Origin of the sequence: Mycobacterium lepromatosis (assembly GCF_000975265.2) — a bacterium.
GTDB lineage: Bacteria > Actinomycetota > Actinomycetes > Mycobacteriales > Mycobacteriaceae > Mycobacterium > Mycobacterium lepromatosis.
Map to the genome: position 1 here is coordinate 2,191,189 of NZ_CP083405.1, position 115,343 is coordinate 2,306,531.

General features: G+C 57.2%; 85 protein-coding genes, 31 pseudogenes and 1 riboswitch (2 of these 117 only partly in view). Of the genes and pseudogenes, 29 read left to right on the forward strand and 87 right to left on the reverse strand.

Annotated features, from left to right (window positions below; genetic code table 11):
• Positions 1–89 (reverse strand): annotated as a pseudogene (locus tag MLPF_RS10490) (hypothetical protein) (it extends 727 nt beyond the left edge of the window).
• A gap of 320 nt (positions 90–409) precedes the next feature.
• Between MLPF_RS10490 and MLPF_RS10495 the strand changes: the two are divergent.
• A pseudogene (locus MLPF_RS10495) lies at positions 410–1,597 on the forward strand (cytochrome P450 family protein).
• A gap of 712 nt (positions 1,598–2,309) precedes the next feature.
• Positions 2,310–2,724: pseudogene (locus MLPF_RS10500) on the forward strand (YidH family protein).
• 408 nt (positions 2,725–3,132) lie between these two features.
• Here the strand turns inward: MLPF_RS10500 and MLPF_RS10505 are convergent.
• From MLPF_RS10505 to MLPF_RS10520, 4 genes are all read right to left on the reverse strand, one after another.
• Positions 3,133–3,351 carry a hypothetical protein gene (locus tag MLPF_RS10505; RefSeq protein ID WP_237817191.1) on the reverse strand — a complete coding sequence of 73 codons (219 nt, stop codon included), beginning with the start codon at positions 3,349–3,351 and terminating at the stop codon, positions 3,133–3,135.
• A gap of 416 nt (positions 3,352–3,767) precedes the next feature.
• Positions 3,768–4,214 carry an NYN domain-containing protein gene (locus MLPF_RS10510; protein ID WP_193386757.1) on the reverse strand — a complete coding sequence of 149 codons (447 nt, stop codon included), beginning with the start codon at positions 4,212–4,214 and terminating at the stop codon, positions 3,768–3,770.
• Positions 4,215–4,309: 95 nt separating this feature from the next.
• A complete protein-coding gene (locus MLPF_RS10515) occupies positions 4,310–4,462 on the reverse strand; it encodes a hypothetical protein (RefSeq protein ID WP_156147177.1) in 153 nt (50 codons plus the stop codon).
• Positions 4,463–4,572: 110 nt separating this feature from the next.
• Entirely contained in the window at positions 4,573–4,866 is a 294-nt protein-coding gene (locus tag MLPF_RS10520; protein WP_082082398.1) for a hypothetical protein, read from the reverse strand.
• A 455-nt stretch (positions 4,867–5,321) separates the two neighbouring features.
• On the opposite strand from MLPF_RS10520, the gene MLPF_RS10525 reads away from it, so the two are divergent.
• The 11 genes and pseudogenes from MLPF_RS10525 (at position 5,322) to MLPF_RS10570 (ending at position 18,854) form a co-directional block, all read left to right on the forward strand.
• Positions 5,322–5,765: a hypothetical protein gene (locus tag MLPF_RS10525; protein ID WP_236685084.1), complete on the forward strand. Its 444-nt coding sequence runs from the start codon at positions 5,322–5,324 to the stop codon at positions 5,763–5,765.
• Positions 5,766–5,792: 27 nt separating this feature from the next.
• On the forward strand, positions 5,793–6,119 hold the full coding sequence (locus MLPF_RS10530; protein ID WP_236685085.1) for a hypothetical protein: 327 nt from the start codon (positions 5,793–5,795) through the stop codon (positions 6,117–6,119).
• A gap of 1,714 nt (positions 6,120–7,833) precedes the next feature.
• Positions 7,834–7,965, forward strand: coding sequence for a hypothetical protein (locus tag MLPF_RS16400; protein ID WP_337588831.1), 132 nt, complete (start codon positions 7,834–7,836; stop codon positions 7,963–7,965).
• 302 nt (positions 7,966–8,267) lie between these two features.
• Complete coding sequence (locus tag MLPF_RS16405) at positions 8,268–8,414, forward strand: hypothetical protein (protein WP_337588832.1); 147 nt, start codon at positions 8,268–8,270, stop codon at positions 8,412–8,414.
• Between the two features lie 896 nt (positions 8,415–9,310).
• A pseudogene (locus MLPF_RS17700) lies at positions 9,311–9,406 on the forward strand (FAD-dependent monooxygenase); the annotation flags it as partial.
• A 28-nt stretch (positions 9,407–9,434) separates the two neighbouring features.
• Positions 9,435–9,599 carry a hypothetical protein gene (locus tag MLPF_RS10545; protein ID WP_237817193.1) on the forward strand — a complete coding sequence of 55 codons (165 nt, stop codon included), beginning with the start codon at positions 9,435–9,437 and terminating at the stop codon, positions 9,597–9,599.
• Between the two features lie 1,196 nt (positions 9,600–10,795).
• Complete coding sequence (locus tag MLPF_RS17705; RefSeq protein WP_237756005.1) at positions 10,796–11,071, forward strand: glycosyltransferase; 276 nt, start codon at positions 10,796–10,798, stop codon at positions 11,069–11,071.
• 482 nt (positions 11,072–11,553) lie between these two features.
• Entirely contained in the window at positions 11,554–11,736 is a 183-nt protein-coding gene (locus MLPF_RS10555; protein ID WP_045843398.1) for a hypothetical protein, read from the forward strand.
• A 3,326-nt stretch (positions 11,737–15,062) separates the two neighbouring features.
• Entirely contained in the window at positions 15,063–15,299 is a 237-nt protein-coding gene (locus MLPF_RS10560) for a hypothetical protein (protein WP_156147178.1), read from the forward strand.
• A gap of 1,325 nt (positions 15,300–16,624) precedes the next feature.
• Positions 16,625–17,833: a MalY/PatB family protein gene (locus MLPF_RS10565; RefSeq protein ID WP_045843400.1), complete on the forward strand. Its 1,209-nt coding sequence runs from the start codon at positions 16,625–16,627 to the stop codon at positions 17,831–17,833.
• 868 nt (positions 17,834–18,701) lie between these two features.
• On the forward strand, positions 18,702–18,854 hold the full coding sequence (locus MLPF_RS10570) for an Orn/Lys/Arg family decarboxylase (RefSeq protein ID WP_082082400.1): 153 nt from the start codon (positions 18,702–18,704) through the stop codon (positions 18,852–18,854).
• Between the two features lie 52 nt (positions 18,855–18,906).
• Here the strand turns inward: MLPF_RS10570 and MLPF_RS10575 are convergent.
• A pseudogene (locus MLPF_RS10575) lies at positions 18,907–19,280 on the reverse strand (MerR family transcriptional regulator).
• Positions 19,281–19,444: 164 nt separating this feature from the next.
• Here MLPF_RS10575 and MLPF_RS10580 point away from each other — a divergent pair.
• Together MLPF_RS10580 and MLPF_RS17710 are read left to right on the forward strand one after the other, a co-directional pair.
• Positions 19,445–19,891 carry an HSP20 family small heat-shock protein gene (locus tag MLPF_RS10580; protein WP_045843420.1) on the forward strand — a complete coding sequence of 149 codons (447 nt, stop codon included), beginning with the start codon at positions 19,445–19,447 and terminating at the stop codon, positions 19,889–19,891.
• A gap of 486 nt (positions 19,892–20,377) precedes the next feature.
• A pseudogene (locus MLPF_RS17710) lies at positions 20,378–20,758 on the forward strand (hypothetical protein); the annotation flags it as partial.
• 529 nt (positions 20,759–21,287) lie between these two features.
• Here the strand turns inward: MLPF_RS17710 and MLPF_RS10590 are convergent.
• The 7 genes from MLPF_RS10590 to MLPF_RS10620 all read right to left on the reverse strand — a co-directional run bounded on the left by MLPF_RS10590 (position 21,288) and on the right by MLPF_RS10620 (position 29,649).
• The gene (locus tag MLPF_RS10590; RefSeq protein WP_052696460.1) at positions 21,288–21,503 is read right to left on the reverse strand and encodes a serine hydrolase; all 216 of its coding nucleotides are present in this window, start codon (positions 21,501–21,503) and stop codon (positions 21,288–21,290) included.
• Between the two features lie 246 nt (positions 21,504–21,749).
• Positions 21,750–22,733 carry a methylmalonyl Co-A mutase-associated GTPase MeaB gene (gene meaB, locus MLPF_RS10595; protein WP_045843401.1) on the reverse strand — a complete coding sequence of 328 codons (984 nt, stop codon included), beginning with the start codon at positions 22,731–22,733 and terminating at the stop codon, positions 21,750–21,752.
• Positions 22,734–25,010 carry a methylmalonyl-CoA mutase gene (gene scpA, locus MLPF_RS10600; RefSeq protein ID WP_045843402.1) on the reverse strand — a complete coding sequence of 759 codons (2,277 nt, stop codon included), beginning with the start codon at positions 25,008–25,010 and terminating at the stop codon, positions 22,734–22,736. It abuts the gene before it with no gap.
• A gap of 5 nt (positions 25,011–25,015) precedes the next feature.
• Positions 25,016–26,932, reverse strand: a complete 1,917-nt coding sequence (gene mutA / locus MLPF_RS10605; RefSeq protein ID WP_045843403.1) for a methylmalonyl-CoA mutase small subunit — start codon at positions 26,930–26,932, stop codon at positions 25,016–25,018.
• A 268-nt stretch (positions 26,933–27,200) separates the two neighbouring features.
• On the reverse strand, positions 27,201–27,380 hold the full coding sequence (locus MLPF_RS10610; RefSeq protein ID WP_156147179.1) for a hypothetical protein: 180 nt from the start codon (positions 27,378–27,380) through the stop codon (positions 27,201–27,203).
• 649 nt (positions 27,381–28,029) lie between these two features.
• The gene (locus MLPF_RS10615) at positions 28,030–29,181 is read right to left on the reverse strand and encodes an SPFH domain-containing protein (protein WP_045843404.1); all 1,152 of its coding nucleotides are present in this window, start codon (positions 29,179–29,181) and stop codon (positions 28,030–28,032) included.
• Between the two features lie 36 nt (positions 29,182–29,217).
• Positions 29,218–29,649 carry an NfeD family protein gene (locus MLPF_RS10620; protein ID WP_045843421.1) on the reverse strand — a complete coding sequence of 144 codons (432 nt, stop codon included), beginning with the start codon at positions 29,647–29,649 and terminating at the stop codon, positions 29,218–29,220.
• A gap of 57 nt (positions 29,650–29,706) precedes the next feature.
• Between MLPF_RS10620 and MLPF_RS10625 the strand changes: the two genes are divergently transcribed.
• Positions 29,707–30,606 (forward strand): hypothetical protein, encoded by a 900-nt coding sequence (locus MLPF_RS10625; protein WP_045843405.1) that lies wholly within the window; start codon positions 29,707–29,709, stop codon positions 30,604–30,606.
• Between the two features lie 36 nt (positions 30,607–30,642).
• Here MLPF_RS10625 and MLPF_RS10630 read toward each other — a convergent pair whose 3' ends face one another.
• The 9 genes from MLPF_RS10630 to MLPF_RS10670 form a co-directional block, all read right to left on the reverse strand.
• Entirely contained in the window at positions 30,643–31,653 is a 1,011-nt protein-coding gene (locus tag MLPF_RS10630) for a ferrochelatase (protein WP_045843406.1), read from the reverse strand.
• 6 nt (positions 31,654–31,659) lie between these two features.
• The gene (inhA, locus tag MLPF_RS10635) at positions 31,660–32,469 is read right to left on the reverse strand and encodes an NADH-dependent enoyl-ACP reductase InhA (RefSeq protein ID WP_045843407.1); all 810 of its coding nucleotides are present in this window, start codon (positions 32,467–32,469) and stop codon (positions 31,660–31,662) included.
• Positions 32,470–32,498: 29 nt separating this feature from the next.
• On the reverse strand, positions 32,499–33,260 hold the full coding sequence (fabG1, locus tag MLPF_RS10640; protein WP_045843408.1) for a 3-oxoacyl-ACP reductase FabG1: 762 nt from the start codon (positions 33,258–33,260) through the stop codon (positions 32,499–32,501).
• A 72-nt stretch (positions 33,261–33,332) separates the two neighbouring features.
• Entirely contained in the window at positions 33,333–34,340 is a 1,008-nt protein-coding gene (locus MLPF_RS10645) for a VWA domain-containing protein (RefSeq protein ID WP_045843409.1), read from the reverse strand.
• A 43-nt stretch (positions 34,341–34,383) separates the two neighbouring features.
• A complete protein-coding gene (locus MLPF_RS10650; protein WP_045843422.1) occupies positions 34,384–35,295 on the reverse strand; it encodes a DUF58 domain-containing protein in 912 nt (303 codons plus the stop codon).
• 47 nt (positions 35,296–35,342) lie between these two features.
• A complete protein-coding gene (gene moxR1, locus MLPF_RS10655; RefSeq protein ID WP_045843410.1) occupies positions 35,343–36,476 on the reverse strand; it encodes a chaperone MoxR1 in 1,134 nt (377 codons plus the stop codon).
• A gap of 232 nt (positions 36,477–36,708) precedes the next feature.
• A complete protein-coding gene (gene ripB / locus MLPF_RS10660; protein ID WP_045843411.1) occupies positions 36,709–37,434 on the reverse strand; it encodes an NlpC/P60 family peptidoglycan endopeptidase RipB in 726 nt (241 codons plus the stop codon).
• Positions 37,435–37,460: 26 nt separating this feature from the next.
• Positions 37,461–38,900, reverse strand: coding sequence for an NlpC/P60 family peptidoglycan endopeptidase RipA (gene ripA, locus MLPF_RS10665; protein ID WP_045843412.1), 1,440 nt, complete (start codon positions 38,898–38,900; stop codon positions 37,461–37,463).
• A 239-nt stretch (positions 38,901–39,139) separates the two neighbouring features.
• Positions 39,140–39,712 (reverse strand): Rv1476 family membrane protein, encoded by a 573-nt coding sequence (locus tag MLPF_RS10670; RefSeq protein WP_045843413.1) that lies wholly within the window; start codon positions 39,710–39,712, stop codon positions 39,140–39,142.
• Positions 39,713–40,012: 300 nt separating this feature from the next.
• On the opposite strand from MLPF_RS10670, the gene MLPF_RS10675 reads away from it, so the two are divergent.
• Positions 40,013–42,829 (forward strand): aconitate hydratase, encoded by a 2,817-nt coding sequence (locus MLPF_RS10675; RefSeq protein WP_045843414.1) that lies wholly within the window; start codon positions 40,013–40,015, stop codon positions 42,827–42,829.
• A gap of 10 nt (positions 42,830–42,839) precedes the next feature.
• Positions 42,840–43,404 (forward strand): annotated as a pseudogene (locus MLPF_RS10680) (TetR/AcrR family transcriptional regulator).
• A gap of 402 nt (positions 43,405–43,806) precedes the next feature.
• On the opposite strand, the gene MLPF_RS10685 reads toward MLPF_RS10680, so the two are convergent.
• From MLPF_RS10685 to MLPF_RS10710, 7 genes and pseudogenes are all read right to left on the reverse strand, one after another.
• Positions 43,807–45,444 carry an ABC-F family ATP-binding cassette domain-containing protein gene (locus MLPF_RS10685; RefSeq protein ID WP_045843415.1) on the reverse strand — a complete coding sequence of 546 codons (1,638 nt, stop codon included), beginning with the start codon at positions 45,442–45,444 and terminating at the stop codon, positions 43,807–43,809.
• Positions 45,445–45,471: 27 nt separating this feature from the next.
• Positions 45,472–46,286, reverse strand: a pseudogene (locus MLPF_RS17715) (enoyl-CoA hydratase).
• A gap of 78 nt (positions 46,287–46,364) precedes the next feature.
• A pseudogene (locus MLPF_RS10695) lies at positions 46,365–46,770 on the reverse strand (thioredoxin domain-containing protein).
• Positions 46,730–46,957, reverse strand: a complete 228-nt coding sequence (locus tag MLPF_RS15835) for a hypothetical protein (RefSeq protein ID WP_045843417.1) — start codon at positions 46,955–46,957, stop codon at positions 46,730–46,732. Before MLPF_RS15835 ends, MLPF_RS10695 begins: the two are co-directional and overlap by 41 nt.
• A 49-nt stretch (positions 46,958–47,006) precedes the next feature.
• Entirely contained in the window at positions 47,007–47,318 is a 312-nt protein-coding gene (locus MLPF_RS15840) for a hypothetical protein (protein ID WP_045843418.1), read from the reverse strand.
• Between the two features lie 1,178 nt (positions 47,319–48,496).
• Positions 48,497–48,733, reverse strand: a complete 237-nt coding sequence (locus MLPF_RS10705) for a hypothetical protein (RefSeq protein ID WP_045843419.1) — start codon at positions 48,731–48,733, stop codon at positions 48,497–48,499.
• A gap of 944 nt (positions 48,734–49,677) precedes the next feature.
• Positions 49,678–49,890: a hypothetical protein gene (locus tag MLPF_RS10710; RefSeq protein WP_236685092.1), complete on the reverse strand. Its 213-nt coding sequence runs from the start codon at positions 49,888–49,890 to the stop codon at positions 49,678–49,680.
• A gap of 451 nt (positions 49,891–50,341) precedes the next feature.
• On the opposite strand from MLPF_RS10710, the pseudogene MLPF_RS10715 reads away from it, so the two are divergent.
• Positions 50,342–51,065: pseudogene (locus MLPF_RS10715) on the forward strand (cutinase family protein).
• Between the two features lie 821 nt (positions 51,066–51,886).
• On the opposite strand, the pseudogene MLPF_RS16425 reads toward MLPF_RS10715, so the two are convergent.
• The 7 genes and pseudogenes from MLPF_RS16425 to MLPF_RS10760 all read right to left on the reverse strand — a co-directional run bounded on the left by MLPF_RS16425 (position 51,887) and on the right by MLPF_RS10760 (position 59,856).
• Positions 51,887–53,392 (reverse strand): annotated as a pseudogene (locus MLPF_RS16425) (IS1634 family transposase).
• A 330-nt stretch (positions 53,393–53,722) separates the two neighbouring features.
• Complete coding sequence (locus MLPF_RS10735) at positions 53,723–54,058, reverse strand: hypothetical protein (RefSeq protein WP_237817196.1); 336 nt, start codon at positions 54,056–54,058, stop codon at positions 53,723–53,725.
• Positions 54,059–54,663: 605 nt separating this feature from the next.
• Positions 54,664–54,825 (reverse strand): hypothetical protein, encoded by a 162-nt coding sequence (locus tag MLPF_RS10740; protein WP_193386758.1) that lies wholly within the window; start codon positions 54,823–54,825, stop codon positions 54,664–54,666.
• Positions 54,826–56,044: 1,219 nt separating this feature from the next.
• A complete protein-coding gene (locus MLPF_RS10745; RefSeq protein ID WP_156147023.1) occupies positions 56,045–56,188 on the reverse strand; it encodes a hypothetical protein in 144 nt (47 codons plus the stop codon).
• A gap of 726 nt (positions 56,189–56,914) precedes the next feature.
• Positions 56,915–57,380, reverse strand: a pseudogene (locus MLPF_RS10750) (bifunctional adenosylcobinamide kinase/adenosylcobinamide-phosphate guanylyltransferase).
• 333 nt (positions 57,381–57,713) lie between these two features.
• A complete protein-coding gene (locus MLPF_RS15845) occupies positions 57,714–57,839 on the reverse strand; it encodes a hypothetical protein (RefSeq protein WP_282435838.1) in 126 nt (41 codons plus the stop codon).
• A 352-nt stretch (positions 57,840–58,191) separates the two neighbouring features.
• Complete coding sequence (locus MLPF_RS10760; RefSeq protein WP_045843426.1) at positions 58,192–59,856, reverse strand: PPE family protein; 1,665 nt, start codon at positions 59,854–59,856, stop codon at positions 58,192–58,194.
• 113 nt (positions 59,857–59,969) lie between these two features.
• A riboswitch (cobalamin riboswitch) is annotated at positions 59,970–60,150 on the reverse strand.
• Between the two features lie 1,416 nt (positions 60,151–61,566).
• Between MLPF_RS10760 and MLPF_RS18220 the strand changes: the two genes are divergently transcribed.
• The 4 genes and pseudogenes from MLPF_RS18220 to MLPF_RS10780 all read left to right on the forward strand — a co-directional run bounded on the left by MLPF_RS18220 (position 61,567) and on the right by MLPF_RS10780 (position 63,841).
• Positions 61,567–61,974, forward strand: a complete 408-nt coding sequence (locus MLPF_RS18220; RefSeq protein WP_156147201.1) for an aldehyde dehydrogenase family protein — start codon at positions 61,567–61,569, stop codon at positions 61,972–61,974.
• 50 nt (positions 61,975–62,024) lie between these two features.
• Positions 62,025–62,345: an aldehyde dehydrogenase family protein gene (locus MLPF_RS10770; RefSeq protein WP_282435810.1), complete on the forward strand. Its 321-nt coding sequence runs from the start codon at positions 62,025–62,027 to the stop codon at positions 62,343–62,345.
• A gap of 203 nt (positions 62,346–62,548) precedes the next feature.
• Positions 62,549–63,518, forward strand: a pseudogene (locus MLPF_RS10775) (acyl-CoA dehydrogenase family protein).
• The gene (locus MLPF_RS10780; RefSeq protein ID WP_052696463.1) at positions 63,515–63,841 is read left to right on the forward strand and encodes an NAD(P)-binding domain-containing protein; all 327 of its coding nucleotides are present in this window, start codon (positions 63,515–63,517) and stop codon (positions 63,839–63,841) included. Before MLPF_RS10775 ends, MLPF_RS10780 begins: the two are co-directional and overlap by 4 nt.
• 276 nt (positions 63,842–64,117) lie before the next feature.
• Here the strand turns inward: MLPF_RS10780 and MLPF_RS10785 are convergent.
• The 7 genes and pseudogenes from MLPF_RS10785 to secY all read right to left on the reverse strand — a co-directional run bounded on the left by MLPF_RS10785 (position 64,118) and on the right by secY (position 72,354).
• Positions 64,118–64,486: pseudogene (locus MLPF_RS10785) on the reverse strand (MarR family transcriptional regulator).
• A 1,749-nt stretch (positions 64,487–66,235) separates the two neighbouring features.
• Positions 66,236–66,391, reverse strand: a complete 156-nt coding sequence (locus tag MLPF_RS10790) for a hypothetical protein (RefSeq protein WP_237817197.1) — start codon at positions 66,389–66,391, stop codon at positions 66,236–66,238.
• Positions 66,392–66,602: 211 nt separating this feature from the next.
• A pseudogene (locus MLPF_RS10795) lies at positions 66,603–67,202 on the reverse strand (SRPBCC family protein).
• Between the two features lie 492 nt (positions 67,203–67,694).
• Positions 67,695–67,931 carry a hypothetical protein gene (locus MLPF_RS10800; RefSeq protein ID WP_156147184.1) on the reverse strand — a complete coding sequence of 79 codons (237 nt, stop codon included), beginning with the start codon at positions 67,929–67,931 and terminating at the stop codon, positions 67,695–67,697.
• Positions 67,932–69,684: 1,753 nt separating this feature from the next.
• Positions 69,685–70,485 (reverse strand): type I methionyl aminopeptidase, encoded by an 801-nt coding sequence (map, locus tag MLPF_RS10805; protein ID WP_045843431.1) that lies wholly within the window; start codon positions 70,483–70,485, stop codon positions 69,685–69,687.
• A gap of 10 nt (positions 70,486–70,495) precedes the next feature.
• Positions 70,496–71,041 (reverse strand): adenylate kinase, encoded by a 546-nt coding sequence (locus tag MLPF_RS10810; RefSeq protein ID WP_045843432.1) that lies wholly within the window; start codon positions 71,039–71,041, stop codon positions 70,496–70,498.
• The gene (gene secY / locus MLPF_RS10815; protein WP_045843433.1) at positions 71,038–72,354 is read right to left on the reverse strand and encodes a preprotein translocase subunit SecY; all 1,317 of its coding nucleotides are present in this window, start codon (positions 72,352–72,354) and stop codon (positions 71,038–71,040) included. Before secY ends, MLPF_RS10810 begins: the two co-directional genes overlap by 4 nt.
• 946 nt (positions 72,355–73,300) lie before the next feature.
• Here secY and MLPF_RS10820 point away from each other — a divergent pair.
• A pseudogene (locus MLPF_RS10820) lies at positions 73,301–74,259 on the forward strand (SAM-dependent methyltransferase).
• Positions 74,260–74,288: 29 nt separating this feature from the next.
• Here MLPF_RS10820 and MLPF_RS10825 read toward each other — a convergent pair.
• Complete coding sequence (locus MLPF_RS10825; protein ID WP_045843434.1) at positions 74,289–74,972, reverse strand: GNAT family N-acetyltransferase; 684 nt, start codon at positions 74,970–74,972, stop codon at positions 74,289–74,291.
• 140 nt (positions 74,973–75,112) lie between these two features.
• On the opposite strand from MLPF_RS10825, the gene MLPF_RS10830 reads away from it, so the two are divergent.
• The 3 genes and pseudogenes from MLPF_RS10830 to MLPF_RS16430 all read left to right on the forward strand — a co-directional run bounded on the left by MLPF_RS10830 (position 75,113) and on the right by MLPF_RS16430 (position 77,264).
• Positions 75,113–75,541 (forward strand): hypothetical protein, encoded by a 429-nt coding sequence (locus MLPF_RS10830; protein ID WP_156147185.1) that lies wholly within the window; start codon positions 75,113–75,115, stop codon positions 75,539–75,541.
• A gap of 368 nt (positions 75,542–75,909) precedes the next feature.
• A pseudogene (locus MLPF_RS10835) lies at positions 75,910–76,919 on the forward strand (NAD(P)-dependent oxidoreductase).
• A gap of 45 nt (positions 76,920–76,964) precedes the next feature.
• Positions 76,965–77,264: a class II aldolase/adducin family protein gene (locus tag MLPF_RS16430; protein ID WP_050039242.1), complete on the forward strand. Its 300-nt coding sequence runs from the start codon at positions 76,965–76,967 to the stop codon at positions 77,262–77,264.
• 552 nt (positions 77,265–77,816) lie between these two features.
• Here MLPF_RS16430 and sppA read toward each other — a convergent pair.
• The 34 genes and pseudogenes from sppA to mftA all read right to left on the reverse strand — a co-directional run bounded on the left by sppA (position 77,817) and on the right by mftA (position 102,527).
• Positions 77,817–79,625 (reverse strand): signal peptide peptidase SppA, encoded by a 1,809-nt coding sequence (gene sppA / locus MLPF_RS10840; protein WP_045843435.1) that lies wholly within the window; start codon positions 79,623–79,625, stop codon positions 77,817–77,819.
• A gap of 142 nt (positions 79,626–79,767) precedes the next feature.
• Positions 79,768–79,935 carry a hypothetical protein gene (locus tag MLPF_RS10845; RefSeq protein ID WP_156147186.1) on the reverse strand — a complete coding sequence of 56 codons (168 nt, stop codon included), beginning with the start codon at positions 79,933–79,935 and terminating at the stop codon, positions 79,768–79,770.
• Between the two features lie 53 nt (positions 79,936–79,988).
• Positions 79,989–80,429 carry a 50S ribosomal protein L15 gene (gene rplO, locus MLPF_RS10850; RefSeq protein WP_045843436.1) on the reverse strand — a complete coding sequence of 147 codons (441 nt, stop codon included), beginning with the start codon at positions 80,427–80,429 and terminating at the stop codon, positions 79,989–79,991.
• Positions 80,419–80,646, reverse strand: a complete 228-nt coding sequence (rpmD, locus tag MLPF_RS10855; RefSeq protein WP_045843437.1) for a 50S ribosomal protein L30 — start codon at positions 80,644–80,646, stop codon at positions 80,419–80,421. Before rpmD ends, rplO begins: the two co-directional genes overlap by 11 nt.
• Before the next feature lie 16 nt (positions 80,647–80,662).
• Positions 80,663–81,304 (reverse strand): 30S ribosomal protein S5, encoded by a 642-nt coding sequence (gene rpsE / locus MLPF_RS10860; protein ID WP_045843438.1) that lies wholly within the window; start codon positions 81,302–81,304, stop codon positions 80,663–80,665.
• 27 nt (positions 81,305–81,331) lie between these two features.
• A complete protein-coding gene (gene rplR, locus MLPF_RS10865) occupies positions 81,332–81,700 on the reverse strand; it encodes a 50S ribosomal protein L18 (protein WP_045843439.1) in 369 nt (122 codons plus the stop codon).
• A gap of 3 nt (positions 81,701–81,703) precedes the next feature.
• Positions 81,704–82,243, reverse strand: a complete 540-nt coding sequence (gene rplF / locus MLPF_RS10870) for a 50S ribosomal protein L6 (RefSeq protein ID WP_045843440.1) — start codon at positions 82,241–82,243, stop codon at positions 81,704–81,706.
• A 24-nt stretch (positions 82,244–82,267) separates the two neighbouring features.
• Entirely contained in the window at positions 82,268–82,666 is a 399-nt protein-coding gene (gene rpsH / locus MLPF_RS10875) for a 30S ribosomal protein S8 (protein WP_045843493.1), read from the reverse strand.
• An 88-nt stretch (positions 82,667–82,754) separates the two neighbouring features.
• Positions 82,755–82,940, reverse strand: coding sequence for a type Z 30S ribosomal protein S14 (locus MLPF_RS10880; protein ID WP_045843441.1), 186 nt, complete (start codon positions 82,938–82,940; stop codon positions 82,755–82,757).
• 4 nt (positions 82,941–82,944) lie between these two features.
• Positions 82,945–83,508, reverse strand: coding sequence for a 50S ribosomal protein L5 (rplE, locus tag MLPF_RS10885; RefSeq protein WP_045843442.1), 564 nt, complete (start codon positions 83,506–83,508; stop codon positions 82,945–82,947).
• The gene (rplX, locus tag MLPF_RS10890) at positions 83,508–83,825 is read right to left on the reverse strand and encodes a 50S ribosomal protein L24 (protein WP_045843443.1); all 318 of its coding nucleotides are present in this window, start codon (positions 83,823–83,825) and stop codon (positions 83,508–83,510) included. Before rplX ends, rplE begins: the two co-directional genes overlap by 1 nt.
• On the reverse strand, positions 83,826–84,194 hold the full coding sequence (gene rplN / locus MLPF_RS10895; RefSeq protein WP_045843444.1) for a 50S ribosomal protein L14: 369 nt from the start codon (positions 84,192–84,194) through the stop codon (positions 83,826–83,828).
• Positions 84,195–85,325: 1,131 nt separating this feature from the next.
• A pseudogene (locus MLPF_RS10900) lies at positions 85,326–86,176 on the reverse strand (SUMF1/EgtB/PvdO family nonheme iron enzyme).
• Between the two features lie 56 nt (positions 86,177–86,232).
• Positions 86,233–86,451 (reverse strand): DUF4436 family protein, encoded by a 219-nt coding sequence (locus MLPF_RS10905; RefSeq protein ID WP_236685152.1) that lies wholly within the window; start codon positions 86,449–86,451, stop codon positions 86,233–86,235.
• A gap of 269 nt (positions 86,452–86,720) precedes the next feature.
• Positions 86,721–88,023, reverse strand: a pseudogene (locus MLPF_RS10910) (sulfatase-like hydrolase/transferase); the annotation flags it as partial.
• A gap of 910 nt (positions 88,024–88,933) precedes the next feature.
• Positions 88,934–89,314: a 30S ribosomal protein S17 gene (gene rpsQ, locus MLPF_RS10915; protein WP_156147191.1), complete on the reverse strand. Its 381-nt coding sequence runs from the start codon at positions 89,312–89,314 to the stop codon at positions 88,934–88,936.
• Positions 89,314–89,556, reverse strand: a complete 243-nt coding sequence (gene rpmC, locus MLPF_RS10920) for a 50S ribosomal protein L29 (RefSeq protein WP_045843445.1) — start codon at positions 89,554–89,556, stop codon at positions 89,314–89,316. Before rpmC ends, rpsQ begins: the two co-directional genes overlap by 1 nt.
• Entirely contained in the window at positions 89,556–89,972 is a 417-nt protein-coding gene (rplP, locus tag MLPF_RS10925; RefSeq protein WP_045843446.1) for a 50S ribosomal protein L16, read from the reverse strand. The genes rpmC and rplP overlap by 1 nt, the downstream gene beginning before the upstream one ends.
• A gap of 3 nt (positions 89,973–89,975) precedes the next feature.
• Positions 89,976–90,825, reverse strand: a pseudogene (gene rpsC / locus MLPF_RS10930) (30S ribosomal protein S3).
• Positions 90,825–91,352, reverse strand: coding sequence for a 50S ribosomal protein L22 (rplV, locus tag MLPF_RS10935; RefSeq protein ID WP_045843448.1), 528 nt, complete (start codon positions 91,350–91,352; stop codon positions 90,825–90,827). The pseudogene rpsC and the gene rplV overlap by 1 nt, the downstream one beginning before the upstream one ends.
• Positions 91,349–91,630: a 30S ribosomal protein S19 gene (gene rpsS, locus MLPF_RS10940; protein WP_045843449.1), complete on the reverse strand. Its 282-nt coding sequence runs from the start codon at positions 91,628–91,630 to the stop codon at positions 91,349–91,351. The genes rplV and rpsS overlap by 4 nt, the downstream gene beginning before the upstream one ends.
• A gap of 23 nt (positions 91,631–91,653) precedes the next feature.
• Positions 91,654–92,496, reverse strand: coding sequence for a 50S ribosomal protein L2 (gene rplB, locus MLPF_RS10945; protein ID WP_045843450.1), 843 nt, complete (start codon positions 92,494–92,496; stop codon positions 91,654–91,656).
• 28 nt (positions 92,497–92,524) lie between these two features.
• Positions 92,525–92,827, reverse strand: coding sequence for a 50S ribosomal protein L23 (gene rplW, locus MLPF_RS10950; protein ID WP_045843451.1), 303 nt, complete (start codon positions 92,825–92,827; stop codon positions 92,525–92,527).
• On the reverse strand, positions 92,827–93,522 hold the full coding sequence (gene rplD / locus MLPF_RS10955) for a 50S ribosomal protein L4 (protein ID WP_045843452.1): 696 nt from the start codon (positions 93,520–93,522) through the stop codon (positions 92,827–92,829). The genes rplW and rplD overlap by 1 nt, the downstream gene beginning before the upstream one ends.
• The gene (gene rplC, locus MLPF_RS10960) at positions 93,522–94,175 is read right to left on the reverse strand and encodes a 50S ribosomal protein L3 (protein WP_045843453.1); all 654 of its coding nucleotides are present in this window, start codon (positions 94,173–94,175) and stop codon (positions 93,522–93,524) included. Before rplC ends, rplD begins: the two co-directional genes overlap by 1 nt.
• A gap of 14 nt (positions 94,176–94,189) precedes the next feature.
• Positions 94,190–94,495: a 30S ribosomal protein S10 gene (gene rpsJ / locus MLPF_RS10965; RefSeq protein WP_045843454.1), complete on the reverse strand. Its 306-nt coding sequence runs from the start codon at positions 94,493–94,495 to the stop codon at positions 94,190–94,192.
• A gap of 1,167 nt (positions 94,496–95,662) precedes the next feature.
• Positions 95,663–95,911: a hypothetical protein gene (locus tag MLPF_RS10970; RefSeq protein WP_156147192.1), complete on the reverse strand. Its 249-nt coding sequence runs from the start codon at positions 95,909–95,911 to the stop codon at positions 95,663–95,665.
• 148 nt (positions 95,912–96,059) lie between these two features.
• Positions 96,060–97,516 (reverse strand): annotated as a pseudogene (gene mftG / locus MLPF_RS10975) (mycofactocin dehydrogenase MftG).
• Positions 97,517–97,528: 12 nt separating this feature from the next.
• Positions 97,529–98,820, reverse strand: a pseudogene (gene mftF / locus MLPF_RS16435) (mycofactocin biosynthesis glycosyltransferase MftF).
• Positions 98,778–99,568, reverse strand: a pseudogene (mftE, locus tag MLPF_RS16440) (mycofactocin biosynthesis peptidyl-dipeptidase MftE). Before mftE ends, mftF begins: the two co-directional pseudogenes overlap by 43 nt.
• A gap of 279 nt (positions 99,569–99,847) precedes the next feature.
• Positions 99,848–100,944 (reverse strand): annotated as a pseudogene (locus tag MLPF_RS10995) (alpha-hydroxy-acid oxidizing protein); the annotation flags it as partial.
• Between the two features lie 15 nt (positions 100,945–100,959).
• Positions 100,960–102,043 (reverse strand): annotated as a pseudogene (locus MLPF_RS17725) (radical SAM protein).
• Positions 102,044–102,160: 117 nt separating this feature from the next.
• Positions 102,161–102,391: pseudogene (gene mftB, locus MLPF_RS11005) on the reverse strand (mycofactocin biosynthesis chaperone MftB); the annotation flags it as partial.
• Positions 102,387–102,527 (reverse strand): mycofactocin precursor MftA, encoded by a 141-nt coding sequence (gene mftA / locus MLPF_RS11010; protein WP_082082404.1) that lies wholly within the window; start codon positions 102,525–102,527, stop codon positions 102,387–102,389. The pseudogene mftB and the gene mftA, both read right to left, overlap by 5 nt.
• Before the next feature lie 140 nt (positions 102,528–102,667).
• Between mftA and MLPF_RS11015 the strand changes: the two are divergent.
• Both MLPF_RS11015 and MLPF_RS17730 read left to right on the forward strand, forming a co-directional pair.
• Positions 102,668–103,253: pseudogene (locus tag MLPF_RS11015) on the forward strand (acyl-CoA-like ligand-binding transcription factor).
• Between the two features lie 105 nt (positions 103,254–103,358).
• Positions 103,359–103,553 (forward strand): DUF2332 family protein, encoded by a 195-nt coding sequence (locus MLPF_RS17730; RefSeq protein WP_156147193.1) that lies wholly within the window; start codon positions 103,359–103,361, stop codon positions 103,551–103,553.
• Between the two features lie 478 nt (positions 103,554–104,031).
• Here the strand turns inward: MLPF_RS17730 and MLPF_RS11020 are convergent.
• The 9 genes and pseudogenes from MLPF_RS11020 to MLPF_RS11065 all read right to left on the reverse strand — a co-directional run.
• A pseudogene (locus MLPF_RS11020) lies at positions 104,032–104,822 on the reverse strand (oxidoreductase C-terminal domain-containing protein).
• Positions 104,823–105,704: 882 nt separating this feature from the next.
• A pseudogene (locus tag MLPF_RS11030) lies at positions 105,705–106,570 on the reverse strand (SHOCT domain-containing protein).
• Positions 106,571–106,728: 158 nt separating this feature from the next.
• On the reverse strand, positions 106,729–107,919 hold the full coding sequence (gene tuf / locus MLPF_RS11035) for an elongation factor Tu (RefSeq protein WP_045843458.1): 1,191 nt from the start codon (positions 107,917–107,919) through the stop codon (positions 106,729–106,731).
• A 115-nt stretch (positions 107,920–108,034) separates the two neighbouring features.
• Positions 108,035–110,140: an elongation factor G gene (gene fusA, locus MLPF_RS11040; protein ID WP_050039250.1), complete on the reverse strand. Its 2,106-nt coding sequence runs from the start codon at positions 110,138–110,140 to the stop codon at positions 108,035–108,037.
• Between the two features lie 92 nt (positions 110,141–110,232).
• Complete coding sequence (gene rpsG, locus MLPF_RS11045; protein WP_045843459.1) at positions 110,233–110,703, reverse strand: 30S ribosomal protein S7; 471 nt, start codon at positions 110,701–110,703, stop codon at positions 110,233–110,235.
• Positions 110,703–111,077 carry a 30S ribosomal protein S12 gene (gene rpsL, locus MLPF_RS11050; RefSeq protein ID WP_010908591.1) on the reverse strand — a complete coding sequence of 125 codons (375 nt, stop codon included), beginning with the start codon at positions 111,075–111,077 and terminating at the stop codon, positions 110,703–110,705. Before rpsL ends, rpsG begins: the two co-directional genes overlap by 1 nt.
• A gap of 393 nt (positions 111,078–111,470) precedes the next feature.
• On the reverse strand, positions 111,471–111,758 hold the full coding sequence (locus MLPF_RS11055; protein WP_156147194.1) for a hypothetical protein: 288 nt from the start codon (positions 111,756–111,758) through the stop codon (positions 111,471–111,473).
• A gap of 1,562 nt (positions 111,759–113,320) precedes the next feature.
• Positions 113,321–113,980 (reverse strand): annotated as a pseudogene (locus MLPF_RS11060) (TetR/AcrR family transcriptional regulator).
• Positions 113,981–114,745: 765 nt separating this feature from the next.
• Positions 114,746–115,343 (reverse strand): annotated as a pseudogene (locus tag MLPF_RS11065) (crotonase/enoyl-CoA hydratase family protein); it runs 185 nt beyond the window's last position.

Below are 115,343 nucleotides of genomic sequence, written 5' to 3' on the forward strand. Positions count from 1 at the left end.
ATGACGTCACAACCAACCTTCCCTGCGCTGCTGACACTGGCGCCCATCAACTCGAACAGTGGATGCTTGACAACTTCGGCAATCACCATCTTCCCGACGAAACCAGTGCCCCAGAGAACACCCACTTTGAGCAGAGTTCCGACCACCTTGTCTGCACAGCACGCCACTTTCTGCTCAGCAGGGCTGTTCCCCAAAGCTTCACCCTAAGCATGGCCACAGATGCACATAGCCTCGAAATCAGTACACTTCTTACCCAACCCCCCTGGCGGTCCAGCAACTTTTGGTCGGCGGGTCTAGAACCGCGGTATCACTACTTGAACCGTAAAGCGGGACTTAGCTAGTATCTAGATATTTTCAATACAGGCATTGCACCTCAACGGAACCGGATGGTTCCAACCTAAGATTTCTTTTGCCCGATATTCTTCTTGGCGCGTTCGATTGCTGGGAGCGCGACGACTACCGCGATGGTGCTTTCGCAAGCTTGCACCGAAAACCCTCGATCTCGTTTTGGCCCGCACTCTAGATGGAAGGATCCGCGGCTAGGCAAGAGGTATTGGACCCTAACCAAGCTTGACGACGTCTCGTACGCTAACCGCCAGCCGAACATTTTCAGCTTCAGCCCCAACATCACGATCGACGACCAGACATCGGAGATAGCCGAATACTTCGGTTCGATGATGGTGCTCGATGATCCGTCGACATCAGCGGTTGCGGTCGATTGTTAGCAGAGCGTTCACCCCGAAAATGTTGAACCGCATTGAAGCATCGGTGCGCGAACGGACCCATCGGTTGGTCGCATCAATGCTCGCCAATAACCCCAACGAAGAAGCCGATCTAATCAGTGAGCTCGCTGTACCGCTACCGCTGCAGGTAAGCTACGACATGATGGGCATTCCCGAGGCGGACCATAAGCGGATATTCCACTGGAAGAACGTGATTTGGAGTGCGGCGACCCCGACTTTTCGATCGATTTCGAGGAATTCACTCACTTTGCGATGGACATTGGCCCCTACGCGAGCGCGCTGGTCGAAGATCACCGCATCAATCATCACGACGGTCTTACGACCGCCCTGGGGGGTCGATGGCGAACAACTCTCGTCATCGGAAATCGCCTCGTTCTTTGTCCCACTGGTGATAGCCGGCAACGAGACTACGCGAATGCGATCAACTTCAGGACGCTAGCCCCATCCCGCTATACCCAAGGAACGGGAAAATGGCGATCCGACTTCGATGTTCTGGCACCAACCACGGTCAACGAGACGATGCAGTAGACCTCGCCGGTGGTCTACATGCGACACACCCTGAACAAGGACATAGAACTTAAGGCACCACGCCGGCGACAAGATTCCATTTGGTACAACTCTGCCAACCACGACGAGTCAAGTTTGTTAATCCATGGACTTTGGACGTCGAATGCAACCCCAATCCGCATGTCGGTTTCTGTGGCGGAGGTGCTCATTTCTGTCTAGAAGCAAACTTAACCCGGAACGAGATCAGAGTCATGTGCGACGAATTACCCTACATCGTCGCGACAGAGGAACCCGCACGCCTGTTGTCACAATCCATCCACGTCATCAAGAATCCGAGGGTCGCCTGAGCTCCCCCAGCATGACATTAGTGTTGGCATTTACTCCAGTTTCCCACGCAAACATGCTTATTGGCAACTAATAGGTGCTGTCGAACGGGGACCTGACGATGTGCTCTGCGTGGTCCAATAGCTGGTACGTCAGTAGCTCGCAGGAAACGAATTCTTAGCATTGATGCTAACTTCCTCCCCTTCTCACTCTCCACGCATAGCGGACCCGGGGTTTGCGGTAAGCCCTGGGTCATACCGCAGAACTACTGGCCAAGAACAGAACCTGCGCAAATGGAGTCGTGAAAAGTGGCAAGTAATGCATGCCTAGATAATCTATAGTGGGCGCAGGGCCCACCGATCTGATACTGGCCGCTGAACTGTGCCTGGCCAGCGTACGACCGCCTATGCTGGAACACCCAGCCGCAATTCCGGTCCACTCTCTGGTCCGGCGGCATCGCGGGGCAGATCGTGCAACTGCTGCACTATCGGGGGGGCTGCTGAAGCGGTTAAGCACGGTCGGTACCGAACCGGCTGCACAACTCCGTTCGGCAGCGTGGATCTAGACCTCACGCACCGCCATCTACCTGATTCAAGCCGCCAACGGCCAACCCCTGACCGGCTCAGCGCATAGCTAACGCAAGAGTTTATCTGAAGCCGGCTCGCGACCGGCTAAATACAACGTGGCCGCCATGCCATTGGGTAGACTTTGTCGACGGCAAACAACCAGTCCCCGATGAGCCCTGCAAAGTACCTCCTGGCCGATAACACCACCACGCCGACCGGTGAACAACATACCGACTGCGAAGCAGAGATCGAGCCCGACTATCGGTTCACCCTGGCTAACGAACGGACTTTTCTGTCCTGGCAACGCACCTCGCTGGGGTTGTTGGCTGCTGCAGTCGCCTTGGCTCAGCTCGTTCCGGAACTGACCTGTTCCCGGCACGCGCCGTTTGCGTGGCGTGGGGGCACAGTTCCTGACACCCTCACCAGCGGAATGGGGCTGCTGCGCTGGCGGCAACCGGAACACGCCGTGCACCGCGGCCTGTCATTGCCCCGTCACCCCAACTCCGGCTACCTTGCGCTACGCCCTCAAACTGGTCGGGATAATCGCGCTGATGCTGGTAATCGCCAAGGTGGTCATGACTTGAGCCAGGAAACGTCGGTCGGTCAGCCAGATCTCGGGCTACAACCGGAACGGACCTCCCGGACCTCTTTTTCGTTGCTGGGCAACGGCGCGATGCTGATAGGAAAAACCTGTACGACACTAACGAACTCACCAAACTAATTCTCGCCGGGTTGGCGATCATCGCGACATCATGCTGCTAAATGATCGCTAAACAACGCCAACAAATATTGGCACAATGCCTAATCCCGCGTACATCACTCCGCGCCGCCATGTGCACATCGTCGGGACATTGGTTACTGACGCTCATGGCCATGACCACGTTTGCCTTATTGCACTAACGCCCGTCGACATCAAAGTTGGGAACGATGTTGCGCAGTTCGTCAGACAGCCTCTGGCTTTCGTACCGGCGCTCACCGATGTGAGTATTACGTTAACAACCCAGTATGCCTAATCTGTTTCCGATACGCACTAAACTATCCACGAAGTCAGCAACATCACCGTGGCAACCACCCACTCCGACACGGCCAGCCGTCCCAACGCCGACCGTGTGAACAAAGCGACAACGTATATAGTCATCGAACAGCGCAACACCATGCTCAGCCAGCAACTGATAAATACTGCCATCAAGCAGCTGATAACCCAACAACAACAAATTATCAAATGAGCCCTACCGCTTTTTTACGCCCTAAATCCACCCGACCTATCCCGGAGGAAAATCCGAGTAAACACACTCAGGAACAAAGAAACTCGTGTAAATAAATCAGCAGTGTCCTCGTGAATACCACTGTCGCACGTGTTGCCCCCCAGTGGACAGCACACCGTGACGCTAATAGTGAGTAACCAAACTCGAGAAACACATTCGGAACAATGGATTTGAGCACCAAGGATCCGAACGATTTTCGGATTCACCACTCAGCGGGAACAAACAGCCGCCCGACGTGTCTGGTGATCTAGCTACACCTCACTCGGGCCGTTTTTGAGCAGCCACGCTTTCAGCGCGATCGTCTGGCGGACGATACAAGATTTGCGGGATCTGATAGAACACGCGCTATCAGATCCTGATGTTCACCGCATAAGACGGTGCTGAAGCTCCTCTGGCACAGTATCCTCTGTTGAACGCGACAGTGTCCTGTCCTGGTCGATCGAGTCGATGTGTTTACGAAAGCGTGCAGCCGAGTAGGCCAATGCGCCCACCTCCTGAACCCGATCGGTCAACGCGCTGTCCGATGTCACGACACAAATTTCTTGAGGTTCAGGATCGGCCTGCACCAACCGAACGATCTCGTCGTCGGCCGAGTCGGGGAATGCCCTGGGTGCATATGCAATCGCAATCACTGATGAACGAATAGGGGGCGACGGCGGCCGCTCAAACACCACTGTCACGTCGTTGCCCTCGGTCGACGCCCAGCGCTCGAGCTTGTCTACCAGACGAACCATTGCGCCACGGCGGTCCTTCCACCAGCAGTCCGGGAGAGTCCCGATCACGTTCATCGCATCGACTATCCAGCGCACGCGTCCGATAGTACGGGTTATCGCTTGGCGCATAAACGGCTGCGACATGATAAAGTTATTCTCTTACTTGTCGTCCACCCGCGGCTGAACGAACACTAGTAAACATATCGGCGATGACGATGGATCTCAATCTCGACCGCGAATTGTTCACGTAGCTTGCCTAATTCAGAACCAGTTGCGAAGAAATCCGAACACAGCCAGACCGCATCCGCCTCAACTATATGCACCGCCACCTTGGCCGTGCACACACATCAGTACTGCAGCGCTGCCCACGACGGTGGCGTAGCTGTTGACGATCACCGTGGTGAGTCCGGCTTCAGCACCGTGAATGGCCGCACCCCAGTACCAGGAGCTTCCATCAAGCCAAAAATTGATCGGACACACTCGTGACCGGTTGTTTAACAACACTAGCATCGCCGATCGTGGCATTCGCCATCCACCGGTAAAGAGCAGTGTGATTCGAGCCCAACGTCACTTTCAGTGTATCGCCAACTATCAACTTCATGTCTCGAGAGATGTTGCTCTGGTTAAGAATATCGTCCATGGGGACGTCGATAGTTTTGGTTGCCAGCAGGCTCCGGGTGGATCTTGCGCAACCCAACACAACCGTGCAACACACTTGACGACCATCACCAAAACCCAGTTCTTTCATGCGAATCACCCCTCCAATTCAGGTTTGGAGCATGGCCCTTTGCACGATATGGAAGCGTGCCAAATCACCGCGCCATCTGCTGCTGCGATTGCTGGATACCATCACCGCCAACCAGCCGTATGAAATCGATTAACCCGTACTGCAGATAGGCTGGTGTTTAAGCTTGTCATTGTCGTTGCATTGATCTCCACCGTCATTGTGGGAACGGTCTTGGGACGGCGCTATCGCGTAAATCCCCCAATCTTGCTTTTGTGCTTGACGATCTGCAGGGTCGATCCCTACCGTTTGGTGGTGTTCGGATCAACGAGGAGATGGTGCTGCTATTCCTGCCAGCTATACTTCATACTGGGAAAGCATGAACATGAGCTTTCGCTAGGTCCATGCGACCTACACGTCATCGCGTTTCTCAATGTGGCCCCAGTGATTGCCACCGCGGTAGCGATTACGTGGACAGCATGAGTGTTCGGCAAGGTGTCGCACGCAATGGCAGTACTGGACACCGTGCTCTCCCTACCGCCACCTTAACCGGTCTGGCCAAGCAATTGCCACACCATACCCTTACCGTGTTGCGCGACGAGAGTATCCGCAACGAGAGGGCAGTGCTGGTCGTGTTCATCCTGACTGTCCAAGTCGCGATTGGCGAGCTCACTATCGGACCCGTCGATTTGGTCATCCGATTTATTGGCTCCTACCTCGACAGTATCGCCGCCGGGCTACTGGTCAGGAGATTGCCACCCCTGCCACGCCATCGGAATCGACTACCCGCTCGCGGAAAAACCTTGAGCGTGTTTGCGTCGTTAGCAATGCTACTTGATAACCCAACCGATCCACTGCAGCAGTGTGGTCGTGGTCATGGTGTCAGCGCTAGTGCTCGTTCGTCTATTCGGAACCGGTCGTGATCCAGGCTCGTTTCCGGCTGCAGGCTTATGCATCCTGGAGACATTGCGAAGTTCCTGATGAAGAGCCCGTTGCGGGTGTTTATTGGAATCCAGATCCCAGGCGCGCTGCACAGAATATCCAACGTCGATGGGTGGGCTGCACCACGCCGCTTTTATTGCCCTTGCCATCACCGGCGTCAGCGCATCGTTAACGCCGAGGCAGGATTCCTCGGTACAGCGTCACTGGCCGTCCCGTTTACCACGCTCAGCGGCACGCTATTCTCAGACCGCAGCCGGATCATTTTTGTCGTGACGGTGATCCTTCTGGTTACCTTGCTACTCCAAAGGAGTACGCTACCCGCCGTCATTCGCTAAGCCCGGAGACCCGAAGCCGTAGCTCATACTGAAAAATTGCCTCAGCCTACAGTGTTGGCGCTCAAACCGCCCTCGATGTGTTACCGGCGGTGACCGGCTAACGCGGGTTCGGCTCGAAACTACTGAACCGCCTACAGAAAGAATACGAAGAACACGCCGCAGTGGTCAGTGCCAACGACAACTATTCGGCGACAAAAGATCTGATTAAACGAAGTTATCTGGTTCAGCCACTGGGCCGTCACTGACCTTCAACACCAGAACCTCATCAACGATATCGTGCTACGCGAGTTGCAGGCCGAACTGGATCTAGCGGAGGTACAACTTTTCGACGCTGCCGATACCGAATAAGCGCACCGCCTAGCATCAGCCGACACGCGTTGACAGTACCTGGACGTACATCCGGTTACATGTTACAAGCCGGTGGCGATTCGCGGATACCGCGCTGCGCAAGGTAATCCTACCGTTGGGCCAGCTGTCGATCGCCACTGGCCGCCAACAACGCAGTAAAGTCGTCTTTGTCCCGCGCTCTGCGGCTACTGGCCGGGTGCGACCGAGGCGAAGTGATCTGCTCGCTCATGGGGGCGGACTGTAACCTGTGCTGTGGGCCGAGCCCGAAGATGTGGGAGCTTCTCGACACACCGGGAAAGCGGAGGGCATGGTACGTATTAGACTAGCAGCACTCGACTAAACTTCCACCGCAGATAATTTCGGCTATCTGGTAGACTTTAGGCATCCCGCAATCAGCCAAACATAACTCGACCTTAGCTCGCGATCCAAAAATCAAACGGGCAGTGGTGTTTACTGGCTTGATCCGGCGGACCAGCACCACGTTCGTGCGCCGGACCCGAGACTATGCCGAGTTCAGCACAAACGTAGGCCGCGTTTTCAACGAGCTGTGCCAGTCCTTGCCGTCTAACCGCAATTTGCCTGCAGCAATATGCCCTTACCAGCACGCACTTCCCAACCTGGCAACCGTGCGCGAGCGACTACGCGTATGAAGATTCTACGACGGCTTCCGTATGAATGCAACAGCACCCGCGCGGCACCCACAGGTGGGTACACGCACCCCGGTTCCTGCCGACGACGACAGTGACGTGGCCGCCGCGATTCGACGATCCTCGAGACAGGGGTCGATGAATGGAGCTGCGCCGTTCGCGGATGCCTTCGATGCGTGCCACGGTCTCGGTCGTCATCCACGACGGGCTGTTTCGGCCTTCAGTTACGGCAGCAAGGGATGCTCTGAACGGCCGAGTTGTACGAAGGCACATACGGTTCCTACTGTGGAGCGCTGCACTGTTTAGCGCTCTAGTGTCATCGCTAATGGTGCTCACCGAATAGGAAACCTCACCGCACCCAAATTTGACTCGCCCACTTGCATCGCTGACCCGGACCGCAGCCGCACGGACTCACGTTGTGGTGGTCACCCACTCCCGTTCACTGCTGGAGCTCCTCGAGACCGTACCCGTAGTGACGGCCGGTTCGTTCGGTACCGACCAAGCAGCCGAGATTGGACTGTGCAAGTAGTGGGGGGTGAGACCCCTATCAGCGGCCAGGACCTGTTGACAATACCGAAATGGGGTTGGGACAAAAGCTGAATAACACAGAATTTTCCAAATAGGCAATTTTACCCTCCATGCAACATTCTGAAGTATGTTGGTTGTCATAACTGGTCAGCTGCCCGTACTGCGGGAACACAAGAAAGCCGACACCGGGCATGCATTCAGCTATACTGTGGTTGGATCTGACACTACAACGCGAGCTGGCCAACGTTACGCACGACGATATCGTCAACCTGGCGGAAGTATCGCTGCGCATGTTCAATAACTACTTCACCGGTAAATCATGAAACGCTGACCGCTCGGCAAACCAAGCACATGCATCGCAGCCTCGTCGTGCTGCTGCGGCATCCGGCTGACGAACCGCTGTGGACGGCTATACATCTATGCCGTGTAGAACCTTTGGATGAGGATTTCGGCGATGGACCAAGCTCTAAGAGCCGGGAACTCGCCGAGGTACGAAAGCTGTGAGGCGACAAACGGATTCTTAATGCGTTGCCGAAGCAGCTTTTCAACGAGTGAATCGAGGTGATCGCCCAACGTACCAGCGCTGACCTGAACCGCGACATGTACCCCTCGACTGGTCGCAGCCGTGGTACGCACCGTTAGCAACGCGGCAATGGATACTTACGTACTGTTGGATCGGCCGGTGACGATCATCGCGCTGATCCGACCGGTCTTCGCCGCCATCAGCGCGGTTCTGCCCGCACCCCAACACATAAAGGCTCACCATGACTGACAACTATGTCCCCGAACCCGCTCAAGTCGTAATCTCCGGCGCTAGGCCTAATAGTTTGCTGCCAACCTGGGAGCTCGCATCGTCCGGAATCAGGCCAGTCGTGCTCGATAAACCGCCTAGTCCTAGCGCCGAGTCGAATGCCAACGTCCTCATCGGACAAATCGTTCGGACGACGGATATGCTTGACCTATATCAGGCATGCACCGGAGACGACGATCTGCCGCAACTCGTTTACAGATGAATATTTGCGGTAACGACACTGAAATTCTTTTTCTGCAAGATAATCCGATGTAAACAATGCACATGTCGTAATTCCGACTTGTCCGGCTGTTGGAGAAACAAGTACGCGATCTCAGGGTGAACCTACTCTGGGGTAACGAACTCATCGGCTGGCAAACCGAGTCGGAACCCTTTGCGCCGAGCGTGTCCTAGGCGGAAGTGCGACTATATCCAAGACCGCTGGATACCTAGTCAACTCCGACGGTGGACACAGTCTAACCCGTAAAATGCTGTTTCGTCGAGTTCCCCTATAGCACAAAGCCGAACGACAACAGGTTAGTTTTACGTACACATACCCTACCACCTACGCCACCTCGACGGCAGCATACCCATTCCATAATTCAGTCAGCTTTTCTTCAATCACAGTGGGTTCGATCGCTGCAGAATTATCCACGCCGAGTTTGAACCTGGCTAAACACTATTCAGACCAATGAAATTAGGACTTTTCGTCAACGAAGAACCGATGGCCCTGACCGAACTGAGCGCCAGCGCGAACCACGTACTCGACACCGAGATCCCCCCTTGAGGAAAGGGAAATACTAGTTCAACATGCTCTTAATCAAATGAACAGGAAGAACACTCGCCACGTCGAGAGCTATCGCGAAAGTTGATTCCTGCTGCTTGGCGACACCGCCCACGTACGCAGTCCGATAGGTGGCCCCGGCCCGAACCTAGACCTGACGGATACCATCAACCTCGGCTGGAAGCTGGTGACCCAGATCAAGAGGGGATATGTTTGGATTGTTCGAAACCGATCAATCCAAACATCACACTGTGGGGCAACGCGTGATGATGCACTCGCTGGTCCAGACCGCACTCATGGCGCCAAGACCCGAAATTGCCGCGTTACTCACGCTATTGGGCGAGCTCTTCATCATTCCCGACAGCACTGCTAGCCTGTTCTAATGTCGCCTACGACGCGGGTTACGACCACACGGCCTCGGGTCAGCCAGTTCCTGACCTCACCCTGCAATACGGCCGATGGATCGGCGAGCTATTCAACTATATACACGACGCACGCCCGATGTTGCTCAACCTTACCGCTGGTGAGAGCACGGACGTGGCGTGAGGATGGACCGATCGTGTGAACACCGTCAACACCGTAATCGCTAATCCACTCACCACGGTAATGCTCATCCGAGCTGAGGATTAGAATCATAGTATAATAATCGTGTATGCAGAGAAATCAGTTCTGCGTTCGTCCTTAGAGCGTTGGTTCGAACAGGAATCATGCGACTAGGAAGCACGGTTCAGCAGCCGATGAACTGGCATCGACTTATCATCTTAATTCATGAACTGTTTAGGTACGCGCCGGTTCTACATCGTGCGATTGCACACAAGCACCGGTTGTTCTCGCGGTATGTGCGTCGTTCAAGTCGCCAATTTCTATAGCCCGCGCTCGGAGGCACACGCACAACGGTAGACTGGCTGAGTGCAGTGTAGTGTACCGCCGGCTACGAAGTATTTCTGATCTTTCCAGAGTCCCACGCTGGATGTTGCTGGTTTAGGCACGAGAATCTTTCGAATTACCTTTCTCGTCAAGTTAATTATTTTATTCTAGGCGGCTACCGAGCGGTGCCAACCGGACCGATGAAGACGTTGCTGGAAGCACTGCGAACCGATGACCTGGAAGTTTCTGACCAACTCATACTCCGGTCACTCGGACGGTGGTGCTGCGAACGTGACACTAAGAAGGCAATAATCTCTCATGAGCTCTCGGATCACCTTACCAACAAATTATTCCGCATCGAACCGCGTAGACGTTTGCTGACTTCGCCAACAGAAGCACCGCCACCAACCGGCTGTTACCAGCGCGGCATCGACCACATCGGCGCAACGAACGTCGCCACCGTCCCACTGAGCGTGGACCGGCAAACCGTCCATCCAAGCCAGCATTCAGCCCTGGTGCGGCAGCACTGGACCATGCCGACCCATATGCTGCTACTACACAGCAGCCGACTGTCGCTAGAAAAGCGCACCGACCAACAGCGTCGACACCCGACTAGTCGTCACGGTTAAGGACCCAATTCGAACCAAGCTAAAATTGTCAGACCGCTTGGCCGCTGATCGACTTCATTGGCTTCATCTCCAACCAACACACCGTGACCAGGCTGTTGGCCTCGGCTGATGTCACATTGGCCCTAGGACCGCACGAAATATTCGGAATATTCGGACTAGCCACATTGAAATCGCTAACCTGTGGGACACCGGTCGTGGTGTCGCGCACCTCGGCCCTCGCCGAACTCATCACCCCAAACAGCGGCGCCTTGGCCGACAACCGCCCGGCTGCGATCACACAAGTTGTCCGCGCCATCGTCAGCCGACCTGAACCCGACCACCGCAGCTACGCACGCCGCCACGCTGAGCTACTCACCTAGCAGCGTGCGACAGCGGGCATGCTAGTAACGTGGAGAGCCAGTACGCGCAATGGTTGCAGCACACCACGTAACGTTCGGCCCAAGGCAACACGGCATCAATATTTTCACGAAAATGCTGCGACCATGGCGTCGACCCGGAGGCGTTCACATGGTTATACTGCCGTCCGGCATTCTGAGGATGAGGTCGACAGAGAGCCCAGGGCAGGAAATCGCTTGACCGCGGCAAGTTGTCAACGTAGTCCGAGGAAAGAGCGACCCGCTGTGGTGGCAGTGATGTCCTGTTTTGTTGGGATACATCACTGTATCGTATGCGGTGAATGCGTTCATGCAGAACTTCCGGTCGGGGCACTAAGATTCGTGTTGGCTCAAACGAGTGACCAGCCGAGTTATCTCTTTGTAAGCAGACCGATCTCCCGAACTGCGTGCGTGGAACTGGTTCTTTGGTTGGCGACTGTACGGCATCATCCAACTGCAACTGACCAATGACAAGTGTAGTAGAGGCCGGACTGTGGTCCGATCGCCCGTTCGCTAACCAATACGAGGAATACGGTGACCTCTACCTCACCGACGAGTACCTCATCGATGAGGATAACGTCATTCAACGAGAAGGAGAAAACAACGATAGCGAGTACACGAGTACAAGGAGGCAGGCGTCAACCTTCTGATCAAGTGGCCAGAAGTTTGATACCTTGAATTTGTGGAGTAGCCGGCTTCCGATGCTGCCGGAAGGAAAGACAGAACCAAGAACGATGGCTGATAATCCGAAGCCTAGAAACAAGGCTTAAACACACCCGAGTGGGGTTTTTCGGAGGGCGGCTCTCAGAAAAAAGAAGTATCAGGAAGGTCAGAGGCCCCAGAATGCCGCGCCACAGCCTAACCCAACAGCGTTCAGCACCCGGGTGATAAGCCGTTCGTCCTGGCAACCGGCTACTAGAGGATCAAGCGACAAGTAGCAGGAGCGGTTGGCCTCTGCGATCCGAACACACAACATCGCCCACCGACCTGGTGCTCGATTCAAGCCATGCCTCTAGAAGACAATCCTTCGCCTGAGACTCACACGATGGTAACGCGACTGAAACTCATCAACCAGCACGCTGGAAGCCGGTGACGTCGTACCTAATCGTCATGATATCAAGCTAACTCGCCGTAGAATACGTACAAGACGGACCGTCGCCAGCGACTCACTCAATCTCAATGGGACGAGTAGCTATATCAGTTGTTCGCAGTATTCTTTAATATCACAGAGACTTTCTTGTAACTCGACAGCGATCGCTGTTAGCCTCAGAAACTACAAAAATGAATCGATACAACCACGCGACCGCCCGGCCGTGGCCGTCACCCGTTGTCGTCCGAACGCAGCCTGGAGTCCGCCGCCCGACGCTAGGGTATCCGACAAGACGTACTAATTGTAATGTAGAATACATAGTATAATAAATAATTGTAAACAAGCCGGTTCGACCCGAGCGTGGTAGGTGTTGACAGTGGCCGGGCTGACCAAGGTACGCATGCTGGATGTGTGACAGTCAGGCGGAGGGAGCGTCAAACCGGCCAGCTCAATCTCACAGCTTGGGAACGTCACTGTGCTGCATATGAATTTGCATGCCGGAGGCCGACCGGTGTTGATAGCGCATCAAGCAACGTCACGCCCTCGGCGTGACGTTGCTTGATGCGCGCATACCGGAACGCTTCCACAGGGATATGAATCCGGCCGACTTAGTCGCCGGTCACATCCTCGGCGCAAAGAACGTTCCCAGCGACACAGTCTTAGCGGCCGACAGCACATTACTTTAGCGATGCTATGCTCACCCCATTGCTGTTTGACAGCGGTATCGATCGCATTACACGCGTCGGTGCGTACTGCGACTCCAGGGTCAGCGCAGCTGTAACAGTCAACGTACTGGCGGCGATCGGTTACGAGGCGGCACCATTTTCCGGTGCATGGTCTGAGTGGGGTTCGAATCCAACTCGCGCCGTTGGGTACGGTCCCGAATAGCCTCTTGCGACATCAGGTTATCCTCACACGCCAAAAAGAAGGCTGTCATAGCCTTAGCCACCAGCCCAACCCGGCATAACGGCCACCAATGCCCGATCGACGTTGTCCGTCTCAATTTACTTGTAATAGAAGAATTCGAACGGGAAGCCCGGTAAATGCAACGGGTCATCCTACCGGTCCGAAATGCCAGGGACCCCCAGGAACATAGCTCGTGGGCATCCGGAAAACCTGAGCGGTCGCCGTCTCATCGTCCGTAGCATCGAAGGATCGGTGTGTTCTGGTTCTGGTATTAAGATTGCCGATCAAGCATTTGAAATCGGTTACGATGCAGGGTTAATAGCTGAAAGCATCGCCGCTGTTAGGGATGCAAAAGAATGTACTCCCACAGCGAAAAAGGAAATCCGTTATAGGTTTTTTCATTAGCGATTTCGCTTTGTTATCTAATCGTGGTTAGGAAAACTGTGGGAAGACCCTTGCAACATTGCTCAAGCCGTCGCTTGAGAAGCACACAACATCGTGACTACGCACTGGAGTGTGCACTATGGTACAAGAACGGCAATGGCACGACCAAGGGCACATAACCTTCCGGGACTGCCTTGGTTATCAGGGTATTAGCGCTCACTGTTGCCGCGGGCACGTCGCACGATGCCGACGAAGTCCGACAAGCGTCCGTTGCGGGGAGGTGCCCCGAAGGAAATCGAGCGCCCGCAGGAGTGACCGTGCCGGATGCATCTACCCCGTTGACCGTGCAGCCGATCAGTCAGCCAACATTTCCTTGCCCTCACCGCAACAAAAAATATCACCTGGCCTTTCGACGTGCAGACTATCAACGCGACCACGGTAGCCGGTCAGCCTCAACAGGCTAGAAAATAGTCGATGCCTATGATTCTGGTGACTTTTCCATACCACCGCAAAAATAACTTTCACTGCTAATCAATTTCACGTCGGACACGTTAACGCAATTTCTGAAAACCATGATGCTACGGTTACAAAAATGAGAGCAATTAATCCACGTGAGTACGCACAACCGAGCTCGAGCAACCCCCTAGGCGTTCCATTCAACATCTCGGCAGGAAAACCGCAGGTAATCCACCCACCGCTGCGAGGCACCAATTTATTGGTACTCAACGAGTGTGGCGCTCCACAACTAGACGCATCACGACGCGATACTGCCAATAAATATGAAACTCAACAACAGCCAACTTTTCGCGATCGGCGGGAAACTATGAAGACCAGGGCGAGTTTTATACCGGTAACCAGACAACCAACGAGAGCTATGTCGCCTATGGAGTATAGGTGTATTGAGTGACTGACAGCACCGTGTCATCGACGAGGTACACCATCGACGCAAACGTTCCCGGCATCTTGCCGGCATCCGACCCTGTCCAGGCAGCCAAGCTGCCCGTGGATAATATTAATCGCAACCGCATAATCTATGAACATCGACGATGGCGTATAAGCCACATACGCCCATTTCATTAAGAGCTCACTGCTAGCGTAGCCGAGTGACAAGATGAAGAAGGGGGAACAGATCGTAAATCTGGGAAAAACCAGTATGCCGTTGCTCCACAACTGAATGTCCAACTTATGAATAGTTCGTCACTCGTTGAAGTCGATGCCCTCCTCTACATAATCGATAGCTTCAAATAACAAAGCCAAGTCGCCAAGTCATTGATCTGAAAAACCGAAAACCACCTTAGTGGAACATATTTCGGTACAGATCAGCTTCCGACAACGCAACCACGCACGAATCACCTGCCCCTACTGCTAGCAATCGTCAAATTCCTTTAGAGTTAGCAAAAAAATGTCGTTAACCATCCCCATTGCCGGAGGACCCGTATGATCCGAATCGAGGAAGGCATATTCACACGGTTGTCCGGCCGCGTCCACCTATGAGATGATGGTGCCCTGAACATCTTTACCGAACTAGTAAAGTAGAGGCATTGTATTTCGCTGGCGATTGTCAAACAGCCACCAACTATAGACAATGAAGTCACGGTGTTCGCCCGTCACAGCGGCACACTTGGAACACCGGCACTGGCGTTGATGCACGATTTCCCGACTTCGGGTATCGGCTATTTCAGCTTAACATACGAACAGCACTCAGAGTTCGTTATCTTCCTGCCTGACTTGCCGGGCCACGGACTGTCAGGAAAACTACTGGACTCCATATCTATTCGCTCTACGCTGGTGTTCTGCTATTTTTCCGAGCAATCACTCAGGTATGAAAGCTGAGCGAATACCGAATGTTCACCTACGACCGTGGCAGCAATGTCGGCATTATAGCACTGGGCAGGTTTGTGACCGAAGAGCCACGGGCGCTACCCATTGATGTCATTGTAACGAATGCCAACTTTTACCTTCCGCTGACCAACCTCACAATGTTCTAAACCGTACTTCTCGACCCCGCAACAGCGCACGCCACAGTGGCAACAGCCAATCTTTAAGGCTTTGGCCACTGCTCTGGGAATGACTACCGTCATGTCGCATCGCACACTGGACGATACCAGGATCGTCGCATTGGCACAGTACCTTACCCACAATAACAAATCTTGCCACCATATATGGTGAAATAGGTTAGCTTGAACAGCTTTCCACAACTCCGTAAACCCCACTCTGGTAATGGGACCTACATGACAACGTCGCGCCACTGCGCGTCGCCAACCACATTGTGAACTACAGCCCTACGATGCCGTCCAAGATCACCTGTTAGCCACCGGTGATGTAGATGGCAGCGGCACGTACCAGCGCAGTGAGCACCACGATGTTCTGCCGGTGTGTCTTGCGGTACATATGGCGATACGGCCATCACAATAGATGAAACGCTAAAAGGCGTCCGCGTGTAAGGTGCAAGTGAGGTGTAAACTGTACGGCAGGCATGCAGTGCTGAACGAAAGCGGTTGCGAAAGTGGTTTTCCCGCTCCTGGCGGACCGGTGAGCACAATAAACCGGCTAGGCTCGGCCGAGAGGTCGCGCTTTGCCGAGGTCATGATCAGGCTGCTTCCCACGATATTTCCCCGCCCCAGCTCCGACACCAGTGGTGGTCCAAAAACCTTCTGAACTTTCAGAGGCTCGTGCCGAGCATACTTGGCCCAGCACGCCTTAAGAGCCAAGCAAAGGATGAAGTGTAATCCGGAAGCCGCCGACAAAACAAGTCGAAACCAACCTGTCAGTACGACAGAAACTTATACGCTCGCATGTCGAAGCACAACGTGAACACAGCAACTCCTAGATAACCTTAAATCTTTGTTTCACGTAAGCTACGTAGGATCCGAAAGAAAGATCAACCACGCTGGCTCTGTCACGAACGTGCAACCTGGATCAGCGACCGCTGTACCCGCCGTCTTGTTGGTTGGCTCGGCCGTGCGCTTTGCACGGCCGAGCCAACCAACAAGACGGGGAACCCCCCAAACAACATCTGTTAACCAAATACTTTGGTAGTATAGTCGTGTCGACGTCGTCGTCCAAATCATCACTACAACTAGAAGTCAGCGGGTCGCAGATGGAGAGTCTGGCACCGTCCGGGCAACAATAGTTGCCGATTCGTCTAATCTGCCTGAGTGACTTCTAATCCGCTCGAACAACTAACGATAGAGCAACTGCGACGCCGCACCAGTATGAAGTGGCGCGCACATCCCAAAGACGTGTTGCCGTTGTGGGTCGCGGAAATGGATGTGCGGCTAGCGCCTACGGTGGCCGAAGCCGTCCATCGTGCCGTCGACAACGGTGATACCGGTTATGCTTACGGAACCACGTTTGCTGAGGCGGTAAGTGAATTCGCTTCGCAGCGTTGGCAATGGCACGACCTAGACGTCAGCCGCACGGCAATCGTTCCCGACGTCATGCTTGGTGTCGTTGAGATGCTACGTCTGGTCACCGATCGGGGTGACGGCGTCATCGTCAGCCCACCAGTATACCCCCCGTTCTACGCCTTCGTGACACATGATGGCCGTCGGGTGCTCGAAGCACCGCTCAGCCGCGACGGCCGGCTTGACTTAGCCGCGTTGCAGGACGCGTTTTCGCGTGCCCGACGTTCGAGCGGACCCAACGGGAAAGTCGCATACCTGTTATGTAATCCGCACAACCCGACCGGGTCGGTGCACACCGTCGCCGAATTGCGCGGAGTTGCCGAACTCGCCCGTCAGTTCGGTGTTCGGGTGATATCGGACGAGATTCATGCTCCGCTCGTCTTGTCCGGTGCGCGATTCACCCCGTATCTGAGTATCCCCGGAGCAGAAAACGCGTTGGCCCTGATGTCAGCCACCAAGGCGTGGAACCTGTGCGGCTTGAAAGCGGCCATTGCCATCGCCGGTCGTGAGGCGGCTGCCGACCTTCGCCAGATACCCAAAGAGGTCAGCCACGCCCCCAGCCATCTGGGCATCATCGCGCATACCGCAGCATTCCGCACCGGCAGCAGCTGGCTCGACGCGTTGTTGCAAGGTCTGGACGCGAACCGCGCATTGCTCAACGATCTGGTCACCGAGCATTTACCCGGAGTGAGATATCAACAACCGCAGGGCACGTATCTGACCTGGCTGGATTGCCGACATCTCGGTTTCGACGAGCAGATCACCGAAGGGCTTGCGGCAATCTCCGACCTATCCGGACCGGCCCGCTGGTTCCTCGACCACTCGCGTGTCGCCCTCACTTCCGGCCACGCCTTCGGAACAGGCGGAGTCGGACACGTGCGCGTGAACTTTGCGACCTCCCAAGTAATTCTCGTAGAGGCGCTGTCGCGAATGGGTCGAGCGCTCGCCAATTTCCGATAATCGTCTAGTCACCCGCCGCGAACCACGGCGTCGGTAGTTATGCAGCCTCAGCCAGCATGCGTGGTAAAACCACAGCACGAACGGCTTAGACCCTCTGAAGCTGAACAAAATTCGTTAGCATCCCGACCCGGGTCTGAACCGAACCGGTTTGATCGTCGCAAAGAACGTGACCTGCAGCCCATTTCCCCACTGTAAGTACATCAGCCCGTGAGAAGTACACTGGGCCAGTGAGCTCGCCGTAGGCGGTTCTGGACGATGCCATCTGTCCCTGATGCATCTCAGATGGCACCGTGGCAAATCTATTCCGCACCGAATTTACCAACGTTAGCTGAACGTGCCCGACGAAGTACCCGGCGGCAAAGTTCGAAGTGGTGTACCGAACGCCAAAGCACCTGGCCTGGCAGAAATCACAATAACTATATCACTGCGGCGATGCTGCTGCTCTCCCGGGTCTACTTGGCTACCCGGAGCTAGGCGAATTCCCGGACTATATTGGAATGCCTACGTAATGATATGCGTAGCTCGAACATCCCTGCTACACGTCTTGATGGATGTATCCGCGACCGGAACATCAAGTTGCCAAGCCGTGGATTAGCGGAGTGAAAAACGCCAACTCGACCTCAGTCTAAGCAGTCACCGCCGCATTCTGGCGACAATTACCGTTCGGCTGACAACAAGCACACCACCGATCGACTCGTAGCAGCGCTGACCCCATAGTGCACAGCGGCAAAGGACTTCCAGCGCCCGCAACCGGATACAGTTGCCCCTGCTAACGGAATTGCAACTTGATGTCATCCTTCTCCCTCGTGTCGTGACGCGTTCTTCAAACCGACCGAAATAGTGCCCCGCATTAAAAGCCGACGACCGCATCGTGGCAGAACAGACCACCCCTTATCCACCAGGAATACCCGTGGTCCTACCAGGCGAACGGCTCAACAACGCGGTGATCGACTACCTGCGGTCGGGCACAGAGGCGAGCATGGCCCTGCCGACCCCCGCCGATCCCACTGCGCAACAATAAACAATTGCGTGTAGTTTCCCAACCGAAACCGCAAGGTGCCGTGTACGAAAGTTCACAACGACAGCCGGTCACACGTGGGCTTGGATCCCGCAGCATTAGGCAAACTACTGTTGGTAGATCGCAAAGTAGTATTAGCTTGCGCTAGTACTACTTTAGAGTTGTCTTCCAGGTAAGAGTATAGTATAAGAGGATGAGCAACATCAGCCAGGTTGATACTAGCGTCTACCAGCGCACTTATGCGCTGCAACCGGACCAAATCGTCGGCACGATAGCGCCGGATTCGCCGTCACTTTGAGCCGGCCTGAGTAGCCCGTAGCGTTCGTGGAGCCGCAGTGACTGAACCGGGAATGCTGGAAAGTCGGCCGCTACCGAGATGCCGTATACGCCGCGATCGTAATACCAGCATACCCATGCCGGCACTACGATCGATCATGAGAAATCTCCTCGGCTGTTCAGAAAGAAAACTTGCCTATCACACCTTGCATCAATATATTGAATCCAGTGCTACATCAAAGTCTATGCCATCAGGAACAGTAGGGTAAAGGTAATAGATAGCCTGTCACAACAGACTGGAATACGAGGTGACCACCATGCTGATGCGTACTGACCCGTTCCGTGAACTGGACCGTTTCGCCGAACAAGTGCTAGGCACGTCTGCCCGCCCGGCAGCAATGCTCATGGACGCTTGGCGTGAGGGTGAAGAGTTTGTCGTAGAGTTCGACCTTCCTGGCATCAACACCGATTCGCTGGACATTGACATCGAACGCAACGTAGTCACCGTGCGAGCCGAGCGCCCGGGCGTCGACCCCGATCGGGAAATGCTTGCTGCCGAGCGACCACGCGGTGTGTTCAATCGCCAGCTGGTGCTTGGCGAGAACCTTGACACCGAACGGATCGCAGCTTCCTACCAAGAAGGTGTCCTGAGGTTGTCGATACCAGTAGCCGAAAAGGCTAAACCGCGCAAGATCTCCATTGATCGTAGCAACAACGGACGACAGTCTATCACCAACGCTGAACACGAAGTCATAGACGCTTAATCGACTGTGTCTTGTGCAACAAGCATTAGCCCGCCGTGGCGGGCTCAAGTTACTATGACGCAATTAGGCGTTTAGACGCATGAGCAATGCGATACCAGTTGACGGCAGAGTCATAAATTGTTGCTGCAGGTGCCCCCAACTAGATACGTCGGGAGCCGTTTTTAGCGCTGCGTAGCCAGTTACTGTTTGTCCCGATGCTGAATATCGATCGAGTATCCGGAAGGTTATAGTTGTAAGCCTGCTCTGGCGGTGTACTGATGGGATATTCAGTCGTCCACAGCGACGCGGACCCGAGGAGGCAAGTTCGACGGTGACGATTTTGGAAGCTCAACGGCCAGTCGACCAAGGCCGAACAGGCCTTGGCTGGCGGCTAACCGGATGAGTTCTGCTTTTACCGCGCCGACCAAGAGTAGTAATGCATGAACAGGTGCAACCGATACACAGGTACGAGCCCGGCAATGTCGTACCTAACTAACTACCGCCCTAATGCTGACCCACAAGCACCTCAACGGCCGCGGTCAAGTAGCAGCCCACCATTGACCCATTGACGAAACCCTAAAACACACATAGCTGTTCAACAGCCGCGACCGGATCATCGACATCCGCGAAAATGTGCACCATCTCACCGTGATTGCTGGTAAGCTCTTCAACGAGCAAAGAGCAACGGTCGGAATGCATGATTTCTATATCGATGCTTCGGTCCTGCCGGAATAAGTGCATGGGGACATCGTCACGGCGAGGTCAGCCAAGAGCACCGAAAATCGAGCAGACCGAGGGCATGTTGATGATGATATTTACATAACCGACGGACATCGCGTTCAACCTGCTCAAGAAGCTGCCCTAGGAAGCCAACGTCAAGCAGCCGCTGCTAGCCAAATAGATCTGTGCAGCTATCCGGGGTGCCGAAACAGGGTTCAGTGCCCAATCAGGGGTCGACCAACTATTGCTTGACAACGCATCTTCGCGTCCCTCGTGGAGACAACGCGACCATACCCCAAGAAGCATGACGAGCGCGCACCACAGCACCCTTGTAGTAGATCGAGCGGAATGCACCAGACACCCGGTGGGCAACCTTGCAGACCAGATCGTTGAAGATGGGAGTGCTAAAGTGGCACGGCCATGCTGATCTAAGTGACCCGCATCGGCGCCTCGACCAACAGTCTACCCAGCTGCACGCCGTCTAGTGCCCAACAGTTCGCATGGACTCGCAAGGGTCAGCGCACCCATTCCCATGTCCGGTGACAGCCCGGGCCAACCCGACATCAGCCAGCAGACGGTAGATGCATGCCTGGCGGCGATGTCACCGACCGTTCTTCCATGACGATGTGCATCCCCCAGCCAAGCTTCCTTGGTGGTGCTGCGAAAACCCGACAAACCGGCGTGGTGTTTCACCACCTCACGAACGGTCAACGTTGACTTGCCGTTGACTCCGAACGCCAGCTAATATACCGCCAACCGGTGCACTATACTCGATCAACCCCAGCTGACGAGCCGATGAAATGACGGTAGCTACCAACCCTTTGGTCGCAGAGAACACCATCGGGGCGGTATCAGTCGTCCACAACACCCGGCCGCGCACCAAGTCAGAAATTTCAACGACCAAGTTGACCATGTAAGATACATCGCCGGTGTTCCTCCGTCGAATCAACGTCCGAGGAAACAGGGTTGCAAAGCTAAGAACGACGCAAGCAAAGTTGAGTACGCCGCTTCGAACACACGATGGCCAGCGTCAAGGGTGTCGTGAGAACAGATACAAACGGCGATCGACTCAGGCTTCCACCTTCACACTTTGTGAATCTACGATGATTTTACATCAGTCGTAGGCAAACAATAATTAACAATTAACTTACCTTTACCATTAGAATGATGCCGCCTGCAGAATTTGCTGGGCTGCCATCGCGGGCGTCAGCTCCCCTGCTCGCACCTGACACTCCAGCTCAGCACGAATCTCACGCACCGCGGGGTTGGACAGCACCCGGTCTAGCACTGCGTCGCGGACCATCTGCCAAGCCCACTCGACTTGCTGGGCCAGCCGACGGTTCTCAAACTCGCCGGAGGCGGTAAGCACCTGACGATGACACTCGACCGCTTCCCACATCTGGGTCAAACCGGTCCCCTCAACTGCACTCATCGTTAAAACTTTTGGTTTCCAAAATTTTTCGTGTATATAGATCAATCGGAGCGCCGATGACAAGTCCCGGGCAGCTACCCGCGCCTCGCGCAGATGCCCCCCGTCAGCCTTGTTCACCACCACGATGTCGGCCAGTTCCAGCACGCCTTTTTTGATGCCCTGCAACTGATCGCCGGTACGCGCCAAGGTCAACAAAACGAAGGTGTCGACCATATTGGCCACCGCTACCTCGGACTGGCCAACGCCGACGGTTTCGATTAAGATCACATCAAAACCAGCTGCCTCTAACAGGACAACTGTTTCCCGAGTGGCCTTCGTCACCCCGCCCAGGGTGCACGACGTCGGCGATGGCCGGATGTAGGCGTCCGGGTGTACCGCTAGCCGCACCATGCGAGTCTTGTCGCCAAGGATGGATCCGCCGGTACGGACCGATGACGGGTCGACGGCCAGCACCGCCACTCGATGACCCCGTTCGATCAGATGCATGCCAAGCGCCTCAATAGCGGTGGACTTTCCTACCCCGGGCACCCCGGTGATGCCCACCCGATGGGCGTTTCCAGCGTCCGGTTGCAATGCCAGTAGCAGCTGCTGCGCTTGCTCACGATGGTCGGAGCGAGTCGACTCCACCAACGTGATAGCCCGCGGCAATGCCACACGATCACCGCTACGGACAGCAGCAGCTAGCCTATCCACGGCGCTGTCTCTCACCATCTAGGTGAGAGTGTACCCCAGCCGCTCGGCGAGCTTATGCAGCAAGCCAATTGCAGCGTAGGCGATCACCGTCCCAGGAGGGAAGATGACAGTAGCCCCGGCAGCGTACAGCTCATCGAAGTCACCGGGAGGGATCACGCCGCCCACCACGATCATGATGTCAGGCCGGCCCACGTCAGCAAGCGCGTCTCGAAGTGCCGGCACCAGCATCAGGTGGCTAGCGGCCAGCGACGACACACCGATCACATGCACATCGTTGTCGGCCGCCTGGCGGGCAACCTCCTCAGGCGTGGAGAACAGTGATCCGACATCGACGTCAAACCCGATGTCGGCGAATGCCGTCGCGACAACCTTCTGCCCGCGGTCGTGGCCATCCTGGCCCATCTTGGCCACCAGAATCCTGGGCCGGCGACCATCAGCCTCGGCGAATTTTTTAACTAGTTCTATGGCGCTTGCGATATCGGTAGCCTTCCCAGTTTCTCCCACTTCCCGACGGTAGACCCCGGTGATGGTACGGATCTCCGCTTGGTGACGCCCATATACCCTCTCCAGCGCATCGGAGATCTCGCCGACAGTAGCTTTGACCCGGGCCGCGTTGATAGCAAGCGCCAACAAATTATTGCCAGCACGGCCATGGGACCGAGCGGCACCAGACAACTCGGCCAGAGCCGCGTTGACCGCCGACTGGTCCCGGTTTGCCCGCAGCTGCTGCAATTTGGCCACTTGTTCAGCACGCACCCGACTGTTCTCGACTCTGAGTACCTCGACCTCGTGATCCTCGTCGACTTGGTACTTGTTGACCCCGATCACCGGCTGACGCCCGGAGTCGATGCGAGCCTGGGTGCGCGCAGCCGCCTCCTCGATGCGCAGCTTGGGAATGCCGTCGCTAATAGCCGCAGCCATGCCGCCGTGCTCAGCGACCTCGGCGATATGAGCACGAGCACGGGCAGCCAGTTGATGGGTCAGCCATTCCACGTAATAAGAACCTCCCCACGGGTCAATCGGCCGCGTGGTGCCTGACTCCTGTTGCAATACCAGCTGAGTATTGCGGGCAATCCGGGCGGAAAAGTCGGTTGGCAGCGCCAACGCCTCGTCCAACGCGTTGGTGTGCAGCGACTGGGTATGGCCCTGTGTTGCGGCCATTGCCTCGATACAGGTGCGGGCCACGTTGTTGAACGGGTCCTGGGCGGTCAACGACCATCCTGAGGTTTGCGAATGGGTGCGCAGTGATAGGGATTTTGGGTTTTGGGGTCCAAATTTGGCGACCAGTTCACTCCATAACAGCCGGCCAGCACGTAATTTGGCAACTTCCATGAAGAAGTTCATCCCGATGCCCCAAAAGAAGGACAACCGGGGCGCAAAATTGTCAATGTCCAGCCCAACATCCAGGCCCGCCTTGATGTAGTCGACACCATCGGCCAAGGTGTATGCCAGCTCCAAATCTGCTGTGGCACCCGCTTCTTGGATATGGTAGCCAGAGATCGAGATGGAGTTGAACTTCGGCATTTTAGCGCTGGTGTAGGCGAATATATCGGATATGATCCGCATCGACGGCTTAGGTGGGTAGATGTAGGTGTTGCGAACCATGAATTCTTTGAGGATATCGTTTTGGATGGTCCCTGCCAGCTTCTCCGGCGGCACACCTTGTTCCTCAGCCGCTATCACATACAGCGCCAGGATCGGCAGCACAGCACCGTTCATCGTCATCGACACCGAAACCGACGAGAGGTCTATGCCATCGAACAATTGTCGCATGTCGAGGATAGAATCGATTGCCACACCAGCCATTCCGACATCACCCTGAACGCGAGGATGGTCGGAGTCATACCCTCGGTGAGTCGCCAAGTCGAAGGCTACCGACAGGCCCTTCTGACCGGCTGCCAGGTTACGACGGTAAAATGCGTTGGAATCCGCAGCGGTGGAAAACCCAGCATACTGACGGATTGTCCACGGTTGGTTGACATACATCGTCGGATAAGGTCCGCGCAGGTAAGGCGGCTCTCCGGGGAAACTATGCAACGGATAGCCGGCGGCCTCGGCGGCGGCACGGTCGGCAGCGATGTAGACTGGTTTGATATCGATACCTTCGGGCGTATGCCAGTACAGTTGATCAACTGTGTACCCGTGTGCTGAAGCAGCCGCGGCGACATGCTTTTCGACCGCCGCTTCGGAGGGTGGCCACAAGACACGATCGCTGCGCAGCGGGATATCGGCGAAACTGCCGACCACGAGTGTAGTTTCGCGAGCCGGCTGGCCACCGACGTCATGCACAGTCATCGTAGCTACGCCCCCAATCGGGTGAGCAGATTCGAAAGGGCATCGACCGCATTGATTTTCGCGGTGATATATTCATCTGGTCGACACTTGGCGTTGTTAATGTCACCCAGCGCTTTCTCGGTTCCCGCCAGGTAGACCCACGATACGCCGGCGCCTCGCGCCGCCCCCACCACGTCGGCGGCCTCGTCCTGATAGCGCAAGTCTGTGCCACAAACAACCACCACCATCGACGACCCGGCCATGAAACCAGCCTGCGCGACGGCTTGCACGACACCCGGTGCGTCCACTGATCCTGGGTTGATCGCCGCTATGCCGCCCGACGCCAGCAGATTCGTCGCGAACGTCGCCCGAATGTTGTGCTCAGCCAGCGGGCCCAGCGGCAGCAACAACACCTGCGGACGTGCACCGGTGCGGGCCAGATAAGCATCCGAACGATCCCGCAACGCTTCGAAGCCGGCAGCGTAACGCAACAGGTTTCCCGCAGCAGTCGCCGAAACAGGCGAACCGCCTTGCAGTAAAGCAGGCTCAGCTAAGTTCGGATATTCGTTGACACCGGTGATCGCGGTACGGCGATGCGCGATGTCGTCGGTACGGCGTGCGGCTGTTTCGTTGATCTGGCCGGCAAGGTAGTCACCGGCATCGACGAACCCACCGTAGGTCTCGATAACCTGAAAATGCTGCCAGGCCCGCTGAGCCAGTTGTTCGGTGAGGTTCTCGACGAACCAAGACCCTCCAGCTGGATCCAACACCCGGCCGACGTGTGACTCTTCCAACAGCAGCAGCTGGGTGTTACGGGCGATCCGACGCGCGAAGCTGGCCGCGATGCCGAGAAAGCCACCGGGAATCGCCACGTCGAACGGGAACACCAATACGGTGTCGGCACCACCAACGCCTGCACCGAACGCGGCCACCGTGCCGCGCAGCATGTTCACCCACGGGTCGCGCTGAGTCATCATCGGCAGCGACGTTTCTGCGTGCACAACTGTCGCGCCGCCTTCGGGGTCCCCCACAACCTCTGCGACACGCGCCCACAGTTGACGCATCGCCCGTAGCTTAGCGATGGTCAAAAACTGATCGTCGTCGGCAGCTAACCGAAAACTGATTTGCCGTAGCGCCTCGCTGACCGGCATCCCAGATTCGATGAGCACCCGCAGGTAGGCCACCGCAGCCGCAATCGCAGCAGCGAGCTCCCACGTCACGCTGGCCCCCAAATTGTGGAAAGCAGGCCCGTCGACGGTTATCGTCCGCACGCCACGGTCACCGGCGACCCGTGCCGCGACTGCAACCACCTGCTCGATCGACGGTGCCGGACGACCGCTCAGCGACGCGGTCAGCGGGTCGGCACCCAGATCGATCGATAGCATTGTGCGCCGACTCGAGTCCAACTGGGCCACTCGAGCCAACACCGCATCGCAGGCTTCGACGTAGTCAGCGCCCGCGTCAAGGATCACCGGGACCAAGTCCACGTACACACCGAGCAGCAGGCTGTCCAGCTGCCCAGGCGCTACCCCGGACTTGCCCACCCGGATTTGCAGCGCGCTGACCCCCTCCGCTAGCGCAGCCAGTATTGCCGTGTTTCCGGCCGTACCCTCGTCGGCAACCACAGGGGTGGTTGCCGACGAGGGTACGGCCGGAAACACTTCGGCAACCTTCCAGCCGGAATTGACATCGCGTAACGCGTCGCCACCGCGACGATAAGGCCATTCTCCTGGCAACGACGGTTCCAGCAGCTCGTCGAACGCGGTGTATAGCGGCCGGATGGCGAACCCGTCGTAGGTAGCAGTATCCAGCAGCCGCTCGGGCTGATCACCGAACGTGGCGGGGTCTCTCCGCATGCTCCTCGAGAGCACATCAGCGACCGCACTTCGCCACCGCCCGCGAATCTGTTCCAGTTCGGCGAACTCGGGTACATCTAGGGACACCGACTGCTCCTATTTACCAGCACAATTAGCGAGCCCTTGATGCAGGGCTTCAAGGATGCCATTCGATTTAGTTAAGGCTAATTGATCGCGGCGATCGTACAGTGCCACAATGAAGCAAGTCGGTAGCTCGGCGGCGAAACGCCAGCCATAAGAAACTGAATTATTGCTCTGCGCCCCTTGGGGTCTTAGCAGACGTGACGAGGGCCGCTAACTGTAAAATAGTCAACGAGCTGCACAATTGTACCAGTACGCAGGACGCGGCCAAGCTTCAAGTGTCCTGGCCGCGGATCATCGCGACCGTGGTTGGAATCACAGTTCTGGCTGCGTTGACGATGCGGGTTCCGGCACTCACCACTGCGCAGTTACGCGAGTGGGCGACATCGCTGGGCTCATGACTTCCGCTAACGTTTCTGATGATCGCCCACACCGTCGTCACGGTGGTGCCCATCCCCCCACACGACGTTCACTCTGGCGGCCGGGCTACTGTTTGGCCCAGTCAGTCGATGTGCTGATTGCGGTGCTGGTGGTCCGATGGCCGGGTGGCAGCTGCATCTCCTGATTCGGCACCAAAGCGGTCGGCATGGTGAATGAGCATCTGCAGGAGTGAGGCTGGCCCGCTGTGCTGTGGCTGCGGTTGATTTCTGCCATGCCTTTTCCACTATCAACAATGCCGCTACGTCTGCCGCACGGATACCACTCTAACACGTTGCCCACGCTGGATGGTCTGCTGCACAGCACCGCAGCTGTAGTGATCCTCGGCAACACGCTCGCTGGTTACGTGGGCCTAACACGATATATACACAATATATCTGGTATCATTATGTACAGGCGCCTTGGGTATGGCGGAACTGATCGGCGAGATCCGCCGCTATCAGCAACACCACAACCGCACATCGAATCAGAGCTCCTGCGAGGACCAACACGCCCCCGAACCGGCCGTCAGCCGTTAACCGACCGGTGCGGTGAACGCGTCTAAACACTTATAGGCAACGCCCTAATCGCGCTCCTCTCAGGATCAGCACGGCCGGACGCCAGCCTGGAAAAATTATGCGCCGCTAGGCTTCTAGTGCAGAAGAAACACCCATACACAAAGCCTGTCAAGGAAACTCAGGGCGCACATCTGGCTGTTCGTCAACTGGCTGGTAAAACATCGTCTCGGCTTTGGCGACCGCTTGAGCGATCGCCGGATCGGTCTCGATAGAGAACCAGTCCGCGACTTCGGTGTCGTCTTCGGCGGCAGCATGCTTGGCAACCTGATCTGAAAAGTCAACAGGGGACGGTTGGAACCGAAATACCCCGTCTTCACCCGGGGTGCCCAGTAGTTTGGTGAACCCTTGCAACGCCGTGCTGAAGTCGCTGGGGACCACCCACACCTTGTTGGCGTCACCACGCGCTATCTGCGGCAACACCTGCAGGTACTGGTACGCCAGCATTTCCGGAGTCGGCCTGCCGGCTTTGATCGCAGCGAACGTCTTCTCGATGGCCTTGGCCTGCCCCTGCGCCTGCAGATAGGCCGCGGCACGCTTACCCTGAGCACGCAGCATCCGCGACTGCCGGTCGGCCTCGGCGGTCAGAATCGCGGCCTGCTTGGCGCCCTCGGCGGCCAAGATCTGCGCCTGCTTGTTGCCTTCGGCCTGCTTTATGGCCGCCTCCCGGGCGCCTTCGGCGGTCAGGATCATCGCCCGCTTCTCCCGGTCGGCCTTCATCTGCTTTTCCATCGAAGCCTGGATCGACGGCGGTGGGTCGATACTGCGCAACTCCACCCGGGCCACTCGTAGTCCCCAACGACCAGTCGCCTCGTCCAGCACAACCCTCAGCTGAGCGTTGATCTGATCACGGGAGGTCAGAGTCTGCTCCAGCGTCATGCCACCGACGACATTGCGCAGCGTGGTCGTGGTGAGCTGTTCAACCCCAACAATGTAATTGCTAATTTCATACACCGCCGCCTGCGGAACGGTGACCTGGAAGTAGACTACGGTATCGATATTTAGGGTCAAGTTGTCCTCGGTGATCACCGGCTGCGGCGGAAAGGACACCACCCGCTCCCGCAAGTCTACTCGAGCGCGAACACGGTCAATAAAGGGCGCCAACAAGGTCAGCTGCCCGCTGACGGTACGGCTGTATCGACCTAGCCGTTCGATTACCGCAGCTTCGGCTTGTGGAATCAACGCAATCGACTTGGCCACCACAACGATGGCAAATATCGCCAGAACGGCGAGCAACACCAGACCTGCCACCACACCTTGCACTGGGGTTCCTTTCTTCGCAGGGTTCTACCGACGCTCTTACCCGTTCCTAAACACCATCGCCGTGGCGCCGTCGATGTGCACGACAATTACCGACTCGCCGGCTTCATACACATCGTCGTCGTTCAACGGGCGGGCCGTCCACACCTGACCGTCCAGCTTGACCTGACCCTCATTGCGGGCAACGCGATCAAGCACCAGGGCGGCCCTGCCTTCTAGCGCCTTTATGCCCAGCTGTGCTCCCAGGGCGGGCGTTAACCGCCGCACCGCAGGCCGAACCAACGTCAGCAGCAGAACCGAGACGATCAGGAACACCGTCCCGTCGGCCCAGATTGGCCAATCCGTCAGCCAGCTACTTACGGCCGAGGCCAGCGCACCACCGCCGAGCATCAACAAAAACATGTCGCCCGTTAGCACCTCCGCACCGGCCAGCACCAGCGCGAAAATCAGCCAAACCAGCGCGACAGGCATGCGGCCAGAATACGCGCAATCGGCCTTCTTGGTGCCGAACAACTACACTGCGAAATCATGTGGTGTCCCAGTGTTTCGCTGTCCGTGTGGGCCAACGCCTGGCTCGCCGGGAAGGCTGCGCCCGACGACCTATTGGATGCGTTATCACTTTGGGCGCCAATGCAATCAGTTGCCGCATATGACGCCGTCGCGGCCGGCTATACCGGACTGCCGTGGCCCGACATTCACGATGCCGGAACGGTCTTGCTGTTACAAACTCTGCGTGCCGCAGTCGGCAGGCCGACGAAGTCGACACCCAATGACCCACATCGGTTGCGTGGGACGATAAATGTGGTACTGCCGGTGCCTGGCGACGTGCACGGGCTGGCTACGGGCACGCAATTCGAGCATGATGCCCTAGCTGCGAGCGAGGCGGTGATCATCACCAATCCGCACGATTCCAGAACCGCCGTCGGACTCGTCCCGGAGTACTCCTACAACAATCCCGAGCAGGACACCGACAGCGAAGATACACGTCTCCCCGAATTGTCTGCGCTATCTTGGATAGTGTACTCACTACCCGGCGTACCCGCGTTCGGCCATCACAAACTGGACGATGCCGAGTACGCACTGCGATCCGCAGTACGTTCTGCCGCCGATGCGCTCGACACCATCGAGCTAAATGGCACGACAGCCAACATAACCGATCCGCGGGGACTTGTCGAACAATTGCTGGAATCCTCACGGCAACACCGAGTTCCCGACCACGCGCCATCACGTGCATTGCGGGTATTGGAAAACGCGGCTCACGTTGATGCGATCATCGCGGTAAGCACCGGCTTAACACCAGTCGGAACTCACTCCTCATTGTCCGACATCGAGATCGCCAGCAATGCGCTGCGACCGCTCACCGCAGTGGTACGGTCGGCAAGGATGGCCGCGGTCAACGCAATCCTGCACTCGGCCTGGCCCGACTGACTGCACCGCGCCATAAAAATCCGCGCCAGACTCTACCTACGCAACACAGTGTGGTAGACTACACGGCACACCATTGATGCTGGCCAAGCAACCCGGCACCGGATCGGAGTCATTCACCCGAACGGGCACGCGGCTGTGCGTGAGCTCGTCTATCAACCCTGCGGCCAGCCGAGCGAACCGCCGATCGGCGTTGGGTGTGGCAGCTCGGGCGAACGCGATGCCTGCCGCTTCGGCTTGAGATCGCAATTCGTGATCTAAATCCCACACCACCTCAATATGGTCAGCGACGAACCCAATAGGACAGACGATAACGGCTTTGGTGCCGACAGCCGCCAGCTTAATGAGTTGATCGCCAACATCGGGCGCTAGCCATGGAACGTGCGGAGGCCCCGATCGAGACTGCCAGGTCAGGTCGTAGTCAGTATATCCAGCACCGGCCGCGACGAGTCTTGCAGCATAACCGACTTGGCGGCTATAGAGAGCAGGACCGCAGCGTCGGTCGGTGGCCACTGGAACCGAATGCGCGGTGAACACCAGCCGCGCCTCGCTGCGCAACGCAGCGGGCAAGCTGGCGGCGGCCGCTATGATGGCGTCGACGAACATCTCGACGAAAAGCGGATGGTCGAAGTAGGGCCGCAATTTAACCAGTTTGGGCGCTTCCGTCCCAGCGCACCGACGAGCACGGGCAATGGCTTCAACATACTTCGTGCAGCCGGAATAGCCACTCCACGCCGACGTGACGAACACAGCAGCACAGCGAACACCATCGTCTCGCATGGCCACAACGGAATCTTCTATGTAGGGTTCCCAGTTACGGTTGCCAAAATAGACGGGCAGGCTCAGCTCCGCTTGCAGCTCATTGACCAGGGCTAAGTTGATCCCATTGATTGGTGACACTCCACCGAAATGCAGGTAATGCTCGGCGACTTCGTCAAGACGTTCGGGTGGTACGTCTCGTCCCTGGGTGATGTTCTCCAGAAACGGCCGCACCTGCTCGGGTCCCTCTGGCCCGCCGAAGGACAGCAATAGGGCTGCTTCGAAAATCATTGCCGTTTAGAGTAGTTGGGTACTAGCGCCGCCGTCGGCGTAGATGATGGTACCGGTAGTAGCCGGCAACCACTCAGACAGTAGCGCACACACCGTCTTAGCAACTGGCGTGGGGTCCTTCATGTTCCAGCCTATCGGGGCACGCTGATCCCAACCCTCCTCGAGCAGCTGCATCTGGGCACCAGCCTCCTCACCGAGTGCACCACCGACGATAGCGCTCATAGCCAGTGTCCGGATAGGACCCGCCGCAACGAGATTGGAGCGTACGCCGTACTTTCCGGCCTCGCGCGCAACAAAACGATTGACCGACTCCAGCGCGCTCTTGGCCACCGTCATCCAGTTGTAAGCAGGCATGGCCCGGGTCGGATCGAAGTCCATGCCCACGATGGAGCCGCCAGGGTTCATGATCAGCAGCAGCGCCTTGGCCAACGAGGCGTACGAGTACGTCGAGATGTGGATACCCTTGGAGACGTCCTCATAGGGCGCATCGAAGAACGGGTTGATGCCCATCCCCGTCTGCGGCATGAAGCCGATCGAGTGCACCACGCCGTCGAGCTTATTACCTTCGCCGATCTCGGCCATCACCCGCTCGGCGAGCGTGGCCAAGTGCTCTTCGTTCTGCACGTCGAGTTCGATCAGCGGCGCCTTGTCTGGCAGCCGGTCGGCGATGCGCTGAATTAGCCGCAACCGATCGAATCCGGTCAGCACCAACTGCGCCCCCGCTTCCTGGGCTACCTTGGCGATGTGAAACGCGATCGACGACTCGGTGATGATCCCGCTAACCAGAATCCGTTTGCCTTCGAGCAGTCCTGCCATGTCCGTCCTTGTATGTGTTCGATACTGTCTCAGTGGCCCATACCCAGGCCGCCATCGACCGGGATCACCGCGCCCGAGATGTATCCAGCATCCTCGGATGCCAGGAAGCTGACGACACCGGCGATCTCTTCGACCGCGCCGATTCGCCCCAACGGAATTGCTTGCAACGCGGCTTCCTGGTATCTCGAGTCCATGGCACGGGTCATCTCAGTGTCGATGAAGCCGGGAGCCACGATGTTGGCAGTGATCGACCGCGAACCCAGCTCGCGAGTCAACGACCGGGCCATCCCGATGAGGCCCGACTTGGATGCGGCGTAGTTCGCTTGCCCGGGTACACCGCTAAGCCCGACGACCGATCCCATAAAAATGTAGCGACCGAACCGCCGCTTGATCATGTTACGTGACGCCCGCTTGGCGACCCGAAAGACACCGGTCAGGTTGACGTCGATGACTTTCTGGAATTGCTCCTCACTCATCCGCATGATCAGCATGTCGAACGTTACACCAGCGTTGGCCACGACCACCTCCACCGGCCCCTGGTGTTCCTCAACTGCTTTGAAGGCAGCATCGATGGCATCGTTGTCGGTGACGTCGCACTCGACACCGAAAAACCAGTCAGGGACGCCGGACGCCCGGTGGGTCACCGCCACCCGATGCCCATCAGCGACCAGGCGGCGCGCCACCGCCAACCCGATCCCCCGGTTTCCGCCAGTGACCAGTACTGAACGAGACACGAATGCGGGTTTACCCCTTTCAGGGGCTGCTGGGACCTTGGCAGCGGCGTCAGTCACCCCGCCAACCTATCGCCTCACCGCGGTCAATCCGACATCGGCTGGTCTGACACTGACGCAAATGTACAAAAACTAAGTCGGCAGCCGGCGGTTGATCAGCAGCGCCGTCAGCGCCGTCAGCGCCAGCACCAGGACACCCAGCCGCAGCCAGCCCGCGCTGGCGTCACCCTTGATGGTCTCGTAGCCGATCTGCTGCTGCAGTGACGCATAAACGGCTTTTAGTTCCGCTAAGGTCGCCGCATTATACGAGTTCCCACCGGAGAGCTGGGCGACCTTCTTCATCGTCTCGTCGTCGACGGGCACCGGCTGACGCTGACCGTTAATCTCAACGAAGCCGTACGCGGTACCGAACGAGATCGTCGAGATTGGCACGCCCTGGTCCTTGGCTGTGCGCGCAGCAGTATAAGCCCCCTTGGGGTTGTCCGGGTTGGTCGGCATCGTCTCCTTGCCGTCAGAGAACAAAACGATACGCGCCGGTGGTGGCATGTCACCGCCGCCGATCACCGCACCGACGGTGGCGATGGCCTGCAACGCGGTAAAGATGGCCTCTCCAGTAGCGGTACGGTCGGCGAACTGCAATTTGTCGAGCGCGTTCTTGGTGGCGTCCCGATTGGTGGTTGGTGACACCAGCACCGTTGCCGTGCCCGCGTAGGCAATCAGTCCAAGATTGATGCCTGGAGTCAGCGCGCCGGCAAACTGTTTCGCAGCCTCTTGCGCCGCAACCATCCGATTGGGTTCGACGTCGGTGGCACGCATCGACTGCGATACGTCGATCACCAGCATGACCACCGCGCGGTTACGTGGAATCCGAACGTCGTTCGTCGGCCCCGCCATCGCAATGGTAAACAGCAACAACGCCAACATCAGCAGAATCGCGGGCACGTGCCGCCATTGAGCAGTTCGTTTGGGAGCGACGCTTTCCAGCAGCTGCATGTTGGCAAACCGCAGCATGCGTCGCTGGCGTGTCACCTGCATCACGACGTAGAACGTGGCTAGCCCAAGAACAATAAGGATGAACAGAAAAAACCACGAGTGTTCGAAACCGGACAGCGACATCGGCCCCAGCAACGGCAACGTCATAGCCAACCCGCCTTAAAAGGTGCGAACGTGTGTGCCACATCAGTCACTGGCGTCTCGCCAATGCCCCACGCCGACGGGATTCGACGAAACGGACGATGTCAGCGATCCAGTCCCGGTCGGTGCGCAGCGACATTAGCGGTGCTCCACAATTGCGCAAGCTGCGGGAGACATCGGCGCAGTGAGCGGCGGCGGCCCTCGCAAAGTCGTCACGCAAAGCTGCATCAATGGTGAACTCTCGGGTGACACCAGTTTCGGCGTCCTGCAAGACAACCTCGCCAATGTCGGGCAGTGCTACATCGCGGGGGTCGAGCACCTCGATACCGAGTACCTCATGCCGGGCCGCAATCGCGCGTAGCGGGCGCATCCAGTTAATCGGTCCTAGGAAATCGCTTATAATCACGGCCATTCCGCGGCGGCGTTCCGGCCGGCGCAGTGCGTCGATGGCAGCCGTCAAGTCGCCACGTACCCCGACCGGCGCCTTAGGCGTGGTAGCGATGGTGCGCAACAGCGTCTGCTCATGTTGGCGTCCGGAACGTGCCGGTACCCGGGCCATTCTCGCGCCGTTGCAGATCAGCGCTCCGAGCCGGTTTCCGCCACCACTGTTGAGAAAGGTGATCGCCGCCGCCGCCGCCACCGCCAAGTCACGTTTCTCGCAGATGGTGGTGCCGAAGTCCAGGCTGGCCGACATGTCGATCACCATCCAGGTCTCTAGTTCACGGTCAGCTATCATCTGCCGAACGTGCGGGTGGGTCGTGCGTGCGGTGACCGCCCAATCCATACGGCGGACGTCGTCGCCAGGCTGATACTCGCGCGACTCTCCCGGCTCTGATCCCGGGCCCGAAATCAGGCCGAGGTGGTCACCATGCAGGACACCGTCGAGTTTGCGTTTGACTATGAGCTCGAGTGTCCGCAACGCCGCCGATAGCTTCAGGTCGTCGATCTGCCCGCGCTGCATCGACGGCGGGTGGAGCGCCCCTGGCCTCGCGGCGGGGTTTGGATCGATCACCGACCGCTGGCCGCGACCGCGGCTTGCATCACCGGAGATATCGATTGGCCTTGCTGCGGAACGGCATTCACCTGTGGCAGGGCAACCGTCTGCAGAACACGGTTGATGACAATTTCCGGGGAGATTTCGTCGGCAAGCGCGTTGTAGGTTAGCACCAAGCGGTGCCGTAGTACGTCGGGAATAACCTCGATGACGTCCTGCGGGATCACGTAGTCGCGACCCCGCACCAAAGCCAACGACCGAGATGCCTTGATGATGCCCAATGAAGCACGTGGGGATGCGCCGAACGAAATCCACGTCTTAACGTCGTTCATGCCCAGCTGCTCGGGGTGACGGGTGGCGGTTACTACGCGCACCACATAGTCAACCAGCGCATGGTGAACAAAGTTGTTGGCCGAAATCTCCTGCAGCCGCAACAGATCGCCAGGATTCAAGATCTGTTTGGGCACCGGTGGGGTGACACCCATCCGGTAGATAATCTCGCGCTCCTCCTCGGACGAAGGGTAGCCAACGTTGATCTTGAACAGAAAACGGTCGCGCTGCGCCTCGGGCAACAAATAGACACCCTCGTGCTCGATCGGGTTCTGCGTCGCCATTACCAGGAACGGGTTGGGCAGTGGGAACGTCTTGCCCCCTATGGACACATGGCGTTCTTGCATAACCTCCAGCAGCGCCGACTGCACCTTCGCCGGGGCCCGGTTAATCTCATCGGCCAGCAGGAAGTTAACCACCACCGGGCCAAGCTCGGTGTCGAATTCTTCCTTGCCCTGCCGATAGATACGGGTGCCAATGATGTCGGTGGGCACCAGGTCGGGGGTGAATTGGATGCGCGCGAAGGTCCCACCGACTACCCGCGCGAAGGTCTCCACTGCCAGCGTCTTGGCCACACCGGGCACACCCTCGAGCAGGACGTGTCCTTTGGACAACAGACCGACTAGCATCCGCTCAACGAGTTGGTCTTGGCCGACGATGATTCGCTTAACCTCGAAAAGTGCACGCTCCAAGGTGTGCACTTCGGCAGCCAACCCGTCAACGCCATCCGGAAGAGCCTCATGAACCTTCGGGCCTGATTGCCCACCCGGGTCCGAACAACCGTCGGCGCCCACGGGCAACCCTCCTGCTGATGTCATCACGCCCCTTTCTCGGCTCAACAGATAAAGCTCAATCGGACACGGCCAAAGATCACGGCGTGCCCGTGTTCAACTATTCCAGGCCTCGTGGATTCCGTCGACGCCGCGGTTCCGTCGATCAACCCCCAGTCTTTGAACGAGCCGGAACGGCCCGAGGTGAGGCCACCCCAGCCGAACAGCAACTAGGGACAAACCACGTCGGCCCAGACCACCAGCTTGGCAACGCACCGAATCAAGACTCGATGATCCGCGTCACAAACGGCGTCATACCAGCCTCACGCACCGGGCTGACGGTGACTTTGCCGGCGCTGCTAGATGCTTCCAACATCTGACCGTTGCCCAGATACATGGTGACATGCTGACCCCCACCCGGGCCGTAAAAGATCAGGTCACCGCGCTTGGCCTGGTTGGGAGAAAGGTGGCGACCGGCATTGTATTGATCACCGGAAAACCGCGGGATCAGCACGCCGACGCCAGCGAACGCGTATCGCATCAGACCCGAGCAATCGAAACCGGTAATGTTGGCGCCGTCGCCGACCCCCTTGCTAGGACCATGCAGCGAGCCGCCGCCCCACGAATACGGCACCCCCATCTGTGCCCCACCCCGCTTGATCACGTACTCGATGGCCTGACCACCGTAGACCCGCGGAATCCGGCCTCCCGGGTTGCTGGGTGTGGTCGCGGCGTTGGAAGGATCGCCACCGAGATTGATCCCCAGCCTACCCAAAAATTGCTTACCCAGATCGAGCGTGGTCTGGGTTGCCTGAGCGGTGACCTGCAGCGAAGCGTTGGCAACAGCGAGCGGATCTCCCGGGGCCCCCGCACTCACCGCTGCTGGCAATGTCGGATCCCACTGCCCGGGGTCCGCCGTAGCAGGTATCGTGACAACGGTAATCATCCCGGCCACCATCGCGGTGAGCACGACCAGATTGGTCATGCGACAATTCTTGTGGCGCATAGCTCCTCGTTGATATTCAGCCTCGTTTAGTATTCGATGTAGCGGACCACATACGGGGTCATGCCGCTGGTACGCACAGGTGCAACACGAACCCTCAAGCCGATGTCCGGAGCCTCAAGCATCTGGCCATTGCCGAGGTAGATCGTCACGTGCTGGCTGCCGCCCGGGCCATAGAAGATGACGTCGCCGCGGCGCATCTGAGCAGACGGGATCTTGCGGCCCAGGTTGTACTGAGAGCCCGAGTAGTGCGGCAGCCGGATACCCACCCCGGCGAACGAATACAAAACCAGCCCCGAACAGTCGAAGCCAGAAATCCCAGCGCCTGAGTCGATTCCCTTACTCGGGCCAGCCGCGTTGCCACCACCCCAGGAGTAGGGCACACCGACCTGCGATATTCCGCGACGTATCACGTATTCGGAGGCCTGCCGTCCGTAAACCCGCGGAATACGTCCCTGCGTCGAACCAGTCGGGGCGTTGGTGATACCAGTGTCGGTCGGTTTCAAGATACCCAGTTGCTGCAAGAAGTTGCGCCCCATGCTGGCGGTGACCTGCGCCGAAGTCGCCGCATACCCCAATACCTGGTTAATCACCGCGATAGGGTCGCCCGGGATGTTGGCGCTGGGGATCTGCGGCAACGTGGGGTCCCAGCCGTCCCATTTGCGGCCTCCGGCCGGGCCAGCTGAAGCTGGCGAATCGGGTTCCCACCGGTCGCCGAACGGTGGCTTGCCGGGCCCGCCTACCCCTGCCGCCCATGTTGCGGCCTCTAGTTGGGCCACTTCGAGCTTGGCCTGAGCCTCGTCACGCTCAGCAGCCAGGCGATTGACTGCGCCCCGCTGCTCATCAAACTTGCGCTTGGCCGCGGTGAACGCAGCCACCGCAGCATCCATGCTGACCTTTGCATCGTCAGCGGCCCTATCGGCCTTTTGCTTGGCCAGCCGCGCAGCCGACTCCTTGTTCACCTGCTCGATTCGAGCCCGCTGCAGATTGGCCATGACCGCCTGGGAACTGGCGGTCAGCATCCTGGCGGCGGTCTCGGTGACAATAATGTCGTCCGGGCTGGTAGCAGTCAGGTAGCTGCCCGACGGGCCATTCATATATGTGGCGGCAGCGAAGCGGTCAAACCGATGCTGAGCAGAATCGATCGCCGCATTCGCGTCCTTGACTGACTGCTTGCTGATCTCGAAGTCGTGTTCGGCCGCTACCGCGTTGTCCCGGGCCATCTCCACACTGACCATCGCCTTGTTAACACTTTGCTCTTCGGTCTTGATGGCTGCGCCGAGATCGTCTAGGCGCTGGTTGGCCTTGGCGACGTCGGCAATCAAGGTGCCTAAGCTGTCGACACCCGGATCAGCGGTCGCCAACCCCGGTAGGCATACCAGCAGGGCAGCACTCACGAGTGACAGAATGGTCGGCCGCACAAACCGTGCGGTCGGTGGCGCAACAGAGCCACAGCGGGGCCGTTTCATTCGACTCGGATCTCCTAGTGGCTCAACACGGACGGACGGCGCCAACCACTACTTTCACGAAACACCGATGACAACATGAGCATTAGTCGCACCGTACGTCACATCTGACGCTGAGGAAACGCAAGTCACAAACTGCACTCTGTACGTGCGATTACTGTGACCAAACAGTGATCTACTGGGTTTGCCGTAACACGCGCCACGGCCAGGGTGACCACACTGGAAGAACCGTACTTAGCTGGCTAGTCGGCCCGATTCACGTTTTCTGCCAAGGTATCGGCGGAGTCTGCTGATGTTACTGATCGCTTGCTGCGCATCTGCATAAACCTAGTGCCAACGGCTGTCGCAAGTACCCCAATCAACAATACGATGGTCAACACGGTCCAAGGAAACTCGGAGACATTTAGTTCACCCAGGAAATTCTGCGCGGACTGCACGGGGTTGCCGGTCTTGGAGACATCTTCGCCCGCCTCCAGCGTAACACGCGGGTAATGCGTGCTGTAGCTGCCGACGTAGTTAGGACTAAGCGTGAGGACCGTGACATCTGGGTAGTCGGCGCCAACCACGGTGGCAATATCACGCAAAGGCGTATCGTTCGGGAGGTCATAGTCGAGCAACACGATCTTGAGGTTGATGCCCTCGGCCTGCGCATGGTTGACCACCTCGAGTAATCCCGGCATGGCGACCGGTGATGCACTAACGCCGGTCGCGGCGACCTCAGACTTGACCACGGTTATATCGACATCTTGCGGAATGTAGATCGCTAGCATGGGGATCGTCTGAGGTTGTTGGACGACAACATTTTGCCCGTTCATCAATGTCTCCCTCCAATCGTTTCGTATCCCAGTGCTATAAGCACCGTACGCGACACTCGACGTAGAGATTGCCGTGAGGGCTGCAATTTGTTGTCGCAACAATGAAAAGTGGCAGCAATATTGCTGAAGCATAAATTGAGGAGATGGGGGTCAACACACGCCTCGCGCGACAAAACTGACACAGGTACATGCCAACGCAATGCAGGACAAGCGTACTGTTAACGTGGCAGCGCGCCGTCAACACGGCCCGTCAACGGGCGAATGTAATCCCAGGGAGTTGATGTGAGTAGCCAAGATTCGATGAACTCGTTTTCAGCCCGCGACACACTGAAAATCGGTGACAATAGTTACCAGATCTACCGGTTGGACGCCGTCTCCAATACCAAAAAACTTCCGTACAGCCTCAAAGTGCTCGCCGAGAACCTACTACGCAATGAAGACGGCAAGAATATCACCAAAGACCACATCGAAGCGATCGCGAACTGGGACAGGCAGGCGGAACCCAGCATCGAAATCCAGTACACACCGGCCCGTGTCGTCATGCAGGACTTCACCGGCGTGCCGTGCATCGTCGACTTAGCCACGATGCGGGAGGCCATCGGGGATCTCGGCGGCAACCCGGACAAAGTCAACCCACTGGCGCGAGCTGACCTGGTGATCGACCACTCGGTGATCGCCGATCTGTTTGGCCGCGCCGACGCGTTCGAGCGCAATGTCGAAATCGAGTACCAGCGCAACAGCGAGCGCTATCAGTTCCTGCGGTGGGGACAAGGCGCGTTCAACAACTTCACAGTGGTACCACCGGGCACCGGCATCGTGCACCAGGTCAACATCGAATATCTGGCGAGTGTCGTGATGACTCAAGCGAATGCCCAGGGAACAATAGTGGCATACCCCGATACCTGTGTAGGCACCGACTCGCATACCACGATGGTCAACGGTCTCGGTGTCCTAGGCTGGGGCGTGGGTGGCATAGAAGCTGAGGCCGCCATGTTGGGTCAGCCGGTATCGATGCTGATCCCGTGGGTGGTCGGCTTCAAGCTGACCGGTGAAATTCAGCCGGGTGTTACAGCCACCGACGTCGTGCTGACTGTCACCGAGATGTTGCGCAAGCACGGTGTCGTCGGCAAGTTCGTCGAGTTCTACGGCGAGGGCGTGGCCGAGGTACCGCTGGCTAATCGCGCCACTCTGGGCAATATGAGCCCTGAATTCGGTTCCACTGCAGCAATTTTTCCGATCGATCAAGAGACGATTAACTACCTGAGGCTCACCGGGCGCACGCCTGAGCAAGTTGCCCTGGTCGAGGGTTACGCCAAAGAGCAGAGCATGTGGCACGACCCTAAGCATGAGCCGGCATTCTCCGAATACCTCGAACTAAACCTCTCCGACGTGGTGCCGTCGATCGCCGGACCGAAACGTCCGCAGGACCGAATCTGTTTGGCGCAAGCCAAGTCCACGTTCCGCGCGCAAATTCCCAAGTATGTTGGTGGTGGTGGTTCGTTCCACAACCAACATTCGAAGTTGGACGAGGTAGTCGAAGAGACATGCCCAGACAGCGACCTGAGGAAGCTGTCGTTCACCAACGACGATGAGATGGTAATACAATCCGCGGCCGCTCATGCAAATGGCCGAATAAGCAACCCGGTGCGCATCAAGGCACAAGAACGCGGTGAGTTCGTGCTCGACCACGGCACGGTGGTGATCGCCGCAATCACATCGTGCACCAACACCTCTAATCCTGAGGTTATGTTGTGCGCGGCGTTGCTTGCCCGCAACGCCGTTGAACAGGGACTGGCCTCCAAGCCATGGGTGAAGACCACGATGGCGCCGGGCTCGCAGGTGGTCAACGACTACTACGAACGGTCCGGTCTGTGGCCGTATTTAGAAAAACTCGGCTTCTATCTGGTCGGCTACGGCTGCACCACGTGTATTGGTAACTCTGGCCCACTTTCCGAGGAGATTTCGAAAGCGATCAACGACAACGACCTTTCGGTGGCCGCTGTGCTGTCGGGAAACCGAAACTTCGAGGGTCGCATCAACCCCGATGTGAAGATGAACTATTTGGCCTCGCCACCGCTAGTGATCGCCTACGCGCTAGCCGGGACAATGGACTTCGACTTCGAAAGCCAGCCGTTGGACACAAATAAAAACGGCAAGGCTGTCTACTTGAAAGACATCTGGCCCTCGCAAAAAGACGTCACCGACACCATCGCCTCGGCGATCAATCAGGAGATGTTCATCAATAACTACGCCGACGTTTTCAAGGGCGATGAACGCTGGCGTAACCTGCCAACACCAAGCGGCAATACCTTTGAGTGGGAACAGAATTCGACATATGTGCGCAAGCCTCCCTACTTCGAGGGAATGTCTGTGGAACCCAAGCCAGTGCGTAACATCACGGGAGCGCGAGTGCTGGCGCTGCTGGACGACTCGGTGACCACCGACCACATCTCCCCCGCTAGCGCCATCAAGCCGGGTACCCCAGCAGCACAATACCTCGACGCGAACGGCGTCGACCGCAAGGACTACAACTCCTTCGGGTCGCGTCGCGGTAACCACGAAGTCATGATCCGTGGCACATTCGCCAACATCAGACTGCGCAATAGGCTGCTGGACGACGTTGCCGGCGGGTACACCCGCGACTTCACCAAGCCCGGCGCTCCGCAGGCGTTCATCTACGACGCGGCACAAAACTACGCGGCAAAAAACATTCCACTGGTGGTGCTAAGCGGCAAAGAATATGGGTCCGGATCATCGCGCGACTGGGCAGCCAAGGGCACATTGCTGTTAGGAGTGCGTGCGGTAATCGCCGAGTCGTTCGAACGCATCCACCGCTCCAACCTGATTGGTATGGGCGTTATCCCGCTGCAATTCCCGCAGGGCGAGTCGGCTTCGTCGCTCGGGCTGGACGGTACCGAAGTGTTCGAGATCAGCGGTATCGATGTGTTCAATAATGGCAAGACACCAAAGACGGTGCATGTCAAAGCCAGCAAGGCCACCGGAACCACAGTGACGTTCGACGCGGTGGTGCGCATAGACACCCCCGGTGAGGCCGACTACTATCGCAACGGCGGAATTCTGCAGTACGTGTTGCGCAGCATACTGAAGTCGAGCTAATCCATTACCCGTGCCCAAAGTCAGTGAAGACCATCTGGCGTATCGTCGCCGTCGAATCCTCGACGGCGCCCGCCGTTACTTTGCCGAATATGGCTATGACAAGGCCACCGTAGGTCGACTGGAACAAGCAATCGGAACATCACGCGGCGCGACCTTCCATCATTTCCGGAACAAGTACACAACTGTTTTTCGCCTTGGTCCACGAAGATGCCGAGCGGATGGCCGATGTCGCGGCACGCTCAGGTCTGATTCAGATGATGCGCGACATGCTCGCCACACCCGACCAGTTCGACTAGCTGGTCACCAGGTTGGAAATCACCCGAAAGTTGCGAACCGACAGAGCATTCAGTCGCGAATGGGCAAAATACTCCGCGGAGTTGACCGCGGCGACAACGGATAGACTGCATCAACAAACAGAGGCCGACCGGGTGCGTGACGATGTTCCGAGCTACGTACTGCAATGCTACCCAAACCTGGTTGTGGATGGATTGCTAGCCCGATTGGCGTCCGGAGAAAATCCGCAGCGGCTCGGCGCGATCCTGAACTTAGTAGAGAACTCGGTGCGCCGCAGGTAAATTCTGCCGGTGGTGAAACCACAAGCTGGAGAGCACCGACCACTTGCGGGGGGAACGGCACTGCAATCACGGGGACAGGATCTCGCAGTGACGCTACACTCGTGGCTAGCCCACCAGCAGAACTAACGTGGCCGAGCGCGGTGGTTGAGACCGGCCACAACTACGCATTGTGGTGCCCGACTCGCGCATCATGCGGTGAATGGGGATCTGTATGACTTGCCGGTGGTGGCCACCGGGCTGAGGATACTGGCCCCCACCCCCATAGGCATGCCACAATTCATCGCACGCCTTCTTCGGGTTCCTAATCACGCCTCCACGCCCTAAGTTCATAGCGTATAGAACCCGTCGGCCGCTGCGGGGCCACTTTGGCTGAAAAGGCCTGCACGGTCGGCCTTCAATCGATCAGGACAATTCAATGAGATCTTGATACTCGTCGGACCAATAGTCTTCAGTGCCGTCAGGCAGCAGCACGACGCGTTGCGGATCCAGCGCCTTTGCCGCTCCGGGGTCGTGCGTTACCAATACCACTGCACCCTGATAACTACACAACGCATCGAGCACCTGCTTGCGCGACGCGGGATCGAGATTGTTGGTCGGTTCGTCGAGTAGTAGCACGTTAGCCGTGGACGCCACCAGGCCTGCGAGTGCGAGTCGGGTCTTCTCACCACCGGAAAGGGTGCCAGCCAGTTGGTCGAGCTGTGGGCCGCTGAACATGAAAGCGCCGAGCAGGCCGCGCAAATCCTGTTCGCCGGACTCGGGTGCAGCGTGCCGGATGTTCTGCCAGACGGTGTCTTCGTTATCGAGCGTGTCATGTTCCTGCGCGAAATAGCCGATCCGCAAACCGTGTCCAGGTTCCAGCCTGCCGACGTCGGGCTTCTCGACGCCGGCCAGCACTCGCAACAGCGTGGTCTTGCCGGCGCCGTTGAGGCCCAGCACGACCACTCGCGAACCGCGGTCAATAGCCAGATCGACACCAGTGAACACTTCAAGGGAACCGTACGTCTTGCTTAATCCCCTGGCAACCAGCGGCGTGCGCCCGCACGCCGCTGGTGTAGGAAACTTGATCTGAGCCACCTTTTCGACGACCCGTTCCTCGTCGAGTGCTGCCACCATTCGATTGGCTCGACGCAACATATTTTGAGCCGCAACCGCTTTGGTTGCCTTAACACCCATCTTGGCGGCTTGCTTCCGCAAAGCAGTGGCCTTGCGTTCAGCGTTGACGCGTTCTCGGCGGCGGCGCTGCTCGTCGGTGGCCCGGGAGTCGAGGTACTGGTGCCAGTCCATGTTGTAGACATCAACCTTGCCGAGCACGGCGTCCAGGAACCACACACGGTTGACGACATCAGCGATCAACTCGACGTTGTGGCTGATCACTACCAGTCCACCGGTGTGCGAACGCAAGAATTCTCGCAGCCACCCAAGCGAGTCGGCATCGAGGTGGTTGGTTGGCTCATCGAGCAGGAGCGTGGTTCCCGAACCGGAAGCACCGGCTCCTCGTTCGGATGCTGCGAACAGAATGCGCGCCAGCTCTACCCGACGGCGCTGACCTCCCGACAAGGTGCGCAACTGCTGGACCAGTACCCGTTCAGGCAGACCTAGACTCGCGCATATCCGGCCAGCTTCACTTTCGGCGCTATAGCCTCCCAACGCAACGAATCGCTCCTCGAGCTGGCTGTAGCGACGGATTGCACGGTCACGCACATCGTCGTCGGCTATCTCGGCCATCAAAGCCTGCTGCTTTTCTAGATCGGTTAGCAGCACGTCCAACCCGCGGGCGGACAGCACCCGTTCTCGGGCTAACACGTCAAGATTGCCCTCTTTGGGATCTTGTGGCAGGTAACCAATCTCGCCGGTCCGAGTGACCGACCCGGCATAGGGTTCAGTTGCCCCTGCCAAAATGCGCAGGGTGGTGGTCTTGCCTGCGCCGTTGCGTCCAACCAGACCAATGCGGTCGCCGGGCTGCACGCGTAAGTCCGGACCGTCGGGTGAGAGCAAGATGCGCGCACCAGCCCGGACCTCAAGGTCCGTGGCCGTGATCACATTCGGCTCTCCTTGTGTTGATCATCGTCACTTGTCTTCGGTAAACACTGCCGGCCGCTTCTCTACGCCCTCCGACCAACCGCTTCTTCAACGTTGGCGGTGAGTTAGCCGAACGAAAAGATGTCCCAGACCCTTGGCCTGCATGTAGCTTCTTAGGGTAGCGGCGTCTAGTCCACTCCAGGGTTGTGCGTTTGGTCAACTCAATTCTTAGCCGGAAGAACGCCGCGATCTGCGCAGCAATCACGTGCCAGGCGTCTAACAGCTGCTCGTCTAGCACTTGGCAGGACACCAGGACGATCCGTTCGGCCTATTCGGGGACAGTACTGCGACCGGCCAGCATGATGTCGACCGCACGCGAGGATCCAATGTCACGGGGCAATAAATAACTAAGCCCCAGTTGGCTGACAATTAGCCGGTTGTTAATGCTCGCGGCCCAGAGTAGAAGGTGGCGGAGACCACCCGGACAGCAGCCGCCAATGCCAAGCTTAGCCCACCACCGATGGCTGGACCATTGACCGCGGCGATCACCGGTTGATGCAAACTGGCGCAGCGTCAAGATAACGTCGTCGAGAAGCTCTATGGAGCGCAGCGCATATGTCGTCCGGGTTAATCCGTCGACGTACGGCCCCGCTCCCGCGGACTTGCGATCAGCACCCGACGAACAACCTCTGCCTGCCCCGGTCAACACGATCACTCGCACCGAATTGTCGTAAGTGACATTCTCGAGCGCGCTTGAACGGCACCATGGATATCAAACGGCATTGGAGTTCATCCGTTCCCGACCGGTTGAGGGTTATTAACGCGATACCCGGCCACAGGTGGTCAACAAGTACGAAAGGCACCGTTGACAATTAACGCGTCAGGCGTCCGCCCACGGTAGCATGATGAATTTACACCAGCTCCGCTCACACACGTTCTGGTTAGACCTGTTCGGCTGGCGTAACCCCATACTCGTAGTCGGAGACGTCGAAGGCCTTAATTTGTTGCACCAAATCCAAGTACTCCGGCACCGCCGGCGACAGGCCCCAACGTGGCTAAACATCAGCTTACCCTTCTTGAAGGCTATCAACGTGGGGATGAATCGGATCTGGGCTGTTGATGCCAGTTGCCGTTCGGCATTGGTGTCTACTTTTAAGTGCGCGATGTCAGAGTGCTTCTCCGACTACGCGTGGAACATCGGCACAAACGCTCGACACACTGCACACCAGGACACCCAAAAGGCGACAAGCACCATGTCGTTGCCATTGCTGGTTTCGTGTTTAACTGTTCAGCAATAAGGTCCCGTCTAGTCCAACGTCGCGCCCCGACGCTGTGTTCTCGGACCATTCACCACCTCAGCACACATGTCAGACGCCGCAGCCCGCCATGACCGGTTGGTGGACAAACCCATGCCGCTGAGCACCGTCGACCTTTCGTGACTGGCCATACCCAGCGGCAACCGGTGACTGCCCAAACAAATCCCACAACACCAAACGGTGATAAAGGCGGTCGCGATCGCCAGACTGACGGTCACGACACGGTGGGCCCATCGCGCTAACCCGATAATCGGGATAGTATGAGATTTATAACGGACGGTGATACCGTAGGCGGTTTTGAAGCGCGAGGTCGGCCTTGGCGCCCACCGCGACGGACACGTAGGCAGCAGCCATAGTGGAAGCGTCGTTGACACCGACGATGAGCGCGGTGACCTGCGACAGCTTGGGTAGCGAAACCACCGGCCCGTCGGAGCACGGTACTACAGCCTGCGAATGCTCGAATCCGACTGCCAAGCCGAGCAATTGGCAAACCACCGACAGCGTTACGGGAGATTTGCCGCGCAACTGGCTGAAGTTGGAATCATCGCATCCGGCACCTTCATCCAGCTCAGCACCCACTGCAGCACACCCAACTGCCGTTTACACACCAACCCGCCCCAGCTCCACAGCCCCCTACCACCAACGGACAACCAAGGTGGCCGGCAAGACCGTCACACCCGACGGCTCACCGACCGCAATGACGCGCTCTACACCGAATGGACCGTCAACAACCAGCGGATCCGTCAACTACATCACACAGATATGTGCAATCAACGATCGTGCAGCTAAACTCATCCTCCTCCCCGACAGCGCAACCTCGGGTTAAAAGTCAAGCGTAGAGCGTGGCCGATAGGTTAGGCTGACGCCATAATGCTGGCCAAGAAGAGGTTGGCACAACGCTTAAACCTAGTGCTAGAGATGGTGATGTTATTCAGCCAGAGCGACCGACTCACCCAGAATTCCGCTTACGGCTCCTAGCTGCTCAGGCAAGTCTCGTATAAGACCAGCAACATCGCCGCCAGACGCATTCAAGTCATCTTAGCCGTTTTCATCGCCGAGGCGAACCTGACCGGAATCGCCGTCGTCGTGCGGCCAGTGACAGTGGACGTTTCCAAAGCGAACGTGTTTAACTAAGCGCCGTTGTAGATCACTGTTGTGGCCGTCCCCGCCTACATCGTCCCGGCGATCGTTCTAAGTACCTAAGTGGATTACCCGGCGAAGCATGATCACGCTGCGCTGGAACAGCAAAATATAGCAAACTCTGCCCCGCCGACAAGCGCAACATCTTCCTGGCTCCGTTGTGGATGGTGATCGCCTACCTGATTCTGTGGAGATTAGAGGCAAAACATACATGCTCACTCTACGTACTGGCCAACCACATGTTCATTCCGCGGTTCCTCTTTTCGGTGAACGCTTCAGGTGTCTTAGTCGCCAGCAATTGCTTTCTGCATCACTAAATTCGCTCTACGCCTGGTGGCTACCCAAGCACTCGAGGCAGGAGACCCCCACGACAGATAACTGCAGGCATATGGTCCGGACCATCATGGTGCGGCTGCTCGGTTCAGACGTTTCTGCAGTAAGCAGCGCCCTGATGATGATCTCCCAGACACTGATACACAATCTCATCACAACCCTGCTCGGGTTCAGAGTGCTGCTCATGTCAACAACAACACTGTATCTGCGGATTCATCCGAAGTCTAATGTAAAACCTGGCCTGGTAGACAGCGACACCGGTGCGGGGGTGGTGCGCACGGCGCTTAAGCGCGTGAAAGAGTGCGACCTGGGGTCGGGTATACGCCGAGACCGAACTTGGTGAACTGCAGCGTAATTTCAACACGATGGTCGACGGTCTGCGTGAGCGCGAGCGGGTGCGTGATCTTTTCGGCCGCTATGTCAGGCGCCCAGTCGCCGCTGCCGAACGCAAACGACCAAAACTGGGCGCAGCTGAACACCACGTCGCCGTCACTTGCGTCGACATCGTCGGCTCCACGCAACCGGCTACCAGCAGCCAGCCTGCGGCCAACATCGTCAAACTACTCCATCGGTTCTTCGCGATCGGCTGTCGAGGAAGTGGACGCTGCAAAGGGTTTACTATACCGCGTTTTGTGTGGACGTGTTCTCCCCCAGCATCCTGGGCCGGCCGGTGATGACCAGCAAGATCGCGGTGCTTGGTCACATCGGTGCTTGATCAGGCACTGCTCACCCGCTATTGCACATAGCTCCGTGTCCCTATAACGGGTTTGATTCACCACGTAGACACAAGGGGAAAGCGGGAAGTCGGTATACGTCGATCAGCGTTCACCGAGGCGCTGCACGAGGCCGGTATCGTCGGGTCCATCAGCAGTGACCGCGACTTTTTGTGCATCGGTTGTGGGGTTCGGGCTGTAGGACGGTACAAATCTGAGTTAATCGACTAGCGTCCAACCTTCACCGGTCGCGTCGAACTAGAACGGGACACCGCCTCCTGAGTGCACTGGCACAACACGATCAGACTCCACCTCATCAATCCCAATACCGACCACCAGTCGCATACGAACAGCGCTACCATCAGACAGTCACCCCGACCGAAATGACATGAACCGATAATCTCCGACAACACCAGAACAGTTCAACATGTCATGTGTGGTGCACGCCGAAATGAAGAAAGATAGTCAAGGTCAAGTTTCGATCGCCCAGATTTGATACGGATCGATTGTTGTCACCCCAGGAAAAATGTGAAGGCCGAAGTCACGCAAGGAACCATCGGCAGATTCTAAATGAGGTCCCTGCGAACTAGCTCTTACGATGGAAGCGATCCGCCGCTCTTGGCTTTGGCGCGGGTCGTTCACACCAGACAATCGTGACCGTGTGGGTCTGAGGCGGCGGAAAGTGAATGTTTGATGCACCTAGCTGACCGACTTTGACCGTCCACACTTGCACCGAGCGGTCGATGCACATCCTAGCTACCCTGGTTGGTGAACCACAGGACCGCTAGATTGGCGCTGAGCTCGCCGAACCCATAGACACCAACGTAGCCGTCATCACTCCCAGCCCAAGACGCCGCCGTTGCGAGGTAGGCAACGTGTGTCATGTCGGGAACAAGCGCGAACGGGTCTGGTGTGACGGCCGGCTGGCCAGGCGGTAGCTGACCGCCATAGATCACCCGATGCAAGCGCTTGTCCCATCTTGTCCCATGAATTATCAACGCACAATCGTGATTCGGTCATCAACAGCCAACAAGTGCCGACGCTTGCCGCACTTGGCGAGCAATAATAAATGTTATCGGCAATTGCTGACGACAGTATTGTATAATTGTTGACGACAGCGACATTGCCCTGTGAAGGTGCCTCTTGGTCACAGTCGATCGGTTGGCCACCGGATCCGACAGCCACCGCTATGATCACGTTGGTGGGTGCCAGGTCAGCAACCGCCAATATCCTCCTGATGCGACAATCGCCAGCGTCATCAGGGCAATCGGCATTACGACCAGTCGCAATATACTGTCCCACCGGGCATGCGGCTCCAACCTCCTCCGTCACTGAATTGGTCCAACTTGTCCTTCCTAAGCCAGGTGTCGGCATGCACAGATCTAGCAACAGCAGGTACATGAATCGCTAAACATCATGCCGTGCGCTCTTTGCTTACCTAATAAATCGACTGCTGTTGGTCTAGCGGCAGTCGCAATCGCAGCAGGGTCCTTACGTTCTACTGCCGCTGTAGTGCCCCTCCGAGGATGTCGAGGCCAAGTGATCGGCTACTGTGGAGCAAATTATCCGCAGATAGAGGTCGTCTTTACCCGCGGCCGGCTGGCATAACCAGGAACAAGCCATACTCGACAATGCATTATATCAACAGGGCACTCATCAACACGCTAGAATCCAAAGCCAAAGGTAAAAAATTGGCGCATACACCGTGAAGTACCTCGCCGATACGGAGGTCGACCGTAGACGCCAATAAGATGAGCCGACACATCGAGTACATGGTCGGTGGTTGTCTCGAAACTCGACTGGTACTGGGATGGCTACTCACGGGATGCGGCGGGCACCAATGTGGTGTTCACGGTACCTATCGCGGCGTTTGATTTTGACCAGCACCTCTCGGCCGGTGCCGATCAGCACATTGATTGCCGCCGTCACGTTGTTCGACAACGGGAGCCAATGTATGGGTCCGATCACGGACTTCAACCCGCTCTACGAGGACAGGAATATAGAGTTGTGCCACAGCACCGATCCCGTCTCGTACCCGGCTGACCCGCACACCTGGCAAGACAATTGACCACAACATCTCGCGAATGCGTACGTTCAGGCAGTTGTGGTCAACCAGGACGCCGACTTCGTGGCCAGCTAGTTTTGGGCGGCTCATCCGCACGTCGCGTGTGGCAACAATACACCATGCACCCGCTGCCGCGATCAGTCTCGCATGGGTAAGCACGAGTTGGTCAACGTGGCGAATGTACACCACGACGGTTAGTGTCAGCTCGGGTCTGACGTCGAGCTAGCTACATCTACTAGCACGTTGTTACACAGCCTGATTCAAATCAAGGTTCGAAGTTCTGCAGTTGGTCAGCTCGACCTATATGCACTGCTGCTGGACTTAAAGCAACATCGCTACTACCAACCATGCGGTTTCATATGCGGACAACCGCTTGAGGACAACCTGTCAACGTCGACACCGGGCAAATATTTAAGCCAGTGTATTTTCACGCTGGTTCACACCCTGAATTTTCGGACAACAGGGCCGAGGTCACCCCCGTACGGCAACGCGCTGTCAGTCCAGGAAAGAAGGATGGCAGCGTATCGCTCCGCTGCGTTGCTGTGCATGCCGCTGAACGGCGGCCCAAGCCCGATGCAATTGAAGGAAAACCACCGTTGCTCCTGACATATTCGTCACGATTGCTAAACTTCTCCCAGGCCAAAGAATTGTTCTGTAATGCTTGCGTTATCCACACCACGTGATGCTAAGACTGTCGCCAGCCCGGAATACCTAGTAAATCTGCACAAATTTTGTCATGTTGAGAATTATCCATGAATTAAGAATTCACTGGATCTCTTTTCCGGACAACACAATCGATGCATTCGAGTAGCTAAATATTAACAATTAGCTATCAATTTCTACGTCACAATATATTTCGGGTCGTAGGCATTGTACATTTACTGGTTTGGGCCAATTTAGTGCATATCGTGGCTGTTGATCTTGGCCAGCGTGTCGGTGAGATTGGCGGGTAGCGGGTCGGCGGTGGTCAGGTTGTTGTCCGGTTTTTGATCTGCATGGTGCGGTAGTGGCGGGTAGTGCGCGCGAGTTTCTTAATGCTCCAATTAGTCAATTAGTGTAGTGCTCAATCCAGTGACTGAGGACCATCGCGGCAACCACCACGGTGAGGTGGGCTTCGATGGAGTCGCGGATACGGTGGTAAATCGGGCGCGCCTGCAAGTTCGTGTTTGGACATCTGGAAAGCCTTGTCGATGGGTTACAACTGGTGGGAAGCATCAATAATTGAACGTTGCGTGATGGCCGACGAAGTTGGTGGTGGACCCCTTCTAGCCGGCCAGCGTGCGGGGCTTGTCTTAGTACTGCGCGATTGCCGCTCATATAGTGGCACCGGTCAGTTGTATGTAGCGGTTGCGTTGGACCGGAAAATGCCCATCGATGGCACGCTGTGCGTTAGTGACCTGATCATTGATGCCAAGCAGCGTCTTTCGGGCCCGACCGTGGGGGTAGTGGTAGTGGATGACCCGGTCGGGGGATTCTACGGGCTTTCTCCGAACTCGTTGATGATCACCGCTGGGTAAAAGAACTAGCCCGTAGGGGAACCGCCTCGCTGGGGGGTGTTTGTCGCACCACTAGCGCACCACGTCAGACAGGCGCGGAATGCGAGCACCGAAGATGTCGATCAACCTAACAGCCTGTAAGGCGACCTGGTTGGTTTCGGAGATTATGCCGGCGTCGGCCATCACGGTCACGTCGGTCAGATTGTGAGCGGTCTTAAGGCATTGATGACCGGCACCATCATGGTGGTCTCAGTCCGGTTGCCCTCGAACGCCGCGACATTGAGCGGCAACCCGATAGCGTCGGTGAACAACCCCAGGATGATTTGTGGATCCAGCCGGCGTTCGTTCGAGAACCCAGGCTCGCGGAACCTGTCCTCCACATCTGTCTTGAAGTACAAGACTGTCGCGTCGTAGAGCACCAGTCTGGCTGGACTTAACTACGTATGAGCCGCTCACGCGGTCAAAAGTTGCTCTCGGAATTCAGGTTGAGCAAAATTGGCAGGAGTTGATTCGGTGTCCAGTAGGCCACCGAATCAACTCCGGTCTCCGTGAGCACTCGTAATGCATCGACCTTGCTTATCGGTTCAATGACGCGTACCGTTGCCAGGTCACGAAACACCCTGATAACCGCCACCGGTGGCATCGAAACCCCAGCCACCCCGTAGTCTGACACGACGCCTCCCACAGGTGCGCTGACCTCGACGCCACGATCTGTAACAGGGAGCCGGCCGACCCGCGACGATCCAAGCCTTTGCTGACCGGCCGCCACACCTTGGTTAGCCGCGGCCTTGCACACCCTCTAACTCAACTTCTGCGTGCACAGAACCTAAGCGCTCACTCTAGCGCGAACCCCGCCATGGTGACCAAGACAATCTACACAGCCGTAGTCCCCGAGGCCATCTTCATGGTGCGTGCATACGCTACCACCACACCCTAAAAACCTTCAATTTAGTGCCCACATTACGTCCCGCCACCGAAGAAAACAACAGTTCACAATTTTCACGCACCGACCACCGAAGAGTGGCAAAAGTCAGGTGATACGCCGGCTCGTGTTGTGTGTTGGTGATTGTTGTAGCGTGTGATTGTGTGTGGGGGGGTGTCTGTGGTTTTGGTTTCGGTGAACGGTGTGGTGTGTTTGTTGTAGCTATTGCTGTAGGTGGGGATTGCGGTTTCGAGGTTGTTGACATCGGTGAACGTGTTGTGGCCGGTGGTGGTGAAAAAGATTTCGGTTATATCTCAGCCGTGAGCAGCTTGTCGGTGTAAAGTGCAGTCTGGCTTGCTGGTTATTGTCTGGCCAGGTCCGGCTGCTGGGGGTTTGTGGGTGGCGTAGTTGTCGCAGATGACGCGCAACTGGATGTGTGGGTGTGTTTTGGTGGCGAGTTTGAAGGTAGTAGCCCAATCCGGCTTGGGTGCGATCCAGCTGCTTGGATCTGGGGCTTCATTGTTGACGTTGAGCACAACCACCGCCGCGGGTTGAGTGAGCCTGGGCGTGGTGCCGCGGATACTTTCGATCCGTTTCCCAGACTGCTTGCCGACCCTGGTGCACGCGTCTTTGCCCACCAGGCTCTCCACGGTTATTGCTGTTAGGAGGTGGGACGCTGGTCCAAGGGATGAGGATCGTGGTGCTTCGGTAGTGGTACCGGTCTGGTACCGCGGCCGGGTTCAACCGGGTGCTCTCTTTTGCCTCAATCGGTTTTCACCGTTCTTCGGAGGTGGTGAACCGACGATGAATGTCTTTCCACCTCCAGCGATACCGTGCTCGAAACCATCGAATGACCCGTTACCACGCGAAGTGGCACCGGCGGCTAAGGGTGTGTTTGCAGGCCATGGACCGGACGTAGTTGGTCCACCTGCGCAGGATCTGGTTTGATCGTGTGCCAGCACACCACCGGATTGCGCTGTGATTTCCTGTTCGTCAGGGCACGGATCTTGGCTTGCACACACCGTTGTGTCCGGTCGGCGATAGAAGTCTAGACATGCCACTTGGTCGTTCTGTTCTTGCGTTTTCACCCGGTGTGTCAGCTGCGAAAGTCCACACCGTTACCGAGATGCATGATCTGTGTCTTTGCAGCCGACAACTGCAGACCCAAAGACGTAAGCACCGAGTCGATTTCATTTGCAGGGCTTCAGCGTGTTTGATTGTGTTGTCCTCGGCAGGCCTTTGGATGAGCCACCGACTACACAGGTAAGCAGTTGACATCGAGCCGCCCGGCTTCCATGGCCCGCATCAGATGTTCATCGAGCGCAGACAAGGCGATGTTGGTCAGCAACGACGACAAGATATCGCCCTGAGCCGTTTCGGTGTGAGTGTTCTCGTGCTCACCAGACTTGGTGAGCACACCAGCCTGAAAAACGTCTTCACCAGGACCAGTACGTGTTTATCCTTGACTTGCAATCACATTCCGCTCCAGCAAGAGCGGAATGTGAGCTGAAGTCACGGCGCACCTCGATGTCTGGCAATACAGCACCCATCGATAGCCTTGAGTGCTGTATTGGTCAAGCTCGGCGATCGCGTCCTGAGATCGCCGCTTGGGGTGGAACCCAGGGGGACTGGCGCGAAATCGGTCTCGAAGACAGGACCCAGCACCAGCTTCAACGTATCCTGAACGATTCGATCCGCGATAGCCGATGTACCGAGCTTTCACAGTTTCCCAACCTCCGGATTCGGGAATCTTACGTTTCCGCACCAGCAGCGGTCGCAACGAACCGTCCTTCAACCAGTCCGCAGGTGGTCAAAACCCGCTACCCCGACGATTTCTTCGCCGTGGGCGACGGTCTAGTCCCCACGCCAGCAGTTATTCGCCCCCATGGTCGCCTGTGACCGGGTCAAACACCACCAACAACGTCGCGGGATCACACACGAGATTGAACAGGTCATCGAACTTGCCAGCCACGATCGACCGCAGCCCCACGATGAAGTTTGACTGTATCTACGATACCCGTCACCAAGGCCCCAACCGGGCCGGTTGATCAAGAGCGCCGACAATCACCGGCGTGTCGTCGACAGTACAGCATCTTTTCCTTCCTCCAACCCGCTGCCATCCTTTCTCCACGCGCACGGGCCTTTCCCCGGCTCAAAGTACTACGGTGACCCCGCCTCTGACCCGATCGACCGACGATGAACCCAACCCGATCAAGCGTGTTGGCCGCACAGCACCCAGGCAGGACCTAGGACGGTTCCCACCCTCCCCGGCGTCACCCAGGCCAGGCTGCTACCGCTTCACCGTTCTTGCTGCGACAGGACCGGCGGCGAAGATCTCTCACCTTCACGTTCAATCATCAAGGCTGCGTAGCGCACATAGATCCAGGTAGAGCCCGACCACATCACACAGTCTGGCCTCCCGCCCGGGAACTTGACAGTCTCCACACGATGCGGCTGGATGCCCCTATTTACGCCAAATCCACGCGACCGAGGCGAATGCGATCCCCAGCCGATCAGCCATCAACCGCGCCGCCCAATGCGTCACACCCAGATAAACGAGCGATTCACCCGTACCCACCAACATCTCTTACAAGCACCGAAGCACATCCCGTCCCCGGCGTGCCCGAACCAGGATATCAGTATTTAGCCACCCCACCGGACACCACCAACCCAATCCACGCCCGCGTCACTTGCCCCACCAGCACACACGACGCCCTCGTCAACCACTCCAGCCGACCCCGATCACCAACGCGCAACTCCAAGGCGGCAACCACATACACCACCCACTTACCTCAACCAACCAAACGTACCCACCCAATAACACACACCACTAGCTGCCTGAGGTCATTCAGGTAAAGCGAGTTCGCTTTTGGTTGTTCAGCAACCTCTCGTCAACGCTGTGGGGACTGTGGATACAAAACTCCTCCTTAAAAAAACCCAGCAATTACCAAGGATGGTCAATTAATTTTTTCCTGCGTTGTCAGCTCCGGCACCATTCGGTGGTGCGATGCGCCTATCACTCGCACACAGTTATACGACGGGTGCAATAGGTTATAAACCTACCCGAATTTTCGCAGTCGAACGTGGAAACTAAACACAACGAGTCCACTTACAATCGGGACTAGAAGGACACCAGCAATCCACAGTGTTAGACGTTCTCCTGAAAACTTCAAAATCTGAACTGAGTGCCGTTATCGGCATGCTGACTTGTTGCACCACCGAGATTGCGGTGCACGATGGACACGTTGTTGACCATGTGCTGTAAATGCTACCAACTTCAATAAAAACCTGGCATTTCCATAGAAACAGGGGGCCCAGGAAAATTCCCGTCTCGGTGGCTACACCGGCGACCGATTCACCCGGCTGCAGCAGCTGAACAACTGGCCAAAGCATTATTGTTGTACATATTTGCCGAGGCATGCAGCCTGATAATCGCTTTGCGCTATTATCACAACGAATTCGTCCTGTCCAGTCGATTCAATTGCGGTGACGTCGGTAGCCGACCCTTAAAGCTTAAACACCTGTCCCGCGACGACCAGATGCACTTCGTCGCAGACGGCCGCCACGCGTTGGTTGATCGCGCCAAGCAGATTCCGAAACAGCACACCCGAACGATGAGCAGGCACCCCACCGAGGCCGACCTCATTCGTCACCACGATAATGTCGGGCAATCCGACCAACGCCCCATACAGCCCGTCAAGTTGTGCCTCGACTGCAGCGTAGATGTAACAATCCACCCGTACGGGATACCGTGCCTCGGACAAAACCTTTACGAAGTCAGCTGGTTTCCGCCGTCAGCCAAGTCGGTTGGCGACGAGCCCGATGCAGCACGGCGCGGTAACCCCAGTCGGGATCGCTGCGATCGGCGAGGCAGTTAGGAACGATGTAGGTGACGTCTGCTACACCAGCCAACAGCGCTTCTGCGTGCTTGGACTTGCCCGAGCGGACACCACCAGTGACCAAAATCCGCACCGCGTCATGGTAAACAGTGTGTTCTCCGGCAGCGGCTCTTCACGACGCTCCGGACAGTAGAAAGAACAAAAGTCGGGGGGCAATTATATCGAGCTAGGTACAGCAACGCATCAATGTCGAGGTAGCCGTTAAACGAGATTGCCGAGCAGGTCGAGGCTGCGCTCATGCACGGCCGGGAAACACGTTCCCGACGAAGCGAGTCCGAGCGTTTCGTGCAAGAAAGCCGCGCGGCGCGCATAACATTCCAAGGAGCCGCGTCGCATCGTGCCGAATACCCGTCCGTTTCGTGCACCGCCAAGGCATTCCTCGGTAGCGTCACCGCGGGTAATGCTGCTATGGTGAATCCCTTACCCCGAGGCGGAAATTCCCAGTCACTGTCCTACACAGTAGCCGCAGCGCCTTCTGGGTGGCGCACGCCGTCTCCACGTCGAGAAAACCCATGCCGTCGAGCTCGGCCACCGGCCGTTCGACACCATCCGGCCCAGCAGCTGGAATCCACCGCAAATACCGAGCAATGACTTACCCGCTTCGGTATGCTCTAGCACCACACCATCTGGGCATCGTACCCGAAACCAAACTAGATTAAGTGACCATTGCACGGGTACCTGGGGCAGCACGATCAGGTCGACATCGCCCCGCGCTAGGTTCGGAAGCGCATACGATGAGTTGTTGGACATACTCCACCCCTTGATAAGGGCGTCACCCGTACGTCGCGTCGAGCCGACGCGCGGCACAGCCCCGCGGTCACCCGACACTCTTGTCAGCTTCACTAGTCGTCCCAGCCACCAGCAGGACCGATATAAGCCGTAGCCTAACAGAAAGCTGGGTCATCACCCCAGGTTCGCGGCAACATTGGCGCCCGTGGGCTGTCGCTGAACGTACCGTTGGGCAGAGTGACCAATCCTGTGGCGGGACCGGAACTGGCCTGGCGGGCGGTTCCGGCTAACCCCAAAGTTCCTGCGCCTTGATCCGATGCCGTCGGCGCGGCCTTCGCGTTGGGCGAACCGCTCGAGTCAAACGGTGTGACCTTCGCCTGCAAGCGCCGCCGCGATTGAGCTTGCTCCTGGAGCGTCGCCGCAACCTCGGGTGCTTCGGTGCGTTCGGGTGCCGAAGCCTGCTGTCGGACGCTGGTACCCACCGCTCTCCTGGCCGTCGACGGCAAGCGACCCACCAGGTACTCGAAGCTTTCCATGCCCGCACCGGTCACCGACGGTGGTGCGGTAACCGGCGGCGGACCAGGCGTGACTACCGGCGCGGTCGCGGCTGCGGGAGCCGGTACCGGGATCGGGGGCGAAGCTAGGGTGGGCATCAAAGGCGGGACAACCGGGGCCACCGCTGTGACGGGCGGAGCGGAAGGCAACGCGAGTGGTGCCACGCCAACCAGGCCCGCCAGCCCCGACAAGCCCGCGAAACTGCCCGCTGCACCCGCGGTGGCGACCGCTAACGGGGTGGTCAACAGCGGCAAAATAACCGGGAGCAGCACAAAAGACTGTTCAATCAGGGTCTTAACCAACGCGATGGTATCGGTGATAATCGTGCCAATGGCCTCAATGGTGGTGAACAGCATGGTGAATCCGATAGTCACAGGATTACCCGAAGCGAACGCCGCTGCAAGATCGGCCCCGATAAAGGCGAAGGTCTGGGACAAGTAGCCGATATATGAACCTATGTCCATCGGAGTGCCGAGGGCAAACGCGATGTTGAAGGGGCTGAGGAAGCTAAGCGGATTACCAAGCGAGGGCAACCAAGGATCAAATCCGGAAAACATCGCTTGGAAGAAAGGGTGGTTCGTCAACGAGGTTATTAGCGGTTGGACCACATTGTTGTAGAAGTCGGTGTAGCCGATCCGCTGCAACCATTGCAACCAATTTTGGACCTGAGGAGGCTGGCTGGGGGCTGTCGGCGACGGCTGGTCGGAACTGGCTTCCAGCGCGTCACTTGCCATGATTTGGGGAGCGGCGATGGGCTCCGGAGCGGAATCCACCATCACCGTAGAGATCTCCTGATAGGTGCCCATCACAATGGCGGCCTCGACCCACATCCGCACGTAGTCGGTTTCGTTGCGAACGATCGGGATAGCGTTGATGCCGAAGAAATTAGTGGCCACCAACACCGTGTGGGCAGTACGGTTGGCGGCTAGCTCAGCCAACGTCGGCATCATCGCCAGAGTGGTGGTGTAGGCAATGGCCACGGTTTCGTGTTGGGCGGCCATCACGGCGCTATCAACGCTGGCTTGCCTCAGCCACCCTATATACGGTAGGTGGGCGATCACGTAAGCTTCGGCGGCCGAACCGGCCCAGAAGCGACCCGGGATCACTATCAACAGCTCGACCAGCTCATCGGCCGTCTCGGCATACACGCTACTTAACGAGCGCCACGCTTCAGCTGCCACTAGCAGTGGACCAGATCCCGGTCCACTGCTTAGCAGCGCCGAGTGCACTTCCGGGGGTGACGCCATCCAGATCGGCGAACTCATCGCGAGCCACCCGTGATCGGGTGCGATTTAATGCTCATGGTGGCGACCGGACCGCCGAACAAAAGTTGCAGCGTCATGACAATGCAGCTTTCTCCAGGGTACACCGCCCCGGGTTAGCAGGACGCGATGACGCGAGTTCCTGGCTCTCGGATCGCCGCTTGCCTCGCCTTCCAGCCGATGGCTGTGGCCTACGAGGGTCGCTCCCCAATTACAGTGGCGGGACCGCGCCGGCTTTGCACCGACTTCCTGCATCGTCATCGCTCTTACGGATATACAGTGTTGCATATAGACGGCAATGCCGGGAAAATTAGCTCAGCTCGCAGTCTGATCCGCTAATATGATGGACCCGATGGGGTTTGACCGACCCCGACTCCACGTCCCCCGCGGGATCTTCCCCGTAACAACCGGCCTGACAATCGCCGTGGCCTGGCTATACTAGCCTTTCTGCCTCGGTCTCACACCAGCGCCACCCCGGATGCTTGACTGACTTCAGCCTGGAAACTGACTACTTTCCCGACAATTGACGGTCACCGACGTCACGACTTTCATCACAAGCTACCACAAGAATTGCCAAATCCTGACGGTCGAGCACCCGTATCGGGGCAGTTGGCCCCAGTCGTATGTGCTGGGCGCGTGCCTGAGCATTGCTCTAGCGATGATCGTGAGTGCTAGCTTCATCACCGGTACGACCGGGCACGGTTATGGCTCCGGTATTAGGGACCTCACTCGTGCTGACGGTTGTCCTGACACTTGCTCCCTGGGTCCGTTCGGCGGCTACCCTACTGTTGATCGGCGTGATGATTGATGTAGTCTATACCGCGGCCAGCGGTATATGCTGTTGAGGGGTGCTGGGTAGCTTCGCCTGCACTAGCCGGTGTGACTTGTTGCTGCTAACCGCTATCGGGGTGGGTCGCGGCAGCGCTCACTACCCGCGTTTTCACGCAGCAATCCTCGCGGCTGGTGCTCGACGAACCGATCGCTTTCCTGGACGTGTAATCCCGTGCCGACCTGGTCGAGATGTTGCGCACCCTAGCCCGCTAACAGGACCTTACGATCGTCATTCAACGCACGAGCTCGAATTCGCGCCGCTTGTCGCCGACCGGGTGTGGTTGTTCGATGCCGAAGGCAGACTACGCGATCCGGTACCTGAAAAACTCATGCTCGCTGGATACGTCGGTGCTCTGTTAGACTGCTCCACGCTGCGCTTCGATCCCGCCGTCGGAGCGTTCATATTCCAGGGCCCGGCCGGAAAAAGCACAAACATACAACCAAGAGAACGCTAGCGCATCCACAACCATTTCGAGATCATATTAACCGCAACCGATTCCGATACGGTCACACTGTCACACCGACACGCATCGTGCGACACCGACCACACTGGGTACGCTGCAGATGCTTCTGGGTAGCCTGTCAGACAACAATCACAATTGCATACCGGCGGAGGAGTACTCCACGGTGCTGCACGAATTGTCGTAATTGGGATGATTTTTCGCTATCAGGACCGGGTTCAATCACCGAAGACGTCTAGCGTCCGTACAACAGCTCTACACCGACATGGCGCTGCTATATGGCAACATCGCCGGGTACAGGACCGCATAAAAGCCCCAGAACGCCTGGTCGCGGTCTCAACTTCCTTCCTCAGCTTCACTGCGCGGCTCTGGTCGATCGTAATCGAAACCTGGGTCGGGTACCAACCCGTCCCGAACCCGGCTGCAGACCCTAGGCGTATTCGCGGGTAGTAACTCGTTCAACTTCCCGGCGATAGTCCCGCTGAGGAAGACTAATCCAGCTCTGGCATGCGGTAAATGCTTTCATTCTCAAGCCAAGCTAGCGCTACCCCTAGTTTCCGCTGCGATTGGCCAAACTGTTCATCGAAGCGTGCCCTGCACCCGGTTTGTTACGAGTCTTACACAGCAACAAGGAATCCGTCGATCGCTGATCGGTACCGAACACGGCAGCGCCGACGGCGCATTATATGATTACGGCAATCAGTGTCACGGTGTCAGGCGGCGAGCAAACTACGTAATGGTTACGCACCAGTTTATTGAGCAAATCAACAATCTGTGGATATGGCACAGCCTATACCCGAAAGCCAATTACGACCCGTTGCTCACTTAGGCCGCGTTTACCCGGGTGCATGATTAACATCTATCAGGGTGTGACCACCGATGCCGAAATTGTCATCTACAGCCGCGAAAGTTCAAGCGACTAACTCACCTTCGGTGAATCAAAGCTGGAGTGCAGCTTTTCATCGTGCCGACCATGTTACCCCCGACATGTCGATTTACACCTACGAGATCCTAAGGACCGTGCTGTTCACTATACTAACCCATGATTACTCAGAAGCATTGCAGTTACTCTTGGAACACAAGTACGGCAACAACGTGGTAATCTTAACCCGCGACAGCAGCACTGCACGCGACTGCGTGGCCCGGGTGCAGTTGAGCATGGTCAGTATCAACGTTACGAGATCGGTCCCGGTGGCCTAATAACATTTTGTCTGCTGGAAGCGTTCTGGCTTCGGTGACCTCAACCAACACGTACCGACGTCGATCCGATTCGACACGAAGGTCAAGAACGTCACATCAGGATAGCCTCGGCTATTAATGGATGCTCCGAATTCACAACAACAAAAATGGATTAAGGACAACAATTATATGCAGTTAATTTCCAGGAGCATGATGAACGGGTAATCAGCGAGACAGCAGCAGCCTTCCCCCGCCAAACTTTTGGCCCCACATGCCCTGGAATGGGATTCCACCAAGCCTTTTCCGGTATATGTGTTACGTGGCGTACACCCAGCTCGGCATGGCGGCAATCTATTGCAGTGACGACGTCGGCGGAAGCAAACTGCTTCTACTAGACAAGGGTAATTATTTTCGAGCAGTTTTCTATCGTAAACTCGACTACTACCGCATTCCTGTACACAACACGTGCTCGTAGATGATCAATATTTTCAGCACAGCTGAACAACGCAAAATTTGGATTCCGCGGTTGGCATCGATGAACGTCACTGCCAGCTCCTGCCTGACTGAGACCTACACCGGCTCCAACGTCATCTATTTTGAACTCTTGCACCGTCAACCAAGGCGGCTACTACGTACTCAACGGCGTGAAACAAGTCATTTCCGGCACAGGAACAAAAGATACCCGCCGACGCGATGTTGGTCGGCATCGACGGCGATGGTTCCAGCTTCGGAATAGCGATGAATAGTCTCAACGGTGGCCGGCGCGATAGTGCGGCATGCCCACTGGGTTGTGCACAATCAGCCTTCGACAACGCGGGACAGATATGAACGATCTACAGTCCTTTGACGCTACGCGACTCGACGAGCTCACAATCCATTTTACCCTGGCCGACATGGCTATTGGGCTCGAAACTTCACGAATGTTGTTGTTTCAGTCAGCGACCGTGCTAGAAAATAAAGCTGCCGACAAAGTCGAGCTGGGTGCGATAGCCAAACGCTACGTTACCGATACTTGCTTCGATGTCGCGGACAAAGCCTTGCAGCTGCAAGGTACACAAGTATGGTCTGGAGAAGATCGTCCGCTATATGCGTGGGCACCGAATTCTGTAAGGGAACAACGAGATCATGCGAGTGGTCATCGGTCGCGCTGAGACCACACAATTCCCGAGCCACCATGTAGAAAAGAAGCAATGACAAAGCTTTTCAAGATTGCCTTCTTGGGGAAGAACAACACGGAAGCGCCGATGTCGGCGGATATGGTTGGCGCCGAACATACCTTGCGCGGCTTCGACCCCGTACTTACAGCGGTTGCCGCCGCAGTCTCAACTGGTTTATCAATGTTCGACGGTGCTACCGCCGTAGTGGCCAAAGCCGACGTGGTCATCACCATACTGCCCAACGGCAACGTGATCAAATGCATCTATGCCGAAATGCTGGACGGCAGCAGCAGGGCGTGCACTGTTAATCGACAGTTCGACGAGCTCGGGAAACGACGGTCGGGGAGGTGCATGCGCTGACCGGCTCACACGGCTTGCCTCGGCGCGACGCACCGGTTCCTGGCGGGGTGTGAAATGTGCCGTTGACGCTACCGGTTCGGCGGCCCCGTTGGGCAGTCACGCGGCCGAGTTCGATGCCAAGTTCGCCGCTTAACACAAAGCCCTGGACGTCAATGCGGTCACCTAGACACTGCGCAACAGCTGAACCGGTTAATACTAAAGCCGGATCGCGATGCCGCGCGGGCCAGAAGTCAGCTGTGGTGCGGAGTTCCGATGGACGGCACCAGCACCTGTGATTCACCCACGACCACCGATGTTGGCGAATACTTGATAGTTGAGTGTGACGGTAGAGTCTTCGACCGTGACGCAGCCGAAATCGATTATCTGCAAATAACGTTGTCCGAACATCGGTGGGGTGCGGCACCCGTGTCACCAGTCCACCAACTTCCAGCCAGCAAATCGCATGGGTGCGGCTGATGACATGAACCTGTAGCCGGCCGAACGCCTTGGTGATTGGCAACGCTCCGGTGAGGCTAAACGCTAATAGCCGCAACAACATTAAAGCGGGAAATTCAGGTTGTAGGGATGCAGCGCGGTCTCGAGCCGGGCCAGCAGGATCTTATGGACGCGCATCACCGAAGTCACCGCGGCTATAACTTACGCCACGTCTCCCCATCCGACACCCTCTCAGTTGGCACGTGCCACGGCAATCGGATCACTTTTCTGCCAGTGCATGTCCATTTCCTTGTCCGAATGTTTTGGTGGGAAAACTTTTTCGTACCACACGTACGGCCAAAGCACACGCTCGGCTTTCCAACTCTCGGTCATGCTACGAACTTTTCTACCGCAGATAGCACCACAAAAGTCGACACCCGATTGTTCAGTTCACGGTGATTCGTGCACCGCCTCCTAGATAGAATCTAACTTAAAACACTTTGTCGACAATACATCACGCCATATCCGACCCCTCCTGCGAAAGCAGGTACATGAAGTTCGCATGAGCGAAGGTGGTGAATATCCCCAATGCGCTTAGAACCATGCAAAAATAGCGACTTTCAGTCGCTATGATCAGGATCCGTCGCAGCAGTTGGTCTTAGGCGATCACGACCTCAAGCAAGTTGATGATCACGATACCGAAGGATGAGCTGCTGGGCCCACAACGTCTAGACTAGGTCAGCAAACGCCAGCCTGTAGCCGATCCACAATCCCAACAGCCCATACGCCTTGTAAGAAGATCGTGCTACCACCACTTTGGGTAAACATAAGGCCAGCTCTGCCAGCTGTTTCCGAGTAGGCCGGCCCGGTGCTCAGACGAGACGAATTCAACATACACGTCATCGAGCAACACGACAGTATCTCGCAGCACTCAACGCAGGAATCTCGATAGCGCGCGCTCATCGACTCTAGTGTGCCGGTCGGGTTGTGTGGATGACACACCACCACGCAGGCAGTCGCGGAGGAATCGACTAGCCCATCAAGGTAATTGCGGCCGTGCTTGTTGAGAGAAAAGTCACCGGGATAAGCTGCGCCATCTGCGCGATGATCGGATCACTGTCGAAGGTCTTTGTCGCAGAAAATATCTCGTACAAACCTGCAGCACCTGTAACACCACGGCGTCGAAGGAATAGCCCCGGGGATAGCGATGCCACCGCACCCCACGGTCCAGCGATAAAACAAAATGATCAATGGCTTTAGGTAACTCAGTATTACCCTCGGCGGTTACGGGATTCGCAATGGGTTGCATAGCCCCGACCTCATCAATGCACCGGCGCCGTGCCGGCGTGTGCTAAAGTTGCTATTACGACCACCTAGCTGGTCTTGATTCGACCATTAGGATATCGCACGCTCACGGTCGATCGGTATACCGGCGCCGAACAGGTTGATGCACGATAAGGTCACATTTGTCCCGATGGCGTTCCCTGGTCCCTTCGAGCACTTACTACCAATTACGGAGAAAACAAGGTTGGGTTGGTTGGTAAACAATAGATTGATGTCTTTAGAATACAGGCTAATTCAATCATTTACGGCCAGCAACATTTCGGAGACCGACCGGTTGCCACAAGTAAGCACTTTAGTAATCTTGCTTTCGGTGAAACCTATGCAAAGCTCACCGGTCCCGGGCCGTCCACCACTTGTGGGGTAGGTCGGGAGAAACATAATTTCACTGTGGTATCCCCGCATAGATGCAGAACTCGATACCCAGAATCAGCACTGGTTACTCACCATGGCCAAGCCCACCATGGCACCGTCACCCGACGCCTACTGGCAAATCACCTGCCGACCGCAACCTGTCCGGCGACAATTTTGCGCGATGACTATAACCACGGTGTGCTCCGACCTGGGGTCCACAGTCAGCGAACTATGTTGAGCGCCAACACAAAAAACATACCCGCCATTGTTCAGGGCAAGCACAACCTAGGTGAGTCGCATGCTCAAACGGCGGGCAACACCCTGGCTAGCGCCGTGGAACGGCAAGTCGGAAACCTTGGTGTAGGTGATCAACACACCGGCGCCCTCGATGAGATCGCCACCGTATCGTTCGATCAAACCCAGCGCCGCACGCTCGATCATGTCAATCGCCGTCTTGTGCGGCACCACATGGTGGAGGAAAACTTACGGGAACAAAACATTACGTTGTCACGCAGGTCATCGCACGGGGCGAACTGCGCGTAATAGTCTGCGCCGATCGGCTCAACCGGGCAGGTGGGTGGAAACGTCGGTCAGACTGACACTGGGTTGGCCCACGATGTCTTCCTACCCTTTTTGTCTCTTTCTAGGTCATCTATTTCAGGTTCACCGGAAGGTCATTGTGATGACAATACTCGACAATTGCTTTAAGGTTTTTCATTTCCAGCAGGTGTCCTGCGCCAAACAGGCCCCAGAAATTGCCGACCAAGAAGGTCGGTTCGGACGGTACTGCCTCCAGGTCTGGGTTGTGGTCGTATAACGGGTGATGGCAATTGAGGTCCACAGCATAACTGCACAAGGTTTGTCGATAGCCACTTGGGCACCGATGACGCGCATCAAGTAAATCGTCCACAGGCTTTTCCTTGCTCCCACACAGGGGTAGTCGACAGTGCGAACCTGCAAGTCGACAACGGTGCGGGTAGTGAGATCTCGGTCCCCGAAACGGTCGTGAGCCAACCACAAAATCGGTTCATCGGCAAGGATGAAACCACGTGGACTGTCAATCCACTCCTCGAGACTGCGGGCACCAAGAACATACTAAAACAACTCGTCGGGCGTACAGTCAACGTAACCGTTGACGATTCAGTACTCGCCGAATCCCTGATCATGCAGGGAAAATCAACTGCATCATCTCCATCATGATGGAGTGCCCTTTTCAAGCGAGGTAAGTCTCGATGCGGGTGACCCCGTCGATTTACATGATGATAGCGTCAAGCGCTGGCAGCGACATTGGTTCGGTTTTCCTTCGCTGTTAGATTCTCTGCTGCAGCAGTGTTCCCAACCGACTACTAGATGAGAAAAGTTGCTAACAGCAGGATTTCGTCGACTTCGCACTCCAAACTGACCACCGCAGCGCCGTCCACGTCAAGTGCCGAACGTACAGCAGCGGCAAAACCATCAAGATCGCTGACGTCAACGAACGTTCACCCTGGGAACATCGCTGCCAGAACGGCGTCCAACCGGTTGTAATAGAATCGGTTGTGTCTGTGGAAATCTTCAAGAACAGCTACCCGCGCGGGCACACACATGGCGTGTGTATATTGCTGTTGAACACATAAACGTCACCGGAAACCGGTAGTGCACAACCATGTGCACCTCTATGCCGTACATGAAAACGCACTGTCTCCGACAAGCACCACTGTGCGTCCGCTATTGACACGACCAAAAGCTATTCCGATCACGACTTCTAAACTGTAACTATAAAGCCCATGCCAAGGTCGACAGCAAATCTGCCGTCGCACCGGACCAGTAAGTAGTAGACCACTGACGCACCAGTTTTGTCGGCGTCAACCACGATATCGGCTTCATAGGGTAGGACACTGTCCAGCCCCGCCGTGACGTGACGATACCGCACACCCGAAGCGCAGCAGGGCGGGGTGTCAGGTTCGGTGCGTCCCACCGCATGAGGAACGCACAAGCCCATCGTTCTTACGTGTCCGATCAGCGATTGGGTGAGCATGCGCAGCTAGCCACGCAGTATCGTCAGTATGCGCATGAAGGCGCGAAAAATATTGTGGCGCCAAGACACAAACGAGACCTTCGGCACCGCAGCCCGCCTGTAGTCGAGACCGGCGCGCAATCACCATTGTACAGGTCCTCGATAGTAGCACCGTCCACACCGAAAATGCGGCTAAAGCCGATGGCTGCGAGGTGCTCAACAATGCGGTTAACCACCCGACGCTTCCCGGGACTAGGCTCACTGTTCCGATTGTGACGATGCCTTTAACGCGACCGGCGAGTGATTTCAGGTCACCTGCCGTGCAGAATTAGCAAAAACAGCGTAATAGAACCTGGCCGCTATCAGCGGCAACCACTTGGACAGCGGCGATCCGCTTGAGCGGTGTCGAGATGCTACCGGCGGGCGTACACAGTATGGACCGGTTCGGCCACCCAGGTTTAGCTGCCGTCGCAAGCCGGCCACAACCATCGCCAGTGTGTCGTGGTAGTATATATACACATATATAGAAATCTAGGACAAGTTGATAAACATCCCTCCAGGGCCAGCTACTCAGCGACACTGTGAAGATCAGCAGGAATTAGTCCCAGCTTGTGCCATTAATTCCGCGGATGCCGATCAAATGCTGCAACTTTATCGCGGAATACCCTTAAACACCGACGAACACGACGATCCCGAGCACGACGGGCCGCCGTGACCTAGGCCACCAAGGCCGTTAAGAGGTACAGCTACGGCGTGAACGCACCGCGGCCAAAAATGAGGGCAAGAAAACTCCGGCTACATGTTCAGCGTCTCCAACACGGTGCTGTATGTGCTGCCTGATTCGCTGATCGAGGCCACATCTTCATGATTTAGCTGCGCAAATAGTGCCGGCATGCCACTGAGTTAAACGACCACCTGCCGACATACGGGGCAGGTGGTCGTTTCGCATCGACCGGTGACAGACAGCGAACCAACAAATAGACAACATCCCACATCAGGGGAGTGGTGGCTGTCACCCATCGTCAAATCAGGTAGCTCGATGTTGCCGGGGGACCGATGCTAAGTAGCGGTGTTCATATCATCCATCTCCTGTCAACCTCAAGTATTCAGAGCAGATGACCACTCAGATGAGGCTCCAAACAAAACCCTACAGCGTCATCGTGTAAGTCCAAGTTCTTGCAAAGTGAATCGAAATACCTGTACGACATAATATAATCGCGACTTTCACTGTTCCTTCGGCAATCCCGAGGTCTGCAGCTATTTACGCGATGATCCATCCACAATAGTAGGACCGCTAAATGACAGCGCGATGTTGGGCGAACAATTGAGCCGGCGCGTCGTTGATCAGCAGCAGGTCCAACTACACATCAACCTCGTCTAGCGAGGACTTTTCAGGCACGCTGGGTCCGTCGATCGAACCGGTCCACATTGCGGAACCGTGGGCTACCTCGATTGTCGATGATCGTGTGGCGGGCAACGATGAATATCCGCACGCCGAGCGCTCTGTATCGCCGATAACTTCGGAATGCTAATAGGTTTGCAATAAGGTCTCTTAGACCACGTCTTCGGCTGGTTCGCATCGCCGGTTAACCGCAGCGTGTAGAGCGGCTTACGCAGCAGCAGTGTCGGCCACCCGCAAGTCACTCGATCACCTACGCCTACTGGCACGAGTGGAGTAGATGTTTAGTTCACCGCCCCCCAGGGGAGGAATAACCAGAGTACGTGTGCGCCAGAAGTGTCAGGTCAGAGTAAGAATGCGGGGTCCGTCCTCGGTGACGGCCACAGTGTGCTCCCAATGAGCCGCACGCGAACCGTCAGCGGTCGTCACCGTCCACTCGTCGTCAAGCACAATCGTTTTGCCGGTGCCAAGTGTCAACATCGGTTCGATGGCCAATACCGAACCAGGCACCAGCAGTGGGCCGCGCCCAGGAGTGCCTTCGTTGGGCAGGAACGGATCCATGTGCATGTGCCGGCCGATGCCATGGCCCCCGTACCCTTGCACGATCCCAAACGTGAGTCGGTATCGAATCTCGGACGTACGGGTACTCATTTCAATGGCATGCGCTACGTCGGTCAAACGATTGTTGACAATCATCGCCGCGATGCCGGCTTCCAGCGATTCTCTGGTCGCCTGGACCAAGGCTTCATCTACGGAGGTGAGAGTGTCCACTCCAAAGGTGATCGCCGCATCACCGTGCCAACCTTCCAGGACCGCGCCGCAGTCGATCGACACTAGGTCACCTGGTGCGAGAATCTCAGCGGCAGAGGGGATTCCATGAACCACCCGGTCATTAACCGATGTGCAGATGGTAGCAGGGTAGCCGTGATAACGGAGGAATGACGGTGTAGCTCCGGCTTCGCGGATCACCGACTCGGCGATTTCGTCGAGACTCAAAGTTGACACCCCGGAGCCTGCGGCGGCCCGGACGGCTTGCAGTGCTGCCGCGACCACTGCACCGGACGCGGCCATCGCGTCAAGTTCACCAGCACTGCGCTTCGGCACGACCTTACGACTGCGCAGCCGTGTCAACGCGCCCACAGATACTTTCCTACTTTCCCAGGGCGTGCAGCGCCCGGGCAAACACTTCATCCATGGTGCCGATGGCGTCGACAGTCTGCAATTCGCTGCTGTAGTACTCTAGCAGCGGCGCAGTCTCGTCGCGGTAGATGTTCATCCGATTGATGACGACGTCGTCGGTGTCATCGGCGCGGCCCCGTCCTTTAAGCCGTTCCAACAACACCTCCTGCGACACGCGAAACTCCAGCACAGCATCAATGTCGGTGCCCCGACGTTCCAGCATTTCATGCAGCGCTTTGGCTTGCTCGAGCGAGCGCGGATACCCATCCAAGATAAAGCCGTCGACCGCGTCCGATTTGTTCAGACGGTCGTCTACCAACTGATTAGTCAGGTCGGAAGGCACCAAGTCGCCGGCGTCCAGGTATTTCTTGGCCTCGCACCCGAGTTTGGTATCTTTCTCGATGTTGTGTCGGAACAATTCTCCGGTGGAGATCTGCGGGATCCCAAGCTTCTCGGCGAGCCTTTGGGCTTGCGTGCCTTTGCCTGCCCCCGGCGGTCCCAGCAAAACAACTCTCACTTCAGGAATCCTTCATAGTTGCGCTGCATCAGCTGACTCTCGATCTGCTTAACCGTATCCAATCCAACACCGATCATGATCAGCACCGCGGTTCCTCCGAACGGTAAATTCTGAACCGCTCTGCCATTGCCGATCTGCAAAAATAGATTGGGCAACACCGCGATAGCGCCAAGATAGATCGAGCCCGGCAGCGTAATTCGGCTTAACACATAACGCAAATAGTCAGCAGTCGGCCTTCCCGGTCGAATGCCAGGAATGAAACCGCCGAATTTCTTCATTTCGTCGGCACGTTCGTCGGGATTGAATGTTACCGATACATAGAAGTAGGTGAAGAAGATGATAAGCCCGAAGTAGATGTTGATATAAACGGGATCGGCCGAGTCCGATAGGTAGGTGCCGACGAATTTGTCCCACCAGCTCTTGCCCACACCACCTCTGCCGCTGCGGACCAGCTGGGTGATCAGATGCGGAATGTAGATTAACGACGACGCAAAGATTACCGGAATAACGCCGGCCTGGTTGACCTTGAGCGGCAGGTATGTTGAGGTCCCGCCGTACATCCGCCGACCCACCATGCGCTTAGCGTATTGCACCGGGATCCGACGCTGGCCCTGCTCAACGAAGACCACGCCAACGATGATGACCAGCGCGGCCAGGCAAACAGCGGCAAAGATGACCCCGCCCTGGCTATCTAGGATCTGTTTGCCCTCGGCAGGAATGCGGGCAGCGATACCGACGAAGATCAACAACGACATGCCATTGCCGATACCACGTTCAGTGATCAGCTCTCCCATCCACATTACCAGCGCCGCACCGCCCGTCATCACCAGCACGATGACGACCAGGCTGAAGATGCTCTGATCGGAGATGATGTCCTCCTGGCAACCCTGCAGTAGTCCACCGTTGGCCGCCAGCGCCACGATGCTGGTGGATTGCAAGACAGCTAGTGCGATAGCCAAATAGCGGGTGTATTGTGTCATTTTCGCTTGGCCTGCTTGACCCTCTTTGCGTAATTCTTCAAAACGCGGGATCACCACGGTCAGCAACTGCACAATGATGCTGGCGGTGATATAGGGCATCACCCCTACCGTGAGCTTCAGCAGCGCACCACCGGAGAATAGGTTGATCAGCGAGTAAATCTCCCCGGCTTCGCCGGCAGTGGCCTCTTGCATGCACTGCTGCACGTGCCGGTAGTTGACTCCCGGAGAGGGCAATGCCGCACTGACGCGATAGAGCACGAGGATGCCCAGCGTGAAAAGGATTTTCCGCCTTAAATCGACTGTTCGCAGCGACGAGATGAAAGCCGAGAGCACTCTTCCTCCTGCGCAACCGAACTCTTTTCGCGACATGCCAACCGGGCTGGCCCGGCTGGCATCAATTTCCGGGGGTTACCCTGCGTCTCGGGTACCATACCCGCAGGCAGGACATACCACGTCGCCCGTCAAACCGTGTACGAGACTAACAGCTGGTCTGCGTAAGCCCCTTTGCGGGCCACCGGGAAGCCTCGCGAATCAGGGCTGGCAAAGCAGCCAAATAGTCCACGATTACATGCCGCACCCGGCCAGTCAACAAGCGTAAGGTTTCGGGTGGGTCATTACATTGGCTAATGTCTGAAGCTGCCAAACATCAGTATGGACGACGAAGGACAACGAATGACGGGGATTGGGCAACGCTCGACTCGAGAGTGACTCCTAGGACTTGGCACCTACAGTAGCCAGCGTGGTCACCAAGGGATCGGCAGTCTTGATCAACTATTCAGTTTGCCGAAACGACGGATATGCGAACCAAGATACTTCGATGATTTTTCCCAAACACCGCACGAGACAATATCCGACAAGCCGTCATTTAGCAGCCGACCTGGATTCCCCGCGCACATCGGCTATTCTGGCCATCCGGCACCACAGTGTTCGCAGTCGATCAACTCTAGGTGATCGTATTCAAGACCACGACGCTAACCACCCTAAGGCGCCTAGTCGACGGCGAAGCGACGCGCCGCGGGGATCGACGACTGGCCGGAGGAGCTGAAAGCAGCGGGCTTTGAACCGGCGCGGCCAACCGCCCGGATGGCCGATGGACTGTCGGGTGTATTTCGACGACCGCACCGAGACGGCGAGGCACCTGGCCAACTACGGCTTGCAAACGTACAGCAAGAGGACCACCGATCACGTAGCCCAACATGGTCTTCCACCGATCGATGGCGAAAACACCCTGTTAGGTTACGTGAAATACACACGCCGCTAGGCTGGAGCATGGATCACCATGACACGCACTGAGCAAGATAGCTGGGATCTAGCCTCGAGCATCGGCGTACAGCTACGCCGGTCGCGGCCGCTCGTGCATTGGCTAGCGCGGAACCCAAACCGAATCATTAATGACTCGTTGGCGGCACCATTGGTTTCGTGCGGTCGGCCTCATTTTCTTCACGCGTCTGATTGACGGTGACATCCGCCCGCAAGGCGGTTTGGAGGCAGGCAGCGAAGTTTACAATTGCAGCGAGCGGGACCTGCGGATAGAAACCGATTCAAATCGCGGTGCGCACACATTTCTTTGACGAGTTCTTCCGCGACGCTGCCGATAATCGTATACGCCAGTCGGTGATCCTGGCCGCAGGCCTCGACGCCCAACCATACCGACTACCATGGCTGAAAGGCGCCGTAGTCTATGAAGTTGATCAGCCCCAGGTCATTGAATTCAAGGGTGCCACGCTTTGGCGCTCGACGTCGCGGCAACGGCCTACCGGCGAACAGTCAGCGCCGATTTGCGAGAGGATTGGCCAACCGCGTTGCTCCGCGGCGGATTTGACGATAAGAAACCAACGTCGTGGAGCGCAGAAGGCTTGCTGATGTACCTTCCACCAGATGCTCAGGACCGGCTGTTCGACAACATCACCGCGCTCAGCGCGCCGGAGAGCAAACTAGCCAGCGAAATACTATCCGGATTCGGATGCGACAGTGTCGCAGCGCGCGCAGGACTTCAACCAGCGGTGGGTCAAATTGGGTTGCGACATCGACCTGTTCGGACTGTTCTTCAACGGCGAGTGCAGCAATGTTGTTGATTACCTGACTGATCGCGGCTGGCAGGTGACGACCAGGCAACGGCGTGATTTGTTCGCCGATTACGGCTGCATCTTCCCTGACGACGATGAGATAAACCAGTTCAGCAATGTTGTCACCGTTACTGCAACTCTGAAAGCGGAACTCCGCCGACAGCAAACTTGATCTGCGTTAGTCAGCAAGGCACCCAGTTGTTAATCAGCAGTGATATGGTTATGCAGGTCGGCGGCAGGCGCTCGGGCAACCATTGGTACGGCGGGGAAGCAGGACGCCATCTCTGATCGTGACTTGCGCAGCGCAGCAGTGCCGTAACCCTTTTTTCGGTGATCGGGGCGAATCCAGACCCGGACATCCACCTCGCCGTGGACGAGTTCACCGAACACCATCCCGATCTTTGCGCCTGAGTCGACAGCCACAAACCACGCAGCCTCTTCGTCGGCGACGCGAGCTAACGCCGCCCGGATCTCATCATCAATGCTTCCGGCCGGTTCACCAGACCCATCGCCAGCAGCACCGATTTCCGCGGTGCGGGCAGCGAAGATGTCACGGTCATCCTCGCCGGAAAAAGGTCGAAGCTCGAGACGTTCACCCAGGCTTGCCGGGCGCTCCTGGAGGGTGAAGCTCAGCTGCTTGTTCAGATCTTCCAGCTCGGCAAGGATCTTTTTGCGGGAATCTTTGGTGAGCCGATCGAACGACATGCTCATGATCGCTTCGGCAGCCAGGTGAGACGTGTCAAGCAGCTTGACGACCGCCTCGACTGCGGCGGGTTTATTTTCGGCCTCCACCACGACGTCAGCTATCTCGTGGCGACGTTCCAGCGCCTTCAACAGAGCATCGACTGTCTCTCGTCGGGCAGCGGTTTGGTCGTGGTCGGTCATGGCATAAGCCTAGAACGCCACCCCAGGTGTCGTGCTAGGCCACGAGGCTAGATGCCACGAAAGGCCAGTTCTAGCCAGCGTGAGGAACCGTCGATAGCGGTCCTCGACCGGCTACTGTCCACGCTGGATGGGGCTCAACGATGCGTTTGGTTGAGGCCGAACAAGCGGTATCGGTGATCGACGATTCCAGACCGGCTGCCATACGGGCCCAGGAACTCAACCCCCAATGCCGCCCCTCGGCCACCCCGGACACCTGCACCGGTCCGACCGGTCGCGGTGACGATGGCTTGCATCCAAGGCCAGACGCCAATACCGCCACCAGCGACCACGATGCGCGATCCGATACTCCACTCGGTGCAATGCGCCGGCGAACGACGAAGCCGAACGTCTCGTATGCGGCCTGTCGCACCTATGCGACATCGTGCGTGATATCCAAGCCGTCGAGCACGGCGAAGCGCGCAGTAATCGTGGAACAGCGTACATTCGCCGAGCACATAAAGCGACCACACCGGCACCCAGAGCGGATCGACCTGCTCAAAATCGTCAGTAGGGTCGCCCGGCTCGACTGACAATACACCCAGCCGAGGAATAATCCGCCGGTACTGTTGGCTCCTCCGATCTGACTCTTCCCGGCGGCTGTGTGTGGGATTGTCCACAGCCTGGACACCCGTCTTGGCTCCGGGGAGATAGTCGTGGCGTTTGGCCGCCGATGGACGCTGCAGCCATGTCTGGTTGGCGTCGTATTCGAGCCAATCTAGGGTCGGCACCTGCAGCTGGTGGCCAATCCACTGCCGAGCCGTTACGTGACCAGCCTAGTCTGCAACCACCGCTTCGGCCACTATACTACCGATGTCGATGCCGATTGTGACGCCTTTAACGTTATAAAGACGTTGCTGTACGACAGCATTGGCTTTCTTCGACATCTCGATCACGTGCCCTGGTAACAGCTCCCCTGCGGGGACCGGGCTTCACTAAAACTTCAAGAGTTGGCCTTCGCGGTTTACAAACCTTGGATAGGTGAGCGCGATCAGACCCCGCTGCAGATCTACAGCACAGCTGGCCAACCGGATCGCACACGAAGCCATCAATGTTGTAGTGATGGTGGAAAACGACTCGGTCGGTTTCCCGGTCTTTGCCAGGGGCGGCGCGCCCTACTCTCCATCGCAGCCACCCGCGGGGATCTCACCAACGTCGATATTCTTGACACCACCGCAACCGGCATTCCGGTGCTGAACGCCCCAGCCCACAACGCCACGCGGTCACCGAGATGGCAGTGACGTTGTTGCCAACGGCCACCCGTCATCTGCTTACCAATATGCCAATGTCTTCAGCGGCAATATGTTTCGTTATGACACCATTCCCTATCAGCAGTTCCGTTGCGGGGAAATCGCCAAGCGCAAAGCCGGGCTGGTTGACCTGGGTGCGGTCGGCCTAGCGTTGCGTTGGCAGCTATCCGGGCTGGGCTTGCGGGTCATCGCCACCGGCCCTTACAACGACGACGCCCGCTACAACCTCGATGAACTGCGTAGCGCAGGCTGATGTCGTCTCGCTGTACGCACCGGTCACTGGCGAAACCGTAGGGATGATCGGCGCTAAGCAATTTGTGACCATACGTGATGGTGTTGATCTTTCTCAACATCGCTCGGTCCCAGCTTGCACGACACTTACGCACTGTTAGAAGCACTGCGTCGAAGCCGGTTAGCCAACGCAGGGCACAAACACTTCGTCAGCGAGTGACTGCCGACCGATCCACCCGCTGGTAGGTATGCCCAACGTCGTACTCACCCCGGACAGCAGCTACGCGACGTGGAACACTGAAACCCGGCCCAGGCACAGATGGTCGCTGACGATCTAGAAGCGTTGCTGGTCAGACAACACACCCGCCTAGACCGTGAACACGGAGGTACTCGTCCTAATAACAGCTCCGAAAGCCGTTACCAACCCTGACGCTACGGTGCCGGCAACTACCAAAGACATGCTGAGCCGGGGGGCTTGATCGAAGGAACGGCCGGCAACACTTCAGCCCGGCACTGCAACGGCAAGGTCAGCACACCGTCGTCGGTCGACTACCGGAACATGGTGCTCGACGATCTTATGCTGATCTATCCCGAAGACGGAATCCTACAAGCGAAAGTCGGCAGGGAGCGTCGTCGTCGCAAATCAAGTTGCATACAGCGTGCTACAAAGCGTTCAACGACATCGGCAGCGTCTATTCACAGTCATCCCGGTGTGGGCCGATCACGTTCGCCATCGCGCATAAGCCGATTCAGGTTTGCACTGAAGAATTCGTAGTGTACTGCGGCGGACCCGTTCGGTACCCTGGTTACGGAACATCGGACACCCCCGGATGTTGGCCGCAATGCGGTCCAGGAGATCGGCAACACCCTAGCGCACTTCACCTGGGTGAATGGAGAGCTGCGAAGCGCGTGGGATGGCGGGTCGGCGAACTGTATAGCCGAAACGGATACACAGGATCGGTCGTGGCTGTGGGGACTGCTTATCGACGTTCTAAACCGACCGCCAAAGCGTCCCAGAACATCGCGCGCCTGTACGCGAGTGCATAAGTCGCTGGTGCCTCCAGAAGATATCACCGCTAAATGCAAAAGGTTGAGGACGCAAAGAACAAGTTCGGTGTCATCGCTCCAGAGATTACTGCCGTCGAAAAAGAAGATGAAAAATAAGATCAAGGTTCCTGGGCCAAGGAAGTCGATGCAATGACCCCTTTACGCACGTGAAGTGCAAGCTCAGCTGTCGAAGGTAACGCCGTTTGGCGAAGTGTCACAGATCGTCGCCCCATCCTCTGACTAACCGTTTTCAGTGAGATGCGCTACATCGCTGCGACTCTCAAAACCGGGACTCCCCCAACCACAACACTCTGACACCGCTTAACGCTTGCTCGACTTGTTCGAGAATCCCAGCAACCGAGCGGCCTAGCAACGTGACCACCGCGTCTGGCAGCGATGCGGCCCCGGGTTGCGAAGAAGCGCGGGGTCGTACCATGTCCAGCAACGACGAACCAGGGTAACTGACGATACGGACATCGACGTTCGCATCCAGACCGGCCAAGACCTTGGCTTTACGCACCGCAGTAACAAGCCCGCCAAGTTCGTCGACCAGGCCGCGTTCGAGAGCGTCAGCTCCAGTCCAAATTCGCCCTCGAGCAACATCATCTACTGCTTCAATGGTCATGTTGCGTCCTTCGGCTACGCGCTCAAGAAAGTCAGCATAACATAGGTCCGCTTCGGCCTCTCGATGGGTATGCTGCTCCGGAGTGAACGGCGCGTCGGCCGACCACGCATCAGCATTGGCGTTGGTGCGCACCGTATCTGACCCAACGCCCAACCGACCTTTCAGGTCCCGAATCACCAGCTTCCCGGTGATCACGCCAATCGAACCGGTGATCGTACCCGGATTGGCCACAATCGCGTCGGCGCCCGCCGAGACGTAGTAGCCGCCAGAGGCGGCGACCGCACCCATGGACACCACCACCGGTTTGCCGCGGTCGCGGGCCCTTTTCACCTCACGCCAGATGGTTTCAGATGCGGTGACCGAGCCACCAGGGCTGTTTACCCGCAGCACAATCGCGGACACTGAATCGTCGGCAGCGACCTCGCGTAGCGCTGCCGCAATGGTGTCACCACCGCCGGTAGAGACACCGAACGGCAAAAACTGCGGTCCACCGCGTCCATTGACAATCGGACCTTCCAGGGTGACCACAACAACTGTTGGCTTGGATCGGCGACCGGGAATCAACGGCATGGGTGACATCAACCGTGACCGGCCCGCACTGGCGTAGCGCGACAAATACAGCCGCGGTAGACGATCATCGACCTTTGTGCTTGGCTGCGACTCATTTGAATTTTCTGGAATACCTTCAGCACCAACAAGTTCCGCTATACGAGCATAAGCTTCATCGCGGAATCCGATACGGTCGACCAAACCTGAAGCGACCGCGTCATCGCGTAAAAGAGGAGCCCGGTCGGCCAACGGGTTGAGCGCTGCGGGATCGATCCTGCGTGATTCGGCGATCCCCTGCCACACCTGGCCTTGCAGGCTTTCCAGTATTCGGCTGACCGCCTCGCGGTGAGCTTCGGTGAAGCCGCCTTCGGTGAAAAGGTTGGCCGCCGACTTATATTCACCCCGTGCGACGAACTGTGCTTCGATCCCTACCTTGGCCAGCACATCGCGTAGAAACGTGGCATTACTCGCGAAGCCGACTAGCCCGACACTACCCGACGGCTGCATCCAGACCTCACCGAAAGCCGAGGCCAGGTAGTAGGACAGTGTGCCAGGATAAGTCTCGGCCCAGGCCAGTGACGGCTTAACCGCGCTGAAGGTGGTGACGGCCTCGCGCAGTTCCTGCACTGCCGCAGGCGGCGACGCACCAAGCTGAACGCGGGCAATTATGCCGGAGACCCGGGGGTCGTCGGTGGCGCGGTGAATCGCGGCGACAGCCTCGCGCAGGGCCATCGGTCGGCCACCCCCAGCGATAATTGCGAAAGGGTCAAAGCTGATAGTTTCCGGCGGCACCGACCGCAGATTGATTTCGAGCACGCAACCATTCGGTATGCCGTGGTGACGGGCCGTGTTAACCCGGTTGGCCAGGGCACGCACATCATCGATACCAGGAAAAGTAGGCAGAAAGGCGAACATGCTTGTAGCGTACCGGTGTCGGCGTTGAGCATCTCAGACCGCTGCTCAGCTGTGGTGAAACCACCCAACCGTATGGCGGTAAAGTGAGGTTCTCGATCGCTATATCCCCACAGCTGGACTTCGATGACACCGAATTACGCAACTAGGTCATCGGCGAAACACTGCAGCTGACCTCGGCCGCTATCACCGTCGTCAACCGGCTCAGCCACATGAAAAATGGAGTTTTGCTGTAGTCGCGCCGGGCAGCAGCTGTCGCAAGTGCGCCCTCTTCGGCCTCAGCAGGGCGATACAGCGCCAGACTGGTCAACAACGGCTGACCTTTGTCGAGACCGTCACCGTTGCTGGCGGCTCTGTTACCGAGCTCTAGAGCTCGGTAACAGAGCCGCCAGCAACGGTGATTTTGTGACGTGCACTGCCGCTGAACTTATGCGCGGACAGGGTGACCTTGACAGTCAGCTTGCCGTCACCTAAAACTTTAACCAGCGAGTTCTTTCGAATAGCTCCCTTAGCCACGAGGTCGTCCGCACTGATTGCCCCACCTTCGGGGAATAACCGGCTTATATCGCCGATATTAATGACCTCATATTCTGTACGGAATCGATTCTTGAATCCCTTGAGCTTAGGCAGTCGCATGTGAATTGGCATCTGCCCGCCCTCGAAGGTAACCGGTACCTGCTTGCGGGCCTTGGTGCCCTTAGTACCACGGCCGGCCGTCTTGCCTTTGGAGCCCTCACCGCGGCCGACCCGGGTACGTTTAGTTTTCGACCCACGCGTAGGTCGCAGGTCGTGCAGCTTAATCGTCACTTAATCTTCCCTCCACATCCACAGGAGTACTATCTCCGGCTGCCGGTTCCACCTCAACGAGGTGACGCACCACCGCGATCAGCCCGCGGGTTTGGAGATTGTCTTCGCGAATCACCGAATGCCGAATCCGCCGCAAGCCCAGGGTGCGCAGGCTCTGACGCTGCTTCCACCGCGCTCCGATTGTGCTACGCACCTGGGTGATCTTCAGACTTGCCATGGTTATGCCTGGTCCCTCACGCGCTGCGCTGGCCAATTAACGCTTCGCTCTCCTCCCGCCGCGCCTTCAAGATCCCAGCCGGGGCGACATCCTCGATCGGCAAACTACGCCGGGCCGCCACCTCTTCAGGACGCTGCAGCAGCTTAAGCGCGGCCACGGTGGCATGCACCACGTTGATTGCATTATCACTGCCCAACGATTTAGCCAGGATGTCGTGCACCCCAGCGCATTCCAGCACAGCGCGCACCGCACCGCCGGCGATCACACCGGTACCGGGGCTGGCAGGGCGCAACAGCACCACGCCCGCGGCTGCCTCGCCCTGCACCGGGTGAGTGACAGTGCCATCGATCAGCGGCACCCAGAAAAAGCCTTTACGAGCCTCTTCTACACCCTTGGCAATCGCGGCGGGGACTTCCTTGGCCTTGCCATAACCAACACCAACCATGCCGTGGCCGTCACCCACGATGACCAAAGCGGTGAAGCTGAATCGCCGACCACCCTTAACCACCTTAGAGACCCGATTGATGGCAACAACCCGTTCCAGATAATTGCCCTTCTCACCGTCACGGTCCCGATCGCGGCCACTGCGGCCACCTCCCTCGCGCCGGCTACGGCCCTCGCGGCTATCACCTAGCACGCCAGCTGACTGCTCCGCCATTATGCGGTCCTCCAGGCCTGCTTGTCATCAGAAACTTAATCCGTTCTCGCGTGCGGCATCGGCCAGCGCCGCGATTCGTCCGCCGTAGGTGTATCCGCCACGGTCGAATACTACTGTGTCAATGCCGACGGCCTTGGCCCGCTCGGCGATCAATTGACCGACCCGCACACTGCGGACTTTCTTGTCACCTTGCAGACCGCGCACGTCGGCCTCGATCGATGACGCAGCGGCTACCGTAGTGCCGGTGACGTCGTTAACCAGTTGCACGTGAATGTGCCTCGCGGACCGGTTGACCACCAACCGTGGACGCTCCGAGGTGCCTAACACTTTCTTGCGCAGCCTCGCGTGCCTACGCAGCCGAGAGGCCCTACGAATCGCGGAAACTGATTGCACCATAGACTACTTGCCTGTTTTTCCGACCTTGCGGCGAATCTGCTCGCCCTCGTAACGCACACCCTTGCCCTTGTAAGGGTCAGGACGGCGCAGACGGCGGATGTTCGCCGAGATCTGACCGACCTTCTGCTTGTCGATCCCCGTGATAGTGAACTTCGTCGGTGACTGGACCGCGAACGTGATACCTTCTGGGGGCTCGATCACCACTGGATGGCTATACCCCAGCGCAAACTCCAGATTGGAGCCCTTGAGCTGGGCCCGGTAACCGACACCAAAGATCTCCATGCTGACAGTGTAACCTTGCGTTACACCGGTGACCAGGTTGGATACCAAAGTGCGCGACAACCCGTGCAGCGAGCGGTTGCGCCGCTCATCGTCGGGGCGGGTCACCACGATTGCACCGTCGTCTTTGCGCGCCACCATGATCGGCTCAGCAAGCGTCAAATCTAGAGCCCCTTTGGGCCCCTTCACCGAGACGTTTTGACCATCGATCGTGACGTCAACTCCGGCGGGGACCGGAATCGGCTGCTTACCAATACGCGACATGATCGTTCACTCCATGCTCTCCAGCTACCACACGTACGCGAGGACTTCGCCGCCCACACCCTGCCTGGCTGCCTGACGGTCGGTCAGCAGGCCCGAGGAGGTCGAGATAATGGCCACACCCAGCCCGCCCAGCACACGCGGCAGGTTGATCGACTTCGCATACACCCGCAACCCCGGCTTAGATACCCGGCGCAAACCAGCGATGCTACGCTCCCGGCTGGGCCCGTACTTGAGTTGGATGATCAATGACTTGCCGACCCGAGCGTCTTCGGTGCGGAAGTTTCGGATGTATCCTTCGTTCTTGAGGATCTTGGCGATATTGGCTTTGATCTTGGAGTGCGGCACAGTCACTTCGTCGTGATATGCTGAATTAGCGTTGCGCAGACGTGTCAAAAAATCTGCGATCGGGTCTGTCATGGTCATGACAGCACCTGCCACCTTCCTCGCGGTGATTCCCTGGGACCGGGCCTGCCGCGTTAGTCTTAGTCCTGTGTGTACTTGTGTTGGGCCGTTACCAACTGCTCTTCTGCACACCGGGCAACTCACCCGCGTGCGCCATCTCGCGCAGGCAGATCCTGCATAGCCCGAATTTGCGGAACACTGCACGCGGGCGACCGCACTTGCTACAACGGGTGTAACCGCGCACCGTAAATTTCGGCTTGCGCGCGGCTTTGTTGACCAGTGTCTTCTTCGCCATCTACTCAGTTCTCCTTGAAAGGAAAACCGAGGGCCCGCAACAACGCTCGTCCTTCATCGTCGGTCTTCGCCGAAGTGACGACGTTGATGTCCATGCCGCGGACCCGGTCAATCTTGTCCACATCGATCTCGTGGAACACCGATTGCTCGGCCAGCCCGAAGGTGTAGTTACCGACACCGTCGAACTGCTTAGGCGACAACCCGCGGAAATCACGAATACGTGGAAGCGCGATCGACGTAAGCCGGTCCAGGAATTCCCACATCCGATCGTCACGCAACGTCACGCGGGCACCGATTGACATACCTTCGCGCAGCTTGAATTGCGCGATAGACTTCCGCGCCTTGCGAATCTCGGGTTTTTGCCCGGTGATCAACGCCAAGTCGCTGACTGCACCGTTGATCAGCTTGGCATCCCGAGCTGCGTCGCCAACTCCCATGTGGACGACGACCTTCACCACGGTCGGAATCTGCATCAGGTTACCGTAGCTGAACTGCTTGTTCAGCGCATCCCGAATCTCGCTGCGGTAGCGTTGTTTAAGGCGCGGCTGCACTTTTTCTGCGGTACTCATCAAATATCCTTGCCATTGCGTTTGGAAATACGAACTCGTTTGTCGGTCTCCTCGTCTACCCGGTAACCGATGCGGGTGGGCTGGCCGTCTGAGTCAACCACCATCACGTTGGAGACGTGGATCGGAGCCTCCTGGGTGACGATTCCGCCTGTTTGGGCTCCGCGCTGGTTGGCTGAAATCGCAGTGTGCTTCTTGATCCGATTGACACCCTCGACCAGTACCCGGTTACGGGCCGGGTAGGCCCGCAACACCTTGCCTTTGGCGCCTTTGTCTTTCCCCGCGATAACCAGAACGGTGTCGCCCTTGTGAACCTTCATCTACAGCACCTCCGGAGCCAGCGAGATTATCTTCATGAATCGCTTCTCGCGAAGTTCGCGTCCAACCGGCCCAAAGATGCGAGTTCCGCGCGGATCGTTGTCAGGCTTGATGATCACCGCCGCGTTTTCATCAAACTTGATGTAGCTGCCGTCGGGACGCCGGCACTCCTTGGCGGTGCGTACCACGACGGCTTTCACGACATCTCCACGCTTGACATTGCCGCCGGGAATGGCGTCCTTGACAGTGGCGACGATGACATCACCAATGCTAGCGTAGCGTCGGGACGAGCCACCGAGCACTCGTATGCACAAGATCTCCTTGGCGCCGGTGTTGTCAGCCACCTTCAGTCGCGATTCCTGCTGAATCACTCGATCTCCTGACCTGGTTAACTATGCACGGCAGAAGGAACCCACAAAACCTGACGTGCGCGGTCTTTGTCGCCGAAGGGCACGCGAGGCCACCTTGCAGGCTCGCCGCTCGCGCATGCCGGCCGCGGCCAGCACGAAGCAACCACTAGAGTTTAGGGGATGCCCACCGCGGGGCCAAATTCTTGACCGCAACCATCTAAAACGTCGCCGGGTTGTCGGTTTAGGGTGGGCCGGTCGGGCGTAGCTCGAACACTCAGCCCGCCGGACATAAGCAATGTGGTGGTTGTGTTGCTGTTCGGGGGCTATGTGATAGGCCCGGTCTTGAGAGCGAGCGCGGCGGCGTTTGGGCACCAACGCGCTCCGGTCGGCTTTAGTGCAGGGGTAGCGGCCACGCTAGGGTTGTCTTCCGGTGCCAGTATACCGGCCGGTGGACAAGCACAAACTCGGAAACGGCAGTGCGCTGCTCGACGCGGTTATATAGGTTCGCCCTGATAGCGAAAACAAAATTAGCCTTCCGTCAGACACCTAACTAACCACCACCAGCCCCAGAACGTCTTCACCCCATGGTTAAGTACGGCAATAGAGCACTTCAAGTTGGACGCATGTCAAGTTGGCCCGCCATCGGCGTATGCAATGGTGTAGTCGAGATCGCAGTTCATGACAGGCTGGCAGCAGTCGTGCCAGCGACACGTCCATTCCTGGCAGAGGGCCGCGCGACACCTACGGCTAGCCGGGGCGCTGCAGCATCGACGACCAACACGACGCCTTGACAGCCAGCTGTGCACGACCAACAGCACCGTCTAGTAGCGTAACCGCAGACGGGATCCGTGTTCACCAGGGCAAGCTCACGGTCCCACTGTGTCTCGTGAGTCAACAGGGTCACGCGATCCATCAACATCGAACGCATCACCGAAAAATCACAAGCACTTTCACCGTGAGCTTGCCCCGCTGATTTGACCAGAACGAGGATGCCGAGACCGATTGCCAGAAGCCACCCTTTTGCGATTTTGGCGACGGAACCGCAGCGTGCGCTGACGAGAGTCGGCCGTACCTGTCAAGCCGAATCCAAGATCAGCCACGCAGCAAAATCCGATATGCGATATGGGTGGTCGCGGTATCCTCTGACCGCGACTACCGCGCAGCGGGTTAGTACCGGTAGCAGTATCCCGGGGCGCACAAAATACGAACCACCCTTTAAGGTTTGGCCGATGCCAGGATTCGCGGGCCTCATGGTGCACACAAGCGTTCGGCGGCTTATTAAGCCGAGGGTGCACATAGCACTCGGTGGCGGTCCACTCCCACCCGTTGCCGATTATGTCCACCAACCCGAAACGGTTGGCCAGGAAAGCCCCCAACGGTGGGGTTCCCATTCAGCCGAGCGCACCGTCATTCTGGTACAGGAACCTGCCCTGCCAGGTGTTAGTCATCAGTTGATTGTCTGGAACGGCCTAGTCACCCCACGAGTAGGTCGTCGCGCTCCCGGCGCAGGCAGCATACTCCCCCACTCCCACTCATCCTCGGTCAGTAAGCGCCACTCGGCCCACCGCGCGTACGCCGTGGAGTCGGGGTATGCCACCCGTACAACTGGGGAATAGGTGCAGTCAGCGGCAGTGTTACCTGGACTCTCCGGGTGATCCAGACCAAACGGATGACGCCAGTTCGCGCCCGACACCCATACCCACCACTGCAGCCAGTCGCGCAGGTCGACCAGGGCCGACGTCGGGCGGAAAACCATGGCACCAGCACCAGCTCATCGGGTGCTATCCTGGAGCACAGCAGGGCATAAATCAGTTTATTATTGGTGACCGTAACCTAGCCTGTAGTGACAACCAGTTTGGCGAACTGCTCATTCGTCGCGGGGGTACTTCTCCTCCGCGAAAGAACCGACGGTCTTGGGTGGATCGACGCTTTTTTCAGAGTAAAAGTTCGCCGAGCCTATGCGGAGTTGATCCGACCTGCAGTTCGATCAACCCGGTGAGCACGATCTAAGAGTAGGACGACCGCAGAGTATCTTAGCACGCCACTTTTTCGGCACGCTTCAGTCCCGACCCCGGACCCAGACCACGATGAACAGGCTCATCGCCACCACCAACGCAACCAGCACCCAAAACACAACAGCTTGGTCGATCCACGAGCCCGACGGGGTAGAGCCTGGAAGGCAATTGCGCAGCGGGACGATGGCGAACAGCATCGCGGCATACCACGTTGCGAACTGCGGCAAAATTTTTTCCTGCCCAATAAACATTAGCATGGGCATCACCGCCAGAGTGGGCGGGCTGACGAAGGACCAGGCAGATTCCCAGATCGAAAAGCATTGGCCCCTTGGCTCTTTTGCAAGTTGATGAGCACATCGTCAGAATTATTTGAGGCCTCGCTGACTCTGCGCTCCGTGTAAACGTCCCAACCGTACAACGATCCGGCTACTTCGACCCGAGCGTCTATGTATCACCACTCTCAACTAACCAGCCAACACGTCAATACGTAGTTGTAGCGGATCTCCCCGCGCGCCCCAATGCCGTTGGGTCACGAGATTACTGCCGAGCCGGCGATACCGCTCTCATGCGACACATACCGCTCATACCCCTTGTAGGGCGTCTTGGAAGGTCATCGCCCCACCCAATCGGGTAGTGATGCTAGGTCTTGGGCCCACCAAGCTGGCCAAGGAACTTCAGGCTCTCTTCCACGATGTCGATGTAGCCGTTGAAAAACTTGCCCTCGTTGACCAAATCCATTTTGCCGGCCCTCGCTTCTGGCGCAGTTGTCAGAGATCACCACGACTATGATGTCGAGCTGACAAATTGCTCCAGGTAGTTCTGGATACGACCGATCTGCGCATCGGTTTAGCTCAAAAAATCGGCTAACACCTCAGCCATCCGGCTGAACAGCTTCTTCTCTTTTTCTTCATCGCTGAGCGAGTCCCAAGGCCGCACGGTGCCCCGCAAATGGCCACGGCTAGCCGTCCGGTCCCTTTCAATCACTGGAGAGGTTGACCGGCAACAGCTCGGTATCAAGCAGCACGATGTTCATTGACTTCTGCCTGTCCAGCACAACCTCACGGTGACGCTCGTAGCCATGTTAAAGCGGCTGGCGTACTTTTCAGCCCATTCTTTGGAAACGTGATAGGGTGCATGCCCGGGGACCGGGAAAACATAGCTAAACCACAGTTAGTCAACGTGATCACCTTAGCATCACGGATGAATTCAATCGTTTTGTCAACAAAATCACTTTGGACCTTTGGACAAGTAATAGCCGGCGTCGGAAGTGGCTGGCGGTGTAACCGGGTCGGTGTCGTACACCCCAGCCGGTATACCACTGATCGGTCTCCCCGCCCATGAATCCGTAGAACCGCTCGAAGCCGCGCGAAGTCGGCTAGTGCCACTTGATCGATGCCAGATTGGACTCTTCGAGCGGCTTCAAATTCCATTTGTCAACACAGTAGGTGTTGTAACCACGTTCGGCGATCACCTATGAGAGCAGCGTGGTATCGGCCGGGATCCAGCCGTTGCAGTTAGAGAATGCGTCGGTGCATTCCTCGATGGTGGCCCTGCCCACGGTAGTGACGTTGTGACCGGTCAGCAGGGTGGCCCTGGTCTTTAGGTGGTGCGAAACTGCGACAGCCCGCACACTGCATTCGGCAATCCCCGCGGCATAGCGAGCATCTCAACCAGGACCCCCCAAAGCAGTCCCAGGTAGCGATACCAATGTCATCCCCAGACCAAATAAGATGTTTGGCGAATTCTCCGGCGCCCTCAGCGCTGTACAAGAACGGAGTCCAGTCTGGCTCCGAATCGCGGATATCGAGATCGATCTTGCCGTTAAATTCCGCCATCTCCAGCCTCGCTCTCGTTGTGAATTTACCTGCCAAGCGCGACATGAAGGCTACACCTGAACCTGGCAGTAGTACCGGGCATCGAGACCTCAGCTTGATCCATGACCGTCGCCAACCAGCTAGCGGCCGCACCGACGACATGGAGATTGTGGCATCCTACCACGTTAGCGCGCGGCGAGACATCGGACCGCCATCGACGTCATAGATGTCGTCCTGGCGTGCCACCAAGTTCCACGACCAGGTACCTCAGTACCCGCAGCTCCATCCGGGCCAGTATTGAGCTTTCGGATAATCTAGAATTCGTTGGTGCGATCAAACACGCTGATGTCGCGGCTAGCCGAGCCCGCCCACGGATCGGGATGAATCTCAACCAGTAGAGCTCATATCACTCCTGCACCGCACTCCGATGTGCACGCCGCCGGCTCCGGATACACATCAGAAGCTTGTCTACTAAGGCCACCGTGGCACTGTCGGCATTTGCTGCTTCAGACGGAACATATCGCGGATAGCAACCCTGGACGAGAAGAAATCGCTCGGCGGGAATCTGTCCGAGTGGAGATATAAAATCCACACCGGCGAGTCAGTGCTCGTCGCTAACGGGTGTGCCGGAAGCTCGAAACTCAAGACATCTGACAATACGTTGATTCAGTCATCTCGTCAGCGCCGAGAATGGGAAACGAGTAGCCTAGTTCGCATTTTGCTAACAGAATCTCGGTGAGAAATTAGTCTTACCCCCACTACCGCCTCAATAGCTGTCACCATGAATATGGATATGCGCGATGTGTCGGTGACTGAGCTACCGTCTGGTCATAGATTCCGCAGGGCGTGGGCAGAAATATGCTGTGTCCAACAAGCAACCCCAAAGACTACAAGACACATTAAGTCGACCTCGCTGTTGACGGGCAGGCTGCTACTTGGACTTTTCGAGGATCTCCACCAGCCGCCACCGTTTGGTCGCCGACAGCGGCCGGGTTTCCATAAGCGAAACACGGTCACCAATGCCCGCAACGCTGTTCTCGTCGTGCACCTTGACCTTCTTGGTGGTACGGATGATCTTGCCGTACAAAGGGTGACGCATGCGGTCTTCCAGCTGAACCACAATGGTCTTCTGCATCTTGTCGCTCACTACATAACCAATGCGCAACTTACGCCGCCCACGCACTTTCGGACCACTCGGAGTGTGCTTGGGACCCTTGTCTTTTGGTGTACCATCCCTCACAGCTGCGCCCTTAGGAGCGGCTTTGGTTGCCGAGGACGCTGCCTTCGCGCCGGTCTTAGCTTCTTCTGTCATCATGATTCCTCACCATTAGCACTACCAGGCCCAGAGGCTAGACCCAATTCCCTTTCACGCAGCACGGTGTAGACACGCGCGATCTCATGACGCACCGTACGTAACCGTCGGTTGTTGTTGAGCTGGCCTGTTGCCATTTGGAAACGCAGATTGAATAACTCTTCCTTGGATTCGTGTAGCCGCTCAATCAGCTCCTCGTCGGTGAGCTCACGTAGTTCGCCAGGGGAAACTCCCACTGCCATCAGAACTGCTCCTCTCGGCTTACGATGCGTGCTTTGATCGGCAACTTGTGAATTGCGCGGGTGAGTGCGGCTCGGGCGGTCTGCTCGTTCGGGTAGCTGAGCTCGAACAGCACCCGACCCGGCTTGACGTTGACCACCCACCACTCCGGTGAGCCTTTACCCGAACCCATTCGGGTCTCAGCAGGTTTTTTGGTCAGCGGGCGATCCGGGAAGATGTTGATCCACACCTTGCCGCCGCGCTTGATGTGTCGGTTGATGGCAATACGAGCGGACTCGATCTGGCGGTTGGTGACGTAGGCGTGCTCGAGGGCCTGTATACCGTAATCACCGAAGTTCACCGTTGTGCCGCCACTAGCGATGCCGCGCTGGCGCGGATGGTGCTGCTTACGATGCTTGACTTTGCGGGGAATCAACATGACTCAGCTCTCCGCTCTCTGCGGTTCATGGGTAGCCGCGCTGTCCTCAGAGTGCTCAGTAATGGGCGCAACATCGCTTTCTTCACCCCCCAACGCCCGTCCAGCATCGGTGCCGGTTGCAGTGGTGCCCACCCGCGCCACTACGGCGCGGACGCGTGCCCGACGGCCGCTCGCGGCGCGCACGCTCAGCGCCAGCCGGCGCGACGGCTGTCAATTCACGTCTACCCCCGACGATGTCGCCCTTGTAGATCCATACCTTCACGCCAATCCGGCCGAAGGTGGTCTTGGCCTCATGTAACCCGTAGTCGATATCGGCGCGCAGGGTGTGCAACGGCACGCGGCCCTCACGGTAAAACTCCGAGCGGCTCATCTCCGCACCGCCAAGCCGGCCCGAGCACTGCACCCGGATGCCCTTGACGTTAGGATGACGCATCGCAGACTGGATAGCCTTGCGCATCGCCCGACGGAACGCCACCCGATTGCTCAACTGCTCAGCGACCCCTTGGGCAACCAATTGTGCTTGCGACTCAGGGTCTTTGACTTCGAGGATATTGAGCTGAACCTGCTTGCAGGTCAACTTCTCCAGATCTGCCCGGATCCGGTCGGCTTCGGTACCGCGACGACCAATGACGATGCCGGGACGGGCGGTGTGGATATCCACCCGGACCCGGTCACGGGTACGCTCAATCTCCACTTCGGCGATCCCCGCGCGCTCTAAGCCGGTGGATAGCAGCCGCCGGATCGCGACATCTTCCTTAACGTACTCTGCATACTGCTTGTCAGCGTACCACCGAGACTTCCAGCCGGTGGTGATACCCAATCGGAAGCCATGCGGATTGATCTTCTGGCCCACTAGTCTGAGCCTCCCTTCGTTTCAGAAGCCTCAGAAATTTTGGCGGAGGCCTTCTTAGGTGGCATCTTGGTGGCCTCAGAACTGACCCAGGCCTTTTTCGATGGGGAGCTGCCGGAAGCCTTGCTGACCCCGGCCCGACGGGCCTTCGTTGACTCCGTCGACCGCTGGTCCCTGACGGGCCGGCTTTCAACCACCACCGTGATGTGGCTGGTACGCCTGCGGATCCGGAACGCCCGTCCCTGGGCGCGCGGACAAATCCGCTTGGTGGTCGGACCCGCACCAGCGTAGACGGTGGCAACCACCAAGGTCGCCGGATCCAATCCGTTGTTGTTCTGAGCGTTGGCCGCAGCACTCGCAATCACCTTGGCAACCGGCTCACTGGCAGCCTGGGGCGCCCAACGCAGAATGTCGAGCGCGTCTGCTACCGATCTTCCGCGCACCAGGTCGATCACCCGGCGCGCCTTTCTCGGCGACACCCGCACAAATCGTGCTTTGGCGATTGCCGACGGAAATTCAGTCGTGGTCATCGCCGTTTAGTCTTCCGGTCGTCCTTGATGTGTCCCTTAAAGGTGCGGGTCGGCGCGAATTCACCGAGTTTGTGACCCACCATCGCCTCGGTAACGAAAACCGGGACATGCTTGCGTCCGTCATGGACCGCAAAGGTATGGCCAATGAAGTCCGGAATAATCGTTGACCGCCGCGACCAGGTCTTGATGACCTGCTTGGTGTTCTTTTCGTTCTGAACGTCGACCTTCTTGAGCAAGTGGTCGTCGACGAACGGGCCCTTCTTCAAGCTGCGAGGCATAGTTGGCTACTCCTAAAAACTTCCTAGCGCGAGTGCTTTTTGCCAGTGCGACGGCGGCGGACGATCAACTTGTTGCTCGATTTGTTCGGTTTGCGGGTACGGCCTTCAGGCTTGCCCCACGGGCTGACCGGGTGACGCCCACCCGAGGTCTTACCCTCACCACCGCCATGCGGGTGGTCTACTGGGTTCATGACGACACCACGAACCGACGGACGTTTACCTTTCCAGCGCATACGACCGGCTTTGCCCCAGTTGATATTTGCCTGCTCGGCATTGCCAACCTCGCCGACCGTCGCGCGGCAACGCACATCGACCCGGCGGATCTCACCGCTGGGCATACGCAACGACGCGTATCTGGCTTCCTTGCCGAGCAACTGGATGCTTGACCCGGCCGATCGCGCGAGCTTGGCGCCACCGCCCGGCCGGAGCTCCACTGCGTGGATCAAGGTACCAGCCGGAATATTGCGCAACGGGAGGTTGTTACCCGGCTTGATGTCAGCGTTAGCTCCCGATTCCACTACATCACCCTGTGAAAGTCCTTGCGGGGCAAGGATATAGCGCTTCTTACCATCAAAGAAGTGCAATAATGCGATGTTTGCGGTGCGGTTCGGATCATATTCAATGTGTGCGACCTTGGCGTTGACACCGTCTGTGTCGTTGCGGCGGAAATCGATCACCCGGTAGGCGCGCTTATGGCCACCACCCTTGTGTCGAGTGGTGATCCGGCCGTGGGCGTTGCGCCCACCATGGCCGTGCAGCGGACGCACCAAGGATTTCTCCGGCTGCGTACGAGTGATTTCGGCGAAATCAGACACACTGGCGCCACGACGACCGGAGGTCGTCGGCTTGTACTTGCGAATTGCCATGTCTAAATCAGATCCTTCTCTCGCGCGGCTAGGCAGGTGCTCCGAACAGGTCGATCGACTTGCTTCCCGGCGCCAGGGTGACGATGGCCCGCTTAGTGTTCTTGCGCCTACCGAATCCGGTCCTGGCGCGCTTACGTTTGCCCTGCCTATTGGCGGTGTTCACCGATGCGACCTTGACGGAGAAGATCTTCTCGATAGCGATCTTGATCTGCGTCTTGTTCGAATCAGGATGCACCACGAACGTGTACACATTGTCGTCTAGCAGCCCATAAGACTTCTCTGAAATGACCGGGGCTAGGATGATGTCGCGGAAGTCAGTGATAGTTGCCATCAGGCCGAAACCTTCTCGGGTGTCGTCGAAGTGCCGGCGGCTTGCTGAGCGGCGATGTAGCTGTTGAGCGCCTCAACGCTGAACACCAGGTCGTCGGCGCGCAGCACGTCATAGGTGTTGAGCTGGTCAGGCGACAGGAGATGCACACCGGGCAGGTTGCGCACACTTTTGGCACCGGTCTCGTCGCTGCGGCCGACGACTACTAACACCTGCTTGCGATCTGTCAGTGTGCCCAGGAATTCCTTGGCACTCTTAGTAGACGGAGTCTTACCCGCCACCAGTTCGGTGACTGCGTGGATGCGCCCGTTGCGTGCCCTGTCGGATAACGCCCCGCGCAACGCCGCAGCGATCATCTTCTTGGGTGTGCGTTGGCTATAGTCGCGCGGTTTGGGACCGTGCACGGTACCACCACCGGTGAACTGTGGGGCCCGCGTCGAGCCCTGCCGAGCGCGACCGGTCCCCTTCTGCCGATAAGGCTTGCGGCCACCACCACTGACATCGCCGCGCGTCTTGGTTGAGTGCGTACCCTGCCGAGCCGCCGCCCGCTGAGCGGTGACCACCTGGTGCATTAACGCGATATTCGCGGGTGCGTCGAACAGCTCAGCCGGCAGCTCGATAGTACCGTTGACTTTGCCGTCTGGTGTCCTAACGTCGATTTTCCGGACGTTAAAACCTTTCTCAGCCTTGGCTGCCATCATTTCTCACCTCGTTTGATCGCGCTACGGACCATGACGAGCCCACCAGTGCGGCCGGGGACGGCACCCTTGATCAGCAGCACGCCGTTCTGGGTATCAACCTTGTGCACCAACAGGTTCTGGACCGTCACCCTGTCGTTACCCATGCGGCCAGCCATCCGGGTGCCCTTAAATACTCGGGCAGGAGTAGAGCAACCACCGATCGAACCCGGACGGCGGTGCACTGCCTGGGCACCGTGACTGGCGCCCTGCCCACGGAAGCCGTGCCGCTTCATAGTGCCGGCGAAGCCCTTGCCCTTGGAGGTCCCGGTCACGTCGACATACGTGGCTTCGGTGAAGATCTCCGCCGTCAGTTCTTGGCCGACCTCATACTCAGCCACCGCGTCCGGGTGGTCCAGAGGCAATTCAGCCAAGTAACGACGCGGGTTAACCCCCGCCGAGTTGTACTGGCCCGTCACTGGCTTGTTGACCTTACGCGGGCTGACTTCCCCGTAAGCCAACTGTACAGCGCTATACCCATCGCGCTCCAGCGTGCGGATGCGAGTCACCACGTTCGGGCCGACCTTGACCACAGTTACCGGCACAACCCTGTTGTTCTTGTCGAATACCTGTGTCATGCCGAGTTTGGTACCGAGAATGCCCTTTCGCGCCATCACTCTGCAACCTCCTACTGGATGTTGACGTCGACACTGGCCGGAAGATCGATACGCATGAGGGCGTCAACCGTCTTCGGTGTTGGATCAAGGATGTCGATGAGCCGCTTGTGGGTGCGCATTTCGAAGTGCTCTCGCGAGTCCTTGTACTTGTGCGGCGAGCGGATGACGCAGTACACGTTCTTCTCGGTCGGCAATGGCACCGGACCTACGACGCTGGCACCGGTGCGTACGACGGTCTCGACGATTTTGCGAGCCGAAGCGTCAATCGCCTCATGGTCGTAGGCCTTGAGCCTGATGCGGATCTTCTGTCCCCCCACGCTTTTTCCTACCTCACTCCATTTGAGTCCCGTGTCCGGACCTGGTGCCTCCAGCACGCCGACCTATCCGACCAACGTGGGCCGATCTAGCATCGCGTCGGAGACTGCGCCGCTGTTTACCTGTCGTGGTTCACCGACCCTCCTACGCTCGAGCATGTCACCCGCACGCAGCCTTGCCGCGCTCAAATTTCAAGACCCGAAATTAATTCGCACGTCAAAGATGAGACCGGACGCGCCCCTGTGTGGGCGCTGGTCGTATGCCTGTACCAAGAGTAAACCTGGCGTGAGGCAACCTGAACAGTATGCCTTACGTTTGCGGTATCGGCCAAATTTCGGGCCGGTCGGCGACGGTGCCGGCCACAGCGCAGATGAAGATGGGGAAACCCGTAATAGTGTTGCGGTAGCAATCTCCCAAATAACGAACAGGGCCGGGACCTGGGTACCAGGCAGCGCAGACGATGTATCTTAGTATCTTAGCACGCGCCCACCGAGCGGTCGGCACCTTGATCCTGAGCTTAGGGCAACGTTAACGTTATTAATTGATTTTCCTCCGACAACCACGATGATTTGGTGTGCCTTTAACCCTGATAGTTAAGTTGGCTGAACCCCGATGTTGTAGAATCGGATGGTCGGTATATCACCGTCCCCGCCAAGCCACACACCCCATTTTAGCGGGGTCTAAAACAACGCACCGTTCATTAACCATTAACGGAGCCAGAACAATCGTAGTCGAACTCAGCGCGCGGCTGATGGTGGCGTTGGAGCAGTTGCCTCAATCCCAGGACAAGATGGTGGTTGAACAGGGCAAATTCGGCGAAGTTGCGCCGTTGAACAGTAGATCCAGAATCGGGATGTACAACCTGGGTGCAACGCTCTCTGAGGCCCACAGACGGGATTTTTGAGATCGCTAGCCAGCGCGAAGGCTAGGTGCCTGGGGACTAGGCGAATTTAACTTAAGCCATGAGAACCCGTATTTCGTTTGGTTGTGATCACGGCGATCTGGGAGTAGTCGAAAATGACAGCGCTACTTGACCGAGGTGCTGGGTTGTGCGTTGACCACGTGGTTCAGCAGGCTTACCCCTAGGTAACGGACTGGCCGAACGGCCGGGTGCGTCACAGCTGCTCAGGTACGATCAGGATACTCAGGGTGTATCCGGGAAATGGAGCTCACATAATTAGAGTTTCCTGAATAGCTGCCACGTACGTCGAGTCAGGGTTCGGGGTACCGGCGCCACCCATGATGAACGTCATTTGCGGGAAGTCTGGGTCCGCTAGCGTAGTCAATGCGGCGATGCTGCCGGAGATCAAAGACTGGACTTGCGCACTGAACACGCCCAGAAAATCTGACATCGTGGTGGCGGCCTCGGCTTGTGTGTAGGCACTCCCCACGGCAGCTCCGGGAGAGCGGCTACGCACCGTGGTGAGCGCCTACGCGATCGCGTCCATATCGGTGGCGGCCGTCGGCAACGTCGCAGGGGCAGTGAGTAGGTACGACATCTCCCGTCCTGGACAAATCGGATCTTTCCGGTCAACCCGGGACGGTGGGTTTGGGTATTGATAGAGGTCAAAACGCTCTTGCCAGGGCGTCTGGCGAACGCGCATTTCCAGCGGCATGATGTTCCAGCATCACAATGGTGGCGTGCGGCACACGACCAGTTATCGTGGATAAAATCGGCTCTTCAATCACCCCAGAGGTTCTCGATGCCGCGGCCCCGACACCGATATGGTCGATGACGGCCCGCGGGTTACGCTTGGCGGCGACCGGGGCACGGCCACACAGATGTTGCGAGGTCGACCACACGATTGGAACTATATGGCTTTGCCACACTGAATAATTCGTTACCTTGACGCAGAGCCGCAACATCAGCGGGTTCACGTGTCGTACCGGTGTTCGATGCGAGCCGGCACCTGGGGATCACGCGAGACCAGGATAATGCACCCGCGTGTCCGCGGTTGCATGAATGCCACCCTGCCATGAGGTCAGTCGCGATGGCCGACACTACCGTCAACGGGCATTGCAACGAAAACAGCTTTATACAAGATCATATCTTGACCAGTATTAGCGGTGGTGCTTAGCACCACCGCTAATACTGGTCAATCCGGTGGCTAATCAGACCGCGCAGGTGGGGACACCATCCAGTTCAAGGGGTCGCTGCATGCCATCCCCACCACTCTCACACCGGCAGCACGCAGCATAACCTAATCACCGAAGTCCGAAAGCATCAGCAAATGAGCCGAATAAACCGCTCTGGAGCAAATATGATTCGTTCGGTAGCCAAAGTAATCATGCCACCTGGTCCTACCGCGTCGACAGCTGCCACGATTGCGTCGGAGAAACGCAGCCGCAGTGTCCAAGTCTGGGCCAGGAACGTCAGGTTAGATCGTCTCAGCGCGGATATTAGATATGATGGCACCGAAACTGGCACGCACACCGTCAATGATGTTGAATGAAATCGCTTCAATACCTGAAAGCATGTGCAGCCCAACATCGTTGAGATTAACGATGCACCAGCAATCCACGCGCTGGGTAGCCTTTAGGAAAATCTCAATGGTGCCTGCCATCTCGCGAGTCCGCTGAACAGGAAGGTAGCCGGCGTTGTCGTGGGCGGGGCCATCGAAATCCAGACCCATCTCGATAGTTCGGAAGCAGTCGCGGACGTCCGAACACACCCAACCGGTTATCGCGGCGCGATCGAAATCGTACGGCAATCCACGACAGAAGTATCCGCCGTTGATCGCGCCGGAACCGCCGACCGTGGCTCCGCGCACGATGGGCAAGTGACAAGCCGGTTTATCGGTGAGTTTAGTAAAATAACGCTAGATCAGCAGGCCGCTAACGCCAATAAGCAACTGCAAGCCGTTAGCGTTCTGAGCCAGCAATTCGAGATTGGCGAGCCCAGGACCGACCTCGAGCACGGTCACAGCCTAGCAGGGACCGAAAGAAAGACGTTAGGCAACAGTCGATCTAGCATTGCTAGTACCGACGATCAACACATCGCTGTGCGAGACGACCGTGGTCAACACGGCGACTAGCTACAAACCGGTGGCTTGAGCACGCCCAATGTTGCATTCGAGCACCACACCCCACGACAGACCGAGGGCGTAGGCCAGGTCATTGACCCACTTGAGCACCAGTATAGCGCAATTCGATACCGAAAATGTGCTGCCAGCAACGCCACCGGTCAGTAATGCCAGCAAAATGGCCGACGCCAGTCGCAGCGCCGCCGACCATAGACAGCGTCTGGCGATCGCGCCAATATCGCGCAGCGATGTCTCGGCACTGCGCAAAACTCTGGTTATTCGGCGACCCGTCAGGACGGCGATAACCAGCGACGCTAGCTGCGTGATGCTCGTCCCTACAGCCATAAGAATTCAGGCCATCGGTGCCCAGCAAGAGATCACCAAAGGAGCTGTCTTGTCCGGATGACGCACCGATAGCTCCGCCGTCAAGCCGCCATGGAATTACTTTACGTACAATCCAATCTATACAATTCGGTGTGGTGATCGTGAGCGACCAACGCGCTGAGTTCGTAGCGGCAGCCGGGCTCCTGCTTCGATGAACCACCAACACAGGTCGACGTCCTAGCCGGACTACAGCGTCTCATCGAACCCGCCGCCCCTGCAAATGGCCGAGCGGCGACAGATGATCGCCATGCTGTGTATGTAGGACACTGTGCTGTAGGGCCACGCTGCCGCTTGTCACTAACCGAGGTCCAGTAACGCATACACCACCCATAACAGACTACCGCATTCACGCCTTGCAAGAAAACGATGATGCGTGGTAATACCAGGGCGACGGTGGGAGATCGCAGAAGTGACCCAGCAGAACTTTCAGTCAACCACGCCACGGCGACACATCGGAATCCATAAACGCGACGAAATCGGTGGCGCAGAAGGCCAGCCCGATGTTGCGCACCACCGACAGCTCTTTATTACACGGATTACGCAACACCTCGACGTCGCAGTGTGTACCCACTAAGTCCTTCGTCCTAAGTGAGGCACCACGAACCGTCTTCCACCACAACAACGCGTAATCTGCGTAGTAAGCTCACCAAGTGCCGCACTCCAGCGGCGTTATCACGCACCGGAATCACCACGGTCATGTCACGGTGCTACGGGCCACGGATACGCCACCTGCGGCACCAGCAGGGCACGTGTCAAGCTGGGCGCCAACTTCGTCACGCACCTTCAGCAGGCCATCAGACAACATCTTTTGGGCCGACGGCGGGTTAATGATTCCCGAGCAGGGCCTAGCTATCGCCAAGCATGCACACAAGGCGATCTATCTGAACGACGAACCCGCACGGCAGTCGAGCCTGGGGCACGCCAGCATCTTGTCGGAACCAGGAAGCCAGCGGGTAACTCGACGCACACACACCCGTCGACCATCTCCGCGAAGATGCGCTTGCCCTCAGCTACAGTCGCGATGGTGGGGCCCCAACACCTCCACCTCGACTCCCTCGCGGCGCACGGGCAGAAGCAAATAGCCAATGGCGCACCGCTACTAGCTAGCCACCGACAAATCGGCATGCCAGCTAGTTAGATATGCAGCAACACCGGTGTCCCGGTATGCTCCGCAGGGGCATCGTCGCCGGCGGCGGTACACGAGCACCGTGCTATCACGGTCTTCGGCGCGAAGTTTGCCCACGGCACGGTCCAACACGCCGACATTACCGGTGGCTATTAATTAAGACCAGATGCTGCGCCCCAGCAGAAAAACAACTTGCTGTACTCCACCAGCAACGCAGTCAAGACCTCGGTACCGATGGAGATCGTTCCGGAGAAACTTTGGTGCTCACCGTTTGCACCGTAGGCAAACGCCGGTGCCGCCGGCCAGGCCTGCTCAACGTGGGTCATGTGCTCCTCAACCCGAGGCCCTCGAGCGACGGCAATCGTGATCCTGGTGTCAGTATCAACCGGCAGATTTGGACCGTGTTGTTTGGTAGACTCCGGTAGGATCATGATTGACGGCAAGATGCTTGCTAACTGGCTCGATCCTGCACTCGCTAGTTCCCGAGTACAGGCACTTGCCGATGTGTAGGACGAATTTCTCCTGGTGTGTACCGTGTTCAACCTTCTAGAAAATTTCTTTTCGGTTATGTGCGTATCAAGGTCGATTTTCAGATCGTCCGCCACGATTGCAACGATCGTATCAAATTATACGAGCGTAGCTCCTCTAGCCACTAAACTTTAGGGCAACCGGATATCGGCCAATCGCCGGTAGCCGTAGACGTCACCCCGTTAGGGACATGTGGCGGCATTACCCCAGCACCGGGCTCAGTCTGCCATTCCGGATGGGTAAAGGCGCATCATAAATTGGACCCAATTCACCATAAAACGGACTAGACAGCACCGGGAGGGACACCCAGTGCCTCGCCAAAGCCAGGCCGAAACTAGGGTTTTGTTGAGATTGAGTTCACCGACGCTGACGTGCCCCAGCCCCATCAACACCGAGTCGGTATCGGCGCACAGAATATCGAGGACGTTTTCGACACCGGTTTGCCCGCCGCGGCAAGCCCCCACAGGTACGTGCAGCCGATCATAACCGCACGCGCGCCCAGCTCTACCGTGTCGACAACATCGCTTTCGCGCCGGAGGTCATCGTCAAGCAACACCTCGATTTGGTCGCCCACAGCTGCCGCTACTGCGAAGAAAGCATAAATAGCGGGGCGTTCCTTCCAGGTTGTTGCATCATGCTTCTACACCGATATTGCCGAAACACCAACACACACAGCCTTTGTAACATAGTAGACTCGTATCATGCCCTTGAACCTAAACGATCCGCTCCACAGTTCTCGTAGCCAAGCGATGTCGTCCCAGGTGAGCAGCGTGTGCTAATCCACTCCTAATATAGGTTAATATTAGGTGGCAAAGAACGCTGGTCCGGGCTTGCCACGCCGGTCCCTGATTCGGTACCCGCAGGTACGATGGTCACAGCGTCTTGCCGAACTGCCATAGCCAAAGCGAACGGACAATCGTAGGATGGTCCGCAGATTCGTCTGCTCGGTAGAGTTTCGAACTGCCCCAGTCTCGACCATGCGAGAACGTCCGGTTGGTGGTGAAGATCAAGCCGACTGCGCCGGTCTGACACACCCGTTCAACACACTCTGCGATCGCGGAGCAACCACCGAGCCAATACAGATCTGGGGATTAGCGACAATAACCTCCTCAACCGGCTTAGTGATGAAAGAGGATAATTCCATCGCGGTTAACCACGCCGCTGCCGCCCGCGCGATAGCAACTTCGCGTATGGATCAACCACCTGGACACTGGTCGGCGAAATGATAACCTGCAGCAAAATATGTTGTCCTATATTGATAGTCAATAAATCAAAATTTTCTACCACGCCAATGACATAAAAAGCAAAGTTCACTGAATGCTTAGAGCTTGTCGGTGAACGTAATTCCTTTTCTCTAACCTACATCAGGTAATAGAAAAAATTTAGGCAGGCACCGCTTAGCACGTTACTGGGCAATAGTTATGGTTTCCAACCATTCGTCCGCCATTGTTACCAGTGGGCTTTCGCTATGGAGGAACACCGGCGGTCTATCCGGCGCTGCAGCCGGATAGACCGCCGGGGTCAATGGCACTAGTTTGCGGACCTGTCTCCCGCGGTAGTGTCCGTACCGAGCTGGCAGCATGTCACGGTCGAGAACCAGTGCCTAAGCGCTGCACCTTTCGACACATTCAGGATCTGAGCCATCAATCGGAAAGCCGGTGAAAAAACTTGGCCGCCATGCACCCGGTCCGACAACTATTGGAGTGCCAACAGCTACCGCAGACAGCCAGGGAGTGCTGCTCACGAAACAGCAGGGTATTTTATTTTTCCACACGTTAACGAAGCCAGAGTAAGACAACACATTTCCCTTAAGAAAGCGGTCTTGGAGATGGTGAACGGTCAGGCGTAAACATCGCCCACTAGGTCAATGAAACACACCAGCAGTCCCGCTCCATACATACTCAGACCAGCCAAGACGCCCAACTGGCCTAGTGGTGACAAATGCAAGAAGGAATCACCGGTAAACGCGCTCTCACCGTTAGCAACCAATCAATCGTAAAGCTTTATCTGCTAGACAGCTTTGGAGGTGCAAGTCTTTTCCAGACAGGGGCACCACCATCGGAGGGTCACAGCCAGGTGATGCGCAAGGTGCCACCTTGCCAACGTAGCGGAGTGGTCGAGTTGATCGACAACACTGCGGATGGCTTGGCTGGCCTCGGCAGTGGCATCGTCGAGCGAAATTTGAACATCCACATAGCAGCGGGCTGCCAACCGTGTGAAGACCTCGGCTGTGATTCGGACCCTTTGGTAGAGAACTTCATTCCAACACAGCGCGCAGTAGCGTCATCCACCAACTCCTAAAAGTCCGTGCGTACGGTCGGTTCCCCGCCACTGATGCTGACATAAAAGAACCGCATGCGTTCCAGCTCGTCGATGATGTCCTTGCATTGTCGGGTAGACTACTTCCGGTGATCGCGCTTGCTTGAAGACGACAGGCAATGCACGCACGCCAGATTGCATGCACATATGATACTCCAGGTTAAGAAGATAGGAGCATCCGGACGCTGCTAGATCTATTCTATCAGACGAGGTACTCCGGACTTCATTGGCACTTCCATTTACTCTCTTTGGAGTCTTGCTAGGCCACCAGCATGTTGGGCAGTCGGTCATCCGGCCCAAACGCATATCGGTAAGTAGCCACGCCTGGATTCGTCAACCCCGGCAACGAGGCAGGCGGACCGGACATCAGAGATGGTCGGCAAGCAAGTGCACCACCAGAAGGATAGTAAAATTTTTCAGGAACGACAGTTCGCGGGTGCCAAAATAATTATAGCAGCGCCCCAAAGGGTTCTGACTGAATCGCCACCTGTGGGTGTAACTTCCCAACCGAGATCAGGGTATCAAAGCCGCTAGACCAACGAATCTGCATGGGTGCGAACACGCTCGGCAGATCCCGCACATGCCATCGGTAGACATTTCTTCAACGAGGATTTCTGTTACGAGCTCGGTGTCCGAATCGGTCTCGTGGTCCATGCAAATGACCTTTCGCTAAAGAGATTCAACAACATGTCAATCTGTCAGTCGGCGCTGTAATATGGCATCGAGTGCTGAAAAAGAAGAGTAGTTTACTGCTGTCGTAATCGCGGTTAGGCAAGCGACGCTCGACAACGCCAATCAACATCTCCGACACGACCCTCGAGTGGTTTGCCGCTCGGGGTTTTGCTGAAGTGGGCTTCGACGATGTCACGGAAGCAGCAGGCATCGTCCGTCACACCCTCATCTGGTAGTACACGTCCAAAACGCCATCCCCGGAAACGACTTCGGAACCCACCTTGCTCAGCTACGGGGCCTGCTCAACAAAGTTTGATCCGCGGATTCCACTGGACGACGCACTGCGCTCGGCGTTGTTGGCCTTCACTACCTTCGACGAGTCCAAGACAGTCCTGCAGCGTCAGCGCATGCGGGTCATCCTGCAAACCGCGGAACTGCAAGCTTACTCGATGACGATGTACGCCGGCTGGCATTAGACGCCCGCTGGTTTCGTCGCCGGCCAGTTGGGCGTCAGGACGACCGACCGAATATCCAAGACGATCGCCAGGACGATGCTGTGGGGTCACGCTATCGGCCTACGAGCACTAGCTTACTGATGAATCGGTGCCGTTACCCGAGGCACTCGCGTGCGTGTTCGACGTGGTCGGCGCCGAGCTAGCAAGACTCAACTCTGAACCGTACCGGCGACAATACAGAGCGAAGCGATGAAAGTACCTCCCGCTTGCGGGAGGAGAACGACGCACATGAATGCCAAGCACCTGCTGCACACGCTGCGATCGCAGGAACGGCTCTGTATAGTTTACTCTCCGATGCATGCCGCATTGCTGGAACTCGTGGCCAACAACGTCGAAAACGGTGGGGGTCTTCGCGACCATCTTGGCTGGACACGAAGCTGCTCCAGCACGCCAAGCGGTGCCGCTTCGGTTGCTCAGCGGGCTGCATCGATTGACGCTGGATAGTTGGGCAACAGAATTACGTAACTGGTATCATAGCGTCGGCAGCTGCTGAAACGCCGAATCTTCCTTGCCCTATAGCGTTTCACACCGCCATCGACTAGATCTACTCGCAACATGCCACACTGGGTCAACCACCACATACCAACGAGATCGGCCGATCCGCCGTGCTGATCAGTGTGCTGCTGCACCAGGCTGGTCAAGAGGTGCGCTGACTCGCTTTGCCGGTAAGGCTTTTCGAGGTCGGATCGAGCGCTGGGCTGAATCTGCAAACAGAACCCACTAGCAGGTTAGGTACGGGTCATTGAACATAACGGTACAACATCGCGACCCTCGGCATCACCAGCCCCGATGGAAAATGACGGTGTTGTTGAACTACACCTAGCCCGACTAGAGCGCACGGCTGCAACGGCTGCACAGCGTCATCGCGGTCGGCTAGGAAGATCCCAACGTGGCTTATGTGCCAAATGGCAGTCGAGGCGGCCGCCGGCCTGGTGCACTGGCAGTAACGATCTGCACACGCTGCGGCTTAGTTACTCCAGCATTTCAAAGATGGGCGTGCCCACAGCGTTGTTGGAACGTACCTTCATGACTTTGCCTAACATCCCGCCGCCAACAACGCCGATCAGTACCCCGTCGTGTTCGTAATAGACCAAGAATGTGCAGCCATCGTCCTCGACGGGATGGACGATATCGACGGCGTGCGACTCCCAGGGATATTGGATCTTGACGTCATATTGATCGCTCCAGAAATATGGAACGACCACGGTCGAAGATAGGTCGCGCCCTGGCAACGCAGGCGCAACGACCCGATCCTTAAGCAGAGCAGTTGCTCCAATGTTCTACGCGCCCTTAGTGTCTCATTGAATCACGCCAGGAGGCGATGTCACCGAGCACCGTACATTCGGCGTACTCGTCTTTGACGCCACCGGTATTACGGCGCCGACCGGACTGTCGGTGAGCAGCACCGCGTCGACATGCCGCTGACTAAGCACCTCGGCCTTACCCCTGTCGCGATGACGAGTTCGTCGTAGCAGGGCACCGTACCGCGACGTCCAGGGCCGCCGTCTGTTGATGGATGTCAAGGCTGTTAGCGGCCGAGCCCAACTGCAGGGCGATGTCTTTCTCGTCGTACCACTCACGTAGTGTGTAGGGCGACGTCATCGACATCCTTGGAGAGCGGCAGCTGGTTATACGGCAGATACACTTCGTTGCCGATGATGATGGGACCGGTGTAGTCGGCCCTGCGCAGTTGCTCAGCGGTTCGGGCGGCAGCGGCCCCGTCGACTAGCACACTGCTCTTTTCAGTCATGTTGCAGTCCATACCCAATCGCCGGTCAATATTTCAAGGCACTTTTGTCGACCGGAATCTGCGTGCTCGACACTGCGGTTAACCCGTCTCCAGCAAACTATAGAACAATCTAGGATGTTAGCCTAGATCCTTGTACTGCAAAGTAATTTGCCCAGAATTAGATGGATAACTGGATACTTGGCAAGTACATCAGTCCTCGCCGGTGGCTCGATCATCGGGGGTGTCGATCAAGTTTAGTGTGGGTAAAGTTGACCCAGATTCCGAATACGCCGAGATCGATCGCTAACGTGTTGGTCAGCACCACCAGTCCGTCCGTGTTCGACCGACACGTAATGGCCGTTGTCCCGGCGTGGCCTTCAAACCGGGCGGCAAGCTGACAATCACGATGGAACTGCCCCTGCCAGCCTCGACCATCGCGGGCACCACGGCCCACGAGGTGCGCTAAGTGGCCGTCAAGTTGATTTCGATGACGGTGGCCACTGCTTACCTAGTAAAGTTTACAGAGTAGCCCAAGCATAGCAGCGCTAGCCGCCAGGATTGTCGAGCCGGCTGAACTGCTCAGCGCCGTCAGCCACCCATCTGTCGTAGCGTTATATCGTTTCGGACGTCTAGATCGCTGGCCCACAAACATTCTGCGGCCCGCGGCTTGGTACCGCGCCGGGCTGTCTCATTGGGGTCTTCCGACGTGGCCGCTGGGTAGGTGACACTGCCGTCTGTATATCGGAACGCAGATATCAACGCCTTCGCAGATTATCCGCACCACACGCGAGTGTATCTGGGCCCAAACGGCGCCAGTGACAAACAAACGTAACCTATCCGTGCATTGGATCCAGCCTGCACCACCACGTCACCCACCTCGCCAATCCTTTCGCTGCCCCTCCGCCGACTGACCGGCTAACAACAAAACTGCAACCTGTTATAGGTTGTCCTGCTTCGTAAGAATTCAGAGATAATCTGTATCCGGCTGGTGCTGTATTCCTGCTTCGGTCAACGTGCCGCTGGCGCAGAGCTTTTCGAGCTCCTACAGCCGCTGCACGATCGGCGGTTACGGCGGCGAGACAACCCGGTATCAGTTGTGCAGCCGATGCTTGCTGTTCAGTCGCCCGATGTACCACCACCTGGATCTGCTGATCCCAATCCCAGAAATGACCGTATGTCAACCATTCGGTGGAGCGGAACATTGTTAGCCTTGAGGATCTGTAGGATCTACAGCAACGGGCCAGCTTGCCCGGTTCAAGCCGTAGGTTTGGTTGTTTTCGACCACGGTGAAGAATTGCACGGGCACCAGCACGTTGACTACGTGCTTCCACTCACCGTTGATTCGGTATTCCTATGTGGTCGGGTTAACCAGACGACGAGCTTACGTGCAGTAAGGCTACCCAGCCGGACAACGCTGGCGGATAACCAAGTCTTTGACTATGTAAACGGCAAAACCCAGATCCGGACATTGCAAGTTTACCTTCACCACGGGTTGCTCATTTATACGAGCACCCTTCTCGGTGAGCTCGGTAATTTAGGTGAACGCCAGCACCCCGTGCTGCTCAACTTCCGCGGTTTTGTCGGCGGACTTAGCCCCGTAGTTGGTCAACGCCAGCGCGACCAGCACGTAAACGACGGTGATTAGTAGGCCAACATAGAACATCTATTGCAGCAGGATACCCAATCCCAGAACGAAGTAGACGACCAGACAGAAAGATCGGCCCGACTAGGCCACCTCACAGCAAAACCAATAACTGTGTCTTCAAACAACGTAATAACATCTGCCTTCCCTCACCTTCGCAGGTAAGTTCGTGTTAGATTTGCGCCTGCAAAACTACCACGGGCCGCATAAACGCAAACGAAACGGCGCCCATCCGTTTGGTATGTGCGCCGTTTCGCAAATGTGGATCGGGTGGCCACCTGGGTCCGTTGATACAGTTTACTTGATGATCTTGACGACCCGGCCGGCACCAACAGTACGGCCACCTTCGCGGATCGCGAAGCGCAAACCCTCGTCCATGGCGACGGGCTGAATCAACTTCACTGAGATGTTGGTGCTGTCACCGGGCATAACCATCTCGGTGCCCTCTGGCAACGTCACCACACCGGTCACATCAGTGGTACGGAAATAGAACTGCGGACGGTAGTTGTTGAAGAACGGTGTGTGCCGGCCACCTTCGTCCTTAGATAGGATGTAGACCTGGCCTTCAAACTCGGTATGCGGTGTGGTGGTGCCGGGTTTGATGACGACCTGGCCGCGCTCGACATCCTCGCGCTTGATGCCACGCAACAACAGACCAACGTTGTCACCGGCCTGACCTTGGTCGAGCAGCTTACGAAACATCTCCACACCAGTGACGGTGGTCTTGGTAGTCGTCTGACGAATGCCGACGATCTCGACTTCCTCGTTCACGTTGACCACGCCGCGCTCCACCCGACCGGTGACCACAGTGCCACGACCGGTGATGGTGAAGACGTCCTCAACGGGCATCAGGAACGGCTTGTCAGTCTCACGGACTGGGGCCGGGATCGAATCGTCGACAGCGTCCATCAACTGTGCGACAGACTCGACCCACTTGGCGTCACCCTCGAGCGCCTTCAATGCCGAGACGCGCACGACTGGGGCGTCCTCGTCGAACTCCTGGGCGGCCAGCAACTCACGGACTTCCATCTCAACCAGCTCGAGCAGTTCCTCGTCGTCCACGGCGTCGGACTTGTTCAGTGCGACCAGGATGTAAGGCACACCCACCTGACGGGCGAGCAGGACGTGCTCGCGAGTCTGCGGCATCGGGCCGTCGGTAGCGGCGACCACCAGGATCGCACCGTCCATCTGGGCCGCACCGGTGATCATGTTCTTGATGTAGTCGGCGTGCCCCGGAGCGTCGACGTGAGCATAGTGACGCTTCTCGGTCTGGTACTCCACGTGGGAAATGTTGATGGTGATACCGCGCTGACGCTCCTCGGGCGCGTTGTCGATCTGGTCAAAGGCACGCGACTCATTCAGGTTGGGGAACTTGTCATGCAAGACCTTGGTAATAGCCGCGGTCAAGGTGGTCTTGCCGTGGTCAACGTGACCGATGGTCCCGATGTTGACGTGCGGCTTCGTCCGCTCGAACTTCGCCTTCGCCACTTCTGTGTCCTCCTGGACTTATTGGTGCTTGTAATAAAGCAGTGTTAGTAATTTCAGTTATGACGCGGTAGTGACCGCGTCAGCATACTCGTAGGCTTTTCCGATCACTCGGCTCCTACTCGCCCGTTACCTTCGCGATGATCTCCTTCGACACGTTCACCGGCACTTCGGAGTACGAGTTGAACACCATGGAGTAGTTAGCCCGGCCTTGCGTCTTGGATCGTAGGTCTCCTACGTAGCCGAACATCTCCGACAACGGGACGTGCGCCCTCACGACACGTGTGCCGGCGCGCTCCTTCATTGCCTGAATCTGGCCGCGTCGGGAGTTCAGGTCGCCGATCACGTCACCCATGTAGTCCTCGGGCGTGGTGACCTCAACAGCCATTATCGGTTCCAAAATCACCGGCTGTGCTTGCGCAGCAGCCTTTTTCAGCACCTGAGAACCAGCGATCTTGAACGCCATTTCCGACGAATCGACGTCGTGGTAAGCACCATCGAGTAAGGTGACTTTCAAGTTCACCAGCGGGTAGCCGGCCAGCACGCCGTACTGCATGGCATCTTGCGCACCGGCGTCCACGGAAGGGATGTACTCGCGCGGGATGCGGCCACCAGTAACCTTACTCTCGAACTCGTAAGTCGCACCGTTCTCGCCGCTAAACGGCTCAAGTTTGATTACGACCTTGGCGAACTGGCCCGAACCACCAGTCTGCTTCTTGTGAGTGTACTCAACAGTCTCCACGACCTGGCGGATGGTCTCTTTGTACGCCACCTGTGGCTTTCCGACATTGGCCTCAACCTTAAACTCACGGCGCATCCGGTCGACCAGGATGTCCAGATGCAACTCGCCCATCCCGCCGATCACGGTCTGACCGGTTTCGGAATCCAGGTGCACCCTGAAGGTCGGGTCCTCTTCGGCGAGCTTCTGGATCGACAGACTGAGCTTCTCCTGGTCACTCTTGGTTTTCGGCTCGATGGCCACCTCGATCACCGGGTCGGGGAAAGTCATCGACTCGAGCACGATCTGGTTATTCGGGTCGGCCAGCGTGTCGCCGGTGGTGGTGTCCTTGAGGCCGATCACCGCGTAGATGTGACCGGCTGACGCGGTCTCCACCGGGTTTTCCTTGTTGGAATGCATCTGGAACAACTTGCCCAGACGCTCCTTCTTACCTTTGGTCGCGTTAATGACCTGACTGCCGGCATCAACCTTGCCGGAGTACACCCGGACGTAGGTGAGCTTGCCGAAGAAGGGATGTGTCGCCACCTTGAACGCCAGCGCCGATAACGGTTCGTCGATCGACGGCTTGCGGCCGATTTCCTCGTCCTCTTTGCCCGGTACGTGGCCGATGGCCGCCGGCACGTCCAGCGGCGAGGGCAGGTAGTCGATGACGGCATCAAGCATCGGCTGGACACCTTTGTTCTTGAACGCGCTACCGCACAGCACCGGGTATGCTTCCGAACTGACGGTCAACTTGCGGATCGCACCCTTAATCTCAGCGACCGTGAGCTCTTCGCTGCCGAAGTATTTTTCCAGCAACACCTCGTCGGTTTCCGCGACGGTCTCGACTAACTTGGTACGGTACTCCTCGGCCTTCTCCTGCAAATCCGGTGGTATATCAACAACGTCGTACTTCTCACCGAGCTTGGTCTCAGCACTCCACACCTTGGCCTTCATCTCAACCAAGTCGACGACACCTTCGAAGTCACCCTCAGAGCCGACAGGTAACTGGATGGGAATGACGTTAGCGCCCAACCGCTCCTGCATAGTGCGAACCGAGAAGTAGAAATCAGCGCCGATCTTGTCCATCTTGTTGACGAAGCAGATACGCGGGACGGCATACTTATCGGCCTGTCGCCAGACCTGCTCGGACTGCGGCTCGACGCCTTCTTTCCCGTCGAAAACCGCCACGGCACCATCAAGAACACGGAGCGATCGCTCAACTTCCACAGTAAAATCAACGTGACCAGGCGTGTCAATAATGTTGATCTGGTTATCATTCCAGAAGCAGGTAGTGGCCGCGGAGGTGATGGTGATCCCACGTTCTTGTTCCTGCTCCATCCAGTCCATGGTTGCGGCACCGTCGTGTACCTCACCAATCTTGTAGCTGATACCGGTGTAGTAGAGGATGCGCTCTGTCGTCGTCGTCTTGCCGGCGTCGATGTGCGCCATGATGCCGATGTTGCGGACCTTAGTGAGGTCGGTCAGCACGTCCTTCTGCGCCACAAAAGTCTTCCCACTCTTTCGGTTGCTTGGCTAGCTATCAGTCTGCGTTGCTGGCTCCTCGCTGATGTTGCTACCTCCGGTGGCATCAGCCTCTACCAACGATAGTGCGCAAACGCACGGTTAGCCTCGGCCATCTTGTGGGTATCCTCGCGCCGCTTCACGGAGGCTCCGAGGCCATTGCTAGCATCCAAGATCTCGTTTGCCAACCGCTCAATCATGGTCTTCTCCCGACGCTGCCGTGAGAAGCCGACGAGCCAACGCAGCGCCAGCGTGGTCGATCGGTCTGGCCGAACCTCGACAGGCACCTGATAAGTCGCACCGCCGACACGGCGGCTACGCACCTCGAGGGCCGGCTTAACGTTGTCGAGAGCACGCTTAAGCGTGATGACAGGATCGGTGCCGGTCTTTTCGCGGGCGTGCTCAAGCGCGCCATAAACAATGTGTTCAGCCAGCGATTTCTTCCCCTTCAGCAGAATTTTGTTCACCAGCTGGGTGACCAACTGCGACCCGTAGACAGGGTCATTGACCAACGGACGCTTAGGCACGGGCCCTTTGCGTGGCATCAGCTCTTCTCCTTCTTGGCGCCATAGCGGCTACGAGCCTGTTTCCGGTTCTTGACACCCTGGGTGTCGAGCGAACCGCGAATGATCTTGTAGCGCACACCAGGCAGATCTTTCACCCGACCACCACGCACCAGCACCATGGAATGTTCCTGCAAGTTGTGGCCCTCGCCTGGGATGTACGCTGTGACCTCAACCTGGCTCGTCAGCTTCACGCGGGCAACCTTGCGAAGCGCCGAGTTCGGTTTCTTTGGGGTGGAAGTGTACACACGGGTGCAAACACCGCGACGCTGCGGGTTGCCCTTCAGAGCCGCAGTCTTGACCTTGCCAATCTTATCCCGGCGACCCTTGCGTACCAGCTGCTGAATGGTGGGCATCTATCGGCTCTCCAATGTTGTGTTCGTTGCCAAGTGTGGCGTTGTGCAGTTACGCCCTACCTCAGTACCCTGCGACTGGGCATGTCGCATGTGCTCGCCCCCGTACCTAAAATCCGTTTAAATCCGTTGCATCCTGGACATGCGAATTAGGCCGGCATCACACCATGATAGAACATCAGGCGCCGTAAGCCGCCAGGAACTAGCCACAATACCCGCCCCTGCTCGGGCAGGTCAAAGCGAGCCAATGAGGCATCCGAAATGCTCGCTGAGGCCGACAGCTTGCTTTAAGACCAGCCTGGGCTCATGCCATCCAACCACTGCAAAAGCACCCACCACAGCAAACGAAAAAGCCAGAATCGGCCGATACCACGACCGCACTTTAAAGCTATGTAACTACAGCATAACCACTTGGGTGTGCACCGGCTCAATGAGGTAGGCCACCAGCGACATCTCGAGGACCGCAAGTGTAACCCTACCGCGGCACTCCAACCTGCATGCCGATACTGCTCCCGAGGCCAAGATGGCGGCGACCGCCACTAAATAACCACCCTTTAACCACCCTTGACCGCTAGCGGCGTGCCGAAACATGCCAATCACAAACACTACCCGGAAAGTTGGACCATCTAGCAAATCCAGGACGCAGGCCAGCAGCCGAGGGAGTGCAGTCGGCGACACAGGCACCGACGCTCGAAAATGCGTCAGTAAACCCACCACAATGAAATCCCAGGCAACTAGTAATGTTAGCAGACGAACAACGCTTTGGACGTGCTGGACGATCGAGCTTTCTGCAACAGAATTAACCCCTTAGTGCAGATACAGGAGCGAAGCCGTACAACCTCGTCAACAGGCCTACAGTTAGAGCGCTACTCGCTATCAGGGCGCCAAACGCCAGGATCCAAAGTTACGCATGGGCCGCTTCCGCGAAATCAACAGCAACGCCACTATGCACCGGATCAGCGGCCACGAAAAGCGCCAGAACACACTCTGGTATACCATCAGCAAGACCGCCTTAAACTGCCAGTGAGCCTGCTCATCTTGAATAAGCGGTATCATTCACCACTTCGTGCCCCCTGCTGCTAGGCACAAACGCTATAGCGTCATACATAAAACCACCGTTTCAATCATCGCAACAACCTCTAATTCGGGAAGTGATCAGCAACGTAATCGATTACCCCACAAATTTAGGGTACTCGATTAATCGCGCGCACGAACACAAAACCTGCATATAAAAACTGCTTTTTGCAAAGCCACCAGGTTCAGATTAGTAACACCAAGCCGCTGCGGACTGCGCACCGCATCAACCCAATGAGTAATGCCGGTGCTTAGCAAATGCGCATCAAAGCTGGCAAACAACAGTCAGAACACCGCGGCATCTCATTTTTGACGAAGCAGTACATCCGATAGGTAAAGTATCCTGGTTTCCAGCGCATGACGAGCGATCGAGACCCACCTAGGGGCTAAGATCACAGACTATAAAGCGTTGCAGTCACGCTGATATACTAGATATCAGTCATGACCATCCACTGTTAAGAATTTTTCTCCTGCCCCACGCCTAGCCTCGGTGCTAAAGTATCCCTGTACAACGCAATTCTTACTGGGTTGTCAGCCAACATCACCTCACCATACGATAACACCGTTGTGGGGCTAGAAGTCGGCATATAGGAAATATATTTACCGACCGCAGCACGCGTGCCACTTCGGCAAGAAAGCACGGAAAACCGAAAATAATAAAGATAATTAAGTCGAGGATTCGACGTTTACTAAGGCACCAGAAAAATTGGTCGGGGAAGGGTAGTTTTTTGGACGTCACCTCGCACAAAATCTAGGCCAAGCAAATTATACTTTTTGACCAAAGGAAACACCGGTCGAGCTCAAAACCATTACGATATATGACACCGGGTGCAAAGTGAGCATCAGGTATAGAGGCTCCGCCGCCGGGAAAGTACCGTGGGCCGATTCCAGGATCCCGTTTGACACTGACATCCGCCTGATTAGCCGTGCGCGATGGTAAAGCTGGATCAATCCCTATTAGGCTTGTCGGAGGCAGCCAACTGCAAAGACATTGGCTTCTTCCTCGTAGCCAAAGTTAAGGAATACATCGTCTGTGGGTGAGGCCGAGATAAGCCCATTCGGCTTCCGGTTGACCAGCTTCCAATAACGTGAGCTTGCGGCACACGGTCTTTTAAGTGATATACTAGGAATATTGCAAACGCGAAGGGTACTCAGGCCCGCTTCCACTATTCTTAGATCAGCTTATCACCGGCGAGCATGGTACTCCGCTCCAGGCCAATCGCAAGACGCAATACCATGTTGGAGAACACCGTATCCGGATCGACATCGTCCATGACGCCAGTCAGTTCTAAAAGCACGAATCTCTGCAGTACTGAACGGAATTCAAGCGCTGCGTAGAAAACTTCCTCACCGTTAAGGCCCCTAGGAAGACAACACCACAATCACCGGTGTGACTGCACCCCCTAGCCGTAGCAGCATACCTGGGATCATCCCTGCCCAGCAACATGCGAGTGAACACCAAAATACCAATAATCGGAGGGACATACCTGCGGTAGGTTCGGGCCATAACCAGAACCGCGTCATCGTGAGAACGACCCATGCCGACCTGGTGCAACATCGTGATGATGTCGTCGACGACTCGACTCCGCACGGAGCGTACAAGTCTTCCAGGCTGTTGACGTAAATTATACAGCGGCGGCCTCTTAGTGCCCAGCGAAGTCGCCAGCGCATTGATGGTCAGCGAGTGCCAACCCCCCCTCCCGGTCCAGTAAGGTCAATGCACCATCGATGATGCCGGCGCGGCTTAGCTTGACCGGGCGAGCCATGGATTTCTCTGCTTTCGCCGTGCGCTGGCGTCCACCCGCTGCCTGGGGTTCCGGCTGAGCCGACATGGAGGTAGCCCTCCGATTGCGATGACAAGGTTGGTTCACCGCCGTTTTTCGGTGCACGGTGGGTTCAACTAACGACCCTAGGTAACCAATTCAGGAAGGAACTGCAACCGGCGTAGAGCGGCGGCGCCGTGCCGTCCGAACGAACAAATGCACGTAAGCTCAGTCCAGCAGACACCTGCCACAACGAAGAGACTCACCGTGAATTTGACAACTGTCGCCGGATCGCTGGCTACCTGCGTAATGACCGGTGACGACTACCCCTGCTGCTCCACCATCAAGTACCAAACGCGTACGCCGAAAACGGCGATACCCAATGTTACCGGGGAAAGCACTCTGGCCAGCTGCAACTGACGGCCACTCCCCGGCTGGCTCGTCGACGAAAATCGCGAACAGCACGACAACCACAACGAGCGTCGGAGCCCCACCGACGGCAGGGATAACCGACGAACCCGCCACTTCTTCAGTCAAGATCAGAAACACAATGCACTACGGATCTTTTGGAACCACGGCAACCCTCAACTGCGGCGATGACAAATCATTGAACTTGGCCGGCTCGAGCAACACGCTGACCGGCAACGGCGTTTGTGCAACGGTAACGATCATCGGTGGCAAAAGAACGAGATCACCTTCGACAAGATCAACCAAAAACCCAAGCTTGCTGGGCCTCGACAACACCGATCTCGATAAAAAACGGCGACCCGAAGGTAAACAACATCGGCTCAGACAACGCCATCAACAAAGGGTAGGATAACCCTCTAACTCACCTCAGGACCCACTCGGGCCGTCATGGCGGCCCGCCCACGGCAAACATCAGGCACCTTTTCGACGACCTCCGTGGCGATGCACAAGATACTGGCAAATGCGAAGTCAAACGCCGCCCATCTGCGGCATCCCCCTCTAATGTAGCGCCGACAACCGATCCGATCGCATGCACTGCTACGGCAGCGCAGACAATAAGCCGCCAGTTTCCTCAGATTCTTGCCTGGCTTCGCCCTTGGGCACGACCCGATTGGCCAAGCCGATAGCTAGCTCTTCGTCGGCTGCCACCGCGCGGCCAATGAGAATCATGTCCATCGATCCGGTTTTGCCCGGTCCTGCCCGGTTAACCGGGGCAATCGCAAGATACCATCGTCAATGAGCGGCACTCCCCACCGACGAAAAACACCCCAAACACGGCGTCATCCCGGGTTACCCGCAAATCACACCACACGGCTAATTCCAGCCCCCCAACAACGGCTTAACCACTCACCACGGCAATCACCGATTTGGACAACAGCATCTGCGAAGATCCCATCGATCGGCGGGAACGCTCGAATGTACGACGTTGGCCTCGGTGGTACCTAAGATCTTCAAATCGTCTCTT

What these genes read in the sequence shown, in the direction of transcription:
- MLPF_RS10520 (WP_082082398.1), bottom strand. Translation starts at nt 4,866, where the DNA reads ATGAAAGAACTGGGTTTTGGTGATGGTCGTCAAGTGTGTTGCACGGTT.
- MLPF_RS10525 (WP_236685084.1), top strand. Translation starts at nt 5,322, where the DNA reads ATGAGTGTTCGGCAAGGTGTCGCACGCAATGGCAGTACTGGACACCGT.
- MLPF_RS10530 (WP_236685085.1), top strand. Translation starts at nt 5,793, where the DNA reads ATGCATCCTGGAGACATTGCGAAGTTCCTGATGAAGAGCCCGTTGCGG.
- MLPF_RS16400 (WP_337588831.1), top strand. Translation starts at nt 7,834, where the DNA reads ATGCATTCAGCTATACTGTGGTTGGATCTGACACTACAACGCGAGCTG.
- MLPF_RS10555 (WP_045843398.1), top strand. Translation starts at nt 11,554, where the DNA reads ATGACAAGTGTAGTAGAGGCCGGACTGTGGTCCGATCGCCCGTTCGCT.
- MLPF_RS10580 (WP_045843420.1), top strand. Translation starts at nt 19,445, where the DNA reads ATGCTGATGCGTACTGACCCGTTCCGTGAACTGGACCGTTTCGCCGAA.
- MLPF_RS10590 (WP_052696460.1), bottom strand. Translation starts at nt 21,503, where the DNA reads ATGGTCAACTTGGTCGTTGAAATTTCTGACTTGGTGCGCGGCCGGGTG.
- meaB (WP_045843401.1), bottom strand. Translation starts at nt 22,733, where the DNA reads ATGGTGAGAGACAGCGCCGTGGATAGGCTAGCTGCTGCTGTCCGTAGC.
- scpA (WP_045843402.1), bottom strand. Translation starts at nt 25,010, where the DNA reads ATGACTGTGCATGACGTCGGTGGCCAGCCGGCTCGCGAAACTACACTC.
- MLPF_RS10610 (WP_156147179.1), bottom strand. Translation starts at nt 27,380, where the DNA reads ATGGGCACCACCGTGACGACGGTGTGGGCGATCATCAGAAACGTTAGC.
- MLPF_RS10620 (WP_045843421.1), bottom strand. Translation starts at nt 29,649, where the DNA reads ATGCCTGTCGCGCTGGTTTGGCTGATTTTCGCGCTGGTGCTGGCCGGT.
- MLPF_RS10625 (WP_045843405.1), top strand. Translation starts at nt 29,707, where the DNA reads ATGTGGTGTCCCAGTGTTTCGCTGTCCGTGTGGGCCAACGCCTGGCTC.
- MLPF_RS10630 (WP_045843406.1), bottom strand. Translation starts at nt 31,653, where the DNA reads ATGATTTTCGAAGCAGCCCTATTGCTGTCCTTCGGCGGGCCAGAGGGA.
- inhA (WP_045843407.1), bottom strand. Translation starts at nt 32,469, where the DNA reads ATGGCAGGACTGCTCGAAGGCAAACGGATTCTGGTTAGCGGGATCATC.
- MLPF_RS10645 (WP_045843409.1), bottom strand. Translation starts at nt 34,340, where the DNA reads ATGACGTTGCCGTTGCTGGGGCCGATGTCGCTGTCCGGTTTCGAACAC.
- MLPF_RS10650 (WP_045843422.1), bottom strand. Translation starts at nt 35,295, where the DNA reads ATGCAGCGCGGGCAGATCGACGACCTGAAGCTATCGGCGGCGTTGCGG.
- moxR1 (WP_045843410.1), bottom strand. Translation starts at nt 36,476, where the DNA reads ATGACATCAGCAGGAGGGTTGCCCGTGGGCGCCGACGGTTGTTCGGAC.
- ripB (WP_045843411.1), bottom strand. Translation starts at nt 37,434, where the DNA reads ATGCGCCACAAGAATTGTCGCATGACCAATCTGGTCGTGCTCACCGCG.
- ripA (WP_045843412.1), bottom strand. Translation starts at nt 38,900, where the DNA reads ATGAAACGGCCCCGCTGTGGCTCTGTTGCGCCACCGACCGCACGGTTT.
- MLPF_RS10670 (WP_045843413.1), bottom strand. Translation starts at nt 39,712, where the DNA reads ATGAACGGGCAAAATGTTGTCGTCCAACAACCTCAGACGATCCCCATG.
- MLPF_RS10675 (WP_045843414.1), top strand. Translation starts at nt 40,013, where the DNA reads ATGAACTCGTTTTCAGCCCGCGACACACTGAAAATCGGTGACAATAGT.
- MLPF_RS10760 (WP_045843426.1), bottom strand. Translation starts at nt 59,856, where the DNA reads ATGAGTTCGCCGATCTGGATGGCGTCACCCCCGGAAGTGCACTCGGCG.
- MLPF_RS10770 (WP_282435810.1), top strand. Translation starts at nt 62,025, where the DNA reads ATGCCGAAATTGTCATCTACAGCCGCGAAAGTTCAAGCGACTAACTCA.
- MLPF_RS10780 (WP_052696463.1), top strand. Translation starts at nt 63,515, where the DNA reads ATGACAAAGCTTTTCAAGATTGCCTTCTTGGGGAAGAACAACACGGAA.
- MLPF_RS10790 (WP_237817197.1), bottom strand. Translation starts at nt 66,391, where the DNA reads ATGATCGAGCGTGCGGCGCTGGGTTTGATCGAACGATACGGTGGCGAT.
- MLPF_RS10800 (WP_156147184.1), bottom strand. Translation starts at nt 67,931, where the DNA reads ATGGGCTTGTGCGTTCCTCATGCGGTGGGACGCACCGAACCTGACACC.
- MLPF_RS10825 (WP_045843434.1), bottom strand. Translation starts at nt 74,972, where the DNA reads ATGACCGACCACGACCAAACCGCTGCCCGACGAGAGACAGTCGATGCT.
- MLPF_RS10830 (WP_156147185.1), top strand. Translation starts at nt 75,113, where the DNA reads ATGCGTTTGGTTGAGGCCGAACAAGCGGTATCGGTGATCGACGATTCC.
- sppA (WP_045843435.1), bottom strand. Translation starts at nt 79,625, where the DNA reads ATGTTCGCCTTTCTGCCTACTTTTCCTGGTATCGATGATGTGCGTGCC.
- rpmD (WP_045843437.1), bottom strand. Translation starts at nt 80,646, where the DNA reads ATGGCAAGTCTGAAGATCACCCAGGTGCGTAGCACAATCGGAGCGCGG.
- rpsE (WP_045843438.1), bottom strand. Translation starts at nt 81,304, where the DNA reads ATGGCGGAGCAGTCAGCTGGCGTGCTAGGTGATAGCCGCGAGGGCCGT.
- rplR (WP_045843439.1), bottom strand. Translation starts at nt 81,700, where the DNA reads ATGGTGCAATCAGTTTCCGCGATTCGTAGGGCCTCTCGGCTGCGTAGG.
- rplF (WP_045843440.1), bottom strand. Translation starts at nt 82,243, where the DNA reads ATGTCGCGTATTGGTAAGCAGCCGATTCCGGTCCCCGCCGGAGTTGAC.
- rpsH (WP_045843493.1), bottom strand. Translation starts at nt 82,666, where the DNA reads ATGACCATGACAGACCCGATCGCAGATTTTTTGACACGTCTGCGCAAC.
- MLPF_RS10880 (WP_045843441.1), bottom strand. Translation starts at nt 82,940, where the DNA reads ATGGCGAAGAAGACACTGGTCAACAAAGCCGCGCGCAAGCCGAAATTT.
- rplE (WP_045843442.1), bottom strand. Translation starts at nt 83,508, where the DNA reads ATGAGTACCGCAGAAAAAGTGCAGCCGCGCCTTAAACAACGCTACCGC.
- rplX (WP_045843443.1), bottom strand. Translation starts at nt 83,825, where the DNA reads ATGAAGGTTCACAAGGGCGACACCGTTCTGGTTATCGCGGGGAAAGAC.
- MLPF_RS10905 (WP_236685152.1), bottom strand. Translation starts at nt 86,451, where the DNA reads ATGCCCATGCTAATGTTTATTGGGCAGGAAAAAATTTTGCCGCAGTTC.
- rpsQ (WP_156147191.1), bottom strand. Translation starts at nt 89,314, where the DNA reads ATGACAGAAGAAGCTAAGACCGGCGCGAAGGCAGCGTCCTCGGCAACC.
- rpmC (WP_045843445.1), bottom strand. Translation starts at nt 89,556, where the DNA reads ATGGCAGTGGGAGTTTCCCCTGGCGAACTACGTGAGCTCACCGACGAG.
- rplP (WP_045843446.1), bottom strand. Translation starts at nt 89,972, where the DNA reads ATGTTGATTCCCCGCAAAGTCAAGCATCGTAAGCAGCACCATCCGCGC.
- rplV (WP_045843448.1), bottom strand. Translation starts at nt 91,352, where the DNA reads ATGACCACGACTGAATTTCCGTCGGCAATCGCCAAAGCACGATTTGTG.
- rpsS (WP_045843449.1), bottom strand. Translation starts at nt 91,630, where the DNA reads ATGCCTCGCAGCTTGAAGAAGGGCCCGTTCGTCGACGACCACTTGCTC.
- rplB (WP_045843450.1), bottom strand. Translation starts at nt 92,496, where the DNA reads ATGGCAATTCGCAAGTACAAGCCGACGACCTCCGGTCGTCGTGGCGCC.
- rplW (WP_045843451.1), bottom strand. Translation starts at nt 92,827, where the DNA reads ATGGCAACTATCACTGACTTCCGCGACATCATCCTAGCCCCGGTCATT.
- rplD (WP_045843452.1), bottom strand. Translation starts at nt 93,522, where the DNA reads ATGGCAGCCAAGGCTGAGAAAGGTTTTAACGTCCGGAAAATCGACGTT.
- rplC (WP_045843453.1), bottom strand. Translation starts at nt 94,175, where the DNA reads ATGGCGCGAAAGGGCATTCTCGGTACCAAACTCGGCATGACACAGGTA.
- mftA (WP_082082404.1), bottom strand. Translation starts at nt 102,527, where the DNA reads ATGGACCACGAGACCGATTCGGACACCGAGCTCGTAACAGAAATCCTC.
- MLPF_RS17730 (WP_156147193.1), top strand. Translation starts at nt 103,359, where the DNA reads ATGCCGCATTGCTGGAACTCGTGGCCAACAACGTCGAAAACGGTGGGG.
- rpsG (WP_045843459.1), bottom strand. Translation starts at nt 110,703, where the DNA reads ATGCCACGCAAAGGGCCCGTGCCTAAGCGTCCGTTGGTCAATGACCCT.
- rpsL (WP_010908591.1), bottom strand. Translation starts at nt 111,077, where the DNA reads ATGCCCACCATTCAGCAGCTGGTACGCAAGGGTCGCCGGGATAAGATT.